Raw genomic sequence first — 115,343 nt, forward strand, 5'->3', positions numbered from 1 at the left:
GCGCCAGGCATGATAGGCGATCCAAGTCCGCCCCTGAAAATCGAAGACGCTTTGATGCCCCGGCCCGACCAGTCCGGGCGCGCTTTTCAGGATCGGATTTTCATCGGCGTCACGACACGGCCCGACAGGCCCACGGCACACCGCATAGCCGGTGGCATACTTGTCGCTGCCGTAATCATTGGCGGCATAGACCATGTAGTAGCGGCCATCGTGCTTGATCATCTGTTCGCCTTCGACTACGCCGCCTTCCCACGGCTTGTCGTTGGTTACGCCCTCGACCAGCGCGGGCGCGCCGGCCAACTGCTGCCCGTCGGCGGTAAGGCGCTGAGCGATAATGCCGATGGGCACCCCGCAGCAATTGCCGTCCGTTTTGACATAGAGCCACAGATCATCACCGTCGCGGAACGGACTGGCGTCGATAGCGCCCAATTCACCGCCACAGGTCAGCGGCTTCGTCTGGGGGACGAACGGCCCCTCGGGAACCTTGGATACCGCCGCGCCGACGCACAGGGTCAGGCCATCCGGACGCATGCGCGTCTTGTGACGGGCGCTAAAGTACATGACATAGGTGTCCCCGATTTTCATGACTTCGGGGGCCCACACGTCCGGCGCGCTGGAGCGCGCCCAACGCGGCAGCTCCGGCATGGCATCGACCGGCGCGCTCCAATGAATGCCGTCGCTTGACCGCGAAAACTGGATGTTCAGACGCTTGCCACCCTGCTTGCCATTGGTGGCGTAGGCGACCAGTCCGCCATCGACGGGCAGAACGAGCGGATCGGGAAAATCCACGTCGAGCACTGGCCCGGCGGCGTGCACGGAACCGGCCGCCAGGACAAATGATGTCAGGGCAAGCGATGTCAAGACCGTGAAAACAAAACGAAACATGTCAGACCTCCAAAACCTTTAGCGGGGCCCCGTGAACGGGACGCCTTCCTTGACCGGCTCACCAAATACCGGATGTCCGTCAATGCCCCAGCTAAAGGGCTGGATATGCGGCGCGCGATTGGGCGAGCAGCCCTTATTGGGACCGGCATTGGCGTGATAGATGATCCAGTTGGTCTTGCCATCGGGCGATGTGAAAAAGCCGTTATGGCCGGTGGCATAGACGTTGTTTTTCACAGATTTGGCCAGGACCGGTGCCGGTGATTTTGTCCAGACCTTGGGATCGGTCGGATCGCTGCCCTTCGGCGCGCTCAGCAGCCCCAGGGCATAATCGTCGGACCAGCAGGCGCTGGCCGAATAGGTGATGAATAGTTGGCCATAGGGCCCGGCCAGGAATTCTGGCCCTTCGACGATCTGGCGGCCACCCTGGCGCTCCCATGGCTGATCGGGGATGGCGATGATCGTCTCACCGCCCGTCAGGGTCCAGGGATTGGACATGCGCGACAGGCTAAGCACACTGTCGTGACCGGCATAGGCGGAGTAGATGAAATAGCGTTTTCCCTCGTAGTCGAAGGTCGTCCCGTCTATGCCCGGCAAAGCGGTGTTGACCCGGCCCTTGTCGACCCAAGCACCGTCCGTGGGATCGGCATTGGTGTTTTCCAGAACGAAGACGCCCCGGTGCGCGTCATCGTCAAAGCCCGCCGCCGCCGCGGTATAATAGAGGTACCATTTGCCATCCAGACGATGCAGCTCGGGCGCCCAGATCGACACCGAGTTGGGTCCGCTGCGCGGCGGCAGCCAAACCGTCTTGCGCTTCGCCTTGTCCAGTGCCGTGATGTCCTTGGTCTTCCAAATGGTCAGCTTGTTGCCCAGGGTGTGCATATAATAATAGGTATCGCCGTCGCGCGTGACCCAGGGGTCCGGTCCCGATGGCAGCAAGGGATTGGTATAGGTTCCCACCGGATGGGGCTCGGCGCAGGCACCCAAGGCGCCGAATGCGCTCACCACAATCAGCGTCGCGGCGCAAGCGGACAGGCACACGGAAAACGGGCGCATCAGGTTCCATCCCTTACTTATAATCGTTACGAGAGTCTATTTGAGGCAACCGCGCCAAACAACACCAGGTCTGGGCTTTATTGGCAAAAATGCGCGCCCCTAGAAGTAAAGATCGTAACGCCTGCGGAACGGGGATCCGCACATCCGCAGGCGTCACACGCTTCATTCAAATTATCCGCCTAGTAACGGAAGCGGATACCGACCGAATATACCGTTTCTTCGGTTCGGACCTGGGTGTTGTAAATCCCGTTAGTCCCGCCGGCGATCGTGTTTGTGTAGACGCGATAGACACGCAGCGGCTTAGGCGCCAGGTTGTTCAGGTCCAGAGCCACGGTCAGGTTGTCGGTCAAGCGATAGCTGCCCGAGAAATCAATCCGTGACGTGCCCTTGGTGTATTCGCAGCCCGGATTACCGCCCCAATCCTGAGGCGCGTCGCACACATTCAGCCATTTGCTGCGCCCGTTATAGGCCAGACGCGCAGACCAGGGGCCGTTTTCGTACATGCCGGTCAGGTTATAGGCAATGCGGGAAACGCCCGGCTGGTTCTGGTCTTGCTTATACGTGCCCGGCGAGTGGCTTTCCATATAGGTGACATTGGATTGTACGCCGAAATTGCTCGCCCAGCTCGGCAGGAAATCATAGTCGAAGAAGGTCGTGAACTGGACTTCGGCGCCTTTGAAGGTCACGCGATTGGCATTGTACGGCACGCTTATGCGCACATTCTGGGTGTCGGTGGGCGGGCTATTGGTGAAGCGCGTATCGGTAACCTGGATGACGTGGTAGTTGATGAAACCGTCGACATCGCGATTGAACACATCAACCGAGAAGATGCCGGTCGAGCCGAAGTAATGTTCAAACGTGGCGTCCAGATTATTGGCCGTATACGGCTTGAGATCGATATTGCCCGATCCGCCGCCATTGCGGAAATATTCGCCCGTCGCCGTATCCTGCTCGACGCGGGTGCCGCTGTTCACCACATAGTTGGGGTTGAGATCGGAGAAGTTCGGTCGCGTCCGCGTCTTGTTCGCCGCCAAGCGCACCTGTGTCTTGTCGGACAGGTGAAGGCGCATGCTTGCCGACGGCAGGGTATCGGTATAGTCGCTATCCGATGTCCGCTGGCTGCTGGTCACGCTTTCTTCAGTCTTGACCACCCGAACCCCGACGATACCGTCAACCGGAATGCTGCCGATATTGAAATTATAGTCGACCTCTCCGTAACCGGCGGTCGCCTTTTCGTCGGCTGTGAAGTGCTGGGAGGGGTTATAGGGCGGCGCACCAGCGGGGAAACCGACCAATTGCCGGATCGCCGCCGCATTGGAGCGGATAGATTCATAGGTCGGCGACGCCCAGCTGCGTATGCTCGGATAGTCGAAACCGACGAAGCCCGGTTGAGTCGTCCGGATATCCAGCCCCGTCTGAGGCAGGGTCAGGTTCATGCCCTCGACATTGACGTAGCGGTCCCCGTTGTCAAAGCCCGCCTTACGGTCGACATAGCGGACGCCGAAGCGAACGCGCGGCAGATAGGTCAGGTTGGTGCGATATTCGACATCGGTGCGGAACTGGACGTCGCGGCCGCGCGCCGACAACTGACGGTCATAGAAGCCGCGGAATTTGACGTTATTGGGATTGGTCGTATCGAAGTTGTCGAACGTGAAGTTCACACCCCCGTCAGAACCGGCATTATACATGACGTTGACCGTCGGGCTGCTGGTAAACGCGAAGTCCCAGCTATAGACCGACAGGAAATACTTTGATTGGGTCGTCGCCAGATCAGCCGACACCGTCCACGGACCGGACTTCCATTTGCCGCCGATGGCCGCCTGATAGGTGTCGGTATGATCCGTCGTGGCCGCCTGCCAGCCCTGCGGATGGAACGGATTGGTCACCGTCATGCTTTCGACGCGCGACCCGTCACTGGATAGCTGAATATTGCCGTAGTTGGAACCGGCCCACAATGGCACTTCCAGATTACGGTCCGAGGTCTTGGATTCATAGCCTTGGTAAAGGAAGTCCGCATAGAGCTCCAGTTCCTCGCTCGGGCGCCATTGCAGCGCTGCATTCGCCGAGGGCCGTTCACGGTCGTGCTCGGCATAGTTGACGCCGATATCGTCAGCAAAGCGCTTGCCGCCGTACTGGGCTGCGTTCGAGGTCAGATTGCCGTCGACCGTGGCGCTGACGAAAGATCCGATGAACCGCTTCGAGTCGAGATACTGAAAGCGGTGATAGGAGACGTTCAGCAAAGCGCCAAATTCGCCCGCGCCCGTCATCCACCGGTCGCTCAGCAGCAGGTTGCCGTTCGGCGAATATTTCTTGGACTGGTTGGCATAGACATAGTTCAACATGCCCGAAATTTCGCGCCCCTTGAAATCAAAGGGACGGCGGCCACGCACATTGATCAAGCCGGCGATACCGCCTTCGACCTGATCGGCGGTCGTCGATTTGTAGACCTCAAGTGCCGCGACATTGCCGGCGGCGAAGTCCTGCGATGCAACAAACCGGCCTTCGGCGGTGAAAATGTCTCGGCCATTATAGCTTGTGGCGATGTTGGGCAGGCCGCGGACCAGGACGCTATCGGCTTCACCGCCACTGCGGCCGACCGTGACGCCGGTCACCCGGGCCAGCGAGTCGGACACCGCCGTATCCGGCAATTTGCCGATTTCCGCCGAGACGACCGCATCGACGATCTGGTCGGAATTCTTCTTCAACGCCCGCGATGACGCCATGCTGCGTTTCATGCCGGTGACGACAACCGTGGTCGCCGCATTTTCCGAATCCGTTGTCAGCTGAGCCTGAGCCTGAGCCTGAGTCTGGGCCTGAGTTTGAGGCTGGGATTGGTCTGCCTGAGTCGTCTGGGCCAGTGCACCCCCGCCCCACGCCAGAATCGAAACGGTAGAGGCCGTAGCCAGGATGTAAGCTTTGAGTTTCATTCCCTGTTCCTGCTTTTTTAATTTGGATGTCGCGCAAGGTGGCAGCACGCAGTCGTGGCGACTATATATGATTTATCGTATTTATTACGCAATCGCTTTTTTCAATTTTCCATGCAAGACGGGCCTCATGATGCAATTATGCTACAATTTAAATAGCTCTGTAATTTCAATTGTATAGGGACAGCACCCGCATGCCAGACCGTAGTCTGCACGTCCATAAAGAGGAGGAATGACCATAAGTTGCTAATATTGTAATACTTTTTTCAAGACACAGGTCCGTGCCAAACGCAAAGCGGGGCCGACATATTAGACAAAAAAAGATGTCGGCGTTCCTCACGTCGCGTTCACTTAGGGACCTCGCGATTTATCACTATTATCCTACAAATTGATTGTCATCACCCACAACGAGTGTTACGCAGAAAATAGCCCGCTAAACCAAAGGCTTGCCGAAACATGGGCGCTTAATGGAGGAGAACCTATGGATCGGCACATTCGCAACATCGTTATTGTCGGTGGTGGCTCGGCCGGCTGGATGACCGCCGCCGCCCTGGGCAACGCCTTGCAGAAGAACTGCGCCATCACGCTGATCGAATCAGAAGATATCGGCACGGTCGGCGTCGGCGAAGCGACAATTCCCCCCATTCTCAGATTCAACCAGACCCTCGGCATAGACGAAGCCGCCTTCGTGCGCGCGACGCAAGCCTCGTTCAAGCTCGGCATCCAGTTCGTGAACTGGGGCAAGCAAGACCACAGCTATTTCCATCCGTTCGGGACATTTGGCCGCCCGTTCGACCTGGTGAACCTGCATCACTATTGGTGGCAGGCCTTCCAGGCCGGAGAGGCCACAGGCTTGGACGACTACTGCATGGCCTGGTCGGCGGCGAAACGTAACCGGTTCGCCCCGCCGTCCCCCGATCCGCGTCACGTCTTGTCCACCTATGACTATGCCTACCATTTCGACGCCGGCCTCTATGCCGCGATGCTGCGCACCTATGCCGAAGCGAAAGGCATCAAGCGGCGCGAAGGCAGGGTCGTCGACGTCACACTCGACTCTCAGTCGGGCTTTGTGCGATCCGTCACGCTTCAGGACGGCCAGGTCATCGACGGAGAGCTCTTCATCGACTGCTCCGGCTTCCGCGGCCTTCTGATCGAAGGCGCCCTGAAAACCGGCTATGAGAACTGGCAGCACTGGCTGCCGTGCGATCGCGCTTTGGCCGTGCCGTGCGCCTCAACCAGCAACTTCACCCCCTATACCCGGTCAACAGCGCATCAGGCGGGCTGGCAATGGCGCATACCGTTGCAACACCGGACCGGCAACGGCCACGTCTACGCCTCGCAATTCATCAGCGACGACGAAGCGGCGCGTGTCCTGCTTGAAAACCTGGACGCGGAACCATTGGGCGATCCCAAGCCCCTCGCCTTTACGACCGGCCGCCGCCGCCAGTTCTGGAACAAGAACGTCGTGGCCATCGGCCTGTCGAGCGGCTTCATGGAACCGCTGGAATCGACCAGCCTATACCTGATCCAATCCGGCATCGCCAAGCTGCTGACCCTGTTCCCGGACAGCACTTTCGATCCGGCTCTGAGCACGGAATTCAATCGTATCACCCTTACCGAGTTCGAACGCATTCGCGACTTCATCATCCTGCATTACAAGCTGACAACGCGCGACGATTCACCCCTTTGGCGGTACTGCGCCCACATGGATGTGCCGGATTCGCTCAAGGACTCCCTGGACCTGTTCAAACGGTACGGCAAAATCCCCAGCAAGGAGCTGGATCTCTTCGGCATGCATTCCTGGCTGGCCGTCCATATCGGCCAGTTGCATGTCCCCGAGCGCGTGGACCCATTGGCCGCGTACCGCGAAACCGACGGCGCCGGCTGGCTGGCCCGTTTCAAGGGGCTGATCGAAAAGGCCGCCGAAAGCCTGCCGACGCACCAGGCCTATATCGATCAAGCCGGAATGAACGCCGCCGCCCGCTCATGAAAAATGCCGGGAGATTGATCTCCCGGCACCCTAGCCTATTTCTTTTTGAAGGCCTTTGCCGCCTCGGTCGTCATGGCCTTGATCTGTTCAACCTCTGCCTGACGATAGGGCTTGCCATCCGGGTAGAAGATATCGTGGAACCACAGGGTCGGCTGGGATTTCGTGTAGGGCTTTTCCCAGGAATCCCACGGCATGTTGGTCTGGCTCTTGCCCAGGACGAAGCCCCAATTGATGGCGGCGACATTGTATTTGCGCGCCATGGGCAGGGCGGAATCGAAGGTCGAGCCATTGCCGCGCGCCATATATTCCGTCATCAACAAGGGTCGCCCGTAGGGCTGAAGCGACTTGATGCGTTGCTCCAGACGTTCCGGCCAGTCGTAGCTGTGGAAGCTGATGACATCCGACTGATCGATCTGCACGCGCTCCACCGCGTTGAGGTGGCCGTTTGGCGACCAATCGTCATTGTGCCAGACACCGGAGGTCAGGGGCTGGACCGGGTCCTGGGTACGCACCCAGGCGAAGACTTGCGGCAGCAGCTTCGCGACCTGGGCCGTCTTCGTCTGTTCGTCGAGCTGGTTGTAGTTGCCGCCGCCCTGGTTATCCGGCTCGTTCCAAACGTCCCAGGCCAGGATGCGCTCATCCTTGGCAAAGGCACCGACGATGCCCTTCACATAGGATTCGTATTTCGGCCAGCCGGCTTCATCGAGGAGGCCCGCCGTCCCCGGCGACTGCACCCAGCCCGAATTATGCACGCCCGGAATGGGCGGGTGCTGCGGTCCCAGCTTGGGGTTGGGGTCCCAGCAGGAATCGAAGAGGACCAGCATTGGTTTGATATGATGCTTGGCCGCCAAGTCGAGCACGATGTTAACGCGTTTTTTGAAGCCTTCCGGGTCCTGGGCCCATAACTGGTCGTGCAGGAAGATCCGCATGGTGTTCATGCCGATGCCTTCGGCATAACCGAATTCCTTATCGATTTCGGTCGGATTGAAGGTGTCGGCCTGCCACATCTCGAACTGGTTGATCGCATCGGTCGGCAGGAAGTTGGCACCGACCAGCCAGCGCTGTTCGCCATACCATTGGTTGGCCTTAGCCGCCGGCCAGCGCGAGGTTTCCGCGTGGACCGGCATCAACATCCCCTGTCCCGCCAGGCTAAGGGTGCCCGCCACAACAAACGCCTTCATTACGGATGTCATCTTCATTGAAAATCTCCCTGAACTTATTGTGTGCTGAAGCGGTAGATCAGCGTGTTGGAATAGGTCTCGCCCGGCCGCAGAATCGCGGAGCCGAAATCCGGCTGGTTCGGCGTATCGGGGAATATCTGCGGCTCAAGCACGAACGCATCGCCTTCGCGGTAAATGTGACCCGACTTGCCTGACGACGTGCCATCGAGGAAATTACCGGAATAGAACTGTATACCCGGCTGGTCCGATAGCAATTCAAGCTTGCGACCGGATACGGCGTCTTCGACCACGGCCATCAGGCGCGGTGCCGCGGTACGGGTCCGGCTGGCGACCCAATTGTGATCGTAGCCGCGGCCAAAGACAATCTGCGGATCGGCGGCGTCACGCACACGGGCGCCAATGGCGGTCGGCTTGCGGAAATCGAAGACTGTCCCATCCACCTTGCGAATCTCACCCGTGGGAATGGCGCCCGCATCCGTGGGCAAATAGGCGTCAGCCAGCAGGGTCAATGTGTGCTCATTGATCGAGCGGCTACCCCCCTCGCCCGCCAGGTTCCAATAGGCGTGGTTGGTGATATTGACGATGGTCGGCTTGGTGGTCGTCGCGGTGTAACGGATGGTCAGTTCATTGTTTTCATTCAGTGAATAAATGGCATGTACGGTCATCTGCCCCGGATAACCCATATCGCCGTCCGGGCTGACATAGGTCATTTCGACGCTAGCCGCGTCGCCGTCCTGAACCTTCACGACGGTCCAGTTGACCTTGTCGAAGCCCTTTGTGCCGCCATGCAGGGAGTTGACGCCGTTATTGACCGGTGCAGCATAGGTCTTGCCGTCGATACTGTACTTGCCTGCGGCGATACGGTTGGCGAAGCGGCCGACGGTCGCGCCGAAATATTGCGGAGTGGAGACGTAGGTTTTGAGATCGCTATAGCCCAGGGCAATATCGGCCGCCTTGCCATTGCGGTCGGGCGTCATCAGTGCCTGAAGGCTGGCGCCATAGGTGATCACAGTCGCGGATGTCCCTTTGTGGTTGCTGAGCGTCACGGCTTCGACCGTCTGGCCATCCGTTAACCTGCCGAAAGTTGCCCGCTTGGCGTCCGCCGCAAAGGCCTGGCCCGAGCCTGCGGCCATAATCAGGGTCGCCGCTGCGCCGGCCAATGCCCATTGTCTTGTCATGCATTCCTCGCCGTTTTGCCGTCTTCGTCGCGGCCAACCCCTTCATTATCGGATTTATATGATAATTAAAAGCCAAAACTTGTCACCTCAATGCAAAAAGGCGCTCCGGACGAGTCCGGAGCGCCACAGGTTCAAGGACCGGGGATAACGGTCCTTTGGGGACATCAGTAGCTGTAGGCGAGACGCAGGATGAAGTTACGACCCGGCTCCATATAGTCCTTCTGATAGGACGGGTGCTTGCCCTTGGTCGTGTAGTAACGGTGGCCGTCAAGGATGTTCTGGGCATCGAAATCGACGCTCAGACCCGGGCGGAAGGTGTAACGCGTGTGCAGGTCCAGACTCTTGTTCGGCTGCACCCACTTGTCGACGGCGTTATCGCGCAGGTCCTCGATATAAGCACCTTGGTACTGGTACGCCAGTTTCGCTTCGAACCCGTACTTCTGGTAGGTCAGGCCCGCATTATAGTTCAGGTCCGGAGACTGGATGAACGGGATCGGCCGCCCGACACGATAGCTAAGGCCGGTTTCGGCCGAAGAATTCTGCGATGTCACGTTGAACTCGACGCCGAAGCCGTCAAACGGTGCAGGCAGACCTTCGAACGACTTGATGACATTCAGTTCGACGCCGGAGATGGTCGCCTTCTGACCATTTTGCGGCTGGGTATACTCAATCGTGCCTTCCTTGGTGTCGGCATTGACCGACGAACCATTGGTAAAGATGAAATCGTGGATAACCTTCTGGAAGTAGGTCAACGACACCATGCTCGATGCGTCGGGATAGTATTCGGCCGACAGATCGAGATTGAGCGACTGGGCCGGCTTGAGGTCGGGATTACCACGCTCGACCTTGACGATCTCGTGCGTTGCCGGATCACGGCTTATCGACACCCCTTGGCTGATATTGCCATATTCGGGACGCGAGAAACTGGTCCACAAGGCGCCGCGATAGACAAATTTGCTGTCCGGGCGCCACACGGCGGTGACCGACGGCAGAACATTGTCGTACGTCTTCTTGTAGGTCACGAAGCCGGATGTGCCGCCGTTGTCATCGTCCGAAGCCCATGAGGTGTTTTCAACCGCCGTGTGTTCCACCCGCACACCGGCCAGAACCTGAACATCGTTGAAGCGCATGTCCGCCAGGGCGTAGGCGGCGGTAACGGTTTCAGATCCGTGCTTGTCCGACTGATTCAGATCGGCTGCGGAGAAGGTGGTCGGATTACGGGCCATGGCGGCGGTAATCGCTTTTTCCACCGCTGCCCGGCTCATGATCGAACCGTAATAGTAGGTGCCGTGATCGATGCCCTGGACCTGACGCTCGACAAGGCCCGAAGACGCCAAAGTTGAGTTCTCCAGAGCCGTGCCATCGACATTGCCGTCCCATAGCGGCGTGGAATCGTACTTGCGCTCGGACTTGGCGTATTTGAAGCCCGCCTTGATGTGGTCAAAAACGCCGCCGAAATCATAGGTGGCGTCAACGCGCAATGCGGTGCGGGCGTCGGATTGCTTGTCCTTGTCATAGAAGGCGCCGTCGAAGGGCAGGAGATCGTCGCGATGATCGACATTGGCGGCATAGGCCGGCAATTGGGCCAGCGGGAAGCGCGGATCGGCGGACGACCACAGGATACCCGTGGAGGTGAACATCGGATCGGTGCTGCACTTGTCGCAATTGTAGCCGATGCCGAAATGGCCGTTATTGCCCTTTTCGCCATATGAATAGCTGAGGTCGTACTCAAGGGTCAGGGCGTCCTTGTGGGTAATGCCGCCGGCATTGACCGTCATCAGGTTGGATTCCTGATCCTGGGTCTCGAACGTCCGGGCGAACTGGAAGGCCTTAGGATCCCAGACGCCAGAGCGGCCATTCAACGACCAATATGAGGAACTACTCTTCATATCGGCGTCGGTGATGATACCGTCACCGTCGTAATCCTTGATCTGCGCCGTGGTGTAACCATAGATGTTGCCGCGCGCGCCGTGACCAATGATCATCTGTTCCGGCTGCTTGAGCGTCGTGTCGTCGATATTGACCTGCTGCAGACGGGCGGTCTTGCGGCTGCGCTCGTCCGTATAGTCATTGGTGCCGACGCGCTTCAGCTTGGAGAACTGCCCGCGCAGATAAAGCTGGGTGTCATCACCGTGGTAATCGACCGAGAAATTGCCGCCGTAACGCTCCTGCGAACCGCGACGATAGTCGAGGTCGATGCCCGGCAGGTACATCGACTTCTCGTCGATGGCTTCCTGAGAATCCTTACGCCAGTGGTAAGGTTCCCACTCACCGTCATTCTCAGTTTCTTCGTTATGGTAGTTGCTCTTGCCATAGTTGATTGACCCGAAAACGCCCCACTTCCCACCGTCGAAACGATGGGAGGCGTCGATCTGGATCTGAGAGTTGCCGTCCTTTTCACCCTGGGCCTGGGCGCGATCGTTTATGCCATAGCTGGCGAAGACGCGAACGACGTCCTTTTTGAAGTCGAAGGCATTCGGGGTCACGAAATTGACCGCGCCACCAATGGCGTCGCCATCCATGTCCGGCGTCAGCGTCTTGCTGACCGAAATGGCCTTCAGGCCGTTGGGCGGCAGGACCGTCATCGACATCCGGCGGCTGTCGGTATCGGTGAGGGCCACCCGAACGCCATTGATGGCATAGGTGTTGAAGGTGCCGCCGAAGCCGCGGATGGCGACATATTCGCCTTCGCCGGTTTCCTGGTTGACCACAACATTGACGCCGGGAACGCGCGCCAGGGCGTCGGCCACGTTGGCGTCCGGCAACTTGCCCAGATCATCCGACGAGATGACATTGGTAACGACGGTGGCCTTCTTCTGTTGGCCGATCGAGTTGGCGTTCGACAGGCGCTGGCCAGTGACCACAACCGTGGTGGTGTCTTCAGCCGGCGCCTGATCCTGAGCGAAGGCAGCCAGCGGCAGGGCAATCACAAGGGCGCCGAAGCTGACGCCGAGAAGAGCACGCGAGCGCGCGCCGGCACGAAGCCGTGACGTAAGAGGATGGAATGACATGGGTGTTCTCCAGATGTGTCCATATGCTGTTTTTGCGATGCTTCTTTTTGACTGCGCACCCGATCCGTCCCTGCCCCCGATTGGTCCGAGGTAGACGCACGGTGGCGCACCTTCTGACACAAGACAGAATTCGATATGGACAGGTTACGCCCAGTTAATGATTATTAGTAAGAAGCAGTTGCTTAATGTCGCAAAATAAATCTGGTGTAAACCAGTTTAATTCAATTGATTAATTTTATATTCTTTTTAGCATAATGTAAAAAAAATGTCACATATGTATGGTTTTATGTCTGTCCCAAGGTATAACTGACGGCAACGCGTACGCGCGAAGACAGCAACCTTCGCGTCAAATACGCCTCATTTCAAATTGTGCTTGAAAGAGCGAAGGTTAGTTGCCGACGCGAATGTCTACGCTGATCTTAAGTGCGTCGTGGCGCCAATATTCCAGGTCGTATTCAACAACGCGCCCCTGCGCGTCATAACTGATGCGCTTGACCAACAAGCCCGGCAAGCCCGATTTGAGGCGCAACGCCACCGCCTCATCCTGAGTCAGCGCACACGGCGCCATGTCTATGCGATTGCGCACAACGGCTATACTGTAGTGACTGCGTAGCACCTGGGTGAGAGACTGGCTAAGGTCGTGCTCAAGCAATGACGGCGTCAAACGCGGGTCGACATGAATGGTTTCAACCAGAACAGCGCGGTCATCGATATAGCGACGGCGGCGGATTTCATACAGCGGCGCGCCGCTGTCGACGCCGAACACCGCCGCCAGCTCAGCCGTTGCAGCAATCGTCCGCGCGTCCAGCAATTCGGTCTTCGGGGTACGTCCCTGCGCTGCGACATAGGACATAAAGCCCTCCCATCGCGTGGGATCGTACACGATCGGCGGCGGTGACACATACCACCCGCTGCGTTCCTTGCGATAGATCAGCCCTTCGGCCTCCAGCTGGAACAAGGCCGCCCGAATCGTGCCGCGCGCCGCGCCCGTGCCTGTTTGAAGCTGGCGCTCGGACGGCAGACACGCCCCTTCGGCCAGGCTGCCATTGTGAATATGGGCGGCAATACTGTCGCGGACGCCCAGATAGTGCCGCGAATCCACGGCATCGGGCAGATCCATCCACCAGTCGGGCCGATCGAGCGGTTTTTTGGCAGTCATAACGGGCACGCGAATATAATGGACGACCTGCGACTGAAAGCCGATTCGGCCATCCCGCGTCCAGCACGGAATTGATTTTACCGGTCAGGCCACGCCGGCGCCCACTACCGCGTCCGTCCCAACCATCAGCCTGCGGATCATCGGTTCATAGGTCGCAAAGCCTGGCATTTCAACGCCAACCACCTTGCCCAACTCGTCATAGGCCCGCAATTTCATCGCCGCGTCATGATCCGGATCGGCCAGGAAAGCGGCTATTTCTGCCTCGCTCATCATTCCGCCCTGCAAAATGAAACTTTGCAGCGATGCGTCGCTCAGCCCTTCCAGATACTCCGGATTTGCGGTGGCGAGGTAGCGCTTGGCCGAGACATGCAAGGCGATCGGCCGCGTAACGGACGGCGGCAAGATACGGGCTAGATAACCAGAACCAATGCGCTCATGACGCGTATCTATGCCGCGGTCGGCGGCGTCCTCACCGAATTTGTGCAGCAAATGGCCAATGTCGTGCAACAGGGCGGCCACCACAAGTGCTTCCTCGGCGCCGTCGGCCTGAGCATGCCAGGCGCATTGTTCGGCGTGCTCACGCTGACTGACATGCTCACCGTAGTGATCGTCGCCGCGCGTGGCATAAAGTGTCAATATATCCGCAACGGCATCGGATGACTCCGGGGCTTGAGACAGGAAGGATGAAGACGTCGTATTCATAAGCGATTCCAGCGGTGACTTATTAGGGTAGGGAATTTATCTGGTCTATACCAGATCATCTATATCGCTACAAACTAATTTCGAGGCCATTACCGATTTTCTGTCCCTTGAAATTGTCATGAAAATTTAAAACTACGCCTGAAAATTCTGGTCTATACCAGAAGGGATTTTGTCTCGATAAGGCTCCGTCATGACCCGAATCCCCGTTGAAACCAATCGCCGCCGCTTGCTGCAAATGGCCGGCGCGGGATTGGGCGCCGCCGCCCTGGCCTCACTGGAAAAGGCGATGGCGACCCCCGCCAACAACACCAAGGGCACTATCGAAGATGTCGAACACATCGTCATCTTCATGCAGGAAAACCGAGCCTTCGACCACTATTTCGGCACCTTCGCCGGAGTGCGTGGCCAAGGGGATCCCCGTCCTTTGCGGTTGCGCAATGGTCACAGTGTCTGGCGCCAGCCAAGCGACCAGCATGCCGATGGCTACGTCATGCCCTACTGGGCAGATTCCAAGACAGCCAATGCCTATGTCGTCGATGGCGCGGACCAAGGCCACGACGCGGCGACCCTGATCGTCAACGGCGGCCATTACGATCAATGGGGTTTATCCAAGCAGTTGCAGAACCGCATGACCTATTACAAGGCATCCGACCTGCCCTACTACCACGCGCTGGCGGCCAACTTCACCATCTGCGACGCCTACCACTGCTCCACCCTGACCCAGACCTATCCCAACCGCCTGCATCTGTGGACCGGATGCAATGGCGCGGGCCGTGTCGGCGGCGAACCGGTGCTGAGCAATTACGGCGAGGACGAAACGCCCTCAGCCGACATGGCCGAAGACCGCCCCATCACAGCCTACACCTGGACCACCTATGCCGAGCGGCTGGAAAAGGCCGGGATCGATTGGAAGGTCTATCAGGAATACGACAATTTCGGCGACAACATCCTGTCGGTCTTCAAGCCTTTCCGCCCCTGCGACAAGGAATCGAGCCTGTATCGGCGCGGCCGATCATGGGTATCCGAGCACAAGACCGGCGCCGACCGCACGCGCTCCGACGGCCAGCAACTGGTTGAGGCTTTCCGCGCCGATATCGCCGCCGGCAAGTTGCCGCAGGTATCTTGGATCGTCACCGCCGCCGCCCTGTCCGAACACCCAACCTATACGCCGGCCGAAGGCGAAAATGTCTGCGCCAAGCTGATCGAGGCCCTGACCGATCACCCGGAGGTTTTCGCCAGGACCGTCTTCATCATCAACTATGACGAAGCCGGTGGCCTGTACGACCATATGCTGCCGCCCATGCCGCCCGCTGACGAGACGCAAGGCTTCAGCGGCGTCAGTGTCGCGGGCGAGTTCAAGGACTATGGCCACGATCCCCATAACCCCAATTCCGGCCTGCAACCGCTCGGTCTGGGCATCCGCATCCCGGCCATGGTGGTATCGCCGTGGAGCCGCGGCGGTTTCGTCTGCTCCGAGACCTTCGACCATGTTTCGACGATCAAGTTCATTGAAAAGCGTTTTGGCGTCATGGAACCGAATATCAGCGACTGGCGTCGCGCCGTCAGCGGCGATCTGACCTCGGCCTTCGATTTCAAAACGCCCAATCGCGACCTGTCGCAACTGCGCCTGCCCTCGACCGACGACTACAAGGCGCGTCTGGCCCATGCCGCCGCGCAACCGTCGCTAAAAATTCCGGCGGTCCAGGCACCGGGCGGCCAGCCGGCCGAACAACGTCCCGCCCGCCCCCTGCCCTATGCCCTGACGGCCAACGGCCGTCAGGTCGGCGGCGACTTTTTCATCGACCTGGCCAATACGGGCTCCAAGGCAGCCGTCTTCACCATCCATGATTACGGTCCCTATGCCGTCGCGGGGCCATGGCGCTACACGCTCGATGCCGGCCAAAGCCATACTGCCGGTCACTGGAACCATCCCGACCGCCACGTCTATGATCTGGCCGTTCATGGCCCGAACGGCTTCTACCGTCATTTCGCCGGCCGCATGGAACGCCATGACAAGATCGTTCCCGATCCCGTCAGCGTTCAGGTCAGCGAGGTGGCGAAGACCGGCGAACTGGTCCTGGTCCTGCAAAACACCGGCGAAGCGCCCCTGACCGTGACCCTTAATGTCGATCCGCGCTACGGCGCCGGGTCGCGCACCGTGGACCTGGCCGGCCGCGCCATCCAGACCCTCCGATTGGACCTCGGCGCCAGCGACCACTGGTACGACCTGACCCTGACCGTCGGCGGTGACACTGCCTGGTCGCGCCGCTACGCCGGTCATATCGAAACGGGCCGCGCCAGCCGAACCGATCCCGGCATCGGGCAGATGGTCGTATAGCCATGACCAGCACCTATGACGTGGCCGTGGTCGGCGGCGGTATCGTCGGCCTGGCCCATGCCTATGCCGCCGCGAAAGCCGGCCTCACGGTTGCCCTATTCGAACGCCAAGCGCGCGCGACGGGCGCCTCTATCCGCAATTTCGGCTTTGTCACGGTGACGGGACAGCAGCGCGGCGCCTTCCATCAACTGGCCCAGCGCAGCCGCGACATTTGGCAGGAGGTCGCCGGTCCGGCCGGGATCGCCATCGAACATCGCGGCCTCTATGTCGCCGCGCGCTATGCGGAATCGGAAGCCGTGCTGCGCGCCTTTCTCGAAACGGAGATGGGCGAAGGATGCGAATTGTTGCGCCCGCAGGACGCGCCCTTCCTGGCCGAAGGGCAACGCGTCGTCCTGCATTCCCCCCACGACCTGCGCGTCGAATCCCGCACCGCCATTCCACTGTTGAGCCAATACCTGTCTGCCTTGGGCGTTGCCCGGTTTTACGGCACAGCGGTGACGGGCGTCGAACAAGGACGCCTGACCACCTCACAGGGTGAGTTTCGCGCCGAACGCATCATCGTCTGCCCGGGTGACGACCTGTCCGGCCTGTTCGCTGACCGCATCCGCGCGCACAACGTCTCCCGCTGCCAGTTGCAGATGCTGCGGCTGGAGGATCCCGGCCTAAGGCTGCCCGGCGCGGTTATGTCCGACCTCAGTCTGGTCCGCTATCTCGGCTATTCGGACCTGCCCGAAGCCCGGGCGCTCACTGAGCGCCTGCGCGAAACCCATGCCGAACACATCGCCCATGGCGTGCACCTGATCGTGGTTCAAAGCGCCGACGGATCCATCGTCGTCGGCGACAGCCACCATTATGACGACGCGCCAGAACCCTTCGCCACCACGGCGGTGGACGATCTCATCCTGGATGAATACCGCGCCGTCCTGGGGGCGCCGCCGCCAACGCTCGAACGCTGGACCGGTACCTATGCCGTGGCCCCGGACCGCCTTTACCTCATCGACGCACCCCTGCCGGACGTCCGCCTGTGCGTTGTCACCTGCGGCGCCGGCGCCTCGACCGCCTTCGCCATAGCCGAACACACTTTCAACAGCTTCTGAGGACCCCATGCCCCCATCCCCTATCAAGGCCTTCGTATTCGACTGGGCCGGCACTATGGTCGACCACGGCAGCCTCGCGCCCGTACGGGCGCTTCAGGCCCTGTTTGCCCGTGAGGGGTTCACCCTTGGCGAAGCCGAAGCCCGCGCCGACATGGGCATGGCCAAGCGCGCCCACATCGCCGCCATCCTCAATCGTGACCCTATGCGTACCATCTGGCGCGACACACACGGCAGCGACGCCGGGGACGCGGACCTGGACCGGCTCCTGTCTGACCTCGCGCCAGACATGATCGACGCCGCGGCCGCCACCGCCGACCTTATTCCTGGCGCCGCCGACCTGGTTGCCCACCTGCGCGATCGCGGCGCGCGCATCGGCTCCGGCACGGGCTATAGCCGTGAGATGATGCAGGCCATACTGCCACGCGCCGCCGCGCAGGGCTATGCGCCCGATCTGGTTGTCTGTGCCGGTGAGACGCCGGAGGGTCGTCCCTCCCCGCTCATGACATGGAAGGCCCTCGTCGAACTCGGCGCCTGGCCGGCGCGCGCCTGCGTAAAGGTCGATGATGCGGTGGTCGGCATACAGGAAGGCCGCGAAGCCGGCGTCTGGACCATCGGCGTTGCGGCCAGCGGCAATGGCACCGGTCTCGACCTCCCGTCCTATACCGCGCTGTCACCAATGCTTCGCAATGCGCGTGTATCGCAGGCCCGCGACGGTCTGCTGGCGGCGGGGGCGGACTACGTTGTGGACAGCGTTGCAGACATTGCCGCCCTGCTGCCTGAGCTGGAGGCCCGCATAACCGCCGGCCAGCGCCCCGGCGCCACACGGACCTGAAGGAAAAACCGAATATGACCGCCGCATTGTCTCCGTTTCAACGCTGGCTGGCCAAGGCGCCCACGCCGGTTTTCGCCCTTTACGGCGGGCTCATGGCGTTCGGCGCCTATTTCGCCATGTACGCCTACCGCAAGCCGTTCGCCGTCGCCAGCTACGCCGATATCGCCGCCCTGGGGTTCGGCATCGTGGTCGACTACAAGATCGCCCTGGTCATCTTTCAGGTCTTCGGTTACGCCCTATCCAAGGTGATCGGCGTCAAGGTGGTGTCGGAATTGCCTCCGCGGTGGCGCGCCCTGGCCATAGTCCTTCTGATCGGGTTCGCTGAACTGACCCTGGTCGCTTTCGCCGCCGTCCCCGCGCCGTGGAATATCGCCTGCCTTTTTTTCAACGGCTTGTCGCTGGGCTTGATCTGGGGTCTGGTGTTCGGATTTCTCGAAGGCCGCCGTGCTTCCGAAATCCTGGGCTCGATCCTGTGCGCCAGTTTCATCGTCTCGTCCGGCGTGGTGAAGTCGGTCGGTAAATGGGTCATGCTGCAAGGCTGGGCGACCGAATTCTGGATGCCCGCCGTCACCGGTCTTATCTTCGCGCCCCTGCTGCTTATCTGCGTCCTGGGCCTTGCCCAAATGCCCCCGCCCAGCGCCGAAGACGAAGCCGCCCGTACCGCCCGTGTGCCCATGAACCGGGCCGCCCGCCATGCCGTCTTTTCCGCCTTCGCGCCCGGCCTGATCGCCTTGATCGTTCTCTATGTCGGCCTGACCGCCCTGCGCGACTTCCGCGACAATTTCGCGGCCGAAATCTGGACGGACCTCGGCTTCAAGGACAGCGCATCCATCTTCACCGTCTCGGAATTGCCAGTCGGTGCGGCGGTCCTGGTCGCCATGGCCCTCCTCACCATCTTCCGCGACAACCGGATCGCCTTCATGGCCAACCTGGCCATGGTCGGCCTGGGCCTTCTCTTGGCGGCGGGCGCCACCTTCGCCTTCCAGCAAGGCCTGACCGGGCCGGTCTGGTGGATGATCCTGCTCGGCGGCGGTCTCTATCTCGCCTATACGCCGTTCAACGCGCTTCTTTTCGACCGCTTTATCGCCGCCAGCCGCATGGCCGGAACTGCGGGCTTTCTCATCTACGTCGCCGACGCCAGCGGCTATCTCGGCTCCGTCGCCCTGTTGCTGTTCAAGAATTTCAGCGGCGTCGTCCTGCCGTGGACGCAGTTTCTCGCTGCCGCCGCCTATGGCACGGCCGGTCTTGGCCTGCTCCTGCTGGCCTACAGCGCCGTCTACTTCTCCCGCCGCCTGCGCAACTGATCGTCCCGCCCGCGGCAAAAGATACCGGAGTGTCCATGCCCTACCGTCTCTGCCTGGCCCTGCTTGCCCTTACAACGGCAGGCGCAACGAACGCGGCCATGACTGAAACCCGCACCTGGCAGGCCGGCGATCACCACGTCCACAGCCGCTATTCCGGACGGTTCAAGGACGGAAAATACGTCCTGGGCACGGATGGCATCTACCCCATGGTGCGCAATGCCGAGGAAGCGCGCCGCTACGGCCTGAGCTGGATGGTCGCCGTCGATCACGGCGGCCCAGGCCTGTCGGTTCAACGCGCCGAACAAGCCTATCCGGAACTGCTGGCGGCGCGACGGGACGTCCCCGAAGTCATTCAATTCTACGGCATGGAGCTGGACACGCCCGGCGGCGATCATTCCAGCCTGATCATGCCGCTGGACAGTGGCGAACGCGATGGCCTGCGCCACTTTGAAAGTGCCTACGCCAAGGACGAGGTCGAAGATCCCGCCCGCGACACCACGGCGAAAATGCTGCAAATGCTGCGCGAAATGACCGTGATGACGGACCGGCCTGTGATCATCGCCAACCATCCCTCGCGCTCCGCCCTGGGTGTGCGCGACTACCACGGCCACACCCCGGCCGAGTTACGCGCCTGGAACGATACGGCGCCCGATATCGCCGTCGGCATGGAAGGCGCGCCGGGCCATCAGGGCGCTTCCTTGAAGCCGGGTGTCATGCCCCAGACCCTGCGGGCCCGCGGCTACTATGAAAAATCCCCGACCTTCGGCGGCTTTGACGCCATGACGGCAACGGTTGGCGGCGTGTGGGACAGCTTGCTCGGCGAAGGGCGGCATTTCTGGATCACAGCGTCGTCGGATTCGCACCGCAACATCGCCGATGGCGGCGAAGATTTTTGGCCCGGCCAGTATGCCAAAACCTACGTCCTGGCGCGACATACGCCTGAAGATATCCTCGACGGCCTGCGCAAGGGCCGCGTCTTCGTCACCACCGGAGATCTGGTCAGCGAACTGGACATGGATGTGGCGGGCGCCTCTATCGGCGGCACAGCGCACGTCAAGTCAGGCCACACCGTGACGATCAAGATCCGCCTGCGCGATCCCGCTGGCGCCAATGCCCATGGCGATCATCCGGCGGTGAAGCGCATCGACCTGATCATGGGCAACGTAACGGGCAAAGCCGCGCCCGATGCCGACACGCAGCCCTCCGCCCGCGTCGTTAAGCGCTTCACCGCCGCCGACTGGACCCGCGACGGCGAAATCATCACCTTGAGCTACCGCTTTACAGCCGACAAACCCGCCTATATCCGCCTGCGCGGCACCTCGACAGATGAAGCGGAGCCCTTGCCGGACCCGGTCGGCGAAAACCCGTGGCCCGACCTGTGGGTCTATTCCAACCCGGTATTTATCGAACTGAAATAGACGGTCAGCCGGCGGATCGCCTCTTCGATTTCCGGCGTCGAAACGGCGAAGCTGAGCCGAATGAAGCGGTGCCCATCGACGGGATCGAAATCGACCCCCGGCGCGGTGGCCACACCGGTTTCCAGTAACAGGGTCTTGCAGAAGGCCAGGCTGTCCTCAGTCAGGTGCGCGATGCTAGCATAGATGTAGAAGGCGCCGTCAGGCGGCGCGATGGTCGTCAGCCCAAAGGCAGGTAAGGCGGCCAGCAAAAGCGCGCGGTTACGGCGGTAGACCGCGACATGGCCATCCAGTTCATCGCGGCTGTCCAGGGCTTTCAGACCCGCGTGCTGGCTCAGAGACGGCGCCGTCAAGAACAGGTTGCCGGCAAAGGCGCGGGCGCGATGGACATGACTTTCCGGCACCAGCAACCAGCCGAGCCGCCACCCCACCATACTGAAATATTTCGAGAAACTGTTGACGACCAGGGCGTCCGGCGCAAATTCGAGCATGGACCGGGCGGGTGCGACATAGCTTAGGCCATGATAGATTTCGTCGGAGACGATGCGGATATGACGCTCGCGGCAAACCTGCGCGATGGCAGCCAGTTCTTCGGGTTCGATGAGGGTGCCGGTCGGGTTGGCCGGACTGGCGATGATTACGCCATCCGGTGCGGGATCGAGCGCCGCCAGCGCTTCGGCGGTCAGTTGAAACCGCATGGCGCTGTCACAGGCGATTTCCACCGGCTCCAGGCTCAGGGCTTTCAGCGTATTTCGGTAAGCGACATAGCCCGGCCGCGCCAGGGCGATGCGCTGCCCCGGCGAAAAGCTGGAGATCAGCGCCAGCAGCAGCGCGGGCGACGCGCCACAGGTCAGGATAAACTGCTCGGGCGCGGCGACGACGCCATAGCTGTCGAGGTAATGCCTCGCCAAACGCTGTTTCAGCTCCGGGCTTTCCCAATAGCCCAGGCCGTCGCTGTCGAGCACGCGATGCGCCTCGGCGATGGCGGCCTGCGGCGCGCCGGTCGACGGCTGGCCGAACTCCATATGGATGATCGAACGCCCCTCGGCTTTCAGGCTGTGCGCCAGCCGGCTGATATCGATGGCGTGAAAGGGAGCGATGTCACTGTGCATCCCGCCTGATTAGGCCAGACGCGAGCCGGCCTCCAGCGAAAAATGAACCGGCGCAACCGCTCACCCTTCGCTGTCAGATATGAATAGCGTGCCCCAGCGCCTTCAACGACGCCTCATGGAAGGCCTCACCGAGTGTCGGGTGGGCATGGATAATGCCCGCAACGTCTTCGAGGACCAGTCCCGTTTCGATAGCCATGGTGAAGGTCGAGACCAGTTCCGAAATATGGCGTCCGACCGCCTGAACCCCCAGGATGCGGTGTGTGTCGGCCCGGGCGATGACGCGCACAAATCCGCCCTCCTCACCGGCATCCATCGACAGCGCACGGCCATTGGCGGCAAAGAGGAACACACCCGTCACGGTATCGGGCGTATCCGGCCCGGCACCGACACTTACGATTTCCGGTTCAGTAAAGCAGACAGCGGGAACGGCAACCGGATCAAAGCGGCGGCGTTTTCCCGCGATGATTTCGGCGACCATTTCGCCCTGGGCCGACGCCTTGTGCGCCAGCATGGGTTCGCCGACGAGATCGCCTATGGCCCAGACATTGTGGCTGGAAGTCGCGCAGCGGTCATCTACCCGAACGAACCGGCCGTCCATGGCCACGGCCATCTCTTCCAGTCCCCAACCCGTGATCGCCGGTCTGCGCCCGACCGTGACTAGAATCTGGTCGGCCGGGAGAATCAGGCGCTCACCCGCTTTGGTCTCAATCGCCAGTCCCTCGCCTTCCGCTCCCAGGGCCTTGGCTTCGAGATGCAGGGTCACGCCATGCGCATTCAACCACTTACGCACCGGCTCAACCAGCTTGGCGTCATAGAGCGGCAGGATGCGGTCCATCGCTTCGACCACCGTCACCTGCGCGCCCATCTTGGCATAGGCGATCCCCAATTCCAGGCCGATATAGCCCGCACCAACCACCACCAGCCGCGCCGGCACCTCGGTCAGGGCCAGCGCTTCGGTCGAGGAGATGACCTTGCCCCCGAACGGCAGGAACGGTAGTTCGACCGGCACGGAACCGGTGGCCAGAATGACATGATCCGCCTCGATGACGATCTCGCCATCCGCCGTCGTGACGTGACAGGTGCGCGCGTTGGAAAATCGTCCGTACCCGGAAATCACCCGCACCTTGGCCCGCTTCAGCAAGGCAGCGACGCCGCCGTTAAGGCGATCGACAATGCCATCCTTCCAGCGCACGGTCTCGGCCATGTTCAGTTCGGGGGCCGATTTAAGCCGGATGCCGTACGCCCCAACCGATGCGGCCTGCGTCATCGTCTCATAGGTGGCGGCGGCATGGATCATCGCCTTTGACGGTATGCACCCGCGGATCAGGCAGGTGCCGCCCAGGCGATCCGCTTCGACAAGGACCGTATCTAGACCCAGCTGACCGCAGCGGATGGCGGCAACATAGCCGCCGGGACCGCCGCCGAGGACAAGAACCCCGACCTTTTGCGTGTCACTCATGACCGCTCCCCGGACGCGAATGGCGTCACAAACAACAGGGCTGGCCGCTCGATCAGGCGTTTCAGGCGCTGGACATAGCTTGCCGCCATATGGCCATCGACAATGCGATGGTCAAAGGAGCTGGACAGGTTCATCAGGGTGCGGATGACGATCTGGCCATTGCGCACCACCGGCCGGTCAACCAGCTTGTTCGGCCCGATGATGGCGACTTCGGGGGCGTTGATGACAGGCGTCGCGGCAATGCCACCAAGCGTGCCCAGGCTGGTCAGGGTTATGGTCGAACCGGACAGCTCCTCACGTGTGGCGGTGCCATCGCGGGCCGCCGCCGTCACGCGCGCCACTTCGCGGGCGCAGTCCCATACGCTCAGCGCTTCAACGTGGCGGACGACGGGCACCATCAGGCCGCCGGGCGTTTGCGTGGCGATGCCGATATGAACGCCGTCATAGCTGTGCAACACGCCCGCCACATCGTCATAGCGCGCGTTGAGGGTCGGGAACTCCGGCTGCAATACGGCCATGGCGCGCATGAAGAAGGGCAGCAGGGTCAGCTTGGGCTGGGCGGGGTCCGTGCGGTCGTCATTGAGGTCGCGGCGCAGCGCTTCCAGTTCGGTCAGGTCGAATTCCTCGACATAGGAAAAATGCGGAATGCGGCGTTTCGCCTCCTGCATCTTTTCGGCGATCTTGCGCCTCAGGCCAATAATCTTCGTTTCCGTGACGCCGGTGCGCCGAGTCTGGGCCCGGTCGGACGGGCGCGCGCCGCCATGGGCAATGTAGGCCTCCAGGTCTTCAGACGTTATACGCCCGCCGGGACCGGTGCCCGGCACATATTGCAGCGGAATGCCCAGTTCGTGGGCGCGGTGGCGCGTTGCCGGCGCAGCCAAAGGCGCCTCGCCTTCGGGGCGCGTCGTAAAGGCCGGCGGGCTTGCCTGGGTTTGCGCCTGTGACGGGGGGGCCACAGGAGCCGCCGAAGGCGCAGGGGGTTGGGTGGGTTTCGGGTCTGGTTGAGCGGCGATGGGTGCGGCCGACTGAGCATTGCCAGCGCCTTCAACCTCGATTTCAACCAGGACCGAACCGACGGCCACGACTCCGCCCGGTTCACCGAAAGTCGCCTTCACAACGCCCGACACCGGCGAGGTCATATCGACCGTCGCCTTATCGGTCATGACGTCGCACAGGGCGGCATCTTCGGCGATAGCATCACCCGGCTTGACGTGCCAGGCGGCGATTTCCGCCTCGGCTATACCTTCGCCAATGTCGGGCATGTGGAATTGAAACAGTCCCATATCTAAGCACTTTCCGAAAAGTGTGTCGCACTTTTCGGTTAAAAAGTGCGACACAGAAAAAATCTAAAGCGGCGGTCTGATGACATCAGACTGTTGCTTTAGTCCTCCAGGCAGGCGCGAAGGGCCGGAACGATACGGGACGGCCCGGGGAAATAATCCCATTCAAAGGCATGCGGATAGGGGGTATCCCAACCCCCGACGCGACGCACCGCGCTTTTCAGATGATAGAAGCAGCGTTCCTGCACCAAAGCCGATAACTCGCCGCCGAACCCGGCATATTTCGACGCCTCATGGACGATCAGACACCGCCCCGTCTTTTTGACCGAGGCGACAATGGCGTCGATATCGAGCGGCACAATGGAGCGCAGGTCGATCAGTTCGGCATCGATCCCGGTTTCTTCGATGGCGGACAGGGCGACATGGACCATGGTGCCATAGGCCAGCACGGTGACATCACCGCCTTCGCGCACGGTCGCGGCCTTGCCCAGGGGCACGGTGTAGCGGCCTTCGGGCACTTCGGCCATCGGATGCCCCGCCCAGGTCTTGACCTGCCCGTCGGGGCGGCCTTCGAACGGACCGTTGTACAGGCGCTTGGGCTCCAGAAAGATAACCGGATCGTCGCATTCTATGGCCGCGATCAAAAGCCCCTTGGCGTCATACGGGTTGGAGGGAATGACGGTTTTCAGCCCGGTGATATGGGCGAAGATGGCTTCCGGGCTCTGGCTATGGGTCTGGCCGCCGAATATGCCGCCGCCATAGGGCGAACGCACCGTGATCGGCGCCCAGAACTGGCCGTTAGAACGGTAACGCAGACGCGCCGCTTCGGAAACAAGCTGGTCATAGGCCGGCAGAATATAATCGGCGAACTGAATTTCGACGACGGGACGCAAACCATATGCCCCCATGCCGATGGCGGTGGCGATGATCCCGCCTTCCGAAATCGGCGTATCGAAGCAACGGGTCAGGCCGTATTTTTCCTGTAGCTTGTCGGTGACGCGAAACACGCCACCGAAATAGCCGACATCCTCACCAAAGATCAGCGTGTCGGGATCATGGGCCAGGGTGACATCGAGCGCGCTGTTGAGCGCCTGGATCATGTTCATCGTCCTGACGGAGACGGTATTACCTGTGTCGAGCGCCATGATCAGATCCCCATCTCGTTGCGTTGCTCAATATGACGCCAGTCCGGTTCCTTAAAGATGCCTTCGAACATGTGGCGGACATCGGGCTTGGATTTGCCAAGCGTGCCGACGGCCTCCCCGGCCTTTACGGCCACGCGAATGGTTTCGGTCAGTTCGGCGACAAGGGCGTCGTGCCGCGCCTCATCCCATTCGCCTATGGCGATGAGGTGCTGTTTCAGGCGCGCGATCGGATCGCCGAGCGGCCAGTGGCTGGCCTCGTCGGCGGGACGGTACTTGGTCGGGTCGTCACTGGTCGAATGGCCTTCGGCGCGATAGGTGAACAGCTCGATAACCGTCGTGCCGTGATTGGTCCGCGCCCGATCGGCGGCCCATTGCGTCGCTGCCCACACCGCGAGAAAGTCATTGCCGTCTACGCGCAGGCCCGGCAGGCCGTAGGCGATGGCGCGTGCCGCAAAGGTAGTCGCTTCCGCCCCGGCAAAACCCGAATAGCTGGAAATGGCCCACTGGTTATTGGTGATGCACAGGATGGCGGGGGCGCGGTAGACCGAGGCAAAGGTCATGGCTTCGTGGACGCCGCCTTCGGCCGTGGTGCCGTCGCCGACATAGCCGATGGCGATCTTGTCATCGCCCTTATACGCCGAAGCCATGGCCCAGCCGACGGCATGGCCGAAGCGGCTGCCCAGATTTCCGGAGATGGAATAGAAGCCGTAGTCGCGCGCCGAGGTCAGGATAGGCAACTGCTTGCCGTGCAGCGGATCGTCGGCGTTGGAAAATATCTGGTTGACCATGTCGAGCAGCGGATAGTCGCGCGCCATCAACCAGGCCGACATGCGATAGGTTGGAAAGCTCATGTCGCCGGCGCCGAGCACCAGGGACTGGGCCGCGCCAATGGCTTCTTCGCCGGTCGATTTCATGTAGAAGCTGGTCTTGCCCTGACGATGGGCGCGGAACATGCGATCGTCGAACAGGCGCGTCATCAGCATGGCGCGCAACCCTTTCAGCAGGACGGCGGGGTCCAGCTTCGGGTCCCAGGGGCCGACCGCTCGCCCCGCGTCGTCAAGCACACGGATCAGGGTGTATGGCAGGTCGCGCATGCTGTCTTCGCGCGCGGCGGTATCAGGACGGCGCACCGCGCCCGCGGCGGGAATATCGACATGATCGAAGGAGACCGGATCACCGGGACGCGCCGGCGGTTCCGGCACATGCAGTTGCAGCTTGGGAATATTCAGCATCGTTTCCTACCTGTTTTATATGGCGCGCATTCTGTGACACGTCGCTCAGGCAGTAGTTTCTCATGAAACATGAAAACTGCGAAATGATTTTTGCCTTATCGGCTATAGAAAGCAAAAAATTGAGAGTATGATACAAAAAAAGGGTGCAACCTTACAGTCGCACTCTCATAACCAGCAATATTATGCCCTAAAACCTGTCTTTGCCGCGGCACTACAGCAAGGCCAGCAAATCCTGGTAAAGCGCCTTCGGGATCGTCACCTCGCCGCGTTCCGCCGTGCGCCGCCGCGCCGCATACCGCCGTTGCGACGGCAGGCGCGCGCCCTGCCCCACTATGGCATCGAACAGGGCTTCGGCGCGGGCCTGATGGTGCGCCACATTGCCGCCCATGAAGATGTTCGGGTCGATAGCGATGATCAGCTCACCGTGATAGGGCGTCGATTTGGCACCTGCGTCGAAAGCCATCGATTCGAGGCTGAGCAGGTCGCCGATCAGCGGCCCCGCCATCAGCTCGATCATGGCCGATAGAGCCGAACCCTTGTGCCCGCCAAAGGTCAGCATGGCACCATCCATGGCGCGTTGCGCATCGGTCGTGGACTCGCCGTCCGCATCGACCGCCCAGCCAAGGGGAATAGGCTTTCCGGCCCGGCGATGCAGTTCGATTTCGCCGCGCGCCGCCGCACTGGTGGCAAAGTCGAACACAAACGGGTCCTGGCCCGGCCGCGGCCAGGCGAAGGCCAGCGGATTGGTGCCGAACACCCCCTTGGTGCCACCATAGGGCGCAACCCAGCTGTGGCTCGGTGTCAGGGCCAGGGCCACCAGCCCCTCAGCGACGATGGATTCGAGCTCAGGCCACAGGGCCGAAAAATGGTAGCAGTGATTGATGGCCAGGGCCGCAATGCCTGTCTGGCGCGCCTTTTCGACCAGCAAGGGCCGTCCGGTTTCAAAGGCCAGCAAAGAATAGGCGCCCTGCGCATCGGCCCGGACGAGGCCCGGCGCGGCGTCCACGACCACCGGAGCTGCGTCGCACGACACCTTACCTGCCCGCGCCGTGTGAACGCAGACCAGAAGCCGATACAGGCCGTGCGAATGGCATTCGTCGCGCTGGCCGGCGCAGATGGTGCGCGCGATGGCCGCGGCGTGATCGGCCGAAAAGCCGTTTGCGGTCAGGATGCGGATGCTGAGATCGAACGCGTCGGGCAGGGAAAGCGATTGCGTATCTGCCTGAGTTTCAGCCTGTATATCGGACATGGAAAGCCTACCGTAATATAAAAACAGATGACCGGGGCGACAAACCCTGGCCGGAACATGGACGCATAGAAAGGCCCAGGGGGCTAAAACACCTGACCATATACATCGCCGCGCCGGGTGAATTTCACCTTGTATCCGTTGGTGACGATGGCATTACCCGCGGGCCCACCGATACGTGAGGTAGATTCGCCCGCCATACCGGCATCGCCCCCCTTCCCGCCGGGATTGCCACGTTGTCCGCCCCGTCCTCCGCCCCCCGGCGTACCGGGCGCGCCCGGACTGCCGAAGGCCTTATCATAGGCGACTTCGCCCGTCGCCGCCCCGCCTTGGCCGCGGTCACCATTGGGGAAGCCGCCGCCGCCGCCGCTACCACCGCCCGGAGCACCGGCACCGCCGCCACCGCCTGCCTTTACGGTTGCCCCCGTATCGATGATCAGCGTCAGGGGCGTTTGAATATAGATGGCGTCTCCGCCCTTGCCGCCGTCCGTCGCGCCGGGAACGTCACCGCCCTGACCGCCGTTACCACCGCCGCCATAAACATGGCCCTGTATGGTCAGGGTTATGCTGACGCCGCCCGGCCATTGGCCGGTATCGATCCCGCGACCGCCGCCCGGCTTACCGAGGATGACGGCCTTTCCGGGGACGACGAAATCGTAGGCCGCCGGCGTATGGCCGTCATAGCCGGCCTGCTGGGCCAGTTCGCGCAGATTTGCCGACTTGTCGACCGTCACACGCACGGTTGGCACCGTGGCCGTGTCCGATATATCGGCGGTTTGCACCGTGCAGACGGGCGATGCCGCAAGCCGGGTGTCGGCCGCTTCGACCAGTACCGGCTTCGGATAGAGGGCTTCCCATTCCTGCGCGGCGACGGCGGCGTAGGTCTTGCCATCACTGGAGGCGTCGAAGACCGCCCGCAGGCAACGTGTTTCGACCGTATCGAAGCTGACCGCATTGAACGCTTCGGTCGAGGTGCCGTAGGCCGTGGCGTGGCTGACCGGCACCCATTTGTGCTCATCCCAGTATTCGAGGTGCCACGCCTTCGGCGGCGCGACCCCGACACCGGAGCCAGCGGGTTGATCGTTCCAGAAGCGGATGCGTGAGCCATTTAGCTTGACCGGCGCTTCCCATTGATAAACGACCCACTGCTGCGCCGGATTGTTCGGCGTCCAGGTGCCCCAGGTGTCGGGCGGCAACGGATTGGCGTGCACCTTGCCGTCATTGAGGGCGCGTATCCAGTATTGCACCGGCACGGGTGAATTGGAGGCAACGATCCGTGCCGCCGGCGCGATGTTGCGCTGAGGCACGGGCGCCGGCGCGGGCGACCGGGTCGGCTCGACCTTTTCGATACGCGCCGGTGTGACACTGTCATCCCAGGTCACTTCATCGAGCGAAACACTACGGCGGAAATGGTCCCCGCCCTTGGCGTCGGCAGTGTGGTAGGCAATGTACCACTTGCCCTTGAACTGAACGATACCGCCATGGGACGTGGTCGAGGACACCGGATCAAGCAACACGCCCCGATATGTCCATGGCCCCAACGGCGACGGTGCCGTTCCGTAGGCCTGGCAGGCATAATAGACCGCTTCGGTGCATTCCGAGTCCGGACCGGCCTTATTGCCGGCATACATCATGTAATAGGTGCCGTTCCGTTTGAATAACCACGGGGCCTCGAAGAAGCCGGTCAGGCCCGTCACGTCCACCGGCGTCCCCTTGAAGGTCACCATGTCCTTTTCCAGCTCGACGCCCTTCAAGCGTCCGAACGTGCCCCAGTAGAGGTATATGCGGCCGTCATCATCAACCAGGACCGTCGGGTCGATGTTCTGGATGGTGTTAGCGACCGGATAGGATTGCGACACAACCGGCCCGGAGGGATGCGCGTCGGTCCACGGCCCTTCCGGCCTGTCGGACACCGCGACACCGATGGCGAAGGGGTCCTTGTTCGGGCTGTCCCTTTCGATGATCGGCGCATACATGTAATAGCGCTTATCTGGCCCCTGCACGATCTGGGCGCCATAGGCACGCGCCGGTGTCGCCCATTTAAAGACGTCTTCGGGCCGCATGAAATGCGGATTATGCCGCCATACGCCCGTGGCCGGATCGTCGCTTTCCAGCATCTGCCATTCAGGCATGATGAAATCATTGACACCGACATCGGCGGTGTCGCGGCCGGTCAGGATGTACAGCTTACCATTGGCAACCAGGGGGGCTGGATCAGTTGTGTAGTCCTTCCCGTCCGGCAGAATGGGATTGCCGTTGGCATGAACGGTTTCCCAGGTGCCCGGGGTCTGGGCCACAGTCTGGGCCACGGTCTGGGCCTGGGCGACGGACGCGCCCAGGAACAGCGCCCAACATAGCGTCAGAGCCGAGACAAGCGCGCCAAACGTCCTATGCGTTTTCATCAGGCCCCTCACTTTTGATCGAACTGGGCGTCGGCGGCCGGCGGCGTTTCCCCCAGCAGGTATTGGGTAAAGAAATCCATATGTTTGCGCCAGTAATACGGCCCGACTGTATTGTGCGTACGGTTCGCGAAAATGACCAGCTCATGCGGCTTGTTGGCGGCGACCAGGGCGGCGTCGAGACGCAAGGTGGCGGCGACCGGCACATTGTCGTCAATATCCCCGTGGGTCAGCATCAGGTGCCCCTTGAGGTTGGCAGCAACGGAGGTATTCGAATTGCGCTCCCAAGTGGCATCATCCGCCACGCCCATGGAGACTTCAGGCCACCACGCCTTGTCCAGGCGCTGATCCTGATTGCCGGAATTGGCGACCGCGACCTTGTACACCTCCGGACGGCGAAGAATGAAGCGCGCGGCGTCGTAGCCCCCCGCCGAATGGCCGAAGACGCCGACCCGATCGAGATCGAAATAGCTGTATTTCGCCTTCATCGCCTTCAGAACCCAGATATGGTCGTCCAGCCCAACTTCGCCGAGATTCTGATAGGCCGGCAAGCGGAAGGCCTGGCCGCGCTGAGAGGTGCCGCGCGCATCTATCTCAACGACAATGGCGCCGATCTGAGCCATACCAATCGCCGGATTGCGCAGATTACGACCATAGGATTCGGCGATGACGTGCGTCGTCGGCCCGGTATAGACATATTCGATCACCGGATAGCTTTTCGACGGATCGAAGTTCTTGGGGCGGAAGATCATGCCATACAGCACGGTCTTGCCGTCGTTGGCCAGGGTCTGGAACGGTTCAGCCGGCGTAAAGCCGCTGGCCAGCAAGGCGGACGGATCGGCATGGCCCAGTTCGGCGACAATGCGGCCATCGGCTGCACTGCGCAACAGGGTGCGGGTCGGCGTCGTCGGGCTGGACATGCGATCGATAAAGGTCTTGCCGTCATCGGCGACCGTCACGTCATGATCCAGCGGTTCGGGCGTCAGATTGCGGATCGCCCCGTCCAGGGTGACACTGTACAGGCTGGAGAAATACGGGTTCACGCCTGCTTCGCGCCCAATGCCGGTGATCAGCAAGGTCCGCGCCTTGTCATCGACGCGCAGGATGTCGGTGACTTCCCAATTTCCCTTGGTCACCGCCTTGCCGGGGGTCAGTTCGCCCGGTCGCGTCACCGTACCCTTAGGCACATAATAGAGCTGGGCCCAACCAGTCCGCTCAGAGATGACCAGATCACCGGACAGTTCCGGTGTCGGGCGGATGGACGACGACGTCACCGTGACCAAAGGCTTGATGACTTCGCGAGTGCGCACGCTTGCCACATTGGTCGCCGGGTCGATTTCGTACTGGCTGATCTCGCCATAGCCGCGCCGTGTCCATTGATAAAGGACATGATCCTTGTCCCAGCCCATGTTGGGATCACCCGGCCACAACATCGGGTTGGTCGGCACATTGAGCACCAGAGGCGCAATCTTGCCCGCCAGAGCCGCGGCTGGATCGAGCACGACCGGCACGAATTGCGGCACCTGGGCGGCGCCAGCCGTCGGATACACATAATCGAAGTGGCGCGGGAGCTGGCTGCCCGGCGGGTTGGGTTGCACGCCGTGCCAGATATAGCTGCCGTTACGGTCCAGGCGGTAAGTCAGGATGCGTTTGGAATCCGGCGACCATTGCACGCTCACCGGCATGGGCGGGGTTTCGGTGTTGGCCTCCACCATATCGGCAAACATCGGATAGTTCATGCCGTAGCGCTGGTCATAGCTGCCATCGGCGGTCAGGGGCACGGTCTTGCCGGTAGCGATTTCGACCAGGGCCAGATCGTAGCCCTTATGGATCACCTTATAGAGGCCATCGGGCGAAACCACCCCGGCATCAACAGCCAGCGGCGGTGAAAAAGGCGCTGCGGTGACGGTTGCCGCCGCCACGTCATAGACCAGCTTGCGCCCACCTACCGAAACGGTCAGGCGGCGGGTGTCAGCGTCATAGGCTTCCGGCCACGCGTCGTAAGGCCCCTTATCGCCAAGGATCGGTATCAAAAGCGGCTTCAGTGCGGCCTCTGTCACCAAATCGCTCACCTGGCCAGTGGCCGTGTCGGCCAGCGAAATCGCGCCTTGCCCTTTTGCACCGTGGCGATACAGGACCGCCTTACCGCCATCGACAAAGCGTGCCCGCAGGTCGAGGTCCGTGACCAGGTCGGTGGTCTTGCCCGCCAGATAGGATTGGGCAATGACATACCGGTCGGTGATGGATGGCTGAGCTGCCTGGGCGAAGGCAGCCGGCGACAGGACAAGCAAAGAAACGGTGCCCGTCAGGGCAAGGGGGAAAAGGCGCATGATCAACTCTTGAAAGCGGGGGTCTGTTAATTGGATGCGGCGTCGCGGGCAATCGTCACAGCGATCTCCCCGATATTATCCGCGCAATGTCGTTCGTAATGTCGAAATGCAGCGCTTTGGCACCGTCTGGCACGGCGATATCCATGGCGGCGCCGATCAGGCCCGCGACGTGAATTTGGGATATATTCATCACATCTCACCCCAGCGCTTATTGTCGGACATAACCGACATATTTCGTACGGACTGTCAAATATTTTATACGATATACGGTAGAATTGACACACCACATGCATCGTCATACTCTAAATGATCCTAGGCGTGAGGCGTTATGACAGCTGGCATTATTCGTAACATCGTGATCGTGGGCGGCGGAACCGCCGGATGGATGGCCGCAGCGGCCCTGTCCAAGGTTTTGGGCACGCAAAAATATAGCCTCACCCTGATCGAATCCGACGAAATCGGGACGGTCGGCGTCGGTGAAGCGACGATTCCCACCATTCAGGAATTCAACCGGATGCTGGAAATCGACGAAAACCTGTTCGTCAAAGAAACCAACGCCTCCTTCAAACTGGGCATCCGCTTCCTGAACTGGTCGGCCCCGGGCAGCGATTATTTCCATCCGTTCGGCGTCTTCGGCGTCGATATGAATGTCAATTTCACCCACTACTGGATGCGATATCACCTGGCGGGCGGATCGGCCGATTTCGGTCAGTTTAATCCGCAAACCCTGGCTGCGCGCCTGAATCGTTTCAGCCGCATGCACGAGATCAATCCCAGAGCGCCGGCCGTCAATTACGCCTTTCATTTCGACGCCTCCTTATATGCCAAATTCCTCCGCCGTTACAGCGAAGCGCGCGACGTCATTCGCCGGGAAGGCAAGATCACCCATGTCACTCAAGATCCGAATAGCGGCGACATCACGTCGCTCACCTTGGAAAACGGCCAGACGATCACCGGCGATCTGTTTATCGATTGCTCAGGTTTCCGTGGCCTGCTGATCGAACAGACCCTGAAAAGCGGCTACGAAGACTGGTCGCGCTGGCTGCCCTGTAACCGCGCTGTGGCCGTACCGTGTGACAAGGTCAGCGGCATTACGCCTTTTACCACGTCAACAGCGCGCGAGGCCGGCTGGCAATGGCGTATCCCGCTCCAGCATCGCACGGGCAATGGCTATGTCTTCTGCGACAGCTTTCTGTCGGAAGACACCGCTACCGACCATTTGATGCAACGGCTAGACGGTCAGCCCCAGGCGGATCCGCGCGTTATCCGTTTCGTGACCGGTCATCGCAAGAAGCAGTGGAATCACAATGTGATCGCCATGGGCCTGGCCAGCGGCTTCCTTGAGCCATTGGAATCGACATCGATCCATCTGGTTCAGGAAGCGATCATGAAACTGATCAAATACTTCCCGCGCGACAACATTACGGACAGCCAGCGCGGCAGCTTCAATCGCGATATGCTGTTCGCCTATGATGACGTGAAAGACTTCTTGATCGCGCATTACAAGACGACAACGCGCGAAGACACGCCCTTCTGGGCGCATTGCCGGCATATGGATATTCCTGACAGTCTGCAATTCCGGCTGGAAAGTTTTGCGCAGCATAATCAATCCTTGGTTCAACCGACCGAGTTGTTCAAGGAAGCGAGTTGGTTCGCCGTACTCGCCGGACAGGGGTTGATGCCTAAGTCCTATCACCCTGTCGTCGATCTGATGCCGGAAGACGAATTCCGCTGGCGCATGGATCGCGTCAGAGAGGGCAGCGCCGGTCTCGCCAACGCCATGCCGGACCACGAGGCCTATATCACCCGAACCTGCGCATCGCCGCAGATGGTTCAGGTCCAGTCAGCGTAACCCCAGACAGGATCGACATGTTGCCCCACGTCACACCACGCATTGTTGAAAATATTGATCGCGCCACATTCGATGCCGAGATCAGAACCGCTGGGCAGCCGGTGATTCTTAAAGGGATCGCCGCCAACTGGCCCGCTGTGCAGGCTGCAAGGGAATCGCCGCGAGTACTCGGGGACTATCTAAGGCGTTTTGACACTGGCGTGCAGATCAATGTGTCCGTCTGCCCGAAAGAAGAGCGCGGGCAATTTTTTTATAACGACACCCTGACTGGCCTGAACTACCAAACCCATAAGCGCACCCTGACCTTTGTCGTGGGCTGGTGTCTTGCCATGATGGGACAGACGGAAAGCGAATCCGTCTATCTTCAGGCGCAGCCGGTTGACGACATCGCACCCGCCATGGCGACCGACCTAAACATGCCGTTGCTGGACGCAAAAATCCGCCCTCGGTTATGGATCGGGAATACCCTGCGCACCCAGACCCATTTTGACTATACGGCTAATATCGCGGTCCATATCGCCGGTGAGAAGGTCTTTACCCTATTTGCCCCCCATCACACGGCAAATCTCTATCCGGGGCCGCTCGACCGGACGCCTGCCGGCGTCCCTATCAGCATGGCCTCGCTTGAAAACCCCGATTTTGACCGCTTTCCACGTTTCGCAGAAGCCCTTGCAGATCGGGTTGTTGCTAACTTGTCGCCTGGGGATGGGTTGTTCATTCCCCCGCTTTGGTGGCACCACGTCCAGACGACCGGCCCTCTCAATATGCTGGTCAATTACTGGTGGAACGACGCACGTCCAGATCTTGTCGATCCGATCGCGGCTCTGAACATTGCAGCCTTGGCCTACAAGAACATGCCGGACGCCCAGCGCAAAGCATGGCGGGAAATGATGGAATTCTTCGTTTTCGAGAACGAAGGCCCCCCCATGGCGCACTTGCCCATTGCGGTGCATGGTGCCTTTGAGCAAAATATATCCTCGTATAATCTGGCCCAGCTTAAACGCTTCTTTCTGGGTGGCGGAAACCGCTTCTGACAGTCGGCGTAAATCGTCGCGCCTCACTTTCTGCACAATAAAACAACCCGCTGCATGCACAGCGGGTTGTCATTTTTTGGCGACTGGCTTGGTGCCTATCCGAAAGGTGCATTACACCTTTCGGATACGTCCTTAATAGCGAAACCGCGCGCTCAGCTGGACCGTACGCGCCGCAACGCGAACGCCGGCCGGCAGAAGATTGTTCGCGCCATAGTGGGTATGCGAATTGTCTTCCAAGAGGTTCGTCCCTTCCAGAGATAAGGTCATGAACTTGACCGGTGTATAGTTGATGGCCATGTCGAGACGAGATGTCGGCTCAAAGTAGGTACTGTAGCCAAGCGCCGCATAACCGTCGAGGTTCGCACGCCACGTGTCGCGGTAGTTATACGCCACACGCGCACTGAACTTGGGCGTTTCATAGTAGAGGGTCAGATTGTAAGTGGTCTTGGAGTTGTTGGGCGCATCGAAAATACCAGGAATCGTGTCGATTTGTTCCTGAGTGATCTCTTCACCATTGTAGAAGCGATATATAATCTCCGCCTTGGTATTATAGGTCAGGTTTGCTTGCGCACCCAGATTGTTCCAAGGAGATGGCAGGAAGTCGAAGAAGCCCTGGGCATTCAATTCGAAGCCGCGGAACTCACCGCCAGCCGCATTGACGGGCCGGCTAATACGGTACGTCGTGCCGTTATAATCTTCATTCGTGTAACCGTAGATGATGAACCCATCCGGCTTTTTGACGTAGGTCGCAGCGGACAAGACGCCACCACGGCCGAAATAGTATTCAAGCGACGCATCATAGCTTGTTTCCTTGTTCGGGCGCAGGTTCGGGTTACCGCCCCAACCGCAATTGCAGCCCAGGGTGTCGTAGAAGACAAACGTGCTGGAGTCAGTGAAGTTCGGGCGCTGAATGTTAACGGTATAGGCCAGACGCAACTGCAACTTTGGAGTGAAGTGGACAGTCGCGGTGGCGTTCGGCATGAAATCGGTGCCGTCGCCATTCTGGGTAACAAGGTAGGGCGTTTCTACGTACACACCATTTACGAGTTGGTTCCGACGATTCATCGTCGTGCTGCTGCCCCAGGTTCGAACCGAACGTCCGCCGATGATGCCGTCAACCGGGAACTCCCATGCCTTAAAACCATAGGCGATCTGTGCGTAGAAAGCCGCCGTCTTTTCCTTTGACGAGAAGCTGCCGATCAGTTGTTCCGTATCGACGACCTGCGTGTTCCAGTCCCCGGAACCACCGTGGTAGGAGCGTTGGGTATATAAATACTGGCGGATGGCATCATAATTTTGCAACAGGCTTTCACGTGATATACGATACCAGCTTGGCTGGTCGGAACCGCCCGTGTCGCTTTTCACCAACTCGAAGCCAGTGCCGCCGGGGAAGCTCGCCAGATCAACAGGTGTGTTGAAGCCCGCATAGCGATAGCCGTAAGCGCGGTCCGCATCGCGATCGCTATGACGAACGCCCGCCTGGAAAGTCCGCAGGAACTTATCATCGCTTAAACGATAAGTCAGATCAGCTTGCCAGACGGTTTCCTTGCTGCTTTCAAAAGCCTTGCCGTCTTCAAATTCCTTTACCGTATAATCGTTTATGTTGGCCGGACTTGCGCCGATATATTCAACGAACGGTCCACCGCCGTCGACCTTGTCCGAATTCATATTTATATTGAAACCGGTCAGCCCTTTCAGGCGGAGCGTCTGGGTAATCCACTGGTTGTTGGCGTTATTCTCATCGCGATAGACGCTCGCGTTCACGGTGGCACGATCGTTGTGCCAATGGACCTCAAAGTTCACACGGGTGTTTTCCGCCGTGTTGAAGTCGTCACGCGAAGTGGGACCGACCGGCAGAATGTCACGATCGTTTGGATTCGGATCCGTTTCGGTAAGTGAATAGACGGTCTTGCCGTCCGGGCCGTACACGACATTGGACAGCACGCCCGGACTATCTTTGAGGCGCGTATTCAGAGCGCTGTAGGAGCGGTTTTCCTTGGAACTGAAAGAAGAGGCTTCCAGAACGACGTCGAGTTGTTCGTTGACGCGCCATTGATAGGACGCATTGAACGACGGACGGCGGACCTTGCCGCTTTCAACACCATATTGGGACCGATAGATGCCGTAGGTGTCGTTTTGTCGGCTGGCGGGCAAGCTGGCCTGTTGCGCGCCCCAGAACACTTGAGGCGTTTCGCTCTGGACATACTGCTCGTTATAATTGTTTTCCTGATAGGACATATTCAACAGGAAACCCATTTCGCCGATCGGCGTATCGAAACGCTTGGCAATGAGCGCGCTGGCATATGGGCTTTCGGTGTCTCCTATGCTGCCATAAACATTGCGAACGCTTCCCGCCAGGGTCCATCCCTTCTTCAGATCTAGCGGGCGACGCAAATCGACGTTGACCGTACCGGCAATGCCGCCCTCAACTTGATCGGCGGTGCGGGTCTTGTAAACCTGAACGGATTTCAGCAGTTCGGCGGGAATATCGTTGAGCGAAGCCGCGCGACCAACCCCTGCGTTGTTTGGGCTACCATTAAGTGTCGTTTGAACATCGGCCTGACCGCGGATCATCAGGCTTTCACCTTCGCCACGCGCTCGGGTGATTTGAACACCCGTCACGTGCGCCAAAGCCTCGACGACGTTATTGTCCGGCAGCTTGCCGGCGTCTTCGGCATCGATCGAATCGACGATCTGCTTGGAATTGCGCTTGCGGTCGACCGCCGACTTCAAGCTCTTGCGCAGCCCTTTGACGATGACGACAGCCTCGACGTCGCTGTCTGGCGTTGCCTTGGTCGTGGTTGTGACTGGTGTGGTTTCCTGAGCCAACGCAGGCGCGCACATCATGGCGACAACCAAGCCGGTCGCGGCGTAAAGCGAGGTTTTACTCTTCGTAGACTTAACCATTTTTAGTCCCTGGGTTCCATAAATCGATGAGCCAACAGCGCATGAATTCGCAAAATCGTCAAAATATTTTATACGATATACGGCCATCTACCGGCATTCGCAATAACATGACAATTAAGTGTTGCCATTCCGCAACAGATTTGCAGGCGCTAGATAGGCGCATTTGTGCGATGGAACGGGCACGCCCCTCTACAAATTCACAATAATAACAATAGCTTAAAAATTAATAGGTTTCGAGACAAGCGCTGTACTTATTTTTTCGTAGGTGTTTTGGCGATCAAATAAGGCAATGCACCCATGAAATGGCGGCATAAATCCCGACGGACTTTAGGATTCTCCGACTTATAGCTTGCCAGTTTTATGTATATTGTATACCAAATTGTCTGACAACATGGAGCCCCTTATGTCCTTGTCCGCGCATACCCGCCGCCAGTTTCTGTACGCCAGCGCCGCCTTCACTGGCCTTAGCGCGGTATCGGCCTCGGCCGCTTTCAGCCAGAAACCTGCGGCTTCGGTGAGCGCCTTGCCGCTTAGCGACGTCCGCCTCCTGCCCTCACCGTTCAAGACGGCGCTGGATGTCAATGAGACCTATCTGCTTACGCTCGATCCCGACCGGTTCCTGCACAATTTCCGCAAGGGCGCCGGCCTTAAGCCCAAGGCCGAGGCCTATGGCGGCTGGGAACAGGATACCATCGCCGGCCACAGCCTGGGGCACTACCTGTCGGCGATCTCGCTGATGTATGCACAAACCGGCAATCCGGTACTGAAGCAACGCGCCGGTTACGTCATCGATGAACTGGCCCTGATTCAGGGCGCCCAGGGCGACGGCTATGTCGCCGGCTTCCTGCGCAAACGCAAGGACGGCACGGTCGTCGACGGCAAGGAAATCTTCCCGGAGATAATGGCGGGCGATATTCGGTCCGCCGGCTTCGATCTCAATGGCTGCTGGGTGCCCTTCTACAACTGGCACAAGCTATATAGCGGCCTGTTCGATGCCCAGTCCCTGTGCGGCTATGACAAGGCCATTCCCGTGGCCGTCGGGCTTAGCATCTATATTGACAAGGTCTTTGCGGCGCTCAACGACCAACAGGTCCAGACCGTGCTCGATTGCGAACACGGCGGCATTAATGACAGCTTTGCAGAGCTGTACCAACGCACCCAGGACCCGCGCTGGCTGAAGCTGTCGCAGCGCCTGTACCACCACCGTGTCATGGACCCGATGGTGGCACGCGAAGACAAGCTGGCCAATATCCATTCCAACACCAATATCCCTAAGGTGTTGGGTGTCGCCCGGCTTTATGACATTACGGGCGAGGCGGATTATCGCACCGCTGCCGACTTCTTCTGGGAGCGTGTCACCGGACACCATAGCTATGTCATCGGCGGCAATGGCGACCGGGAATACTTCTTCGCGGCCGACACCATATCGAAGCACATCACCGAAGCGACGTGCGAACATTGCGCTACCTATAACATGATGAAGTTGACGCGCGATCTGTATCGTTGGTCGCCCGACGCGCGCTATTTCGACTATTTCGAACGCGCCCATTTCAATCATATCCTGGCCCAGCAAAACCCGAAGACCGGCATGTTCAGCTATATGACGCCGCTGTTCACGGGCGCGGCACGCGGCTTCTCCGATCCGGTCGATAATTGGACCTGCTGCCACGGCTCGGGCATGGAAAGCCACGCCAAGCACGCCGAGTCGATCTACTGGCAAAAGGCCGATACCCTGCTCGTCAATCTGTACATTCCCTCGACCGCCAAATGGGCGGCCAAGGGCGCCGCCGTGCGTCTCGATACCGGCTACCCCTTCGACGGCGAAGCGCGATTGAGCCTGACCAGCCTGCGCCGCCCTTCCCGCTTCAAGGTGGCGCTACGCGTCCCCGGTTGGGCAAAGACGGCGACCTTGACGCTGAACGGCAAGCGCATAGACGCCACGCGCGACGGAGGCTATCTCGTCATCGACCGTGTATGGCAAGCCGGCGATCGTATCGCCCTGTCGCTGCCGCTCGATCTGCGTGTCGAACCGACCGGCGACAATCCGGGCGTGGTCGCCATATTGCGCGGCCCACTGGTTCTCGCGGCTGACCTCGGCTCGGTCGAAGACGATTACAAGGCGACCGACCCGGCCCTTGTCGGCAATGACCTGCTGGCCGGCTTCACGCCTGTCGCTGCGGAAAAGGCTCATTACAAGACGGTCGGCATCGGCAGGCCCAGCCAATTGCAGTTCGTGCCCTTCTATAGCCAGTGGGAACGCCGCAGCGCCGTATATTTCAAGGCCTTCAACGAGGCCGACTGGAAGATCGAGGAAACCGCCTTCCTGGCTGAGCAGGAACGCCAGCGCGATCTGGCCGCCCGCTCGGTCGATGTCATGCACCTGGGCGAAATGCAGGCCGAACGCGATCACAACCTGGAATCTGAGATATCTTGGCCCGGCACCTATCGTGGCCGCAACGGCCGCGACGCGCGATCCGGCGGTTTCATGTCCTTCACCATGAAGGTCAAGCCCGGCCCGTTGGTCATGCAGGCCAGCTATTGGGGTGACGACAAATGCGATTTCGACATCCTGATCGACGGCCAGACGCTGACGACTGTCTCGCACAAGTCGCCCAAGCCCGGCGAATTCTTCGATGAGCAGTACCCGGTGCCGGAGGCGCTGACCCAAGGCAAAACGTCGGTCACCGTCAAGCTGGTGCCGCACGAAGGTCGCTCCACCGCCATGGTGTTCGGCGTTCTGCTGTTCACCGCCGCGCCCGCTGGAACGCCCGCCTGACGGCGCATCGACCATAAACAAAAACTCTCCCGGAGGATGCCAATGCCCAGACTATCCAAGTTTCACTGCACGCCCCATGACACGGGCGCGCCTTGCGATTGCGGGCTTGATCGCCGCTGGTTCCTGGGCGGTCTTGGTGCTGCCGCCTTCGCCACCACTGCCTGGCAAGGCGCAGCCATGGCTGCCGACGCATCGGTTAACCTGGCCAAGGTCGCGACGCCATCCACCTCCTATAATTCCGGCGACACCAAGGTCGGCGCGCTGAACGACGGTAATACCCCGGCCAATTCCGCCGACGCCGAAAAGGGCATGTACGGCAACTGGCCCAAGACCGACACCCAGTGGGTGCAGTACGACTGGAGCCAGCCGGTCACCACGAACAAGGTCGAGGTCTATTGGTGGATCGACGGCCAGGGCGTGGGCGCGCCCAAGGCGTGGCGCCTGCTGTACTGGGACGGAAAGGCCTTCGTGCCGGTGGCCGCCGCCCGCGGTTACGGTGTGGCAAAGGACGCCTTCAACGCCGTCACCTTCACGGCGGTGAAGACGGACAAGCTGCGCCTGGAAATCGTCTCCGACGGCACACTTTCAACCGGCATATTGGAATGGCGGGTATGGAGCGACGGCGTCATTCCGGCTTTCGCCCCGGCCGTAGCGGCAGGGATCGACCGGACCGTGATTCTGGGCGGCAAGACCTATCTGATGGGCAAGGCCGACTGGCTGACCTCGACGGCCGACGCGGGTGTATTGTGGCGCAAGCTGTCCGGCCCCGGCACCGTGACCTTCGCCGACGCCGCCCAGGCCGATACCACGGCGACCTTCTCCGCGCCCGGCATCTATGAAGTCGAACTGGCGGCGAAGTCCGGCGGCAAGGTTTCGACCTCGACACTGCGCGTCCATGCCCAGGCAGGACCGCCGGCCGAGCGGCTGGATGTCGTCTACACCAAGCGCTACAGCATCGACAGCCCGCTATGGAATGCTCGCGCCAGGGCGCTGATCGTCAACTGGATTCCGCACGTCATCGACTATTGCGAACGCACGGATCTGAAAATCGGCAATGGCGGCATCGACAATTTCATCGAGGCCGGAAAGGCAAACCGCGGCGAACCGCACGCGCCGCATAAGGGCTATGTCTTCTCCAACGCCTGGGTCGTCGAATCGGTCGAGGCCATGTGTATCGCCCTGATGGTCGATCCGCAGGGTGACACCGAGATGATTGCCGCCCAGGCCAAGATGCACGCCACGCTTGAGCGCTGGATTCCGATCATTCTCGCGGCACAGGAAAGCGACGGCTATCTACAAACCGCCAAGACCTTGTCGGCGCCCGGCGAATGGGATGAACGGTGGTCGCCGGATCATCGCGGCAACCACGAAGGCTATATCGCCGGCTATTTCATCGAATCGGCCATCAACCACTACACCCTGACCAATGGACAGGACCTGCGCCTGTACAACGCCGCCAAGAAATTGGCCGATTGCTGGGTGGCCAATATCGGCCCGGGCAAGAAGGAATGGTTCGATGGCCACCAGGAAATGGAACAGGCGCTCGTGCGCTTCGGCCGTTTCGTCAATGACGAAGAAGGCCAAGGCCGCGGCGATGACTATATCCGCCTGGCGCGGTTCCTGCTGGAATCGCGTCGCGGCGGCCAGGAATACGACCAGAGCCACCTGCCGCCGATCAAGCAGTATGAGGCCGTCGGCCACGCCGTCCGCGCCGTCTACTTCTATTCCGGCATGGCCGACATCGCCGCGGAAACGGGTGACGTCGATTACCAGAGCGCCGTCATGTCGTTGTGGGACAATATGGTCAACCGCAAATACTATGTCACCGGCGGTATCGGCAGCGGCGAAACCTCGGAAGGCTTCGGTCCAGACTACAGCCTGCGCAACAACGCCTATTGCGAGTCGTGCTCCAGCTGCGGCCTGATCTTCTTCCAGTACAAGCTCAACCTGGCCTATCACGACGCGAAATATGCCGACCTGTATGAGCAGACCCTATATAACGCCCTGCTGGGCAGCGTGGACCTGGACGGCAAGAGCTTCTGCTACACCAATCCGCTGATCAATACCGAGCGCACCCTGTGGCACGTCTGTCCCTGCTGTGTTGCCAACATCCCGCGCACCCTGTTGATGCTGCCGACCTGGACCTACGTGAAGGACAAGGCCGGGCTTTACGTCAACATGTTCGTCGGCAGCAAGATCATGGTCGAAAAGGTCGCCGGCACCGATGTCGAAATGGTGCAAAAGACCGATTATCCATGGAGTGGCGCGGTGTCGATCACCGTTAACCCCAAGGAAAGCAAGACCTTCACTGTCAACGTCCGCATTCCGGACCGTACCACCAGCGCGCTGTATACCGCCGCCCCCAAGATCAGCGGCGTCAAGGTGTTCAAGGTGAACGGCCAGGTCATCACGCCAAAGATCGAAAACGGCTACGCCGTGGTTACCCGTCAATGGAAAGCCGGCGACCGCATCGAACTGGAACTGCCGATGGCGCCGCAACGCATCCACGCGGATCCGAAGATCGAAGCCGATCGCGGCAAGGTGGCGCTGGGTTACGGCCCTCTGGTCTATAATGTCGAGCTGGCGGACCAAAAGAGCATCGAACAGCCGCTGAGCGCTACCCCGATCACAGCCGAATGGCGGCCGGATCTATTGGGGGGCGTGGTCGCCCTGACCGGCAAATGGGCCGATGGATCAACCCTGCTGGCCATCCCGAACTTCGCCCGCATGAACCGGATCGGCGCGGCGGCGGAAATCGGCGCGGGTGATGTCAATTACGCCCCCGGTACGGTTCAGGCCGCTCAGGCCGAAGTGGGACCGCGCCGGCATTTCACCGGATTGCAGTCCCAGGTCTGGATCAGGGACCAGAAGGCCTAAATCGCTATTTGTAGCGCGTTGAGCACAAATCCCCCTCTCCCCACATGTGGGGAGAGGACGGGACCCGAGCGCTGCGAGGGCGACCGGGTGAGGGGCCCGGTGGCCATTGCAAACAGCCCCTCCCCGATCCCCTTTTGCAGGAATTACGCCAAATCCGCCCGGAGGGTCATTTGCTGACCGCCGGGCGCGAACACCGCCGTGTCGCCCTCCAGCCGGACAGCCTTTCCACTGATGCGTACGCTCTTGAGGCGCTTGCCCTTCGGCAGACGGATGCGCAAACGCACCTCTTGCGGTCTGGCGGCGCCATGGAGCGCAATCGTCCCGGTGACGACGCGGGCCACCATGTCTCCCTTAAGGCTGAGATCGACACGGCCCCAACGCGTCGGCGCGCCGGTGATCGCGATCGGCTGGCCTAAGGCGAACCAGTCGCGCGGGATTGCCCGGCCGAGATATAGGGTCTCGCTGTCCGACGCTTCGAAGACCAGCATCCACCGCACCAACTTCGGAATCGTCAGTTGCGCCGGAACGCAGTACAGCGGCAGGCCGCCGTCAATATCCGACACTTCCCCCGCCACCCATGTGCCCGGCGTGTGCGAATGATAGCGGTGCGAATAGAGGAACAGGAGATATTCCTCGATGCGGTCGCTGCGCAGCAATTGCTGAGCATAACCGTAGGAAATGAACCCCAACTGGCTGCGTGAGGTTTCGTTCGCCGGGGCGATATTGGCGACGACGCCGATACAGGTCCCGCCATGGCCGCGTACGCCATCGATCACCGTTTGCGCCAAGTCGTCGGGCAAAACATCCGCATGGAGCAGTTCGGCATAGACGCGGTGCGCCCAGCCCTGTTCGGTGCGCTGCTTCTTTTCGTGGGCTTCGGCATAGGCTTCGCGGTGGGTCAGCCGCGTGCCGGGCAGGACCGCCAGATAGGGCGGCGTGAGGTCGGTGCGCACACTGGCCCGCATCGTCTTCACAAGCTGCGCCTGCAACCGGTCGGCGCGGACGGACACTTCCGGCAACGGGTCGCGCGATATCAAGGGCCAGACGCGTGCGATGTCCCGCCAACCCCGCACAGCAAACGCGGAGTTGTTCCAGTAGGGTTTCCACCACAGGCTGGGATCGGGATGAAGACAGGCATCCGACTCACTCCAACCGTCGATCAGGCCGAAGCCAGGATCGCCTGCCGGCTTTTTCAGACTAAGGTCGTGCAGTTCGGTCAGCAGGGTGACGGTATTGGCGATCTTGCCCGCGTGCCGGTTCAGCGTCGCAGCGTCGCCCGTATAGGTCAGGTATCGGGCCAGCAGGCTCAACGTCAGGCCGAATTGCGGTACTTCGGGTCCGCGCATGTTGATCATGCCGTCTGGCGCAACGAACTGATCGAAATAGTTGTCGATCACGGCCTTCGCCTGACCGAAGCGCCCCCACTCGAGATTGGCATAGAGGGACGAGGTGAAGATGTCCTGGAAGCCGTCATATTCCGGTCCGAAGTAGTCGCGGTCGACCACCCCGTATTTCGGATAGGTGCCGCTGGGGCGGGTGATCAGTTCCTTGACGAAGGCATGGCTGACCATGTCCGACAGCGCCCCATCCGGCAGACTCACGGAAGCCTGATCCCTCACCTCCGTGTGCCAATAGGCGGCGAAATCGAACAGGGCCTGATAGAATTGGGCCGCTTCCGGTTCCTCGCGCCGGGGTGGGAACGGCGCATAGGAATAGCCGAAGCGCGTCTTGACTGGCTTGCCATTGTCATATTGCACCGTGCGGTGCCAGGTCTGGACCAGCAGCGGGTCGCTTGCCTTGACATCGGCGAAGACAATCAGGTCGTAATAGCGGCTATCCGACACCTGAATGATCTTGTGGATCGCCGGCAGCCAGCCGCCGAGGAGCCCCTCCCAGCGGGTCTTCGCCACGGCGTCGCCCTGCAATTCCGGGAAATCATGTTCTGGCCGGTAGCCGCGCGTCCGCCCGTTGGGAAAGACCGGCATGGTGTCGCCCTGCTGGCGCGTGCCGACAAAGTTGGTCCAGGCCAGGCGGGTATAGAGACTTTCCGGCGTGAAATTCCAGCCAAGCGGCGGCGCTGCGCGGCGCACCTGCTGCGGATCGGGATCGCCGCCGCCCGCCAGCAGTGTGTCGGCCAGGAGATCGGCGTCAGCCAGACAGATGTCTTTCAGCGCCAGGCCCAGATAGCTTGGCGTAATGTCATCGAAACAGGCTTCGAGCCGTTTGCCCAGCACAAGCGCCTGTCCGCCGGATACGAAGGTAATGGGCCCATCGCGACGCGTCTGGTCCTCATAGACGGTCCAGTCACCGAACCGCGCCACCTCGGCGTGGCCCGCCATATCGCCGGCGGGGGTCAGTTTCGGCAAGGCGACGGCTGGCGCGGCTACGGCCGTGGCGGCAGCGATGGTTGACCCAGTGAGAAAGGCGCGGCGGTCAAAGGCAGGCATGGGGAGGCTCCGTAAATACAGAAACGGCGCCGCCGGAAACCCGGCAGCGCCGCTCGATCATCAGGCCAAGACGTCAAGGCCACTGTTTGAATAGACAGGATACTCAATCATAAAACCGGAGCGAAACGCGGTGTCCATCTCGGGTCGCTTCGCTCCGGGTTAGACGTTCTGCTGGTTTAGAACGCCGAGGAAATGCCAATGAACAACATGCGGCCGAGCGGGTCGTAGGTGCTCGGATAGGTGTTGCCATTGCCGTTAGTGACAAGCAGACCACCCATGATGGCGGGCGGGTTCTTGTCAAAGACGTTGTTGATACCGGCGCGCAGGACCAGGTCGTGCGGCAGGTTCTTGGTGATCGCCAGATCGATGTAGTTATAGGCCTCGATCTTGGCATTGATGACCGACTTGGTGCCCGTCAGGTATTGATCGTCGGTATTCGTCGCCAGATCGACCTTACCGAAGTAGCGCCAGTTGACCGAAACCGTGGTCGGTGCCCACGCATGTTCACCCGGTACGTTCCAGGTGGTGCGCAGATTGTGGCGCCACTTAGGCTTGGGCTGGCCGCAGGTGCCACCGTACAGGCCGGTGCAGTCGTAGGAACCCAGGCCAGGCAGAACTTCGGTTTCCAGCGAGTTCAGATAGGTGCCAACCAGGCTGAAGGTGACACCGCCATAGTCCTTGCCGAACAGATTTTCCGTGGCGAGGTTATAGGTGGCGCTCACGTCGAAACCGGTCGTTTCAAGGAAGCCGGTATTGACATTGGTCGAGATGACGTGGCCGCCAGCCTTGTTGTACCCGAACAACGCACCCGTTTCCGGATCGCGATGGACCAGGCTGCAGTAGAAGGTGTTGCCGGTCGTGAGACATTGCGACAGGGAAACCGACGGATCGACCGAGCCAATGTAGCCATCGATATGGATCTTGTAGTAATCGACGCTAACGGCCAGCGGGATATTGCGCGGCGTGAAGACAAAACCGTAGGTCGTGGTCTTGGCTTCTTCCGGATTGAGGTTTGGATTGCCGCCGCTCAAAGCCGTGCCGGTGTCGGCCGGCGTCGCTTCGATCGACTTGTTGACATACTGGTTATGAGTCACGCCCGTCAAAGCGCATTGTGCTTCGGTGGCGGTTTGGGTCGCACCCGCGCACGGATCGATCAGGCCGACATTGCCAACACCCTGAGCCGCGAAGAGCTCGGTGATATTAGCGGCGCGCATGGCCTTGTTATAGCTGGCGCGGAACTGAATATCGCTGGTCGGCGCGTAGCGACCTTCAATCTTGTAGGTTTCGGTTTTCTTTGACGAGCCTGAGGTTGAAGATGACGATGCCGAATAGTCGGACGTCCGGTAACCGAGCCCCAGGTTCAGCAACTTGATCCAAGGCTTGTCGTTGACGACGGGAACATCCAGTTCGGTGAAGTATTCGCTGACGGAAACCTTGCCGTCGGCGTTGACAGTGCCAGCGACCAGTTGGGTCTCATCGTATTTCGCATCATAGGATTCGCGGCGTTTTTCACCACCGAGCACGAGCGCCACGCCGCCATCTGCCCACGGCGATTGCACACCGTACTTGCCGAGGTCGCCGGTGACGAAAGCGTTGAACACGTTGATCGTCTGGGCGATATGCGTGAAGGTTGGCGCATAGATGTAGTTGTAACCCGCAGCGTCAGGTCCCTTCGCCGAAAAGACGTCGATCGGCTTACACAGCGGATCAGAGCCATCAACAACGGATTTACAGGTTGCCACGCCATTGACGTTTACAACCTGAAGGGCCTTGGCGGCCTTGTCCTGGTTGATGTCGTTCTGATAGTTCGATTGCGCCGTCGTGCTGGCGTACATGTAGTTGGCGTCATACGACCAGACATCGTTTATGGCGCCGCGGAAGCCGCCGGCAAAGCGATAGTTGGTGTGACGCATGTCGTTACGGCGCGGCGCACCGGTCGCCGCACGGTACACAACCTGGGTGCGGGCATCAGCCGTCGAGGTCGTGGATCCGCACAGAATAAGCTTTTGTGCATCGCTCATCAGGGGGTTGTCGCAGTTGACGGTGAAGGGGCGTCCGGACCAAATGGCCGACGGCGCAACCTGGCTGATGGAATGGTCATCCATGAACATGGCGCTGCCATAGGCTTCGACGTGTTCATTAAACTTGTAGTTCACGAACGTACCGGCCTGGTACCGCTCGGAATTGCGAAGCGTATAGTTGTCCGGCGCGTAGTTATAGTTGAAGCTGGAATCGTTGGTGACCCAGGTCTTGGTGCCGTCCTTGGAGTTGGCGAAATCCTTGTTGGCGTTCGGACCGGTCAAGGGGCGGAAGCGGCCATAGGCGTGGTTGCTCGACCCGCCGCAACCGAATTGCGAACCACTGTCGTCCGCGAAGACCAGGGCGCAGTTCGAATAGTCGCGGGAATCCTGGCGCACGGCTTCCATCTTGCGATAGCCGAAATAGCCGGTGATATTACCCTTGCCACCATCGATGTCACCGCCAGCGGCAACGTTGAAGTCGTATTTCTGACCGTCCCAGACATTCTTGTCGGCCAGCTTGATACCGGCGGCAGATTGAACGCCGCGCAGATAATCGTCGTCATTGGTATGCTGGTAGATGCTGTACTGAGCGTCGACGCGCAGACCGTTCAGCTTCTTGCGCATGATGAAGTTGACGACACCCGACATGGCGTCCGACCCATAGACGGAAGACGCGCCTCCCGTCAGCACGTCCGTACGTTCGACCAGAGTTGACGGTATAAAGTTCAGGTCAACACCGAGGGTCGGCAGGAAACGCTGGCCGTCGATCAGAACAAGCGAGCGGTTGCCGCCCAGGCTGCGCAGGTTCACGCCCGCGGTGCCGTCCGAATTGTTGGACTGGTTTTCATTGTTGCCGGCTTCGATCTGCGGCAAGCTTTTCAGAAAGGTATCCACCGCGATAGCGCCCTGGAGTTTGACCTCCTTGGAATCGACCGAGGTGATCGGCGATGCGCTCTTCAGATTGGGGCGGCGGATACGCGTACCCGTCACAACCACTTCAGTGGCAGCCGACGCTTCGGGCGCCGGGGCTGCTTCGCTCTGAGCGAAAGCAGGCATCGTCAGGCAGGCAGTTCCGAGCGCGGCCACAGCGACCCCGGTCATAATCAAGGCTCTTTGTCTCGATGTCATGGTGAATCCCTTTTCTGTTTAGGTCGTCTTGACGCACGGTACACGCCGCCCGCACGCAATAAATTTGACCGGGATGAAAAAAACACCGATGAAAGATGACGTCAATTATAAATTATACGATTTCATGACATAAAGTATACGAAAGTGACGATCCTGTGTCAGGTGATGCTTTTATGTCATGCTTCTCCGCGCTAAGCTGGTGGCAATTGCCGCGAAAGAGCCTTTATGACCGTTGTCACCGCCTATACCGCCGTTACGCCTGAGCGCTTCGCCACGGAGATTCGCCCATTAGGCCGCCCGGCCATCCTGAAAGGCGCGGTCGCCGAATGGCCCGCCGTCGTCCGCGGCCGACAGTCCGATGATGCCTTGATCGACTATATCGCGAGTCATGACACGGGTCAGGTCGCCGGCGTCTATGTCGGCGCACCAGAAATCGCGGGACACTTTTTTTACGGCGCCGACACCCGTTCCGACAATTTCCGTTACGGCCCCGCCCCCATCCCTCAGGCACTTGATCGCCTGAGACAGGAACGCAATAACGACCGACCGCACGCCGTGTATGTACAATCGGCTGAAATCGGCAAGCATATGCCGGGCTTCGGCGCGGAAAACCGCCTCGATCTTTTGCCCGACGTCGCGCCACGTATTTGGATCGGCAATCAGGCGGTGACGCGCGCCCACTACGACCTGAACTACAATATCGCCTGTGTCGTTGCCGGCCGACGACGGTTCCTTCTCTTTCCACCCGACCAGGTTACCAATCTCTACCCGGGCCCGTTCGACCGTACGATCGGCGGCGTACCGGTCAGCATGGTCGATGCGTCAAATCCCGACCTTGACCGGTATCCGCTATTCGCCGAAGCGCAGAAGACGATGGTAACCGCCGATCTCGAACCCGGTGACGCTATCTATATCCCCTACGGATGGTGGCACCAGGTGCACTCCCTGTCGGCCTTCAATGTGCTTGTGAACTACTGGTGGGACGACGCAGCAGGCGCCGCGTCGCCTTATGATGCGCTGTTTCACGCCATATTAGCTATCCGCGATCTGCCGCCGGATCACCACGACCTGTGGCGTGCCCTGTTCGACTACTATGTTTTCGATCCGGCCGCGCTGTCCCATCTGTCCGAGACGGATCGCGGGACGCTTGGTCCCATGACGCCGGCGCTGGCCAGGCGCATAAAGCAATCCCTGGCCAGATCTCTTGACGTGAACAAGGTTGACCCTTAGGCGGCAGTCCCTACCGCCGTGGCGGTAAACAGCTTCACGCCGAAGACCGGACCGGCAGTCTTGCCTTCCTTCGGGTCGAACTTGATGGTGATCTTCGCCTTGCCCTTGGTCAATTCCAGTGGGATCGGATAATTGACATCGATCCAAGCACCGGGCTGACGGCCGGTCAGGCGTTCATGCCCGATGGCCACGCCATCGACCAGAATGTCGAACACCCGGTTGTTTTCCGATCCCCAATAGGTCGCCTGCAAAATCAGCGGCCCCATCTCCTTGCCGTCGCGCTGAGTCTTCATCTCGAACGAGAAGAAGCCACGTGTCCGGGCGTCACGACCTTGACGACCGCGATACACCACGGGATAGGAAATTTCCGATTGCAGGTTATGGTCGCGTTCGGGCTGCATTTCCCCCAAGTGCATGACATCGACAGATCGCGCGGCTTCGTCTTTCAGGCGCACCTGCTCGGCACGGTAGGTCACCTGGGCATCGGCCCACTCGGCATCGGTATATTTGCTGAAATAGACGGCGTTGCGACGCTCATACTGGGCATAAAACGGTTTGAACGTCATATCGCCAGGTCGGCCAATGCCATTGCTGCGATAAACCGCCTGCTCCACCGAGACCGGCGTTATGGCGCCCAGCAGATCGGCCCCGACCAGGGCCGGCGCATCGCCTTCCCACTTATCATCGACCGCGCCGAGATCGGCCGCCATGACCAGCGGGCCACGCATCAAGGCGACGACCTTTTCATCGCCGGCGGTATGTTCGAAACGCAGATCGAGCGGCAGGTCGAGCGTGACTTCGTCGCCGGCGCGCCACTTGCGGCGGACAAGGGCGTAGCCATTGGCCGAGGTTGCCAGAGCGGGCTTGCCATTGACGCGAATGGTCGACGTCTTGGCCCAGGCGGGAATACGCAAGGCGACCGTGAAGATCTTGGTGCCCGACAATTGCCCCAGCTTCAACGCCACATGCCCTTCGTACGGATAGCGCGTCGTCAACTCGAACGAGGCCTTTTGGGCCGCCCAGGTCATCTTCGACGGAATATACAGGTTAACGAACAGCGTATCGCCCTGCTGCCAGTAAATGCTGTCGCCATGCTTGGAATGGCTTTCAATGCCCGAAAGGACGCAGCACCAGAAGTCGTTGTCAGGCGACGAATATTCGCGCGCAGTACCCGACATCAACGGCATCATGTAGGTGAACATGCCGGTCTTAGGATTCTGGTGCGCCAGGATATGGTTGAGGTGCGCACGCTCATAATAGTCGAAATAGGAGGCCTGAGGCGACCAGCTATACAGATGACGCGTCAGCTTGAGCATATTGTAGGTATTGCAGCTTTCGCAGGTCTGTTCGGTGATGTGCTGCGCAATGGTATCTGGCTCGAAGAAATATTCGCGGTCGGCATTGCCACCGATGGCGAAGCTGTGATGCTGGGTCACGCGCTGCCAGAAAAAGGAGGCAGCGTGGCCATACCGTTCCTCGCGATTGATTTCATAGATGCGGGCCAGACCGACCAGCTTCGGAACCTGGGTATTGGCATGATTGTTGGCCAGCGCGTCGCGGCCTTCGACCAGCGGATTCAGCATGCGCTCATCATAGATGCGTATCGACAGGGCCAGCCAGCGCGGATTGTGTGTGCGCGTATACAGTTCGGCAAACGATTCATTGATGCCGCCATATTCGCAATTGAGCAGCTTCTGCGTCTGTTCGGGGTCAAGCGCCGCGAAGACCTTTTCAATATAGGCGCCGAAGCCTTCAGCCACGGCGATGGCCTTCTTGTTACCGCAGTATTTGTCGGCGTCGAGCAGGCCCGCGAACAGCTTATGCAGGCTATAGAGCGGCGACCACGCGCCGTTGAGATCGAACCCCGCCGAACGGATATCGCCCGCCATGACTTCGGGGAAGATCTCCTTGCCGTCAACCAGGCTGCCGTCCTTGCGCTTGCGCATGATGGCGCCGGTATAGCCGTCGCCCTGCGCCGCCTGTACCTTGGCCAGCTCGTCGACAATATAGTCGACACGACGCTTGCATTCCGGATTGCCTGTCTGTGCGTACATCAAGGACAGAGCGCTCAGGTAGTGCCCCAGCCCTTCGCCCGCGATGGTGTCGGCTTCCCAGCCACCATAGATTTCGCCCTTGACCGGCAGCCCCGCGAACTTGTGATAATTGTGCAGGAAACGGTCCGGCGACAAGAACATAAGATATTTGGTGTTGGCCTCGATGGCGTCGAGGAAGGGCGACGGCTTCAGGCGCACGTCCTGCATCGGAACGGCCTCGGCGACGATAGGGCCTTTAGGGGGTGTGGCGGCGAAGGCAACACCGCCCACGGCGCTCAAAAGGGTGCCGGCGGCAGCGCCACGCAACAGGAAACGACGGTCGATATTGGCATTCAAGCGGGTCATAATGGCCTCGTTTTTCATTCGTCCGGGGATTGTCGCAAAATGATTATACTGTATACAATATATGTGCAACTCCCCAAATAAGGTCAAATCCGATGAAAAAGCTTCTGCGCGCCACCGCTTTCCTGCTCGTCACAACCTCGGTGCTGACCTCACCCGTCCTGGTCGCCCCGGCCTTTGCCGACCCGGCGACGGATGCGAAGTTTCAAGGCATATATAAGACGGAATGGGACTGGCGCCAGAAGACCGAGGCCGCCAATGAAGATTCGCCGTCAGGGGATGTTGCGGCCCACCTGCCCGATGTTTCCAAAAAGGCGCAGGATGCCAAACTGGCCCGTTGGCGCGACGTGCTGAAGCAACTGGATGGCGTTGACCTCAAGGCCCTGTCACCGCGCGAGGCCGAGAATTATCAGGTCTATCGCTTCCAGATCGAAACCCTGATCAAGAGCCAGGAGTACAAGATCTATGAGCGTCCGTTGAGCGGCGACACCTCGTTCTGGGGCGATCTGGCCGGGATGGCGCGCGGCACTTTCCGCACCGAAGCGGATTACCGCAACTATATCAGCCAGCTCAACGACATGCCGCGCTATTTCAAGGACAACAGCGACAACATGCGCGCCGGCCTGAAACGCGGCTTTACCCTGCCGCAGATTTCATTGCAGGGCCGTGACGCCACAATCACCAGCGTACTCGACGCCAAGACCGTAGAAGACAATATCTATTACCAGCCGTTCAAGGACATGCCGGCCACCATTCCGGCGGCGAAGCAGGCCGAACTGCGCAAGCTGGCCGCCGAGGCGATCACCAGCAAGGTTCTGCCGGCCCACCGCGACCTGCTGAAATTCATCCGCGACGACTATATTCCGGGCGCCGCCAAGTCCATCGCCGCCTACGACCTGCCTGACGGCAAGGCCTTCTACCAGGCCCAGGTGCACGAATACGCCACCGTCGATATGACGCCGGAACAGATTCACCAGATCGGCCTGGACGAAGTGGCCAAGATCAAGGCCGAAATGCTGGCCATCAAGGAAGAGGTCGGCTTCAAGGGCGACCTGCCCGCCTTCAATAACTTCCTGCGCACCGACCCGCAATTCTATGTCACCAAGCCGCAGGACCTGTTGGACCGCGCCGCCTGGACCGCCAAGGAGTTCGATGGCAAGGCCGCGCAATATTTCGGCCGTATGCCCCGGTCACGCTTCGCTATCATCCCTGTCGCGCCAGAACTGGCGCCCTTCTATACCGGTGGACGCGGCGGCCCGAGCGGATACTGGGTCAACACCTATAACCTGCCCGCCCGCCCGCTCTATTCGCTGACCGCCCTCACGCTGCATGAGTCCGCGCCGGGCCATGCCTGGCAGATGCCCCTGGCGTCGGAAAACAAGTCGCTGCCGCCGTTCCGCCAATACACCTACATCTCGGCCTATGGCGAAGGCTGGGCGCTGTATTCGGAACGCCTCGGCGTCGAAATGGGCATGTACCACACGCCCTATGAACGCTACGGCATGCTAAGCTACCAGATGTGGCGCGCCTGTCGACTGGTCGTCGATACCGGCATCCATGCCAAGGGCTGGACGCGTGAACAGGCGCAAAACTATCTGCTTGAAAACACCGCCTTGTCGAAGCACGAAGTCACCACCGAGGTTGACCGGTATATCGCCTGGCCCGGCCAGGCGCTCAGCTACTATCTCGGCGAAATGGCCATCTGGAAGGCCCGTCACAAGGCCGAAGCGGCGCTGGGCGAAAAATTCGACATCCGCCAATTCCACGATGCCGTGCTTGAACTGGGGTCCGTGCCCCTGCCCGTGCTCGAGGCGCGTATCGATCGCTTCATCGCCGATGGCGGCAAGGGGCCCTATGCCGACGAAGAGTAGTGGATATTACGGGGCAGCCATATCCCCTACTTGGGCCCTTGCTTTGGCCTTGGCCTGCGTTACGCCGGCAACCGCCAATGAGGCGGATCGGGCAGCCATGGCGGGGGCGGAAATCCAGGCATTCGATGCGCGGATGATCACCCCGCCACCCTCGTGGCTGGGGCTCAATCCGTTTTACCAAAAATACGCCGACGCCGGCGGCATCCCGATCATAGGCTCGCGCAATGTGCCCGACGCGGGCATATTGGTAGCACGCGATATCGTGCTCTATATGCTCTCTGAACGGCCCGATATCCGAAACCAGCTGATCCGCGAAGGCGCGCGCGTCGGCATAATGGCGATAGACGAAACCACGACTGACCTGCCCGAACAAAGCGATTGGAAAAAACCGGCCATAGACGACCCGCGCCTGTCGAAATGCGATGTACGCGACTACGCGAAAACCATCGGCTTACAAAGCGACCGTGACTATTGGGCTCAGCGGGCGCGCGGCATGGGCGGCATCTACACCACCGGTGCGGCGGAAAACATCCTGGGCGTGCCACAGACACGCTATTACGGCGAAAACATTCTGGTCCACGAATTTTCGCACAGCATATTTGGCGCCATCCGAACCGCGGACCCTGCCCTGGCGGCGCGTGTCGAAACCACATTCGCCCATTCGAAGGAAAAGGGCCTGTGGGCTGGTGCCTACATGGCGCTCAATGTCGAGGAATATTGGGCCGAGGGCACGCAGTTCTGGTTCAATTCCAACAAGGCCTACATCACCGACGCCATCACCATCGTGAACGCGGACGATTTCAAGGCACGCGACCCGGAGTTCTTCGCCATCCTGTCAGAGGTCTATCGCTGGGATCATCGCATTCCGGCCGACGTCTATTATATGCACCCTGCCCGCATGAACAGCATGCACATCGACCTCGATGCCGGCGGCAAGGTCAAGGACGACTGCTATTCCTGACGTCAGTCAGATAACACCATATCAACCAATCATTGCGCCGTCACGTCTGTGGGAGGTATAGAGATGCCTGGGGTGCGGCCATTGAGGCCGCATCGATTCAACAGGGGCTTGTCGATGACCATAAAGAAATACACAGCAGAGGCGATCGGGACATTCTGGCTAACGTTTGGGGGCTGCGGCAGTGCAGTCATCGCCGCAGGCTTACCGAACATCGGCATCGGTTATTTGGGTGTGTCTCTTGCCTTCGGTTTAACCGTAGTCACAATGGCCTATGCCATCGGGCATATTTCGGGGTGTCACCTCAACCCTGCGGTTACCATAGGATTGGCGGCCGGCGGCCGCTTCCCCGCCAACCAGATCCTTCCCTATGTGGTCGCCCAGGTTGTCGGCGGCCTGATTGGCGGCGCCGTCCTCTACGTCATCGCCAGCGGTAAAGCCGGTTTTGACGTTGCCGGTGGTTTTGCATCTAACGGATATGGCGACCACTCGCCCGGACACTATTCGCTGCTGGCCTGCCTTGTGGCCGAGTTCGTGCTGACCGCTCTATTCTTGTTCATCATCATGGGCGCCACGCATGGCAAGGCCCCGGCGGGTTTTGCGCCTCTAGCAATCGGGCTTGGACTGACCCTCATTCACCTTATCAGCATCGATGTGACGAACACGTCGGTTAACCCCGCACGCAGCACCGGCGTGGCCATATTTGCGGGCGGTTGGGCCTTACACCAACTTTGGCTTTTCTGGCTCGCCCCGATTGCTGGCGGCGTCTTCGGTGGCGTGACCTATCGCTGGCTCAGTTCGGAACCGAGCGGCCAGGTCGTCGGGTCGGGACCGGCTGAGTAACAGCAGTTAGCGACCGCTTCATCACCGATGGCGGCAAAGGCCCTATGACGGGCAAAACTGAAGCGCCTTTTGTAGCGGGTTACATCATAAACTTAGAGCTCGGGCTTGATCCAAATAGATCGGGACGAGCTCTATACAAAAATCTTACCTCAGCCTGATCTGGGCCTTAAGCTATTGAGAAACCCTGCACTAGATAAAATATTTACCTAAATCTGGCACGCTGCATCAATTGGGGCTCATTTACCCACATTGTTAAGCTTACCTGAGACAGCCTTGAAAAAAATTGACACCAAACACTTACTGAACGTAGGTATTATTGTAGCAATTTTTGTAGGCACCGCCACCAATATTGCGGTACTCAGCAACAGTATGCGCCAGTTGCATCATGCCGCCAATGGATTGAGGCAATCAACCCTAGTGCGCGAGAAGATTTTCGCGGCAATTTCCCACACTGTCCTGGTTGAAAACATCCAGCAGCGCTACATTATGACCGGCGATGTTGGGGATGCGGCTGAATATCAAAACGTACGCCACGACGCATACGACAATATATCAGATATCCGGACGGTTATTCAGGCCAAGACGGCCACGAGCAGACAAATTGATCAGGTCACCAGCGTGCTTGAAAGCCGACTGGCAGAGATTGACAAGGCTATGACGCTTGCCACGGCGGGCAAAAAAGCAGCCGCTATCGACCTTATCCAAAAGTCCACAAGCCGACAGTTTATGGAAAAGCGTAAAGCGCTTGTAGCTGGGGTAATTTCCGCGGAACAAGGTCTGACCACCTATCTCGAAAATGAATACGCCAGCGCCTTAAAACAGGCGACTGTATCATTTATAATTTTCATTCTTGAGGCCATTGGCGTCGGGCTTCTTTTGTTTGTGCTTCCACGGCGCGAACTACGCAAACAACAAAGAACCTCTGAACAACTGGCCACCTATGCCAGAGACCTCGATCAGAGCATGGCCGACCTGACCCGCGAACGTAATGAGGTCTCAAGACTGAATAATGCCAGCAATTATCTGCAAAGCTGCAACTCCTTTGCGGAACTGACGGAGGTTGCGGCCCCGCTGCTTGGGCGCCTGTTTGAGGGGAGCGCTGGCGCGCTTCATACTTTTGCACCGTCACGCAACCAGCTGGATACGCTGGTGACCTGGGGCGAGGTCGAATTCGTCCCCTATCTTACGCCACAACAGTGCTGGGGTTTAAGATTGGGCCAAGCTCATGTGCATCACGAAAATGCGCCGACACCCATCTGCAGACATCTGGACGCCTGTAACGGCGCCAATGAAACCCTGTGCCTGCCGTTGATTGCCCATGGCGAGACCTTAGGCTTACTCAGTCTGGTCTACAAAAATACGCAAGCGGTTCAGGCGAGCAGTCCTGACCTGATGCGCTTTGCCGAAATGGTCAGTCATCAAATTGGCCTTACGATCGCCAATATCCGCCTGCGCGACAGCTTGAACGAACAGTCGATACGTGACCCTCTGACAGGCCTGTTTAATCGTCGCTATCTGGATATTGTGGCCGAAAAAGAGATCAGCAAAGCTCTGAGGCATAGTCGCCCGCTGGGCCTAGTCATGTTCGATATCGATCATTTTAAGAAATTCAATGACCTGCATGGCCATTTAGCCGGTGACACCGCCCTGATTGCCGTTGCAAAATTTGCCCAAGCCTACCTGAGAGAGACCGATTGGGTTTTCCGCTTTGGCGGAGAAGAATTCATGGTTCTGATGACTGAAACCCAGGCTAAAGATGCTCTGACGCGGATAGACCAATTACGGGAAGCGATCTCGCAACTGACGCTCAGTCATGAAGGCGTCGGCCTGCCCAATGTCACCATATCCGCCGGATTGGCTATGCTGGAAGATAGCCCCCGCACTACGCAGGCATTGATTGAGGCGGCAGATGCCGCGCTCTACAAGGCCAAACAAACCGGCAGAAACTGCGTAAAGCTGGCAGCCTAATACAAACCTCATGACGTTTGGCCATGACGTGGGTAAGGGCCGCTGCCCGCCGCCTATGCAGCGAGCCATGCGGCGTTTGAAACGAAAAAGCGAATACCAATAAAGTGGTTCTACACCGCGCACCTTGGTATAAGCCTCAGTTTCCACGAAGTGGACTCTAAACCCGGTCTATGGCTTCCTGTGGTTCGGTGAACCATTTCGCGCCGGCTTCCGTGACATACATATGGTCTTCCAGACGCACGCCGAACTGTTCGGGTACGACGATCATCGGTTCATTGGAGAAGCACATGCCGGGCGCCAGCGGTGTCGTGTCCCCCCGCACCAGATAGGCCGGTTCGTGAATGCTGAGACCGATGCCATGGCCGGTGCGATGGGGCGTGCCGGGCAGGTTATAATCCGGCCCCAGGCCATGCTTTTGCAAGATGTCGCGCGCGGCATAATCGACCGCCTCGCACGGCAAACCCATCTCGACCCGCGCAAAGGCAGCGGCCTGCGCTTCCTTTTCGATGTCCCAGATACGTCTTTGATCGGCCGTCGGCTGGCCAAAGCTGTAGGTGCGGGTAATGTCGGAGGTATAGCCCTGAACGTAGCAGCCAGTATCGACCAGCACCAAGTCGCCGTCCGCCAGCGCCTGTTCGCCAGGCAGGCCGTGCGGATAGGCGGTCGCATGGCCGAACTGGACGATAACAAACGAATTGCCAGCGGCGCCCAGCCGGCGATGCGCCGCCTCGATGAAATTCTTCACCTCCGTGGTGGTGATCCCTTCGTGCAGCATCCGCGCCGTCGCCTGATGGACAAGCAAGGTCATATCCTTGGCCTGCTGCATCAGCGCGATTTCCGCCGCCGACTTGTACATGCGGCAGCCATTGATCACTGACGACGCCTCCCGGATATCCAGGCCGGTTTCGCGGCCTAGACGGCTGACCATTTCGAACGACATGGCCGGATCGACGGCGATGACCGACGCGCCCCAGTCGTCCATGGCCTGCCGGATCAGGGCGTGCGGACTTTCATGTTCCTGCCACAGGCGCAGGTCGGCGCTGATCTTCAGGTCGGCTTCAAACGATCCCTGCTCGAAGAACGGGCAGATCATCACCGGATCGCCCGATACCGGCAGCAGCATGGCGACCAGACGCTCCGATGCGCCCCACGGCACGCCGGCGAAATAGTTGAGGCTGGCGCCCGCCCCGACCAACAAGGCGTCCGCGCCCATATCGCGCGTCAGCTTGCGCGCCTTTTCGATCCGCGCGAGACGCTCGGCAACCGTGATCGCCGGTGCCAGTGCGGCGTAGGGTGACAATTTGGCCAGTTCGGCGGCGGGGGTGGAAGAACCGATCATGGGGTGTCCTTACTGAAAACGCTTGAGGTCGAAGTCTTGCGGGCCCTGGCCCGATAGTATCATGGCGGCGACGATTTCACCTGTTACCGCCCCCAGGGTCAGGCCCAGATGCTGGTGGCCAAAGGCATAATAAAGTCCGTCCGAAACCTTGCCTATGGCCGGCAGATAATCCGGCAGGGTTGGACGAATACCGATCCATTCATCGCCTGCCCCCGTGAACGGTAATCCCAGTTCGCCGACATGATGACGCAGGCGCGCCCACTTGCGCGGGTCCGGGGCAGCATCCGGCCGGTTGAACTCGACAAAGCTGGCGGCGCGCAGCCCGCGTTCGAAACCAGTTACGATCATCGAGCGGTCCTCGAACACCACCGGCGGAAAGCCGGACGGCCAGCCATGGTCGCCGCTTTGGATATGGTAGCCGCGTTCGGCGATCATTGGCACCTTGAGCCCCGTCTGCTCCAGCAGTGGCTTCGACCCGATACCTGCGGCGACAATGATGTTATCCGCCATCTCCACGGTCCCGTCCGACAGGCGCACGCTACCCGGCACAAGCGCCACCGCCCGGGCCGTGACGACCACACCGCCGCGCGCACCGAATCGGTCTTCCAGCGTTTCCAGCATACGGCGGGTGTCACTGATCTGGGCGGTACCCGCGAATCGAATCGCACCGTGGATTTTGCGCCGGGTCAGGGCCGATAACTGTGACATTTCGTCCTCGGTCACCGGCCTCAGGCTGGCCGTACCGGTGTCGGCGGACGACCACGACCGCAATCCGCGCGCGGCGCTTTCCGCGCTTTCCCAGACCACGAAATGACCGTCTTCGCGCAGCAGATCCGGCGCACTGATATCCGCTACACGCCGTTGCCATGCCGGCATGGCCTGGGTCAAAAGGCCCTTTAGCGCCGCTTTTCCACGCGCGAACCGCGCCGGTTGCGCCGCCACCAGCAGCCGTAATGAAAACGGCATCCAGGCACCAAAGCCTTGCGGTGGAAGGGAAAGCGCCCCGCCGCGGACAAACCAGCGCTTCCATGCCGACCGCACCACGGCCATGGACGCCAGGGGATCCACCTGCTCTGTAGCAATATGGCCCGCATTGCCATAGGATGCAGAGGTAACGCGGTTACCGTCATCACACAAACGGACCTCATGCCCCGCCGCCTGAAGCGCCAGGGCAATGTTCAAACCGATGACACCACCGCCGATAATAAGAGTCTTAGGGGAGGCACTCATGGTCGCTCATCATCCTTATTGCAATACACCATCGCATATAGTATACGGTATATGTTCTTACGCAAGCTCCAGGAGTATATAGATGAAAATCGATTGGCAGGGCGTGTTTCCGGCCGTAACGACGCAATTTAATGAAGATTTTTCGATCAATGTCGCGGACACGCAACGTGTCGTGGACGACCTGATCAATGATGGCGTCACCGGAATTATCGCGATGGGGACCTGCGGCGAGAACAACTCCCTGACCGCGGACGAAAAACGTGTATTGCTGAAAGCCATTGTGGAAGTCGTCGCCAAGCGCGTTCCGGTCGTCACCGGCGTATCCGAACTGACGACACCTCTGGCGATCGCCTGGGTTAAGGACGCCGAAGCGCTCGGCGCCGATGGCCTGATGCTGCTGCCGGCCATGGTATATGTGCCGAAGACGGCTGAGCTGGTCGAACACTTCACGCAGGTCGCCAACGCCACGTCGCTGCCGATCATGCTCTACAACAATCCGACCGCCTACCGCGTCGCCATCACCAACGAAGCGCTGGAAGCCCTGCGCCCGGTGAAGAACATCGTCGCCGTGAAGGAATCGACCGCCGACACTCGCCGGTTCACCGACATGTACAATGCGTTCGGCGACCGTTACACGGTCTTCGCCGGTCTCGACGACGTTGCCTTCGAAGGTCTGTTGTTGGGCGCCCAGGGTTGGGTTTCCGGCCTGACCTCGGCCTTCCCGCATGAATCCGTCATGCTGGTCAAGGCGCTGAAGGCGGGCGACATCGACACGGCCCGCGAAATCTATCGCTGGTTCCTGCCGTTGCTCCACCTCGATGCCGAACATGATCTCGTCCAGTCGATCAAGCTGGCCGAACAGATCATGGGCCGCGGTTCGGAACGCGTGCGCATGCCGCGCATGCCGCTGACTGGCGCCCGCCGCGCCGAGGTGACCGCGATGGTCGAAAAGGCGGCGGCGACACGCCCCAGCCTCAAGATCACCAAAGCCGCCTAAGCCAAGCCTGTATTAACTGGCATGCAGTCGTGCCTGCCTAGCTATTATTGCCTGAGACAGGCGGTTCGTGTAACGCGGACCGCCTGTCTTCGTCCCGGAGTCTTCCTATGCGCCACACCTTTTTCTGCATCGACGGCCACACAGCCGGTAATCCGGTCCGCCTTGTTGCGGGCGGTGCGCCGCTTCTGAAAGGCACCAACATGTCGGAACGGCGTCAGGACTTCCTGGAACGCTTCGACTGGATACGCACGGGCCTGTGCTTTGAACCGCGCGGCCACGACATGATGTCCGGCGGCTTCCTCTATCCGCCGACGCGCGAAGACACCGATGCCGGCATATTGTTCATCGAAACCTCCGGCTGCCTGCCCATGTGCGGACACGGCACCATCGGCATGGTGACCTTCGCCCTTGAAAACGGCCTGGTAACGCCGCGCACACCCGGCCGGCTCAAGCTGGAAGTCCCCGCCGGTATCATCGACATCGCCTATGCTTCAGAAGGCAACAAGGTCACGTCGGTCCGCATTACCAATGTCCCCGCCTATCTGGCCAAGACCGGCATCGAGATCGACGTGCCCGGCTTCGGGCCCCTCACCCTCGACGTATCCTATGGCGGCAACTACTACGCCATCATTGAACCGCAAGGCGCCTATACCGGCCTCGACGATCTGGGCGCCGCCCGCATCATCGAACTGAGCCGCACAATCCGCCAACTGGTCCGCGACGTCTATGAGCCAATCCATCCGGTCGATTCCACCATCCGCGGCGTCAGCCACGTCCTGTGGGCCGACAAACCGAAATCAGCCGATGCCGATGGGCGCAACGCTGTCTTCTACGGCGAACGCGCCATCGACCGGTCGCCATGCGGCACGGGCACATCCGCGCGCCTGGCCCATCTGCATGCCAAGGGAAAGTTGAAAAAAGGCGACCGTTTCGTCCACGAAAGCTATATCTGTAGCCAGTTCATCGGCCGCGTCGAAGACGAGGTCATGCTCGGCGACCAAAAGGCGATCATCCCGTCGATCGAGGGCTCAGCCATCGCAACGGGTTTCAACAATATCTGGATTGACCGCGACGACCGCTTTTGGCAAGGATTTCAAGTGCTTTAACCAAGCACATCACACGGAAACGATGAAAATACGACGCTTGTCACAAAATGTGTGATTTTTACAGTTGCAACCAGTACTGGTCCCTTGTCACAGAATGAAATGAGTGTCTAGATACTGGTATACTATATAAAAATTACAGCAGGGATTCGACAGACTCCCCAGAGCGGACGACCTTCATGACCCTAGTGGTTCAGACCCTATCCGAACAAATTTTCTCGCTCGTACGCGACCGCATCATCTCGGGCAAGATCCCCGCCGATGTCGCCATTCGACAGGACGCGCTGGCCGCGGAGCTGGGCGTCAGCAAGATACCCTTGCGCGAAGCGCTGGCCCGCCTGGAACAGGACGGTCTGTTGTTGTCCCAGGCCAACCGGGGGTTCTTCGTGCGCCCGCTCAATGCCACAGAGGTCGAAGAGGTCTACGCCCTGCGCCTGAAGATTGAGCCTGACGCGGTCGCCGAAGCCGCGAAGGTCGCGACAGATGCCGACAAGCGCGCCGCCAAGGCCGCGCTCGATGCGCTCGATACCGCCGCCAATACCGACAAAACCCAGGTCGGCCGCCTCAACCGTGCCTTCCACATGTCGCTGGTCCGACCGCTCAACCGCCAGGTCACCATCCAGATCGTCGAGCGGCTGAACATCATTTCCGAACGCTACGTCGGAAAACATCTCGAACCGGCTGGCCGTGACGACCGCGCCCATAACGAGCACATGGCCCTGCTGGAACTTTGGTCGGCAGGCAAGGCAACGGAAGTGGCCGCCCTGATGCATCAGCACATCGCCATGACCCTGGAAGACCTGCGCAAGCAGTTCGAAACTGAAAAGGCGCTTGCGTAAAACGGCCTGGGGTAAGACCGCAGTTTTTTCTTTCCTGTCCGGCGCGTCGCAAAAAAGATGCATTCCGGGGGTATAATTGACTCAACAGCCGGGCAAATCGGCGGAACGAAAACAAGGATGTGACGCACCGGGATCATAAGATAACCAGGTGTCCCATGGGAATTCACGTTCAGTCGCTTTCCGAGCAAATTTACAATATCATTCGCGACCGGCTGGTGTCCGGCACGCTGAGCGCTCATGACGCCATTCGCCAGGACGCGCTGGCCGCCGAGCTGGGTGTCAGCAAGATCCCTATTCGCGAGGCGCTCATTCGGCTCGAAAACGAGGGCCTGATTGTGCTCGAAGCCAATCGCGGCTTTTTCGTGCCGCCACTGACCCTCGAAGAAGCCGAAGACGTCTACACTCTGCGCCTGAGCATGGAACCACAAGCGGTCGGTCTGGCCGCAACGCGAACCACCGAAGCCGACCGGCGTCAGGCGCGGGCGGCGCTCGACGACCTTCAGCACGCGGCGGAGACGAATAAGGCTGAAATCGGCCGGTATAACCGCCTCTTCCACCTGTCGCTCGTCCACCCGGTGCGTAAACCCGTAACCGTCCGCTTCATCGAGCGGCTGCACCTGATTTCCGAGCGCAATGTCGGCGAATATCTTATTCCCGCCGGCAGCGAGGACCAGGCCCATCAGGAGCATGAGATCATTTACGACCATTGGGCCAGCGGACGGGCGGACGACGTCACCGAACTGGTCCATCGGCACATCAATGCCACCTTCCAGGACCTTATTACCGAATACAGCCAGCCCTAAAGCAACCATGAAAAAGCCCCGGATCATCTCCGGGGCTTTCATTTTATTCAGCGGCGCTTCCCTCTTCCCGGCGCAGGCGGCTATGCCAGAACCCGTACGAGAAGTAGACACCGAGACCAATACACATCCAGATCAGGGTAAACAGCTGGCTCTGGATCGGCAGGCTGTAGAAGATGAAGCCGCAGCCGCCAATAGCCACCAGCCCGACGAGCCAGTAGAGCGGCGTCTTGAAGGTCCGCACGGCGTGCGGCATCTTATGGCGCAGGATGATCATCGACAGCGCGACGGCGATGAAGGCGATCAGAGTGCCGGCATTGGACAGGGCCGCGATTTCCTTCAGCGGTACGAAACCGGCGAAGATGGCGACAAAGATACCGGTCAGCAGCGTGATCAGGGCCGGCGAGCCCTTGGAATTGACCTTGGCGACAAAGGCAGGCAGCAGGCCGTCGCGCGCCATGACGAAGAAGATACGGCTCTGACCATACATCATGACGAGAATAACCGATGGCAGGGCGACAATGGCGGCCATGCCGACGAGGCTGGCGACAAGCGGGTAGCCGATGCTGCGCAGGATGTGCGGCAGAGGCTCAGCGCTGTTGGCGATTTCGCGGAAGGGGGCCACGCCCACAGCGACACCCGCCACCAGCATGTAGATAATCGTCGAAACAACCATCGAGCCGATGATACCGACCGTCAGGTCACGCGCCGGGTTCTTGGCTTCTTCCGCCGACGTCGACACGGCGTCAAAGCCGAAGAAGGCGAAGAAAACGATCGCCGCCGCCGCCATGATCCCGACCTTTTCACCGCCCATCTGTTGACCGATAAAGCCATAGGGCGCGAACGGATCGTAATTGCCAGCTTGAATGGCCGGCAAACCGAGGAAGATGAAGGCGCCGAGCGCAACGATCTTGATGATGACCAGTATGATGTTGATCGTGGCGCTTTCGCGCGCGCCGATCAGCAAAAGCCCCATGACGGCGAGCGACACCAGAACCGCTGGCAGATTGACCAGCCCGCCCGCGTGCGGCCCGTTGAGCAGGAAGGCGGGCAAATGCAGGCCAACCCCCTCTTCCAGCCAGCCCACCAGGTGGGCGGACCAGCCAACGGCCACGCTGGAACAGGCCAGGGAGTATTCCAGGATCAGCGCCCAGCCAACGACCCAGCCGGCAATCTCACCGATGGCGGAATAGGTGTAGGTATAGGCCGAACCCGCCGTAGGGATGAGCGTCGCCATTTCCGTGTAGGCCAGGGCGGCACAGGCGCAGACGAGTCCGCAGATAGCGAAGGACAATATGACGCCAGGGCCGGCCAGACCCGCGCCGACACCGGTCAGGGTATAGATACCTGTGCCGATAATCCCGCCTATGCCCAAGGCCATCAAGTGCGGCCAACTCAAGGTCTTGGCCAGCGCCTTGCCGTCTTCTTCCGCCCGGTGAAGCGGCTTTAGTGGTCCAAACAGTCCCATACTCAGTCCCTAAAAATTATATTGGCCACGATCCGATATGGACCGTGGCCTGACAAGTGTTAATTTGCTTTCGGCAGCAACTCAAGGGTGGTTTCATTTGCACCCAATTTGACGACGTAGGCGCCACGCTGAACCGGGGCCGACGCCGCATAGGGCTTACCGTCCGCCGTTGTGGTCGTGACATTGACCCAGGCTTCCGGCGTATAGGTGTCCGCGGGCTCGAAGGTCAGCACCACCTTGCCCGTCTTCTGGTCGTAGCTCACGGCGGCGATCTTGCCTGCGTCGAGCGTCAGCCACAGACCCGCCGGCGCAATAAAGACGCGGGTGCGGGCACTGTCGCGGGGCGTCAGTGTGATAACGCCGCGCGACTGGCTGACATTGCCGCCGAATCCGGTCCAGCCGAAGGTCGAATGATCGACGAGATACGAGGCCGACGACACGGCGTGGCCGAAGAAGCTCATGCCGTAGTCGCCATTCATCCCGTCCCAGTGCATGGCGTCGGGGAAGGAATGGAAGGCGGCGGAACCGAAGCCTTCGCTATCGATATTGGTCAGCGATCCCATCAGGCCGCCATAGGCCGCGCGCAGGAGCTGGTAGTCCTTCGGATTGGCGCGGTAGGCATCGAACAGCGGCACCGCGTTCAGCGACGAGCCGTAGTGATGCAACTGACGTTCGATGCGCGATTGCTTGCCGGCATAGAGGAAGTCCCAGAAACGGCGGGCCGAGCCATTGTAGCCCCAATGCGGGATCGTCGGATCGTAGGCCAGGATGACTTCGCGGGTCGTGTCGGCGGCTTTTTCATCGCCGAAATAGCGCGACCACATATACACTTCGGCCTGACCGGTCGAATCCCACGGCATTTCCGAACCGAACGGATATTTCAGGGTCTTCCAGTGATCGGCGCGCCCTTTCATCATCGCTTCGATTTCGGTCGCCTCGGCCGTGAAGCCCTCGCGCTTCAGATCCTGAAGGATGTAGACGAAGACATCGCCTTCCATCTGGCCGAACTGGGTATAGTAAGGCGCCTTGGTCATCATCGCCTTGGTCGTCTCGGCGGCGCGTGTCAGGTAGGTCTGCCAGGTTTCCTTCTGGGTCAGGCCGCTGTGGTAGCGCCCGAGCCGGTAGAGCGTCCACCAGGCGGCCGCGACGTGCGGATAGTTATAGGAGCGGCCAAGATCGGCGGCGCCTTCGCGGTCCCAGGCCGACCATACCTTCCAGTTCAGCTTCGGATCATAAGTCCCTTCCGGCATGGAGGGATCGTAGAACATGACGCTCTTGCGCACGCCGTACTTGCCATCGCCGTCCGGGGTCTGTATCTGGCCCCACAGGGTGGTGTCGGCAAAGGTTTCGAACTTCGCCACTTCCGCCGGCACGGGGTTGTCGAGTTGCTTCATGATGGTGGCAAGCCACGATCCGGCCCCGCCCTCGTCGCTCAGGCCCGCCACCCAGACCCGGTTATCCTGAGTGATGATTTCGTTCTTATCGCGGTCGTAGCCCATGATGGATGGGCTGCGGTGGAATGGGTCGTTCAGGACGTCATACCATTGGCGGGTGGTCAGGAAATGGCCCATGTCGGCCACCACCTGCTGCTCCGGCTTGGTGACAAGATAATGGACGGTCTGCACCGTGCCGTCGGCATAGGTCAAGGTCAGGCGGGCGCGACCGGCGGTCTTTCCCTTTACCGCGTATCGCACCCAGCCTGCCTTGGCTTTTTCGGCCGCGCTGAGTTCCAGCGCGCCTTCGGGGTAAACCGTGGTCGATTTGACCGCCGAAGTGGAATGGATGAACAGAGACGCATCCATGTCGGTCGGCACCACATAGCCCGGCAGGCCAACCGCGACAGGGCGGCCATGCTGGATCAGGGTCGGCTCGATATCGCGGATCGACGGCGACAGCACGAAGCGCACGCCGATGGTGCGGCTCTCGCCGGCCTTCAACACCAGGGAGGTGGTCTCGTTCCATTGCTCGACACCCTTCCACTCGGTGTCGGCAAAGCCCTTCGATGCCACCATCCAGTCGTAGAAGCCTTCGAATGTCATATTGCGCTGCTCGGGGTCACTGTAGATCTTCAGCGACTTGTCGGCATTGCGTTCATTGAGGATCGGCTTGTACAGCTCGAACGGCGTGTTCTTTTCCGGCAGGACCAGCAGAGCCGGACCAGCGCCATTGAGGCGCGTGACCTGAAGGTAACCCGCATCGCGACCGACATAGGGGTCGTAGAAAGACGCGGTTTCGTGCGCGTCGTCGAGATGCCGTCCGGTGATGATATTGTCAAATACCATAGGCAGGCCCAGACCGCCGATTTCAATGGCCGTCTTGCCCGGATTTGAAATTGTGTAGCGCAGGACCAGCTTGCCATCCGCCACAGCCCAGGTGCGTGTCACCTTCAGCGGAAAGCCCGCACCAAGCGATGGCGTAAGGTCGGCGGACGCCAACGCGCCCTTGACCTTTAGCGCTGTAACGGGCGCGCGCTTGAACGCGGTCGAATAGTCCTGCCAGTCGGTCGCGCCGACAACGCGCAGGCGCAGGTCGATGTCGCCGATGCGATAGGCGCCGTCGCCGAGGCGCTGGGTGAAACGGTTCGACGGCGCGAAATCAAACCCGTCCTTCGCCGCCTTGGGCATCAACGACACCAGGGTCTGCGAGGTCTGTTGCAGGGAGATCAGGAAATCTGGGGTTTCGTAAACGGTAATCTGCGCGTCGGGTGAGTTCCAGGCGTGGACGCCCTGAGTCGATACCGGGGTTGGTGCCAAGGTTTCTGACTGCGCCGATCCGCTCCATGTGCCGCCAAGGCTCAGCGCCGCGGCCAGAACCAACACGGAGACAGAAGCGAGGCGAAACATCATCGGCAAGACCTTCAAAATGACAAAAGAGCGTCCGCCACGGGGAAGACTTCGCAGCGGACGCTTTCAAGTTGGGCACCGACATAGGCGGACGCCACGGGAGTGAGGCGTCGCATCGGTGAGGGTGATCCGGAACAACGGATCGGGAGGAAGACACCGTAAGCGGAACCGGTTGGGCGCAAGCCCGGAGAGACACTGACAACACAACCGGAACCGATACGCGGACGCGTCAAGGGCGCAACAAAGTTCGCGCAATTGACTGAGTAATGTAAAACACCTCCACGCCCATCCGTCAAATATAAATTATACGATTTGCCACCTAATCGTGACGACCAGCCTTTTTTCAAAGGCTTTACCTGTACTCTTTAGCGAGCGGTGACGGCGCTTGCCTCCCCCTCATTGAGCATTCCATTCAGGCGTCGCTTCCTTGCGCAGGTGACGGACGAAGAAGTCATATTGGCGACGCAGGCCATAGGTCACGTCGCCGGTGTTACGCAACGCCCCGTGGCCATCATTGGGCACCACGATCAGGTCAAACTCCTTGCGTGACTTGATCAGCGCATTGACGACCTGAAGCGTCGAGGCCGGATCGACATTCATATCCTGTTCGCCGACGACCAGCAGCACGTGGCCTTTCAGCCGCCACGCATTATCGACACCGGACGCCTTGGCGTAGCTGTCGTCAACCGGCCAGCCCATCCATTCTTCGTTCCAGCCGATCTTGTCCATGCGGTTGTCGAAACAGCCGGCATAGGCGACGGCAGCCTTGTAGAATTCAGGATGAAACTCAACGGCGCTCAAGGCATTCTGACCGCCGGCGGAGCCGCCATAGATGCCGACCTGACTTATGTCGTACCACGGATATTTCGCGGCCGCAGCCTGATGCCAGAGAATTCGGTCAGGGAAGCCAGCATCGCCGAGATTTTTCCAGGCCACGTCATGGAAAGCCTTCGACCGGTTCATCGTGCCCATGCCGTCGATCTGCACGACGATGAAGCCCATATTGGCCATGGCCTGCATGCCGATCACCTTGTCACCGCTGGAATGGGGGCCGAACGGCCAGAAGGTCTTGGGCACGAAGGAGCTGTGCGGTCCGGCATAGATGTTTTCGATGACCGGGTATTTTTTCGCCGGGTCGAAATTCTGCGGGCGGACAATGACGCCCCAGATGTCGGTCTTGCCGTCACGGCCCTTGGCGACGAAAACCTCCGGCGGCCGGAAACCGGCGGCCAGCAGCTTGGTAATGTCGCCGTGCTCGACCTCTGTCACCCGGGCGCCGCTGGCGGCGTGCAGTTCGGACACGTTGGGCAGATCGACCCGCGAATAGGTATCGACATAATAGGCCATGTCCGATGAGAAACTGACATCGTGATAGGCATCCACCGTGGTGAGGGGCGTCAAGTGGCTGCCATCAAAATCAACACGGTAAACATGCTGGAAATACGGGTCCTTGCCCGGATACATGCCGCCGGCGGCGAACCAGATCTGGCGCTTGTCGTCATCGACCTTCAGCACCTTGCGTACCACCCATTGCCCCTTGGTGATCTGGTTTTTCACCCGGCCCGTTTTCACGTCGTACAGATAGAGATGGTTCCAACCGTCGCGCTCCGACATCCAGATCAGTTCGCGCCCCTTGACGTCGTGGCTGTAGCGCCGCTCGACATTGACGAAGGTTTTGGCGCTGTCTTCGGCGACGACACGCGCCGATCCGGTTTTGGCATCGGCCTCGATCAGGCGGTAGAGCTGATGGCCGCGCTGGTCATACTCAAACGTCACCGCGCTGGAATCCGCCCGCCAGGTCAGGGACGACATGACATAGGGATTGGGAAACAGGTCGTATGGCACGGCAATCTGCGCCCGCGCCGCAATGTTGAACAGAACCGGCCGGTCGATATCAACCGCGTCACCTGGCTTTGGATAGAGCTGGACATCGACCTTCGGCTGAACCTGATCTTTCGGCGAGGAAATCACCCGCGTGACCTCGCGGCGGAATCCGGGGCGGACACGATAGGCGGCCAGCTTTTGCGAATCCGGCGACCAGGTGATCGAATCGGCGTCGTAAAACTCCCCTTCGGAACCATCGCTACTGAGCAGAACCACCTCACCGCCCGCTGCCGGACGCACCGCGATATTGAAATTCTGCACGAAGGCGACCCATTTGCCATCGGGCGAGGCAACCGGTTTGTTGGCCGCTGGAATTTTAAGGTCACGCACCACGTCGAAACCGCGCGGCTGGCGGCCGTCACCGTCCGGCTGGCGCGTACACACATAGTCGGTCAGGGTACAGGTCCACGACACCTCATCGATATAGGCGGTGAGCGCCTTGCCGCCGTCGATAACCTCCATGCGGCTGAAATTACGCAGGAACGGCAGGTGCAGACCATCCGAACCGTCAAGGCCCGCCGCAGTGAAGGCCTTGGCGAGGCGGTCGTGATCGAAGGCCGGGGTTTTCGCCTTGGTATCTGTGTCCATAATCACGAACTGGAAGCCGCCGGCCACGGTCTTGCGATAAACGAACCTGTGTGTGCCCTCGATCCATTGGGCTGGCTCGGCAATATTTTCGGTAAGGCCGGACCAAGCGTCGCGCAATCCAAGCGCCTGTTGATAGTCCGCGACCGTCGGCGCCGCCTGCGCCGGAAGGGTAGTGGCCAGAGAGGGGGCCAAGGTGAGGGCCAATATATAACCGGTGGCTGCAATTTTCGTTCGCATAAGGCCGCTCCTGCATTGTCAGGGCGGCATTTATGTATACTATATACTTTATGTCAACAAAGGAGCCTGCCATGCGCCGTCTGATGATCACCACTGTCCTCGCCGGTCTTATGGCTGCGGCCTCTGCGTTTGCCGATGCGCCAAAGGGCGCATGGGTGTTCGACAACTCGCCTGAATTTCCCGGCTTCACCCGGCTGATCATCGATGGCGACCATAGCCGGGTCACATCGAAATGGTACGGCGACCTGCCGCTCACCGATCTGAAACAGGATGGCGACACCCTGGTCTTCAAGCTCTATAATGGTAATCCGCGCGTTGCCATGACCGACATCATCGTCAAGCCGGATGGCGACAAGGTGCGCATGACCGGCAAGGTCTGGTATCAGGATTTCGATATGACGGCGCACAAGGGCGACACAGCCGAGGTCAAGGCGCTCGACTTTCCGGCCTATCCCCTGCCCGACCGTCGGGTCGTGACGCAGAAACCCCTGGCCGCCACCCCGCCCATGGGCTGGAGTTCATGGAACAAGTTCGCCACCAATATCAATGACAAGACCATCCGCGAGATCGCAGACGCCTTGGTGTCGTCTGGCCTGCGTGACGCCGGCTACATCTATGTCAATATCGACGATGGCTGGCAGGGGCAGCGCGACGCCAATGGCGCATTGCAGCCGAACGCCCATTTTCCCGATATGAAGGCCCTGGCGGATTACGTCCATGCGCGCGGCCTGAAGCTCGGCCTCTATTCGTCGCCGGGGCCAAAGACCTGCGCCGGTTATGAAGGCTCTTATGGCCATATCAAACAGGATGCCCAGACCTTCGCCGACTGGGGCGTCGACTATCTGAAATACGACCTATGCTCCGGAGAAGCCTTCTATCATACGCCCGAAACCGTCTACGCCACCTATCAGGAGATGGGCGAAGCCCTCAATGCCACCGGCCGCGACATCGTCTACAGCCTGTGTCAGTACGGCCGTTTCGACGTGGGCGCATGGGGACGCCAGGTCGGCGGTCATCTGTGGCGCACCACCGGCGATATCGAAGACAATTACGACACCATGGCGAAGATCGGCTTCGACAAGAACGGGGTGGCCAATCACACCGGTCCTAACGGCTGGAACGATCCGGACATGCTGGAAGTCGGCAATGGCGGCATGACCACGGATGAATACCGTACGCACATGTCGCTCTGGGCCTTGATGGCCGCACCCCTGGTGCTCGGCAACGATGTCCGCACCATGACCCCAGAAACCCTGGCCCTGCTGACCAACCGCGAGGTCATCGCTATCGATCAGGACCGCCTGGGCGCGCAGGGGCTCCCGGTCCAGAAGGACGGCACCACAGAAATCTGGACCAAAAAACTGTCCGACGGCACAATCGCGGTCGGTCTCTTTAATCGCGGCCTCAGCCAGGCAAGCGTGACAATACCGTGGGACAAAATAGGTCTCAAGCCGAAAGCGGTCCGCGATGTCTGGAATGCCAAGGAGATCACACCCGCCAATGCGCGAACCGTCACTCTGCCCGCGCACGGCGCCGTCCTGCTGAAGGTAAAACCCGCGCTATAAGGACCTATGCGTCAAAAGCTTCAGCTATGTCGCGTTGTGTCGGGTACCCGCTTCGTGGCCTTGTCTTTAGGCCATTGAGCAAGATCAACGCTACCGCCGTCCAACTCATTGGCCGGGCGCGGTATAGCGTCTACGTTTTCCGGCAAGGGATTAACCGGTGCGCCTTCATTAGTCTTTTTCACGGGACACCTGTAATCAGCGCGTCAGTTCAGCGACGCGTTTCGCGCCTGCATGAACGGTCTGCTTGGCGACGCGCGTCGCTTCGCGGCGGCGGCGATCGAGATCCTCCATATCGATACGCTTGAGCGCTTCGGAGAGACGATCGAGACGCAGTTGTGCCTTGAACCGCTCAAAACGGGTTTTCGGCTTGTTTTGCTGCGCACGCCAGTAGGCATAGCCGCCCGCTGCCGCAACAACGGCCAGACCACCGGCAGCTATGCCCGCGATCTTCCACCAATTCCGCTTAGGTGCGACTGAAGCAGTGTCCTGTTCAGCGTCCTGTTCGTAATCGGCGTGGCCATCCATATCCGTAACCTCTCCCGACTCGGGGAGTGCGGCGGCCAGACCGATATCCCGGGTCTCTGCCTCATTCGCTTCCGGCGTCTTGCCGGCCGTGACCGTGTCTAGGGTATCCATGTTCCGGCTCCTGAATAGTGCTATGTCCTGCACCGCAGCATAAGGGCGGAAAGGTAAGAAATATCGAGGGTCCGTTAAGCGGACGCATCAAAAAGCCATAAGATACCCGCCGGATCAGCCCGATCAGCCATGTATCCAGAAGGCATGTTCGGCAAACTGCGCGCCCAACCACCAATCCTTGCGTCCGGTGCCATAGGAAAAGTTCACTGCCCCAGCCTGACTTTGCAACGGATTGGTTACGTCACCCATCGCATTGCGCGTGGCCCGGTGGGGCTCGGTTTCCGGGACCACGGCAACGATATGGCCGGATTTGCCCTCTTCGGTCCGGCGGGCGACGATCAATCCGATCGCGCCCTGGTTCACTTCCGCTTGCAACTTCGTCACGGTGCCGGTCTGGCGCCAGCCGAAATCAGGGCCGAAGTCCCTTAGCCAGCGGAACAGGCCATTGGCGCGGATCTCGTCGATCGACGTGCCGTAAACAGGCGCCACCGCCTCCCCTTTGAAAAGCCGGACAATGGCCGCCTGGCTCCACCACACACGCGGCAGATAAACCCCGTTCAAGGTGCAAAAGTCATGCGCGTAGATATTGCAGAAGGTGCTGCTGGCAGTGGGCTGATAGCGTTTGTGGGCCGGAAGATCAGGCGCCAGCCAGGCTATGATACGGGCAATCGACGTCTTCAAAGCGTCCGGTGTATCGCCGCTCCGTTCCGGTTGTCCCGGTTCATTCAGCGAATAGGGCCCGGCGGCGTCAGTCCGTTTCGTGACCGTCCCGACCTTCCGCGGCATATAGACCGCCGGCAAGGGCGGCATGACCGACGACGGCGCCGCCTCGACGACCGGTATTGGCGTGGTTTCCGCGACGGGTTTCAGTAGCTCGGCATAGGCCCACCCGGTCAGCAGGGCGCCGTTCAGACTGGTTTGCACCTGCAAATAGCCGTTCTGCCGGGCCTCCCCGATCGCCCTGACAATTGTGCCGTCAGGCAGTAGACCGATGCGGTTCGTCTTTTTGCCCGGGGGCGACTTGACCGGTGCCGACCGCAGGATCAGCGGGTCCGATTGGGTATCGACCCTGTACCGCTTACCCGCCGCCGCAACAGGCGTCGGCGGCGTCACTATGGCCGGTTCCGTTGCAGGGCGCGGCGGTGTTGCGACATCGACGGAGACAGTGCCGGCCAGGCGCATGAAGGCAACCAGCGCCTCACCGTAATAGACCCCCGCCGCGTTCCGATAGCCTTGTTTCAAGCCCTTCTTTGGATCGTATCGGCCGGTATTGTAGACGATCGCCACCGACACCAGGTCCGCTTCCGACAGCTTACCGGTTCGCGGCAGATTGCGTTTTGCGACCGCATGATCGAGTTCCTCCAGGCACTTGCCCAGGCTGGCGCTAAACGTCTCATACTTGCGGTCAAGGAAGTAGACCGGATCGGATTTGAAAAACTGCAAATCGTACTGAAACACGCCAAAGCCGTGACAGAACTTATTCGGATTGCTGGCCGCGCCCTTATAGCTATCGATATAGGCCGACATATCCAGCAAGGCCTGACGGGCGATGCCGAACATCCGCGAACCGTCCTTTGCCGCCTCCAGCTCCGCCCGGTTGCGCGGAAAGGTGCTGCGCCCTTTGGTGTCATCCAGTGTATCGCCAACGCAGAGACGGAGGATTTCATCCGCGGCCAACCCTTTTTTGCGTAGAATCGGCCAGACCTCACCCGTTTCCTGGCAAGCAAGGGCGCAGAGGAAATTCACCGTGTAAGGCGTCGCCGCGAGGGCGGCAGCCAAGGTGGGTTCGAACTGGGTCTTGAACCAGGCAATATCGGTAGCATTCGGCATGGTGTCCCCCAAGGCCTGTAAGAAGTCATCGCACACGCATGGAAAGCTTTTACTGGCTGGACCGAGCTCTTTTCCGGTCGGCAACCCACGATAATATAACATTGATATTCTGCCAACGGGGGAATTTTACCGCGACGCAATCCCTGCCTGAACCCGGCAGACACGGTTAGGCATGAGGGCTCACAATTCAGCGGTTGATTTGATCGCCCGCTATAATAGGTATGACGTATTATATTTTTAGAACCCGCGGTTTCATCGGGTCGTACAGGATACAGGACAACGCCCATGCCCCCTATCGGACCCCGGCTGAACCGGCGGCACTTCCTCGCCGCCACAAGCGTGGCCGCAGCCGTTCCCGCCAATACCGCATTGGCCAGGAAGCCGACCACCCGATTCGCCGTGACGGACCTCAGGGCCGAGCAGACAGTGGAATTACTGGGCACTCAGGAACGGGCCCCGCGGCTGTCCTGGCGCCTGACCGGAGCGGATCGCGGCCTGATGCAAACCCACTACCGCCTGCGCGCCGCCTCCACTCCGGATACGGCTAGGGCCGACCTTTGGGATTCAGGCCTGATCGCCAGCGACGCCTGTTTCGATATTTCCTATGCCGGCAAGGCGCTTGCCGCCATGCAGCGCGTCTGGTGGTCGGTCGAGGTGACGGACAATCGCGGCCGGATCGCCTGGTCGGCCGCGACCTGGTTCGAGACCGGCCTGCTCACCCTTGACGACTGGAAGGCTCGGTGGATCGTCGCCGAAGACGGACTGGCCGAAGGCGACCGCGCCGCCGCCCTGAAATGGATCTGGTCGCAAACCGCGCTCGATGACCGGGTGCACGCCTTTCGTCTCGATTTCGACGCGCCGACATCCCTGGTATCGGCTGACGTTCTGATCGCCGGCAAGGATTGGATACGGGGGGTATGGGCCAATGGTGAAACCCTGCCCGTTCCTGACCAGCCCGTGCCCAACTGGGGTACGCTGGTCCCCGTCCCTGCGCATCTCAAACCCGGCCGCAACAGCGTCTGCGTTCTGGTGCAGGCTGAAACCACCGGCTTCTTTCCGGTTGATGGCGGGGCGTTCGCGGCTCTGATCCGGCTGCGCCTGTCCGATGGCACGATCAAGCGCCTGGTCAGCGACAGCCGCTGGAAGGTCAGGCCTGTACCGCCCGAAGACTGGACAGCCGCGACTTTCGATGCCGCCGGCTGGGCCAATGCGCAAAAATCGGGTTCGGACGCGCAAAACGATCCGCGCCCGGCCGAACCGGCCATGCAGCTACGCACCGCCTTCACGCCCAAGGGACAGGTGGTCAATGCCCGCCTCTATGCCACGGCGCTCGGCGCCTATGAGGCGCGCCTGAACGGCCAGCCGGTGTCGCCTGCCCGCCTCGCCCCGGAAATCAGCGTGGCGCGTGATCATATCTTCTATCAGACCTATGACGTCACGCGGCTGATCCGCAGTGGCGAAAACGCATTCGGCGTCTTGGTCGGTGACGGCTGGTACGCCAGCGCCTTTGGCTGGCGGCTGGAGCGCTACGGCTTCGGCCCCGCGCCGCGCCGCCTGCTGGCGCAGCTACGCCTGGACTATGCTGACGGCACTTCGGAATGGATCGTGACGGACGACACCTGGCGCATCGGCCAGTCCGCCATCGTCAGTTCGGAAATCTATAATGGTGAAGTGTTCAACGCCCGCCAGCAAACACCGGGATGGGACCTGTCCAGCTTCGGCGCGACACGCTGGCCCCGCGTCCGCCTGGGCGATGCGCCCAAGACCCGTATCCTGGCCCAGACCAGCCCCCACCTCGTCCCCATCGGCACGCGCCGCGCCGCGCGGATCACCCAACCGAAGCCGAGCGTATACGTCTTCGACTTCGGGCAAAATTTCGCCGGCTGGGCGCGCCTGAGAGCCCGCGGACAGGCCGGACAGACCATCACCCTGAAATTCGCCGAATATCTCAAGGCCGATGGCGAGGTCGATCAGGCCAATCTGCGTATGGCCAAATGCCAGGACCACTATACCCTGCGCGGTGACGCCGGGGGCGAAACCTACGAGCCGCACTTCACCTATCACGGCTTCCGCTATGTTCAGGTCGAAAACTATCCCGGAACACCGAAGGCGGCCGATATCGAAGGCATCGTCGTGTCGTCGGCATGCCGTGACACCGGCCGCATGACCTTCGACTCCGCGCTGGTCCAGCAGTTCTGGAACAACGCCGTTTGGAGCCAGCGCTCGAACTTCTTCGCCGTGCCGACCGACTGCCCTCAGCGCGATGAACGCATGGGCTGGATGGGCGATATCCAGGTCTTTCTGGACGCCGCCGCCTTCAACATGGAGGTCGATCCCTTCATCCGCCGCTTCCTGATCGAAGCCCGCGCCGCCCAGACGCTGGAAGGCGCCTATCCCATCGTCGTGCCCCAGCCGGAATCCTTCCCCAAAGTCACCACGGCGGGCTGGTCCGAAGCCGGCGTCATCCTGCCATGGACCCTTTGGAAACGCTATGGCGACACGGCGGTCATCGCCGAAAACTGGGACGCCATGACGGCGTGGATGACCTATCTTTTGACCCGCAATCCGGACCATGTCTGGCGCAAGGATCGCGGCCTCGATCTCGGCGACTGGCTGTCCGTCGATGCGGTGAAGCCGGACGACGAGACCACGCCGCGCATTCTGTGTGCCACCGCCTACTGGGCCTATTGCGCCGACCTGATGACCGACATGGCCCACGCCATCGGCCGCGACGACCTGGCCGGCCAATACCGCGACCTGCGCGGCCAGATCGGCCAGGCTTTCGCCCGGGAATTCATCGACGCACAGGGCAAATGCGGCAATGGCAGCCAGACCAGCCAGGTCCTCAGCCTCTATTTTAAACTGGTGCCTACCGACCGCATCGCCGGCGCGGCGCAGGTCCTGGCCGACGATATCCGCCGCCGCGGCATGAAGCTATCGACCGGCTTCCTAGGTACACCCTACCTGCTCGACGTGCTGGCCGATACCGGCCATTTCGATGCCGTATCGGGACTGCTGCTACAAACCGAAAAGCCGTCCTGGGGCTATATGCCACTCAAGGGCGCCACCACAATGTGGGAACGGTGGGACGGCGATACGGGCGACCTGGCGATGAACAGCTACAACCACTACGCCTACGGCGCGGTATGCGGTTTCATGTATCGCCGTCTGGCCGGACTGTCGCCCGCCGCGCCGGGCTTCCGCCGGTTGCATGCCGAGCCTGTCTACCTGCCGAAAGCCGGATCGGTCGGTGCCACCTACGACTCCTGCCTCGGTCGGTTCGCCGGCAAATGCGAAGGCGACGCCGGTGGCCTGACCCGCTATGACCTCACCGTTCCCCCCAATGCGGTAGCCGAGGTTATATTGCCCGATGGGCCATGGCGCGAAGGGAACACGCCCGTTGACCGCCATACCGATATTCGCGGCGTGACCCGCGCCGCCGGACAGGTACGTTTCGAGGTCGGGTCCGGCCAATATGTGTTCCGCCGATAAAGAGGAAAGATAAAAATGCCCATCAATCCCCGCCTCTATCTGGCCCACCTCTATCTGGCATCGCTCGGCGCCGGACTGGCCCTGCCGGTCCATGCCCAGACCAAATGGGAGCATCCTTCCCGTGAAATCCATGTCTCGCCCAAGGGGGACGACGCCAATGACGGCACCGCCGCCAAACCGTTCCGGTCCCTGACGCGAGCCCAGGCGGCCGTACGGCTGGCCAATACGGCGGGAGACGTGACGGTCGTTCTGGCCGACGGCACCTATCCCTTGACCGCGCCCCTGGTCTTCACGCGCGCCGACGGCGGGCAGAAGGGGTTCAAGGTCACCTGGAAAAACGCGCCAAACGCCCGCCCTGTCTTGTCGGGCGGGGTCGAGGTCAAGGGCTGGAAACTGTTCGACGCGGCGCGGCAAATCTATGTCGCCGACGTGCCCAGGGGCACGGACACGCGTCAGCTTTGGGTCAATGACCGCCTGGCGCAACGCGCCCAGATGGAGATTTCGCGCGATGCCGTGACCTTCACCGAAACCGGCATGACGCTCAAGGACACCTCCCTGGCCTGGCTGGCCAAGCTGCCGGACCAGCGCCGCATCGAAGTCGAAAGCCAGGGCTTTTTCACCGCCCGCTTTTCGCCGGTCGAAACGATCACCGGCAATACCCTCACCATGCAGCAGCCGGCCTGGTCGAACAATATCTGGGGCTATGACAGCATCCCCTACCCCTTCCACCCGGAGTGGTCGCACCTGCTTCTGCAAAACAGCCTGGCCTTCCTCACCCAGCCCAACCAGTGGTACATCGATCCCGCCGCCGGAAAGCTCTATTACCGTCCGGCCCAGGACGTGGAGATGAAAACCGCGCGCGTGGTCCTGCCGCGGCTCGAGGTCCTGATCAGCGCCGCCGGCACGCCCGATGCGCCCCTGTCCGACCTGACCCTGTCAGGCCTGCAATTTTCCTATACGTCATGGATGGGCCCGTCTTCGCCTGAAGGGTTCGCCAGCCAGCAAAGCGGCTCCTTCCTGACCGGCAAGGCAGCCGCCTTTCCGAAGGACGTCCTGACCGTCTGCAAGACCGGCTGCCCGGAATTCGAAACCGTGCGCAACACCTGGCACCAGACACCGGCCGCCGTGCAATTCGCCGCCGCCGAACACATCGTGCTGGACGGCAATGTCTTCGCTCACCTGGGTCAGTATGCGCTCGGCATTGGCAATGACGCCAATGCCAATCTGTCGGGCCAGGGCCTGGCCACCGCCGACATCGTGGTGTCACGCAATGTTTTCACCGACCTGGCCGGCGGCGCCATTTCCTCCGGCGGCGTGCTGCCTGACGCGCACCACCCGTCCGATCCGAAACTGACCAACCGCCAGCTCATTGTTGAAAACAACCTGATCCAGAACATCAGTCAGGATTACAAGGACAATTCGGCTATCCTCAGCACCTATGTCTGGAACGTGGTCGTCCTGCATAACGACATCAGCGACGCGCCCTATGACGCCATAGATGTCGGCTATGGCTGGGGCTATGTCGATGCCGGTGGCAACCCCAACTACCGCACGCGCCAGCGCGGGTACGGCACCGTGGCTGCCGGTGGTGGCGGCAATCCCGTCTACGATACGCCGACGACGCACAAGGATGTCTTCGTCGGCTTCAACCGCGTCTACAAGGTCAAGCAATTGTTCAAGGACGGCGGCGCGATATACAATCTTGGCGCCTGCCCGGACTGCGTATTCGCCGAAAACCATGTCTTCGATATCGGCGACCGCATTGCCCTGTATTTCGATGAAGGCTCGCGCGGCATACTGGCGCGCAACAATGTCATCGAAGACGCCAGCCAGTGGCTCAACATCAATACGGCGCGCTCCGCCCTGCCTCTGCGCACCTCGACCAACAACACCGCGCGCGGCAACTGGCATAACACCACCACGACCGGCGGCATCTGGTCGGCCTATCAGGAAGACCTGATCGTCGACGATCATCTGCTCACCGATGGCAAATGGCCCGACGGCGCGCGTCAGGTCATGGCCAATGCCGGCATCATGCCAGAAGCCGGGCCGGTCGAGTTCGGCGAGGTGAAGCCCCGACCCAAGCCCGCCGACCTGCCCAAGCCGGACGGATCGCCGGTCGCCGAAAAGATAAGGAAACCGTCGTGATCCGCCGCTCCCTGCTTGCCGGTGCCGCGTCCCTGATAGCCCTCCCCGCCCGGGCTGCAAACGGCCTGTTCGATGTGCGCGACTTCGGTGCGCGCGGTGACGGTGTCACCGTCGACAGCCCCGCCATCAACCGCGCCGTCGCGGCCGCCGTCAAGGCCGGTGGCGGCACGGTCCTGCTTCCCGCCGGACGCTATCTCAGTTTTTCGATCCGCCTGTTCGACAACATCACCCTGCTGCTGGCCGAAGGCTGCGTGCTGGAAGCCGCCGATCCGGTCATCCACACGGGCGGCTATGACCTCGCCGAAGCCGATCTGCCCGAACAGTTTCAGGATTTCGGTATCACGCAGTTCCATTGCAGCCTGATCTATGCCGATGGCGCCGATCATGTCTCCGTCATCGGGCGCGGCCTGATCCACGGCAAAGGACTGGTGCGCGATGACCCCGGCGCGCGCTGGCACGGCGTCACTGGTTGGACCGCGCCCCGCTCGGCCGATCCGAAGGAAATCGCCATGCAGGGCAAGGGCATTCGCGCCCTAGGCCTGAAAAACTGCCGCAATGTGCTCGTCCGCGACATCACCATTTTGCAGGGCGGTCATTTTGCCTGTCATCTCCTGGGATGCAGCAATGCGACCATCGACACCATCCTTGTCGATACGGACCGCGACGGCATAGATATCGATTGCTGTCGCGACGTTCAGGTCCTCAATTGCCGCGTCAATGCGCCGAAGGACGACGCCATCGTCGTCAAATCGAGCTACGCCCTGGGCCGCAAGATCGTTTCCGAAAACATCAGCATCACTCAGTGCCGGACCTCCGGTTTCGTCATGGGCTCGGTCCTCGACGGCACCTACCGCCTGTCCGACTACCGCTCGGTTGACGATATCGGCGTGCTGGGGCGCATCAAGCTCGGCACCGAAAGCAATGGCGGTTTCCGCAACATCCGCATCAGCGACTGCGATTGCGAAAACACGCGCGGCATTCTGGTCGGTGTCGTAGATGGCGGCGTGCTCGAAGACGTGCTGATTTCAAACATAGCCCTGCGTAACCCGGTCAATCATCCTCTCTTCGTGCGTCAGGCCGCCCGCCTGCGCGCGCCCGAAGGCACAAGCGTCGGCGCCTGCCGCCGCGTGCGGTTTGACTCCATTCAGGTGTCCGGCGCCGATGGCCGCTATCCCTGCGGCGTTCAGGGCATACCCGACGCACCGGTCATGGATGTCAGCTTTCGCGACGTCCACGTCGTCAGTTCTGGCGGCGGCACGGCGGAAGACGCGGCGCGGACACCGAAGGAAAAACGGGAATCAAGCCTGGAGGTCAGCTTTATGGGCACCTTGCCCGCCTATGGGCTCTATGCTCGCAATGTGCGCGGCCTCGCTCTTACGGGCTGCACCTTTGAAGTTGAAAAGCCGGATGCCAGACCGGCCATCGTGCTCGATGACGTAAAAGGCGGCGTCATCAATGGCTTTGCACCCAACACCGTCATTCAAAAGAACGGTTCCAACGTCACCACTCCCTCCTGAAACGCTTGTGACAACAGCGGGAGAAACGGTCATCCTTGAGTCGAGTGCTAGCCGGCTAGCGACGCGGGTACATTTGGTACCCGCTAGCGACGACTGCGACGCAATCGTCCTAGGATGACCGTTTCACGCCTTGAGGCTGGTGGGGCGGCGCTTCTTCCACGACCCTTCAATATGGTCGCGCATGGCCTTGGCGGCGGCATCCGCATCGTGTTTCAGAATCGCCTGATAGACCTGAACGTGGGCGGCGTGGGTTTCCTTGATATGAGCAATATTAAGCTTGCCGGCATAGTTGAGGTTTTTCAACGCCTTGCCCTGAATCGAGTTGATGATGGCCTCGCTCAGCCGGTCACCGGATACGCGCATGATGATGTCGTGGAATTTCACGTCTTCGTACACATAGGCCGCCGGCGTCGGAATCAGGCTTTCCAGCTTTTCCATCTGCGCCGTCAACTCGGCCAGATCCTCCGCCGTCGCCTTCTTCGCAGCTTTGGCAGCCATCGAGGCTTCCAACGTCACGCGAATCTCGACGAGATTGTCCAGATAGCTCAGCCCGTCGTCGCGCTGGAACAGGGCGCCCAGCACCATCGGGTCAAGCAGGCTCCAATGCGACGAATCCTGAACGATCGTGCCCCGCCCCTGTTGCGACACGACCAGCCCCTTTTCGGTCATGGCGGTCGTGGCTTCCCGGATAACGGTGCGGCTGACTTCGAACATGTCGCACAGCACGTTTTCCGGCGGTAAGGCCGACCCGGCTGGATACACTTCAGTCACTATGGCGGTGACCAGATCTTCAACGACGGCCACGGCCAGGCGAGGACGGCGGCGGGCGTTACGGGCGGAAAAAGCGATGGCGGTCAATCGATTGTACCTTACGGGGGCGAATCTAATGAGTTTACCACGGAAGACTCGAAAACATTACGGCTTTCGATCCGGACACGAGGGGCTCAGAAAGAGCATATGTCATATATTTTGCGAAACCCTGCAAGCCCTGTTTCAACACCTTTTCAATGACTTAGAATCTGTAGCAACTGACTGACCGAATCCGGCGGCGGGATTGACCCGAAAAATTCACCCGCACCGTTCCATTTATGCCGCTTGTCACCCCACAGGACGCATGCTAATGTCGTCATACATATTATAATTCCATATGACGGGACCCGTCCCGCCCTTCTAAAGTCGTTCAGATGAAAATTACCGGTTATCGCAGCCTCACCACCGTCCACAACTGGGGCCGTCCGATCGGCGACGTCAATGGTCTGGTCATGTCGGGCATTACCGACGTGCCGATCCTGTTGCTGGAAACGGACGAAGGCGTAACCGGCGTTGGCCTGGGCGCGCATGCCGATATCGCCCGCGTCTTTCCGGCGGTCGAAGGCGAAGACCCACGCGCCGTCTCAGCCCTTTATGACCGGATGCTGGCGCACGTATTCAAAAGCGGCCATGCCGGTGCGACCTACGGGGCCATCGGCGCGGTCGACATGGCGCTGTGGGATTTGAAGGCCAAGCTGGCGGACGAGCCCCTGTGGCGGACCCTGGGTGCGCGCGACCGCTTCGTGCCGGGTTACGCGTCCGGCCTGTGCATGGGGCTGGACGACGAAGCCCTATATGCCCTGTACAGTGAGTGGGCCGATCGCGGCTACAGCTCAGCCAAGCTGAAGGGCGGCCGTGACATCGACCGCGACATTCGCCGCATGGTGGGCGTGCGTGAGGTGCTCAAACGCAACAGCCCGCGGCCGGCCATCATGTTCGATGTCAACGAATCGTGGTCGCGCAAGCAGGCGGTCCGCCATATTGCCGAAATCGAACAGCACCTCGACCTGACCTGGATCGAGGAGCCTGTGCGCCGTTGGGACGCCGAAGGCCACGCCCTCATTTCAAAGGCCAGCAAGTGCGCCGTGGCGACGGGCGAGAACCTGACCGGTCTCGATCAGTACCTCGCCCTGTTCACCGCCGGCGCGGTCGATGTGGTGCAGGCCGGCATGGTCTGGGGCATCACCCATTTCAACCGTGTGGCCATGGCGGCCCATGCCCATAACCTGCCGGTATCGCCGGTCGGCTATAACGCCAATCCCATTGCCCACGCCGCCGCCGCCGTACCCAACTTGCTGACCGTCGAAGTGCAGGACTGGAAGATACCCTTCGGACTGACCGTGGACCAGCAGATCGTCGATGGCGGTATCGTGCTGGGCGACGCGCCCGGCCTCGGCATCACGGTCGATGAAGATCTGATCGTCAATAAGCGCCAGTCCGGCCAATGGAACGTGGCCGGCGGACCGCACGTGCGCCCGGCCCGTGCGGGACTGCGCCTTGTTCCCGAATCCTGATCCCTACGTCGTCCGCTCCCCTTCACCGGGCATCGGGCGCCTTTCTACGGCCCGGTCAGTAGATCGCCCAGGACCTCTTATATGCACACAACCCGCCTGTCTCCGAATGGCCCCGCCATATCCGCCCTCGCCCTGGGCGCGGCGTCGCTTGGCAGCGTCTATTCCGATGTGTCCCAGGACAATGCCGACGCCACCGTGCATACGGCCCTGGACCTCGGCGTCAATTTCATCGATGTCGCCCCCTATTACGGCCTGACCAAGGCCGAAACCGCGCTCGGCCATGCTCTGTCTGGCGTCGCGCGCGACCGCTATGTCCTGGCCACCAAGATCGGTCGCTACGGCGACAAGGACTGGGATTTTTCGCGCGACGCCACCTTACGCAGCCTTGATGCCAGCCTCGCCCGCCTTGGCTGTGGCCACATCGACGTGCTGCAATGCCACGATATCGAAATGGGCGACTATCGCCAGTTGGTCGAAGAGGCGATCCCCACCCTTCACGACTTGAAGCGACAGGGCATCATCGGCTTCGTCGGTATAACCGGCTATGACCTGTCGCTGCTTGAACGCGTCGCGGTCGAACACAATGTCGATACGGTCATGGCCTACTGCACCTACACGCTCCAGGACCAGCGCCTGGCCCCCGTGGCCCAGCGCCTTCGGGCCCAAGGCATCAGCGTCTTTAACGCGTCGCCGCTCGGCATGGGCCTGCTGACCCGGCGCGGCCCACCCGACTGGCATCCTAGCCATGCCTCGGTCCATGCCGCCGCAGCCGAAGCGGCGCGCCTGTGCGAAGCCGCCGGCACCGACATATCGCGGCTGGCCCTGCAGTTCGCGCTTCAAGGCGCGCTTCGTAACGGCATGGCCGCCACCGTCATCGGGTCTTCCAGCCCGGCCAACATGCGTGACAATGCCGCCGCCCTGTCGCAACCCATCGACCAGGACCTTTTGGCCCAGGTCGAAGCAATCCTGGCGCCCGTCCGCGACAAGGGTTGGGATGTTCTGCCCGGAAACGGTGGCAAGGCCGGAAAATGACGACATGATCGACGCGCACCTGCATGTCTGGGACCCGGCCCTGCTGAGCTACGACTGGCTGAAATATGTGCCCGCCATCAGCGGCCGTATGGGCCCGGCGGAGTTCGCCGCCACGGGTACGCAGATAGAGGGCGCAATCTTCGTGCAGGCCGACTGCGATCCGGCCCAGGCGCTGGCCGAGGCCGTTTGGGTCGCCGGCCTTGATTTTCCTTTTCTGGGCATTGTCGCCTTCGCCCCGCTCGAACAAGGCAATACCGCGCACATAGCCGCTTTGAAAAACAGGCCTAAGGTGGTGGGCATCCGGCGCAGCGCCCAGAACGAGCCGGATGGCTTCATGACCTCCCAGGGCTATATTGAGGGGCTCATCGCCGCCGCGCGCGCGGGCTTTAGCCTGGATATGTGCATCCGCGCTCGTCAGCTGCCGGAACTGCGTCAGGCGCTCGAACAGCTGTTCGCTGCGGTTCCCGACGCGCGCGTCGTGATCGACCACCTCGGCAAACCGGATATCAAGACGCATGGCGCAGACATAGATGCCAATGGCTGGGCAGGCCATATAACGGCGCTGTCGGATATGCCGGGTGTCGCGTGCAAACTGTCCGGCCTGCCGACCGAAGCCGATTGGGAAACCTGGACACCCGATCAGCTACGCCCCTATCTAGACCACGCCTTGACGGCGTTCGGCGCGGATCGCTGCCTTTTCGGCGGTGACTGGCCCGTCGTCGAACTCGCCGGCGGCTATTCGCGCTGGCGGTCGGTCGTGGCCGATGCCCTCGCCCATTTACCGCCGGACGCCCAAGACCAGGTCTGGTCACGGACCGCCCGGCGCCTATATCGCGTATAAGAAAAAAACAAAACAAGAGGAAACCATGGATCAGCAGCCGACCTTAACCGAAGCCCCCGCCGTCAGTCTGGGCATTCCCCATGTCGAAGGCGCCGCGCGCTGGAAGCTGCTGATCTCGCTGTTCATCTGCTTTTTCATGCTCCTGGCCCTCTATTGCGGCGTGCTGGCGGTTTTGCTGCCGAACCAGATCGCCGCGCTCGACCCGGCGCACAAGGTGGAAAACCTCGGGCTGATGTTCTTCGTGACCTCGATCTTTTCAACCCTGACCACACCGATCGCCGGCGCCTTTTCCGACCGGACACGGTCCACCTGGGGACGACGCACGCCCTGGATCGTCGCCGGATCGATCATTGGCGCCATCGCCCTGGCCGGTGTCGCCTATATGCCGACCTTCTGGACGATCACGGCCGTCTGGGTCGTTGCCGCCGTCGCGCTGAATTCCATGCAGCCGGCCCTGACGACCGTAGTCGCCGACCGGTTTCCCGAACATGCGCGCGGTACGGCGTCCGGCTTCGTCGGCGCCGGCATGACAGCCGGGGGCACGGTCGGGATGATTGTCGCCGGACGGCTCGCCGACAATATGCCTCTGGCCTACGGGGTGTTCGCCGCCGCCATCGCCATCTGCTGTATCGCCTTCGTCATGCTTAACCCCGATACGTCGTCAAAGGGGCAGCCTCTGGTGAAATTCAGCCTCGGCGACTTTGCAAAAGGCTTCTGGATCGATCCCAAGGCCTATCCCGACTTCTGGTGGGCCTTCGCCGGGCGCTTCACCATCTATATGGGCTATCAGGCCATTGTCACCTATCTGCTCTACATCCTTCAAGACTATATCGGCCTGGGCACCGACCGCGCCAATATCGTGATCGGCACAGTGTCGGCCATTACCTTTGTCTGCGTCATGACCTCGTCCTTCCTGTCTGGCGTGCTGTCCGACTGGGTCAAGCGCCGTAAACCTTTTGTCTTCGCGGCCAGCCTGATCATGGGCGCGGCGCTGGTGGTGCCGCTGATCATGCCGAACCTCAATGGCATGTACGGCTACGCTGCCCTGATCGGCATCGGCTATGGCGCCTTCATGTCGATCGACATGGCCCTGATGACGCAGGTCTTGCCGAAGGACACAGGCGAAGCGGGCAAGGATCTAGGCCTGCTGACCACGGCGGTGAACATCCCCCAGATTATTTCGCCGGTCATGGCCGCACAACTGCTCAAATATTTCGATACCGATTATCGCGTCCTGTTTATCGCGGCCATCGTCTTCGTCTTCGCCGGATCCTTTTTCGTCCTGCCGATCCGCTCGGTCAAATAGGCGTCGATTCCCCTGTCGATACTCCCCTTCCGCCTTCGGCCCACACCGGAGGCGGCTTTTTTATGGCAAAAGCTCAGCATTAACTCAGACAAATATTTATCAAAAACATCAAATTAAATCAGAAATTGATGCATTTTTAAAAATTCAAATCATAAATGTGATCATTTGGTCACAACCCCAAAACCGTTTCGCTTCAAGGCAAAAAGACAATCACAAGCCTAGGTAATCCTTGGCAGATAGAGGCTATCGCTGAGCGGGAAACCCGTCGACAACCACGTCAAACCGCCTCTTTTTCCGTCTGCGCGATGATGTATTGCGAAAATTTCATGTTACAATACCGACGGGCGATCTGCCTCTATCGCCATGCCTTCGCTTTCGCCGCTTTCTGGCGGGATCGGCGGCGTGGCGGAGACTGAAAACCCAAATTCAGAAGGCGATCGGGGCGCAGACCTCGACGCTCAGGAAACGTCAGGGCCTGTCATGACCCATGGATCCATTTCGTCATCAAAGGACGCCAGGCCTGCGTCGGGTGTGGTGACATATGCAAAATCTATATTGTCGGACATATGATGATAATTTGACACACATATTACATTGCAATAGTGTCACATCATCAGCTCCCACCATAAGGGGCGATCAAGGAAGGAAACCATGTCCAGGAAATTGCTCTTATTGGCCGCCACAGCCATGTCCGCCGCCGTATTGTCCTCACCCGGCTTCGCAGCCGCCCAGGAGACCGCAGCGACGGCGCCCGCCGACGAAACCGTCGTCACGGTGCGCGGCATCCGACGCTCCATCAAGGCGGCGCTCGACATCAAGAAAAGCGCCATCAATTCGGTCGATTCGATTGCCGCCGAAGACCTCGGCAAGCTGCCCGACCAGAACGTCGCCGAATCCCTGCAACGCATCCCCGGCGTAACCATTGAACGCAACCGCGGCGAAGGCCGCTACATTTCGGTGCGTGGCTTCGGACCGAAGTTCAACGCGGTCACCGTCAACGGCCGCACACTGGCCACCGACAATAACGGCCGCGAATTCTCCTTCGACGTCCTGCCGTCGGAACTGATCGCCGGCGCCGATGTCTACAAATCGCCCCAGGCCAACATCAATGGCGCGTCGATCGGCGCGACGGTCGATGTCCGGACCCTGCGCCCACTCGATCAGACCAAGTCCTTCATGCTGGCCGGTTCCGCCGGCTCCTCCCATGCCGAACTGGCTGACACCAACAACCCGGAAGCCTCGGCCGTCATGAGCTGGCGCAACCGCGACCGCACCCTGGGCGTCGCCCTGTCGGCTTCCTACATGGACCAGACCGTCCGTGACGATGAATTCACCATTGGCGCCGGTCACGTCTACCGCTCATCGACCGACAGCTACTATACGTCGGGCGGGGTCGTCGGTGCCCGCATCGGCCCGAACGTGGCGCCGTTCAGCAAGATTTCCATGCCGTCCAACCTGTCGCCCTTCTTCTTCGTGCGCAAGAAGAGCATGACCGGCCTTAACGCCTCGGTCCAATGGAAGCCTGTCGAAAACCTGACCCTGACCCTCGACAGCCTGTATTCCAAGGCGGAAATCACCGAAGACCAAACGGGCCTCGCCTACGACTTTTCCGGCGGAACGCTGGTGGAGCAGGTCGTCCAGGGCAAGGAAGCCGTGTACCAGCGCTATACCGGCGGCACGGTTGACCAGATCCTGCAACACGACACACGTAATGTCACCACCTCGATGGTCGGCCTGAACGCCGCCTGGAAGGTGACCGACACCCTGACCCTGAGCTTCGACGCCTCGACCTCGAAGGCCGAGCGACGCGGCAAGGAAAACGACTACTTTACGACCATCCGCCGCAAGAACATGGACCTGTGGTTCGACCGTCGCTCGGGCAGCCCGATCTATGATTACGGTTTCACCTCGCCGAACTATTCCAACGCCTCGACCAACCCGCAGGGCATCACCGCCCACTACTATATCTGGGGCGGCGGTTCGGACATCGACGACGAAACCAATGAGTTCAAGATCGACGGCAAGTGGTCGCCAGAAGGCAATGTCACCCTGTATGGCGGTGTCGCCAGCGAAAATCGCACAAAGACCATCATTACCAACTCGACGCCCGGTGGCGAACAATGCGCCTATTGCGGTTCCAACCGCGTCCTGCCTCAGTCCCTGTTCTCCAACACGAATATGGATTTCTTCGCCAGCCACAGCGGCAATATCATCCGCGACTGGGTGGCCTACGATCCGCTGGCCGTCATCCAGCAGGTGGCCCAATTCGCCGCCCAGGACGGTAAGGCCTTCGCCCCGGGCCGCTTCGATCCGGCCGGATCTTCGGTCGTCGATGAAAAGGTCCTGATCGGCTACCTGATGAGCGACATCCGCGCCGATCTCGGCAACATGCCCCTGGCGATCAATGTCGGCGTCCGCGTCGAAGACACCAAATATACCTCGTCTGGCGCGTCGCAAACCGTGCTCAGCGCCGTACCCAACGGGGCGGGACAAAACATCATCACCGTGTCCGGCGTCGTCCCTGTCAGCTTCGAAGGCAAGTACACCGACATCCTGCCGTCGCTGAATGCCCGCCTCAACCTGACCGACGAACTGATCGCCCGCTTCTCGGCATCGCGCGTCATCACCCGTCCGACCCTGTCGGACCTGTCGCCGAAGCAGTCCATCCAGACCAATCCCGGCAACGAAACGATCAAGCGCGGCAATCCGGACCTTCAGCCGTTCCGCGCCTCGCAGATCGAAGGCGGGCTGGAATGGTATTTCGACAAGCTGTCGGCCCTGACTTTCTCAGCCTTCTACAAGAATATCGACTCGTTCGTCACCCTGACGACGACGCCGCAAAAAGTCGATCAGGTCACCTTCCAGGTCACCGTACCGACCAACGGCAAGGGCGCGGTCGTCAAGGGCATGGAGCTGGGCTACCGCCAGGTCTTCGGCAATCTGCCGGCACCGTTCGACGGCTTGGGCGTGCAGACCAGCTTTACCTACGCAGAGTCGAACGCCAACTACACCAACACCGTGGCCAATGTGTCCTACGGGCTGGAAGGCCTGTCGAAGTACAGCTACAGCCTGATCGGCTTCTATGAAAAGGGTCCGATCCAGGCACGTCTCGCCTACACCTGGCGCGACAAGTTCCTGCAGGTCGCTTCGGGCCGGAACGGCGAGCCGGAATATTTCGATGCCTACGGCCAGCTGGACGCCAGCCTGTCCTACGACGTCAACGACCACTTCAGCGTTTACCTGGACGGCCTCAACCTGACCGACGAGAACGAGTTCATCTACTCGGTTACGCCGGACCGCACCAAGGAATACCGCACCACCGGTAAGCGCGTCGCCTTCGGGGTTCGCTTCCGCTACTAAGTTTCTCCCTGCCTCAACTCCCCTCCCGATCTTGAGGTTTCGCCTCCTGTTGCGTCCCCGAAGCAGCTTCACCCGTTGGCCGCTTTGGGAAACAGAGGTTTCTTGGCCCGCAGCGTCCTTATGGACTCTGCGGGCTTTTTTTGACCGCCACCACCGTTTCTAGCCGTAAATCCAATTGACACGGCACCCACCTGCCGCTAGACCAAAACATCATACATATTATATATTTGGAGTGAGCCATGGGACGCCTGTCGGGCAAAACCGCCTTTATCACCGCCGCCGGGCAAGGCATGGGCCGCGCTGCCGCCGAAGCGTTTGTCACTGAGGGCGCCACCGTGATTGCAACCGATGTAAAGCTGGACACTCTGGCGGGTCTTGAGGGGGCAATCTGCCGCCAGCTTGACGCCACAGATCCGGCGGCCATTGCTACGCTCGCCGCGGAATTCCCCGATGTAGACGTCCTGTACAACTGCGCTGGCTATGTCCACGCCGGTACGGTATTGACCACCGACGCCGCGGCCTGGCAGTTTAGCTTTGATATTAACGTCACGGCCATGTTCCACACCATTCAGGCCTTTCTGCCCGGCATGCTGGCACGCCAGAACGGATCGATTATCAATATGGCCAGCGTTGCCGCGTTCAAGGGCGTCGCCAACCGCCTCGCCTATGGCGCCTCAAAGGCTGCCGTGGTCGGCCTGACCAAGTCGGTCGCCGCCGACTACGTCGCCCAGGGCATCCGCTGCAACGCCATCTGTCCCGGCACGATCGAAACCCCGTCCCTGCAACAACGGATGCGCGATACCGGCGATTACGAAAAAGGCCGCGCTGCCTTCCTGGCCCGTCAACCGCAGGGCCGCTTCGGCACGCCAGAGGAACTGGCGGCCTTTGCCGTCTATCTTGCGTCGGACGAATCGCGTTTCACCACCGGTCAGGCGCACATCATCGATGGCGGCTGGCTGAACTGACCTCAAAAAACGCCCTGTTAGCCTGTAAATTGCCAGCTGGTTTTCAAAAAGGGGCGTCCACTTTTTTGACGTGATGCTGTAATAGGCCCATCTCTGTCAAAATCGCCTTTACTGGGAAAGATATTCAAGATGAAATTGCTTCGCTTCGGCCCGTCGGGCTCGGAAAAACCCGGCCTGCTCGATGCCGACGGCCAGATCCGCGACCTGTCCGGCGTGGTTGACGACATCGCCGGCGACACCCTGTCCGACGCCGGCCTGGCCAAAATCGCCGCCATCGACCCGACCAGCCTGCCGCTGGCGCCGGCCGGCTCGCGCTATGGTCCGTGCGTCGCGCGGGTGGGCAAGTTTATCTGCATTGGCCTGAACTATGCTGACCACGCCGCCGAATCCAACCTGCCCGTCCCCGATGAACCCGTCCTGTTCATGAAGGCGACGTCCGCCATCATCGGCCCGAACGACGAAGTGCTGAAGCCGCGCGGTTCGACCAAGCTCGACTGGGAAGTCGAACTCGGCCTCGTTATCGGCAAAAAGGCGTCCTACGTGTCGGAAGCCGAAGCGCTAGACTACGTCGCTGGCTACTGCACCATCAATGACGTGTCCGAACGCAATTTCCAGACGGAACGCGGCGGCACCTGGGACAAGGGCAAGGGCTGCGATACCTTCGGTCCAATCGGCCCGTGGCTGGTCACAAAGGACGAAGCCGGCGACGTCACCAATCTCAAGATGTGGTTGGACGTGAACGGCAAGCGGTTCCAGAACGGATCGACGGCCACCATGGTCTTCAAGCCCGCCTTCCTGGTCCATTATGTCTCTCAGTTCATGAGCCTGCATCCGGGCGACGTGATTTCGACCGGCACGCCACCGGGCGTCGGCCTCGGTCAGAAGCCGGACCCGATCTATCTCAATGTCGGCGATGTCATGGAACTGGGCATTGAGGGCCTGGGGTCGCAGAAGCAGACCGTCGGTGCTGCCTAGAGTGCTTTCCGAAAACTGTGATGCACTTTTCGGATATGAAAGCGCGTAAAAAGCGAGAAAATCAGGGCCTCCGGAGCGATCCGAAGGTCCTTTTCAATTGACTTAAGAACATGCGTCTCATAGGCTTAAACATAATACATCATATAATTACAGGGATGCCAGATGTCATATGCCAGCCGCGCCGTACCCTTCCTTGTCATGGCCACTTGCCTGGCCTTCCACCCGGCCGCCTCCTTGGCCCGCACCAAGGCAAAGACGGCGACCGCCGTTCAAATTCACGTCTCCCCCGTCGGCAATGACACCGGCGACGGCAGCGCAAAAGCGCCCTTCAAGACCCTGCCGCGCGCTCAGGCGGCGGTGCGCGCGGTCAACGCATCCCGTGACGTGACCGTCATTCTCGCCGACGGCGTCTATAGCCTGACCGCGCCCCTCGTCTTCACCGCCGCCGATGGCGGCCAGGGCACACATACGGTGGTATGGCAGGCCGCGCCAAAGGCCAAGCCCATGCTGTCGGGCGGTATGAACGTGACCGGCTTCACGCTGATGGATGCCAAGACCTTCGTCTATGCCGCCGATGTCCCGAAGGGCCTGGAATCGCGTCAGCTCTGGATTGACGGTGTACTGGCCGAACGTCCGAAAATTGAGATAAAGGCGCGCGATATCGACTTTACCGCCACCGGATTCGTCATCAAAAATCCCGACCTGGCCTATATTGCCGATATCAAGCATCCGTCGCGTCTGGAAATGGAAATGACCGGTTTCTTCACTGACCGCTACGCGCCGGTGAAAAGCATCGACGGCAAGACCGTCACCATGCAGCAACCGTCATGGGACAATAACACCTGGGGCTACGACACCCTCTCCTCGCCGATCTTCCCCGACGATTCCCGCCTGTTCCTGGTCAATGCGCCGGAGCTATTTGGCGTGACCAACCAGTGGCATTCCAATCCGTATCAGTGGTTCATAGACCCGGAAACGGGCAAGCTTTATGTCCGTATCGCTGAGGATGCGGACATAAACGCCCTGACGGTCACCCTGCCGCGCCTGGAAACCCTGGTCAGCATCTCCGGTACGCTGGACGCGCCGGTGCGCAACCTGACCTTCAAGGGCCTGCGCTTCTCCTATTCGTCATGGACCGGCCCATCCGCGCCCACCGGCTACGCCAGCCAGCAAAGCGGCGCCTTTTTGAAAGAAGTGGCCGCAAAGCGACCGGCCGACGCGTACAAGACCTGTGGCTGGGGCTGCCCGGAATTCGAAGCCATGCGCCAGAGGTGGCACCAGATGCCCGCTGCCGTCCAGGTCGCTGCCGCCCGGCACATTCGCTTTGAAAATAATCAGTTTTCCCAACTGGGCCAGATCGGTCTCGGCATCGGCAATGACGATACCGCCAATCTCAGCGGTGCGGGACTGGCCGCGCAGGACATTACCGTTACCGGCAATCGCTTCACCGGCCTGTCAGGCGGCGCGGTCATGGCCGGCGGTGTCCGCGCCGACGCGCACCACCCTGCCGATCCGCGCCTGATCAATGCCCGGATTATTATCGACAACAATGTCATCAGCAACGTCAGCCAGGATTACAAGGAGAACGCCGCTATCCTGACCACCTATATCGACGGCGCACACATAACGCATAATGACATTTCCGAAGCGCCTTACGACGCGATCGATATCGGCTGGGGCTGGGGCTATAACGACGCCGGCGGCAATCCCAACTATCGCGACAATCAAAAAGGCTATGAGACCAACATCGCCTACGATACGCCAACCACTCTGCGCAACACGCTGGTGGCGGGCAACCGGGTGCATGGCGTCAAAAGCTGGTACAAGGATGGAGGCGCCATCTACAATCTGTCGGCCAACCCCGGCGCGGTGATCCGCGACAACCATGTCTTCGGCATCGGCGAAGCCATAGGTATCTACCTCGATGAAGGCTCGAAATTCATCACCGTCACCAACAACGTGATTGAAACGCGCGGACGCTGGCTCAATGCTAATACGGTTGGCCGTCAATATACGCGCGGCATCACGACGAAGAATACCGCCACCGGCAATTTCCATGACAGCAACCGTATCGGCGGACGCTGGATCGCCAACTCCGGCAATCTGATCACCGACGACCACCTCGTCCCGGACAAGGCCTGGCCCGAGGCGGCGAAAACCGTCATCGATCAGGCGGGCGTCCGAAAATAGACCCTCTCGAAGCTATGCCAGCAATGACCGGTCGATTTCGGCGATTGACTTGACGCCGGTCAAGGCCATGGCGGTGCGCATTTCCTTTTCGATCAGGCCCAGCAGGTGGGTCACCCCGGCCTCGCCATGGGTGGCCAGGGCATAGATATAGGCCCGGCCCAGAAGCACGCCCTTCGCCCCTAGGGCCAGCATACGCACCACGTCCAGACCCGTCCGGATGCCGGAATCGGCCAGCAGGGTCAGTTGATCCCCGACCGCGTCCGCAATGGCTGGCAAGGCTTTGCAGGTTGACAAGGCCCCGTCCAGTTGCCGCCCGCCGTGGTTCGATACGACAATACCGTCCGCCCCGAACCGCACCGCATCGCGGGCATCGTCCGGATCGAGTATGCCCTTGATAATCATCGGGCCCTTCCACACATCGCGGATCCATTCCAGATCCGCCCACGAAATGCTCGGATCGAAATTGGCCCCCAGCCAGCCGATATAGTCTTCCAGACCCGTCGCCTTGCCGAGATATTTCGAGACATTGCCCAGATCGTGCGGCGTGCCCCTGACGCCAACATCCCATGCCCAGCCCGGTTTCAGCATCGCCTGTATCATCCGGCGCACCGGACCATAATCGCCGCTCATGCCCGAATGCCTGTCGCGATAGCGCGCGCCCGGCACCGGCATATCGACCGTGAACACCAGCTTCGTAACCCCAAGCGCCTGCGCCCGTTCCAGGGCGTGGCGCATGAAGCCGCGATCCTTCAACACATAGAGCTGAAACCAGATGTCGCAGCCCGATTGTTCAACGATCTCCTCCAGCGGGCACAAGGAGACGGTCGAGATGATATAGGGCACCTTTGCCCGCTTCGCCGCCTTGGCCACCTGCACCTCGCCACGCCGGGCATACATGCCGCCCAGCCCGACCGGCGCCAGGGCTACCGGCATGGCCATCTTTTCCCCGAATAGCTCGGTTTCCAGCGACAGGTCGGCGACATTGCGCAGAACCCGCTGACGCAGGGCCAGAGACGACAGGTCGGAGACATTGTTGCGCAGAGTCATTTCCGCATAGGACCCGCCGTCGAGATAATCGAACAGAAAGCGCGGCAGCTTGCGGCGGGCGGCTTCGCGATAATCGGTGGCGGCGGAAATAATCATGACAAAGGGTCCTTGAAGATATCAGACGAGGTGTCGCGCGCGGTCGAGCCGCAGGGTCAAATCGGCATAGGCGGGCATGGTGTCAAGGATATGTTGCGTCAGCCGCTGATAATACTGGATAAAGCGGCCGACCTCACCATCGCTCATGACGTGGCTCCCTGACCGGCCTTCGGCGGCCAGGCGTTGGCGCAAGCCCTGCTCCTGTTCGATCCGCCAGTCGCGGACAACACTGAAATCGGGCGCGGCCAGCAAGACCAGCCGGTCGATATGCGCAAACACCGTGGCATAGGGCCCGTGCAACGCCGCATTTACCGCTTGCCGCCACGCGCCATCATCCTCGCGCTCCAGACCGTTGACCGGATCGCGCAGGGCCGCCTCCGGCTGCGGGCGCGCACCGACGCACCAGCCTTCGAAAATCACGACATCGGGCGCCGTCACCTCGGGCCACTGTGTTTCAGGCACCGGCGCATCGGTCGCCTTGTCGAACCGTGGCAAACGTGTCGGGAGGCCGGAAATCAGACGCCTGAGTGTCCGTTCGCCCAGGGCGACATCGTGGGTGCCCGGCACGCCTCGGGTGGCAAACAGTGTTGACACCTGCACCGGTCGCGCCTCACGCGGCAGGTACAGATCGTCCAGCGACAGCAGGGCGACGTTTACACCGTCCGCCGTCAGACGATCGCGCAGGCCTTCGGCCAGGGTGGACTTGCCCGACCCCTGCGCGCCGCAGATACCGAGGATGAAGGGGCCATCCGCCTCATGCCGCCACCGGGCGAGATGCGCCGCGACCGCTTCAAGCGACGCGGTCACGGACGGGCTCCCCCGCGAAGAAAAGATCGACATTGGTGGCGGCCCGCATCCCCATGGCTTCGCGCGTCTCAACCGTGGCGCTGCCGAGGTGCGGAAGCAGGACGGCATTGGTCAGGGGCAGAAGGGCAGGATGCACATCGGGCTCATGTTCGTAGACATCGAGACCGGCCGCCCATATCGTTCCGGCCTTGAGCGCCTCGGCCAGGTCGTCTTCCTTCACCACCGAGCCGCGCGCCGTATTGATCAGGATGGCCGTCGGCTTCATCAGGCCAAGCAGGCGCGCATCGACCATGTGCCGCGTCTCCGCGCCGCCGGGCGTATGCAGAGACAGGACATCGGCCACGGCCGCCAAACCGTCGAGCGATGGCACATAGTGGGCATCGAGCGCGGCTTCCACATCCGCCGACGCCTGACGACGGCTGTAATAGGCGATCTTCATGCCAAGCGCGCGCGCCGCCTTTTCTGCTGTCGCCTGGGCGATGCGGCCGAACCCAACCAGGCCCAAGGTCTTGCCTTCAAGCGACTGGCCCATCAGGGCGGTCGTCCCCCAGCCCTTCCATTGGCCAGCGCGCAACTGACGCTCGCCTTCCGATGCGCGGCGCGAGGTCATCAGCATCAACATAAGGGCAATGTCGGCCGTGGCGTCGGTCAGCACATCGGGTGTGTTGGACACCGTGATGCCCGCGGCCTTGGCGGCGGCGACATCGATATTTTCGTAACCCGCACCGTAGTGTCCGATCATACGGGCGCGCGCATTGGGCACGGCGAAGACCGCCGCGTCCATCTGATCGCCGAGGGACGAACAGACGCAATCATAGTCGGACATGGCCTGGATGAGCTGGTCATGAGTGAGCGGCACGCCGCTGTCATTGACGGTCACATCGTATTTCGCCTGCATGTAAGCCTGAGCGCCCTTGGGCCACGGACGGGTGATCAGGATTTTGGGCAGGGTCATAGGCGGATGTCCTTTATGGTATTAGCGTCGGTTGAATACGGGCGGGCGCTTTTCCTTGAAGGCCGCGCGGCCTTCCTTCGCATCTTCGGTAGCGAAGCAGATGGTTTGCAGATCGCGTTCGTATTCGACCGCCTTCTCATACGGCATGGTATGGGCTGCACGCAAATTGAGTTTGCCGGTTTCTGCGGCGATCGGCGCCCGCGACGCGATGGTATCGGCGATGGCGCGGGCACGGGTCATCAGGTCCGCCGGCTCGCAGACCTCGCTGACCAGCCCCCATTGCTCCGCTTTCTGCACCGTGATGGCGTCGCCGGTCAGGATCATCAGCGAAGCGTTTGAGGCCCCGATCGAATGGACAAGTCCCGCCGCCATGCCGCCGCCGCCGATCCACCCGAGCTTGATTTCTGGCGCGGCGAATTGCGCATTGGACGATGCGATGCGGATATCGCAGCTCATCGCCGTCTCCAACCCGCCACCAAAGGCATAGCCGTTGACCGCCGCTATGGTCGGTTTCAGGCATAGGCGGATGGCATCGCAATAGTCGCCGCGATTGCGGAAATCCCACGGCGTGGCGTAATCGTCCAGCGTGCGGATGTCCGATCCGGCGCAAAAGGCGCGATCGCCGGCGCCGGTCACGATAACGCAGCGGATGGTGTCCGATGCATTGCAATGCGCCACCGCGGCTTCCAGCGCATGGGCCATGTCCGGCGTCATCGAATTCAGCTTGGCCGGGCGGTTGATGGTGATGATGGCGACTGCGCCATGGATGTCGAAGATCAGGTCAGACGTCATGTTATCTCTCGGTACCAGGGACACGGGTGCGGGCATAGGCGGTTTGCAGGTCGTTTAGCAGGGCGGCCGGATCGCCGTGCTCGAAGAGGGCGGCGCGCAACCGCGCCGAGGCCTCGGTCTGGAAAGCGATGGCGCGGTTGTGGCGAGGGCGCACATAGGCGGCCTCCAGCGTATCGAAGGTGTTGGCGTAGAACCCACCCCATCGGGCATTTACACCGGCATCGCGCCAGGCGGCACGCAAGGAGGGCTGGCCATCGTGGGCGGGGATGAAATCCACCTGCGCCTGTGGCAACATCAACCAGCGCAGATGATCCAGCAGTTGCGGCGTCATCCGGCAGCGTTTCGAAATGCCGATTCCCGTTCCGCCAAGCGTCGAGCCGATGCCGCCCGTCTCGACATTTCCGCGTGGTGCATTGGCGAAAGTCAGGCGGTTGGCGTAATTGACATAGCCGTAGATCAGCGGACACAGGGCCACATCGTCATGATCGACCATGTGCTGAAGAATGCGGATCGGATTGAGGTCGCGCACACTGAGCGGCGACGCGTCCGTCAGGCGCTGCATCAGGTCGAAGGCGGCCAGCCCGGTTTGCAGACTGATGAAGATATCGGGGTCCGCCATCGCCGGGCGTTCACCCAAGGCGGCGCAGATCGACTGAAAGCTCAAGGCGGCGTGCGGCCCGGCCAGCGACAAAGCCACGGGACCATCGAAGGCAAGCACGTCGTCCCAGGTCCGGGGAATGTCCCCGACGGACGGGTGGCAGGCCATGACCTGGGTTGCCGCATCAAGCGGCAGCGCCCAATGCCGGCCGGCGAAATTGTAACTGGCCAGGGACGGCCCGATGCAGTCGCGCTGCCATCCGGCGATCTCATCCGCCGAGAACAGGTCTTCCAGCGGCACCAGGCATTGGCCGTCTACCGCTTCGCCGACATGCGGATGATCCAGCACGACCAGGTCGTACCGGTCGCACAGGTCGGCGATGGGATGGGTTTCGAACCCTTCCAGAGAATGCACGGCCCACGACAGGCCAAGCTCAGGGTGAGCCCGGGCCGCCGCGTCCAAGGCGTTAAAGCCGCGCGGATGATCCCAGGTCAGCCCGCGATATGCGACGGTGTCAGACATCGGCCTGCTTCACCGCGCCACTCGCCAGGATGGCGTCGATCTCCGCTTCCGACTTGCCAAGCGAGGCCAGGATTTCCCGGCTGTGTTCGCCGACACGCGGCGCGCCCCGACCGATGGTGGACGGCGTCTTGGAAAACTTGATCGGGAAGCCCGGTGTCTTGACGTGGCCCTCGGTGGGGTGGTCATATTCGACGAAGGTGCCATTGTGCTTGATCTGCGGGTCTTCGACCAGATCGGCATAGCCGTAGACCGGACCGCACCAGATATCGACCGGACGGAACAGGTCCAGCCATTCCTGGGTCGTCTTCCCTTCGAGCTTGATCCGCGTCATGGCGTAGATTTCATCGCGGTATGTCCACGAATCCGTCTGGTCTTCCAGATTGGCGAAGAAGGGCTCTTCGATCAGTTGGCCGAGCGTTTTCAGATTGGCCATGGCGATGGTGATGTAGCTGTCCTTGGTCTTGAAGACACCGTAGGGCGCGCGGATATAGCTGTGCGCATGCGGCTCGACCGACCGAGTCTGCGGCTTTTTTCCGACGGTGAAAACCGACAGTTCCTGCATCTGGATAGTCGTGATGGCGTCAAGCATGTTGACCTCGACCTTCTGCCCCTCACCCGTCCGTTCGCGGTGGAATAGCGCCGCCAAGGCCCCTTCGAACGCGGTATAGGCAGTGATGGCATCAACCAGATATTGGCCCGCCGGCGATGGCGGTGCGTCCTTTGAACCGGCCGACATCATGGCGCCGGACATGGACTGCAGCAGCAAATCCTGGCCGGGATAGTTCTTGTACGGTCCGTCCTCGCCATAGCCCGACATGGACACGTAGATCAGCTTCGGATTGATGGCCGACAAGGTTTCGTAATCGACCCCCAGTCGGGCGGCGACGCCGGGCCGGTAATTTTGCAGGAAGACATCGGCGGTCTTGACCATTTCCAGCAGCAAGGCCTTACCGTCCGCCGACTTCAGATCGACGGCCAGGGACCGCTTGTTTCGGTTGAGCGACAGGAAGGAGACGTTTATCTCATTGCCCCACGCCCCGCCCGCCGGCGCGTGACGCTGCCATTCGCCGGTCGTCGGCTCGACCTTGATAACGTCCGCGCCCATGTCGCCCAGGCGCTGCGCCGCGAACGGCCCGGCCATGGCGATGGAACAGTCCAGGACGCGAATGCCGCTTAAGATACCCATGGTGATTTCATTCCTTGCTTGAAAGTCAGTGCATCACCCAGCCGCCGTTGACGTTCAGCGTCTGGCCGGTGATGAAGCCCGTGTCCTCGGCGGCGAGGAAGGCGATGGCGTTGGCGATGTCGCCGACATGGCCGCGGCGTTTGATCGACTGCTGCGCCAGCACATGCCGGTTATAGCCTTCGGGATCGGGATTGATGGCCTCGGCGTCGGTCGGAAACGCGCCGGGGGAGATAGCGTTGACCGTGATGCCCCAGGCACCGAATTCCCGCGCCCAGGCATGGGTCAGCCCGATTAGGGCGCCCTTTGATGCGACATAGGGATAGATGTTGGGCCATGCGCCGGACAGGGTGATGGAGGCGATATTGATGATCCGTCCGAAACCCTTGGCCTTCATACCAGGCAGCGCCTCCTGAACGGCCACGATACCCGCGTCGACATTGACGCATTGCACGCGCTGATGGTCTTCGACCGTGAACTCTTCGAACGGCTTGGATGGATAGATGGCGGCGTTGTTGATGACGATGTCGAAGCCGCCTGTTTCCTTCAGGCAGGTCCTCAGGTCGGCGCGAAATCCGCTCAGGTCGGACATGTCTGAATGCGTTACCAGTAGCCGGCCGCTGCCGACCTTGTCCGCCTCGGCGCTCAAGGTCGCAATCTTTGTCTCGTCGTGATCGACCGCCACGACGGTGGCGCCGCGTTCGAGAAACCGCAATGTGGTCCCCAGGCCCAGTCCGCCCGCCGCGCCCGTATAGAGCACGACCTTGCCCGCCATTGTAGGGTTTGCCGACATATCAACGCCCTCCGATTGGCGGGAAATGTCCCGATTGCGCCGGATAGTCTTCGGCCGGCTGAACCGCCACCGCTTCGATGCGCGCGACAGCGTCGGCGACGGCCCGGTCATCAGGCAAAATGCGGAAGACACTGCCGTAGCGCCGCTCATCGCCGTGCTCGAGCCAGATCAACTCATCGCGCGCCTTGGCAAACGGCTTGCCAAAGACATGGTTCGACGACGGCTCGATACCCAGGGCATAGTGACCGGCCTGAAGGTTCTGCCATTCGTACATCGCCGGAAACTGCGATTTCAGCACCTCGACTTCGAAACCGAAACCGATGGCTTCGTTGACCAGGGCGACATTGACCCGGCCGTCGGCGTCGGTCTGCATGTCGTGCTGCCAGACCTGTTCGTGAAAATTCATCTTCGGCGCGGGAAGCCTGCGATAGCCCACGGCCTGCTTGCGGTAATCGTCACCGGCATGGGACGCCCAGATAACATCGCGAACCGGCGCGACATAGCGCGACCCTTCGGCCAGGACCGGATGGCCGACATTGATGTGATAGCAGTACATGTGCGGCGTGCGGTAAAAGCCGTGATTGACGACGCGGTCATGCAGACGGATTTCGTCGCTGCCGACGGTCGCTTCGATGCGGCGGATCAGGTGCAGGTCTTCGCCGAACACCGTCGATTGCTGCACGACCCCCTCGGCCCACAAGGTGCAAACGTCACCCTCCCAGCGCTCGCCATAGCCGGTCAGCCGGGCCGGAATGGTACCGACGCGGCCGTGCAGAGACGACTTCACGCTCTTGCGCGGTCCGTAGACATAATGGTCCGCATCATCCTCATCCATGAACAGAATATGGTCCAGCCCGCAGGTAACCATCAGCCCCGAAAAGGAACGGAACCAGCCCAGGCCGCCCTCGCCTTCATATTCGTGCAGGCCCGGATGACGGAAGCCCGATGGCGAATGCCAGCCGACCGCACGGCCATTATGTTCGCAATCGGCGATGTCCATGGCGCGATCGATCAAAACCGTGAAACGCAATCCCGACCCGGTGCGGAATTCCAGCAGGCGCACGCCGCGTTCGACACCGTCACCCAGCGTCATCAGGCGCACGCCCGCGAACTGCGACAACTGTCCGGTATGCGCCGCCAGATCGCGGCGCGTGTAGGTTCGCTTGAAAAGTTCAGCCATTCGCTGGTTCCAATCCCTGTACGCGACTTTTTTTGATGGCGACAAGTCATATACCGATCGGACTTGATGTCAATACATCATCATACATCATATGTGTAATTTCTTTTCTCTATCCACACGATGGTATATTTATATGAGTAAATTCAATTATATATGTCCGCACCTACATCAGCCCTAAAAATAACCTTCGTCACCAACTCGTAAAACCGCTTGACTTCAGCACGACCATCCGATGTATTTTGATGTCAAAAGCCGCAAGACTCATCGCCATAGTCTTAGGCCGTACAGGGAGAACGCCGAATGGCCGTAACACGTGCCACCTTGATCGACATCGCCAGGCAGGCGGGCGTTTCCACCGCAACCGTGGACCGGGTCTTGAACAAGCGCCCCGGCGTGCGCGACCGCACCCGCGACATCGTGATCCAAACCGCGGCCCGGCTTGGCTATATCAGCCAGCCCGGCGAGACCTCTATTAGCCGCGCCCCGGTGACGCTGGATTTCATCCTGCCTAACGGCACCAATACCTTCATGCAGAATCTGGCGCGATCGCTGGAAGAGATCAGCGCCGATCGCGGCGACATCGACCTGCGCCTCCACTTCATCGAAGGATTCGATCCCTACGCCCTGGCCGATGCGCTTTTGAAGCTGGCCGGACAGTCGACCGGCGTGGGCGTCATCGCCCTGGACCATCCGGTCGTCCGCGAAGCCCTGCGTCAGTTGCGCAACGCCGGGACCGTCGTCTTCACCCTGATTTCGGACATCTCCAATGTGCCGCGCGAAGGCTATATCGGGATAGATAACCGCGCCGCCGGCCGCCTGAGCGGCTACCTGCTGGGACGGCTCCTGCCCCGCGCGCCCGCTAAGCTGGCCTTGTTCGCAGGCTCCCTGTCCTACCGCGGCCATGAAGAGCGCGAGATGGGCTTCCGGCATATCCTGCGCGAATCCTACGCCAACCTGTCCGTCGTCGAACTGCGCGAAGTGCATGACGACGACGAGGCCGCCTATACCGAAGCCAGCGCCCTGCTGCGCGAATATCCCGACCTGGCTGGCATTTACAACATCGGTGCCGGCAACCGCGGCATTGCCAGGGCGCTGGAAGAAAGCGGCCGCGCCCAACAGATCGTTTTTATCGGTCATGAACTGACCGACCACACGCGGCGCTTCCTGTTGTCGGGCACGATGGATGCGGTAATCGACCAGAACCCACACGTCGAAGCGCGTGACGCCATCGACCAGTTGGCGCGAACCGTGCGCGGCGAAACGCTGAAGGCCTATCTGCCGATACGGGTCCAGGCGATTTTCAAGGAAAACATCCCGGAATGAAAACCCATGGTTCGTAAAGTCTTCGCCGTTGACATCCATGCCGAAGGCATCGCGCGCTACAGGGCCTGGCACGCCGCCGGAGCGCCCCCACCGGCCGTCACCGCCGCCATTCGCGCCGACGACATCCGGGACCTGGAAATCTACCTGGTCGGGGACCGGATGGTCTTGATCATGGACCAGGGGGACGGATTCGACCCCGTCGCCAAAGCGGCGCGCGATGCCGACAACCCGGATGTGCAGGCCTGGGACGCCCTGATGCGCACCTTTCAGAAACCCCTGCCCTTCGGGCCTGAGGGATCGACCTGGCTGGAAATGGAACGCATCTATAGCCTGACCGAGCAGCCCTGACATCATCGTGTGCCGGAAACACTTGCGCGGCGTGGCGCTTTGTGAAAACATAATACGTATTATAAAAACGAGGAAATGCCACATGACACTCTCTCGCCGTAGCTTGCTGTCCGCCGCCGCCCTGGCGGGCCTGTCCGCTGGCGCCTTCACCGCCGCGGATGCCCGGCCGGTAAAGCCCACCGCCAAAACACCGGTTACCGAGCGCTGGGGCTGTCATGAACTAACCTTCACCGGCCCCGATACCGGCAACCCGTTCATCGACGTCGATATCGCGGCGGATTTCACCAATGGCCGATCCGTGGTGCGGGTCGGCGGGTTTTACGACGGTGGCGGCGTCTATCGGATTCGCTTCAGCCCGCCGGACGCCGGCACCTGGCGCTGGAAGACCGTCAGCAATGCGCCAGCCCTGAATGACCAGACCGGCGCGTTCGACGCCGCCCCACCGTCGCGCGACAATCACGGCCCCGTCCGCGTGGCGCATGGGTATCACTTCGCCTATGCCGACGGCACGCCCTACGCCCCTATCGGCACCACCTGTTATTCGTGGGCACAACAATCCGATGCCCGCTGCGATCAGACCCTGGCCACCCTGGCCGCCTCGCCCTTTAATAAGATCAGAATGTGCGTCTTCCCCAATGTCGCCGCCGAAGCCATCTACCCCTTCGAACGATTGGGCCCGGGCGACAGGGATTGGGACTGGACCCGCTTCAATCCAGCCTATTTCCGCCGGTTCGAAGACCGCGTTGCTCGCCTGCTGGCCATCGGCGTGGAAGCCGATATCATCATCTACCAGCCCTATGACGCCAAGCGCGGCTTTTCCGACATGACCCGCGCCCAGGATGAACGCTATCTGCGCTACCTGATCGCCCGCCTGTCCGCCTATCGCAATGTCTGGTGGTCGTTCGCCAACGAATTCGACCTGATCAAGACCAAGACGACCGATGATATCGACCACCTGTTCCGGCTGATCCAGTCCGAAGACGCCCACGACCGCTTGCGCTCGATCCACAACCTCAAGGTCCTCTACGATAACCGCAAGCCCTGGATAACCCATTCCAGCGTCCAGAACGGCTCAGCCGTGCTCGATGACCGCACGGCCGAAACCTATCGCAGCGTCTGGGAGAAGCCAGTCGTCTTCGACGAAGTCTGCTACGAAGGCGATATAGCGGCGCGCTGGGGCAATCTGAGCGGCGAACAACTGCTCATGCGGTTCTGGCACGGGCTGATCGGCGGCACCTATGTCGGCCATTCCGAAACCTTCACCGCCGACAAGAGCGGACCGGATCGTTCGTGGCTCGGTCAGGGCGGCACGCTGCTCGGCCAAAGCTGGCGGCGCATCGCCTTCCTGAAACAGATCATGGCCGAAGGTCCCGATAGCGGAATCGACCCGATCGACAAGTGGTGGGAACGTCATCTCGGCGGCAAGGAAGGCCAGTATTATCTGCGCTATTTCGGCGAAGAGACGCCGACGCAATGGCCGCTAAGCCTGCCCAAGAACGGTCTTACCGGCGGGGAAAAATTCCGCGCCGACATTATCGACACCTGGAACATGACCGTGACCCCGGTCGATGGCGCGTTCACCTTAGCCAAAAAAGACGCTTACGACTTCAATGACCCCGCCCGCCCCGTCATCACCCTGCCCGGCAAGCCGTGGATGGCCGTGCGCCTCGTCCGCATCGCCGCCTGAGACCATAATCGGAAACGCCCATGAAACCTTTCGCCCTCATCCTCGGCCTGGCCCTGCTCGCCCTGCCCGCCGCCGCCAGCGAACAGAGATCGCTCAACGCAAACTGGCTGTTCATCAAGGCAGACGTGCCGGCCGCCCGCCAGGTGGACTTTCACGCCAATAGCTGGCAGCCGGTCGACCTGCCCCACACCTTCAATGCCGGCGATGCCAATCAGGGCGGCGACAAGTCGCGCGGCGAGCCGGAAGGCGTCTATTATCGCGGTCCGGCCTGGTATCGCCATCAGCTCACCCTGACACCCGAAGCGGGCAAGCATTACATCCTGCAATTCGATGGCGCCGCGCTCACCACCGACGTCTATGTCAATGGCGAAAGCATCGGCCGCCACGAAGGCGGTTATGCCCGGTTCCGCTTCGATATCACCCAGGCGCTCAAGGCCGGCGACAACCTGATCGCGGTCCGCGTCGACAATAGCCGCGCACCGCAGATCGCACCGCTCACCGGCGATTTCAACATATTCGGCGGCCTCTATCGCAATGTGTCCCTGATCACGACCGGTGGCGTCCATATCGACCTGATGGATCACGGCGGCCCGGGTGTCTACGTCACGACCAGGACGATCTCCACGGCGAAGGCGGATATTGCCGCCCGCGTTTTGCTGCGCAATGAAACCGCGAAAACGGCCAAGGTGCAGGTCCGGACCCGCATAGTCGATGCCGACGGCAAGACCGTCGCCACGGCCACTACCTCCCGGACATTGGCCCCGGCCAGCCGCGAGACGGTTGAGCAGGCGCTCAAGGTCAGTCGCCCCAGGCTGTGGGCGGGCCGCAAGGACCCATACCTATACACCGTCGTGGTTGATGCCGGTGACGACAGCGTCACCGTGCCGCTGGGCATCCGCACCGTGACCGTGACCCGCGACAAGGGCTTCCTGCTCAATGGCCAGCCCTACGCCGCCTATGGCGCCAATATGCAGCAGCCGGTGCGCAAGGGACGCGGCACCGCCGTCAGCGATGCCGATATCGACGAAGATATGACCCTGATGAACGAGATGGGTGTCACGGCGTTGCGGCTGGCGCATATGCAGCACCCGCAGCGCGTCTATGACGACGCTGACCGCATGGGCATACTTATCACGACGGAGGCACCTCTGGTCGACGAAATCAGCGCCGGCCAGGCCTTCCAGGATAATGCCGTGCAGCAGATGCGCGAACTAATCGCGCAAAACTATAACCATCCGTCGGTCGCCCTGTGGGGCCTGGGCAATGAAATCCGCCATCTCGAGCCCGATCCGAATCCGGTGCTGGCGGCCCTGCAATCGACCGCAAAGGAGATGGACCCGTCGCGCCTCACCGTCTATGCCCACTGCTGCCTGGCCGATGACGACGCCGTGGCCAATCACAGCGATGTCACCTCATATAACCGGTATTTCGGCTGGTATGGCAACAGCTTCGCCGATATGGGCAAATGGGCAGACGAATTGCATGCCAAATATCCCGACCGCATTTTCGGGGTCAGCGAATACGGCGCCGGCGCCAGTATCCTGCATCAGGAAGACCCGCCCAAAGCCGTCATCCCCCAGGCCTACTGGCACCCAGAGCAGTATCAGGCCCTGTATCACGAAGCCAACTGGAACATCTTGAAAAGCCGCCCCTATCTGTGGTCGAACTTCATCTGGGTAGCCATCGATTTCCCGTCCTTCCGTCGCAACGAAGGCGACCGCCCGGCCATCAACGACAAAGGGCTGATCACCGAGGACCGCAAGACGAAGAAGGACGCCTATTACTGGTACCAGGCCAACTGGGCGGAAAAGCGGATGATCCATATCACCAGCCCGCGCGACACCAATAAGCGCGTGCGGCATGTCACGGTGAAAGTCTATTCCAACATGGACGAGGTACGCCTGTCACTGAATGGCCACCCCCTCGGGGCCAAACCCGTGACCGACCATATCGCGACCTGGGATATCGACCTGCGTGACGGGGAAAATGTCATCGAAGCCTTTGCCGGCAAGGACCTGCATGACCGCGTCACCTGGGTCTACGCAGGCGCGCAATAGCGCGACCGACTGAACACGGGATATTGGCGACGACATAAAGCCGATATCCCGTCGCCGCCTGTTGCGTCTGGACGGCGCGCTGTGTCCATATAGGCTGGCTGCTGTCAGAATTGGGCAGGACGGGCCTATATATGCCATTGCGGTCATCTCAGGCGGCAATTCCTTTATAGTCCGGCTGGAATTTTTATTTCCCGATGACCGATAATGCATCCACCAGATGCCATCGGAGACGCGACGTGAGCGACAAGCCTGTAAAAATTCCCGGCGCTGATCATCCCATCACGATTACGCCGAACGGCCACCATGTGACGGTCACCGTCGCTGGCCGAGTCATCGCCGAAACACATCGCGCGCTGAACCTGAAAGAGGCCAGCTACCCGCCAGTGATCTACATCCCGCGCGCAGACACCGACATGTCGCAACTGGCCGCAAGCGATCATACCACCTACTGCCCTTACAAGGGCGATTGCAGCTATTTCAGTATTCCCGCCGGCGGTGACAAGGCGGTCAATGCCGTCTGGTCCTACGAAGACCCTTACCCCAGCGTCAGTGACATCGCTGGATACCTTGCCTTCTACCCAGATCGCATCGACGCCCTTGTCGAGCGCTGATCTGCCCTGCTCACATACCCCAAAACGTCCGGACCACGAAAGTCAGTCGTCATGAACACCGCTCCATGCCAGATTCCCGGCCAGATGCGCGCCGCGCCACAGGACAGTCTGCTTGATCTCTACGTCGCGTTGCGCGCCCGTACTCTTGATCTGGTGGCGCCTCTATCACCGGAAGACATGGTGGTGCAGTCCATGCCCGACGCCAGTCCGGCCAAATGGCACCTGGCTCACACCACCTGGTTTTTTGAAACCTTCCTGTTGAACGGACAGCCGCATTACAGGCCCTTCGATCCCGACTATGCTTTCCTGTTCAACTCCTATTACGAAGCGCTCGGCCCACGCCAGCCGCGCGCGCAACGCGGTCTGCTGACCCGGCCACCGCTGGACGCCATCATCGCCTATCGTCGCCATGTCGATACCCATATGCAGGCGCTTCTGGCGACGGATATCGACGAATCAACGATTGATCTTTTGCGACTTGGCCTCGCGCACGAAGAGCAGCATCAGGAATTGCTGCTGATGGATATTTTGCACCTGTTTGGCCAATCGCCCCTACGCCCGGCCGCAGCACCCGATTGGCCCGGCGACGACGGCGGACGCGCCGGACGTTTCCAGTTGCGTCCGGGCGGTTTGGTCGACATAGGCCATAGCGGCTGCGGTTTCGCCTTCGACAATGAGACGCCCCGCCACAAGGTCTGGCTGCAACCGTTCGAAATCAGCGACCGTCTGGTGACCAACGGCGACTGGCTGGCCTTCATGGCTGACGGCGGATATGCACGGGCCGACCTGTGGCTGTCCGACGGCTGGGCCCATGTACAGGCGAACGGATGGCAAGCACCTGCCTATTGGCACGCCACGTCGGAGGGCTGGCGCGAGATGACCTTGCGCGGCTCCGTTCCCGTCGCACCGGATACACCCGTCACCCATGTCAGTTTTTATGAAGCCGACGCCTTCGCCCGTTGGTCCGGTGCGCGTCTGCCGACCGAAGCCGAGTGGGAAGCCGCCGCCAGCGACGGCGCATTGGAACAGGTCGATACGGTCGCCTGGCAATGGACGGCCAGCGCCTACCTGCCCTATCCCGGCTTTGTGCCCGGTAGCGGTGCGGTCGGCGAATATAATGGCAAGTTCATGAGCGGCCAAATGGTGTTGCGCGGCGGTTGCGCCTTTACCCCGGCCGGGCACGTCCGGACCAGCTACCGCAACTTCTTCCGGCCGGAACAGCGCTGGATGCGGTCAGGCGTCCGCCTGGTGCGCGACCTTCACGCCGGTGTGGCCGCCACGGATAGGGACGATGCCACCTTTGCGGCCGACGTAGTGGCGGGCTTATCAGCACGGCAAAAATCCTTGTCGCCGAAATATTTCTACGATGCCACCGGTTCGGAACTGTTCGAAGCCATTTGCCGCACCCCGGAATATTACCCGACCCGCACCGAATCCGCCTTGCTGGCCGACATTGCCGTTGAGCTGACTGCCACCATACCTGCGGATGCCGTTCTGGTCGAATTTGGCAGCGGCGCCAGCGACAAGACCCGTCGGCTGCTCGACGCCGCACCGCAGATCACCGCCTATGTCCCGATCGACATCAGCGACGATGCCCTGCGCCAGGCCACCTTGCGCCTCAACCGTGACTATCCCGACTTGGCCGTGACTCCGGTGGTCGGCGACTTCACCACCGTCGTTGACCTGCCCCATGCCTTGCGCGATCGGCCACTGGTCGGCTTCTTTCCCGGCTCGACCATCGGCAATTTCTCAGTGCCGGAAGCACGGCAATTGCTGCGCAACATGCGCGCCATGCTGGGGACCGATGCGCGTCTGATCATCGGTGCCGACATGGTCAAGGACGAGGCTACTCTTGTGGCGGCCTATAATGACGCGGCAGGCGTCACAGCCGAATTCAACAAGAATGTGCTGCGTCGGATCAATACTGAACTTGGGGGCACTTTCGACCTCAACGCCTTCGATCACCTAGCGATCTGGAATGCCGAATATGCGCGCATGGAAATGCATCTGGTCAGCCGCGTCGACCAAATCGTCCATGCCGCCGGTCACACATTCGCCTTCAAGGCGGGCGAGCGCCTGCACACAGAAAATTCGCACAAATTCACGCCCCAAAGCTTCGGCGCCCTGGCGGCCGAGGCCGGTTTCACGATCGAACGGGTGTGGGTCAGCGCCGCTCCGGAATTCGCCGTCTTCAGCCTGAAAGCCTGCCTAAAAGCCTGAATGGCGATAGCTCAGCGCGGTGCGCGCATTTGCGCCGTCACGAAGCGCGCAACATAGTCGTCGGCCGGCGCGTTGAGGATATCCGCCGGCGCGCCGACCTGCACCACTTCGCCATCCTTCATGATGGCAATGGTGTCGCCCAGGCGTGTCGCCTCAGCCAGATCGTGCGTAACGAAGACGATGGTCCTGGCCAGCCGCGCCTGCAAACCCTGCAACAGATCCTGCATCTCGGCGCGGATCAGAGGGTCGAGCGCGCTGAAAGCTTCGTCCATCAGAATCACGTCGGTATCCGTCGCCAGCGCGCGCGCCAGGCCCACACGCTGCTTCATGCCGCCGGACAAGGCCGCCGGCAGGGCGTTCTCATAGCCGACGAGCGCGACCGTAGCGATCCAGTGCGCAGCCTTGGCGAAAGCGTCGGCCTTCGACTCCCCGCGCGCAATCAGCCCGAAGGCGACATTGTCGCGCACCGACAGGTGCGGCAGCAGGCCAAAGCCCTGAAACACCATGCTGACTGTGTGTCGGCGAAATGCCCGCAGGGCCGGCGGATCGAGCGCCAATATATCGCGGCCATCGAACAGAACCTGACCCGCCGACGGCTCGATCAGACGATTGAGATGTCGCACAAGTGTCGACTTGCCCGATCCCGACAACCCCATAAGGACAAAGATGCCGCCGGACGGAATATCCAGGGTAACGTCGCGCAAGGCCAGGGTGCAGCCCGTCCGCGCCAGGATATCCGCCTTGGTCGCGCCATCGCGCGCCATGGATAAGGCCGCCTGATCGCGCTGGCCAAACACCTTGCTGATGTCGCGCACAGCAATTTTCATTTGCCCGCCTTCCCAAAACCCTGGGTCACGCGGTCAAGCACGAAGGCCAGGATGACGATGCCTATGCCGGCTTCCAGCCCCTGACCGACGTCGAGCGTCTGTATGCCGTTCAGAACCTGTTCCCCCAATCCTCGTGCGCCAATCATGGAGGCCACAACCACCATGGACAGGGCCAGCATGATCATCTGATTGAGGCCGGCCATGATCGCCGGACGGGCCAGTGGCAAATCTATGCTGCGCAACATTTGCCACGGCGTCAGGCCGAAAGCCTCACCAGCTTCTCGGATCTCACGGTCGACCTGTTCGATGCCGAGCGCGGTCAGGCGGACCATCGGCGGCAGACAGAAAACGACCGTCGCCAGAATGGCGGGCACCTTGCCCAGCCCAAACAGCATAAGCGCAGGGATAAGATAGACGAAGCCCGGCATGGTCTGCATAACGTCCAAGACAGGCATGGCGATGGCGCGAAACGTGCGCGATTTGGCAACGGCGATACCGGCGGGGACACCGATGATCAGGCCAATGATACAGGCGATGATCATCAGGCTAAGGGTCTGTGTCATCAGATCCCACAAGCCCAGCACGCCGATGCCGAACAAGAGGACAGAGACAACCGCCGTCAGCCACAGGCGTCGCGACCCCAGCCACGCCAACGCCGCAACGACGGCGATCAGCAGCCACCACGGCAGCCACCCCAGTACTGCATCCACGCCGAGCACCATGCTCAGCATCAGGTCGGATACCACCCGGAAGGCGCCGCCATGATCCTTTACCAGCCGATCGACAGCCGTATTTACCGGTTGGCGGATGGAGACGGTCAGCCCCTGAGGAAAGTTCGATTTCGCTTTCACGGCGGTGAGTTCTAGTCCGGTATCAATGCGCTGCGCGGTCGGCGCATCGACCCAGCTGTGCCAAACCTCAGGATGGGACTTGAGGAAAATCACCGCCTGCTGACGCGGATCGGCGGTCTTATCAGAGATCGCGACCAGATTGGCGTTGAGGATGTCGAGCGGCACCGTCGCGCGCTTCAGCAGGGCTACCACATCCGGTGACTTTTCAGCGAAGGCGGTAGAAACGCCATAGGCAATATCGGCTTGCGGCGCGGCACATCCGCCGGCCAGCTTGCCGCTCTTGCTGGTCAGAGCCGACCAGCAGCGTTCGGAATAGGGCGGCTCATGCAACCGGACCAGGTTGAACTTCCCGGCAAT

At 60.6% G+C, this 115,343-nt stretch carries 76 protein-coding genes (2 of these 76 running past the window's edge); 37 read left to right on the forward strand and 39 right to left on the reverse strand.

The window, feature by feature from the left end:
- The 3 genes from RCJ00_RS05685 to RCJ00_RS05695 form a co-directional block, all read right to left on the reverse strand.
- Positions 1 to 885, reverse strand: the 5' portion of a protein-coding gene (locus tag RCJ00_RS05685) for a glycoside hydrolase family 43 protein (RefSeq protein ID WP_316220788.1). Its footprint begins 87 nt before the window's first position; 885 of the gene's 972 nt are visible here — the first part of the coding sequence; it begins with the start codon at positions 883 to 885; its stop codon lies off the left edge, out of view.
- Positions 886 to 903: 18 nt separating this feature from the next.
- Positions 904 to 1,938 (reverse strand): glycoside hydrolase family 43 protein, encoded by a 1,035-nt coding sequence (locus RCJ00_RS05690; protein WP_316220790.1) that lies wholly within the window; start codon positions 1,936 to 1,938, stop codon positions 904 to 906.
- A 179-nt stretch (positions 1,939 to 2,117) separates the two neighbouring features.
- Positions 2,118 to 4,865 carry a TonB-dependent receptor gene (locus tag RCJ00_RS05695; protein ID WP_316220792.1) on the reverse strand — a complete coding sequence of 916 codons (2,748 nt, stop codon included), beginning with the start codon at positions 4,863 to 4,865 and terminating at the stop codon, positions 2,118 to 2,120.
- 478 nt (positions 4,866 to 5,343) lie between these two features.
- On the opposite strand from RCJ00_RS05695, the gene RCJ00_RS05700 reads away from it, so the two are divergent.
- Complete coding sequence (locus RCJ00_RS05700) at positions 5,344 to 6,852, forward strand: tryptophan halogenase family protein (RefSeq protein WP_316220793.1); 1,509 nt, start codon at positions 5,344 to 5,346, stop codon at positions 6,850 to 6,852.
- A gap of 35 nt (positions 6,853 to 6,887) precedes the next feature.
- Here RCJ00_RS05700 and RCJ00_RS05705 read toward each other — a convergent pair whose 3' ends face one another.
- The 5 genes from RCJ00_RS05705 to RCJ00_RS05725 all read right to left on the reverse strand — a co-directional run bounded on the left by RCJ00_RS05705 (position 6,888) and on the right by RCJ00_RS05725 (position 14,083).
- A complete protein-coding gene (locus RCJ00_RS05705; RefSeq protein WP_316220794.1) occupies positions 6,888 to 8,051 on the reverse strand; it encodes a glycoside hydrolase 5 family protein in 1,164 nt (387 codons plus the stop codon).
- A 17-nt stretch (positions 8,052 to 8,068) separates the two neighbouring features.
- A complete protein-coding gene (locus RCJ00_RS05710) occupies positions 8,069 to 9,211 on the reverse strand; it encodes an aldose epimerase family protein (RefSeq protein ID WP_316220795.1) in 1,143 nt (380 codons plus the stop codon).
- 164 nt (positions 9,212 to 9,375) lie between these two features.
- Complete coding sequence (locus tag RCJ00_RS05715; protein ID WP_316220797.1) at positions 9,376 to 12,222, reverse strand: TonB-dependent receptor; 2,847 nt, start codon at positions 12,220 to 12,222, stop codon at positions 9,376 to 9,378.
- A gap of 388 nt (positions 12,223 to 12,610) precedes the next feature.
- Positions 12,611 to 13,381 carry a UTRA domain-containing protein gene (locus tag RCJ00_RS05720; RefSeq protein WP_316220798.1) on the reverse strand — a complete coding sequence of 257 codons (771 nt, stop codon included), beginning with the start codon at positions 13,379 to 13,381 and terminating at the stop codon, positions 12,611 to 12,613.
- A gap of 84 nt (positions 13,382 to 13,465) precedes the next feature.
- Positions 13,466 to 14,083: an HD domain-containing protein gene (locus RCJ00_RS05725; RefSeq protein ID WP_316220800.1), complete on the reverse strand. Its 618-nt coding sequence runs from the start codon at positions 14,081 to 14,083 to the stop codon at positions 13,466 to 13,468.
- Positions 14,084 to 14,273: 190 nt separating this feature from the next.
- Here RCJ00_RS05725 and RCJ00_RS05730 point away from each other — a divergent pair, with 190 nt between their 5' ends.
- Genes RCJ00_RS05730 through RCJ00_RS05750 form a run of 5 tightly spaced genes read left to right on the forward strand, consistent with a single transcriptional unit; the run spans position 14,274 to position 21,072 of the window.
- Positions 14,274 to 16,421 carry a phosphocholine-specific phospholipase C gene (locus RCJ00_RS05730; RefSeq protein ID WP_316220801.1) on the forward strand — a complete coding sequence of 716 codons (2,148 nt, stop codon included), beginning with the start codon at positions 14,274 to 14,276 and terminating at the stop codon, positions 16,419 to 16,421.
- 2 nt (positions 16,422 to 16,423) lie between these two features.
- Positions 16,424 to 17,518: a TIGR03364 family FAD-dependent oxidoreductase gene (locus RCJ00_RS05735; RefSeq protein WP_316220803.1), complete on the forward strand. Its 1,095-nt coding sequence runs from the start codon at positions 16,424 to 16,426 to the stop codon at positions 17,516 to 17,518.
- Between the two features lie 7 nt (positions 17,519 to 17,525).
- Positions 17,526 to 18,350, forward strand: coding sequence for a phosphonoacetaldehyde hydrolase (gene phnX, locus RCJ00_RS05740; protein WP_316220804.1), 825 nt, complete (start codon positions 17,526 to 17,528; stop codon positions 18,348 to 18,350).
- Positions 18,351 to 18,364: 14 nt separating this feature from the next.
- The gene (locus tag RCJ00_RS05745; protein WP_316220805.1) at positions 18,365 to 19,654 is read left to right on the forward strand and encodes a DUF5690 family protein; all 1,290 of its coding nucleotides are present in this window, start codon (positions 18,365 to 18,367) and stop codon (positions 19,652 to 19,654) included.
- A gap of 35 nt (positions 19,655 to 19,689) precedes the next feature.
- Positions 19,690 to 21,072, forward strand: a complete 1,383-nt coding sequence (locus RCJ00_RS05750; protein WP_316220806.1) for a phosphoesterase — start codon at positions 19,690 to 19,692, stop codon at positions 21,070 to 21,072.
- Here RCJ00_RS05750 and RCJ00_RS05755 read toward each other — a convergent pair.
- The 9 genes from RCJ00_RS05755 to RCJ00_RS05795 all read right to left on the reverse strand — a co-directional run bounded on the left by RCJ00_RS05755 (position 21,039) and on the right by RCJ00_RS05795 (position 33,462).
- Positions 21,039 to 22,181 carry an aminotransferase class I/II-fold pyridoxal phosphate-dependent enzyme gene (locus RCJ00_RS05755; protein WP_316220807.1) on the reverse strand — a complete coding sequence of 381 codons (1,143 nt, stop codon included), beginning with the start codon at positions 22,179 to 22,181 and terminating at the stop codon, positions 21,039 to 21,041. The genes RCJ00_RS05750 and RCJ00_RS05755 overlap by 34 nt on opposite strands.
- A 73-nt stretch (positions 22,182 to 22,254) precedes the next feature.
- Positions 22,255 to 23,640: a dihydrolipoyl dehydrogenase gene (lpdA, locus tag RCJ00_RS05760; RefSeq protein WP_316220808.1), complete on the reverse strand. Its 1,386-nt coding sequence runs from the start codon at positions 23,638 to 23,640 to the stop codon at positions 22,255 to 22,257.
- Positions 23,637 to 24,923 carry a dihydrolipoamide acetyltransferase family protein gene (locus RCJ00_RS05765; protein WP_316220810.1) on the reverse strand — a complete coding sequence of 429 codons (1,287 nt, stop codon included), beginning with the start codon at positions 24,921 to 24,923 and terminating at the stop codon, positions 23,637 to 23,639. The genes lpdA and RCJ00_RS05765 overlap by 4 nt, the downstream gene beginning before the upstream one ends.
- A gap of 98 nt (positions 24,924 to 25,021) precedes the next feature.
- Positions 25,022 to 26,065 (reverse strand): alpha-ketoacid dehydrogenase subunit beta, encoded by a 1,044-nt coding sequence (locus tag RCJ00_RS05770; RefSeq protein ID WP_316220811.1) that lies wholly within the window; start codon positions 26,063 to 26,065, stop codon positions 25,022 to 25,024.
- 2 nt (positions 26,066 to 26,067) lie between these two features.
- Positions 26,068 to 27,297: a 3-methyl-2-oxobutanoate dehydrogenase (2-methylpropanoyl-transferring) subunit alpha gene (locus RCJ00_RS05775; RefSeq protein ID WP_316220813.1), complete on the reverse strand. Its 1,230-nt coding sequence runs from the start codon at positions 27,295 to 27,297 to the stop codon at positions 26,068 to 26,070.
- A 211-nt stretch (positions 27,298 to 27,508) separates the two neighbouring features.
- The gene (locus RCJ00_RS05780) at positions 27,509 to 28,546 is read right to left on the reverse strand and encodes an Ldh family oxidoreductase (protein ID WP_316220814.1); all 1,038 of its coding nucleotides are present in this window, start codon (positions 28,544 to 28,546) and stop codon (positions 27,509 to 27,511) included.
- Positions 28,547 to 28,629: 83 nt separating this feature from the next.
- The gene (locus RCJ00_RS05785) at positions 28,630 to 30,945 is read right to left on the reverse strand and encodes a family 43 glycosylhydrolase (RefSeq protein WP_316220815.1); all 2,316 of its coding nucleotides are present in this window, start codon (positions 30,943 to 30,945) and stop codon (positions 28,630 to 28,632) included.
- Positions 30,946 to 30,953: 8 nt separating this feature from the next.
- Positions 30,954 to 33,272: a S9 family peptidase gene (locus tag RCJ00_RS05790; protein WP_316220816.1), complete on the reverse strand. Its 2,319-nt coding sequence runs from the start codon at positions 33,270 to 33,272 to the stop codon at positions 30,954 to 30,956.
- A 55-nt stretch (positions 33,273 to 33,327) separates the two neighbouring features.
- Complete coding sequence (locus tag RCJ00_RS05795; protein WP_316220817.1) at positions 33,328 to 33,462, reverse strand: hypothetical protein; 135 nt, start codon at positions 33,460 to 33,462, stop codon at positions 33,328 to 33,330.
- 138 nt (positions 33,463 to 33,600) lie between these two features.
- On the opposite strand from RCJ00_RS05795, the gene RCJ00_RS05800 reads away from it, so the two are divergent.
- On the forward strand, positions 33,601 to 35,124 hold the full coding sequence (locus RCJ00_RS05800; RefSeq protein ID WP_316220818.1) for a tryptophan halogenase family protein: 1,524 nt from the start codon (positions 33,601 to 33,603) through the stop codon (positions 35,122 to 35,124).
- A 17-nt stretch (positions 35,125 to 35,141) separates the two neighbouring features.
- Positions 35,142 to 36,158, forward strand: coding sequence for a cupin-like domain-containing protein (locus RCJ00_RS05805; protein WP_316220819.1), 1,017 nt, complete (start codon positions 35,142 to 35,144; stop codon positions 36,156 to 36,158).
- A 132-nt stretch (positions 36,159 to 36,290) separates the two neighbouring features.
- Here the strand turns inward: RCJ00_RS05805 and RCJ00_RS05810 are convergent, their stop codons facing one another.
- The gene (locus RCJ00_RS05810; RefSeq protein ID WP_316220820.1) at positions 36,291 to 39,065 is read right to left on the reverse strand and encodes a TonB-dependent receptor; all 2,775 of its coding nucleotides are present in this window, start codon (positions 39,063 to 39,065) and stop codon (positions 36,291 to 36,293) included.
- A gap of 403 nt (positions 39,066 to 39,468) precedes the next feature.
- On the opposite strand from RCJ00_RS05810, the gene RCJ00_RS05815 reads away from it, so the two are divergent.
- Both RCJ00_RS05815 and RCJ00_RS05820 read left to right on the forward strand, forming a co-directional pair.
- Entirely contained in the window at positions 39,469 to 41,841 is a 2,373-nt protein-coding gene (locus RCJ00_RS05815) for a beta-L-arabinofuranosidase domain-containing protein (protein WP_316220821.1), read from the forward strand.
- A gap of 42 nt (positions 41,842 to 41,883) precedes the next feature.
- Complete coding sequence (locus tag RCJ00_RS05820; RefSeq protein WP_316220822.1) at positions 41,884 to 44,718, forward strand: beta-L-arabinofuranosidase domain-containing protein; 2,835 nt, start codon at positions 41,884 to 41,886, stop codon at positions 44,716 to 44,718.
- Positions 44,719 to 44,861: 143 nt separating this feature from the next.
- On the opposite strand, the gene RCJ00_RS05825 is transcribed toward RCJ00_RS05820, so the two are convergent.
- Both RCJ00_RS05825 and RCJ00_RS05830 read right to left on the reverse strand, forming a co-directional pair.
- Positions 44,862 to 47,165 carry a Tat pathway signal protein gene (locus RCJ00_RS05825; protein ID WP_316220823.1) on the reverse strand — a complete coding sequence of 768 codons (2,304 nt, stop codon included), beginning with the start codon at positions 47,163 to 47,165 and terminating at the stop codon, positions 44,862 to 44,864.
- Positions 47,166 to 47,341: 176 nt separating this feature from the next.
- Positions 47,342 to 50,287 carry a TonB-dependent receptor domain-containing protein gene (locus tag RCJ00_RS05830; RefSeq protein WP_316220824.1) on the reverse strand — a complete coding sequence of 982 codons (2,946 nt, stop codon included), beginning with the start codon at positions 50,285 to 50,287 and terminating at the stop codon, positions 47,342 to 47,344.
- A gap of 252 nt (positions 50,288 to 50,539) precedes the next feature.
- Between RCJ00_RS05830 and RCJ00_RS05835 the strand changes: the two genes are divergently transcribed.
- On the forward strand, positions 50,540 to 51,544 hold the full coding sequence (locus tag RCJ00_RS05835) for a cupin-like domain-containing protein (protein ID WP_316220826.1): 1,005 nt from the start codon (positions 50,540 to 50,542) through the stop codon (positions 51,542 to 51,544).
- Here the strand turns inward: RCJ00_RS05835 and RCJ00_RS05840 are convergent.
- Positions 51,541 to 53,943, reverse strand: a complete 2,403-nt coding sequence (locus RCJ00_RS05840; RefSeq protein ID WP_316220827.1) for a beta-L-arabinofuranosidase domain-containing protein — start codon at positions 53,941 to 53,943, stop codon at positions 51,541 to 51,543. The genes RCJ00_RS05835 and RCJ00_RS05840 overlap by 4 nt on opposite strands.
- A gap of 92 nt (positions 53,944 to 54,035) precedes the next feature.
- Between RCJ00_RS05840 and RCJ00_RS05845 the strand changes: the two genes are divergently transcribed.
- The 4 genes from RCJ00_RS05845 to RCJ00_RS05860 all read left to right on the forward strand — a co-directional run bounded on the left by RCJ00_RS05845 (position 54,036) and on the right by RCJ00_RS05860 (position 59,580).
- The gene (locus RCJ00_RS05845; protein ID WP_316220828.1) at positions 54,036 to 55,811 is read left to right on the forward strand and encodes a DUF885 domain-containing protein; all 1,776 of its coding nucleotides are present in this window, start codon (positions 54,036 to 54,038) and stop codon (positions 55,809 to 55,811) included.
- Positions 55,795 to 56,772, forward strand: coding sequence for a glycoside hydrolase (locus tag RCJ00_RS05850; protein WP_316220829.1), 978 nt, complete (start codon positions 55,795 to 55,797; stop codon positions 56,770 to 56,772). Before RCJ00_RS05845 ends, RCJ00_RS05850 begins: the two co-directional genes overlap by 17 nt.
- A gap of 114 nt (positions 56,773 to 56,886) precedes the next feature.
- Positions 56,887 to 57,612, forward strand: a complete 726-nt coding sequence (gene aqpZ / locus RCJ00_RS05855) for an aquaporin Z (protein ID WP_316220830.1) — start codon at positions 56,887 to 56,889, stop codon at positions 57,610 to 57,612.
- 273 nt (positions 57,613 to 57,885) lie between these two features.
- Positions 57,886 to 59,580, forward strand: coding sequence for a sensor domain-containing diguanylate cyclase (locus RCJ00_RS05860; protein ID WP_316220831.1), 1,695 nt, complete (start codon positions 57,886 to 57,888; stop codon positions 59,578 to 59,580).
- A 157-nt stretch (positions 59,581 to 59,737) separates the two neighbouring features.
- Here the strand turns inward: RCJ00_RS05860 and RCJ00_RS05865 are convergent, their stop codons facing one another.
- Both RCJ00_RS05865 and RCJ00_RS05870 read right to left on the reverse strand, forming a co-directional pair.
- Positions 59,738 to 60,919, reverse strand: a complete 1,182-nt coding sequence (locus RCJ00_RS05865; protein ID WP_316220832.1) for a M24 family metallopeptidase — start codon at positions 60,917 to 60,919, stop codon at positions 59,738 to 59,740.
- Positions 60,920 to 60,928: 9 nt separating this feature from the next.
- Positions 60,929 to 62,149, reverse strand: a complete 1,221-nt coding sequence (locus RCJ00_RS05870) for an FAD-binding oxidoreductase (protein ID WP_316220834.1) — start codon at positions 62,147 to 62,149, stop codon at positions 60,929 to 60,931.
- An 82-nt stretch (positions 62,150 to 62,231) separates the two neighbouring features.
- Between RCJ00_RS05870 and RCJ00_RS05875 the strand changes: the two genes are divergently transcribed.
- From RCJ00_RS05875 to RCJ00_RS05890, 4 genes are all read left to right on the forward strand, one after another.
- Positions 62,232 to 63,146 (forward strand): dihydrodipicolinate synthase family protein, encoded by a 915-nt coding sequence (locus tag RCJ00_RS05875; protein ID WP_316220835.1) that lies wholly within the window; start codon positions 62,232 to 62,234, stop codon positions 63,144 to 63,146.
- A 107-nt stretch (positions 63,147 to 63,253) separates the two neighbouring features.
- Positions 63,254 to 64,252, forward strand: a complete 999-nt coding sequence (locus RCJ00_RS05880; RefSeq protein WP_316220836.1) for a 4-hydroxyproline epimerase — start codon at positions 63,254 to 63,256, stop codon at positions 64,250 to 64,252.
- Positions 64,253 to 64,428: 176 nt separating this feature from the next.
- Positions 64,429 to 65,088: a GntR family transcriptional regulator gene (locus tag RCJ00_RS05885; RefSeq protein ID WP_316220838.1), complete on the forward strand. Its 660-nt coding sequence runs from the start codon at positions 64,429 to 64,431 to the stop codon at positions 65,086 to 65,088.
- A 155-nt stretch (positions 65,089 to 65,243) separates the two neighbouring features.
- Positions 65,244 to 65,891 carry a GntR family transcriptional regulator gene (locus tag RCJ00_RS05890; RefSeq protein WP_316220839.1) on the forward strand — a complete coding sequence of 216 codons (648 nt, stop codon included), beginning with the start codon at positions 65,244 to 65,246 and terminating at the stop codon, positions 65,889 to 65,891.
- A gap of 43 nt (positions 65,892 to 65,934) precedes the next feature.
- On the opposite strand, the gene RCJ00_RS05895 is transcribed toward RCJ00_RS05890, so the two are convergent.
- From RCJ00_RS05895 to RCJ00_RS05905, 3 genes are all read right to left on the reverse strand, one after another.
- Positions 65,935 to 67,356, reverse strand: a complete 1,422-nt coding sequence (locus RCJ00_RS05895; RefSeq protein ID WP_316220840.1) for an amino acid permease — start codon at positions 67,354 to 67,356, stop codon at positions 65,935 to 65,937.
- A 59-nt stretch (positions 67,357 to 67,415) separates the two neighbouring features.
- A complete protein-coding gene (locus RCJ00_RS05900; RefSeq protein ID WP_316220842.1) occupies positions 67,416 to 70,202 on the reverse strand; it encodes a DUF5695 domain-containing protein in 2,787 nt (928 codons plus the stop codon).
- A 393-nt stretch (positions 70,203 to 70,595) separates the two neighbouring features.
- Entirely contained in the window at positions 70,596 to 72,908 is a 2,313-nt protein-coding gene (locus RCJ00_RS05905) for a S9 family peptidase (protein ID WP_316220843.1), read from the reverse strand.
- A 71-nt stretch (positions 72,909 to 72,979) separates the two neighbouring features.
- On the opposite strand from RCJ00_RS05905, the gene RCJ00_RS05910 reads away from it, so the two are divergent.
- The gene (locus RCJ00_RS05910; RefSeq protein ID WP_316220845.1) at positions 72,980 to 74,473 is read left to right on the forward strand and encodes a glycoside hydrolase family 27 protein; all 1,494 of its coding nucleotides are present in this window, start codon (positions 72,980 to 72,982) and stop codon (positions 74,471 to 74,473) included.
- Between the two features lie 195 nt (positions 74,474 to 74,668).
- Here RCJ00_RS05910 and RCJ00_RS05915 read toward each other — a convergent pair whose 3' ends face one another.
- Together RCJ00_RS05915 and RCJ00_RS05920 are read right to left on the reverse strand one after the other, a co-directional pair.
- Positions 74,669 to 75,109, reverse strand: coding sequence for a hypothetical protein (locus RCJ00_RS05915; protein ID WP_316220846.1), 441 nt, complete (start codon positions 75,107 to 75,109; stop codon positions 74,669 to 74,671).
- 123 nt (positions 75,110 to 75,232) lie between these two features.
- Complete coding sequence (locus RCJ00_RS05920; RefSeq protein WP_316220847.1) at positions 75,233 to 76,939, reverse strand: SH3 domain-containing protein; 1,707 nt, start codon at positions 76,937 to 76,939, stop codon at positions 75,233 to 75,235.
- A 285-nt stretch (positions 76,940 to 77,224) separates the two neighbouring features.
- Between RCJ00_RS05920 and RCJ00_RS05925 the strand changes: the two genes are divergently transcribed.
- The 3 genes from RCJ00_RS05925 to RCJ00_RS05935 are packed head-to-tail and all read left to right on the forward strand — an operon-like array spanning position 77,225 to position 84,096.
- Positions 77,225 to 80,431 (forward strand): family 78 glycoside hydrolase catalytic domain, encoded by a 3,207-nt coding sequence (locus tag RCJ00_RS05925; RefSeq protein ID WP_316220848.1) that lies wholly within the window; start codon positions 77,225 to 77,227, stop codon positions 80,429 to 80,431.
- A gap of 15 nt (positions 80,432 to 80,446) precedes the next feature.
- The gene (locus tag RCJ00_RS05930; RefSeq protein WP_316220849.1) at positions 80,447 to 82,579 is read left to right on the forward strand and encodes a right-handed parallel beta-helix repeat-containing protein; all 2,133 of its coding nucleotides are present in this window, start codon (positions 80,447 to 80,449) and stop codon (positions 82,577 to 82,579) included.
- Entirely contained in the window at positions 82,576 to 84,096 is a 1,521-nt protein-coding gene (locus tag RCJ00_RS05935; RefSeq protein WP_316220850.1) for a rhamnogalacturonidase, read from the forward strand. The genes RCJ00_RS05930 and RCJ00_RS05935 overlap by 4 nt, the downstream gene beginning before the upstream one ends.
- A 123-nt stretch (positions 84,097 to 84,219) precedes the next feature.
- Here RCJ00_RS05935 and RCJ00_RS05940 read toward each other — a convergent pair whose 3' ends face one another.
- Positions 84,220 to 84,954 carry a FadR/GntR family transcriptional regulator gene (locus RCJ00_RS05940; protein WP_316220851.1) on the reverse strand — a complete coding sequence of 245 codons (735 nt, stop codon included), beginning with the start codon at positions 84,952 to 84,954 and terminating at the stop codon, positions 84,220 to 84,222.
- 326 nt (positions 84,955 to 85,280) lie between these two features.
- Between RCJ00_RS05940 and RCJ00_RS05945 the strand changes: the two genes are divergently transcribed.
- From RCJ00_RS05945 to RCJ00_RS05980, 8 genes are all read left to right on the forward strand, one after another.
- Complete coding sequence (locus RCJ00_RS05945) at positions 85,281 to 86,420, forward strand: mandelate racemase/muconate lactonizing enzyme family protein (protein WP_316220853.1); 1,140 nt, start codon at positions 85,281 to 85,283, stop codon at positions 86,418 to 86,420.
- An 81-nt stretch (positions 86,421 to 86,501) separates the two neighbouring features.
- On the forward strand, positions 86,502 to 87,452 hold the full coding sequence (locus RCJ00_RS05950) for an aldo/keto reductase (RefSeq protein ID WP_316220854.1): 951 nt from the start codon (positions 86,502 to 86,504) through the stop codon (positions 87,450 to 87,452).
- A gap of 4 nt (positions 87,453 to 87,456) precedes the next feature.
- Positions 87,457 to 88,293: an amidohydrolase family protein gene (locus RCJ00_RS05955; protein WP_316220856.1), complete on the forward strand. Its 837-nt coding sequence runs from the start codon at positions 87,457 to 87,459 to the stop codon at positions 88,291 to 88,293.
- A gap of 25 nt (positions 88,294 to 88,318) precedes the next feature.
- Positions 88,319 to 89,599, forward strand: coding sequence for an MFS transporter (locus RCJ00_RS05960; RefSeq protein ID WP_316220857.1), 1,281 nt, complete (start codon positions 88,319 to 88,321; stop codon positions 89,597 to 89,599).
- 651 nt (positions 89,600 to 90,250) lie between these two features.
- Entirely contained in the window at positions 90,251 to 92,959 is a 2,709-nt protein-coding gene (locus RCJ00_RS05965; RefSeq protein WP_316220858.1) for a TonB-dependent receptor, read from the forward strand.
- Between the two features lie 239 nt (positions 92,960 to 93,198).
- Positions 93,199 to 93,924, forward strand: coding sequence for an SDR family oxidoreductase (locus RCJ00_RS05970; protein WP_316220859.1), 726 nt, complete (start codon positions 93,199 to 93,201; stop codon positions 93,922 to 93,924).
- A gap of 129 nt (positions 93,925 to 94,053) precedes the next feature.
- Positions 94,054 to 94,899, forward strand: coding sequence for a fumarylacetoacetate hydrolase family protein (locus RCJ00_RS05975; RefSeq protein WP_316220860.1), 846 nt, complete (start codon positions 94,054 to 94,056; stop codon positions 94,897 to 94,899).
- A 162-nt stretch (positions 94,900 to 95,061) separates the two neighbouring features.
- Positions 95,062 to 97,089, forward strand: a complete 2,028-nt coding sequence (locus RCJ00_RS05980) for a right-handed parallel beta-helix repeat-containing protein (protein ID WP_316220861.1) — start codon at positions 95,062 to 95,064, stop codon at positions 97,087 to 97,089.
- 12 nt (positions 97,090 to 97,101) lie between these two features.
- Here the strand turns inward: RCJ00_RS05980 and lldD are convergent, their stop codons facing one another.
- From lldD to RCJ00_RS06020, 8 genes are read right to left on the reverse strand one after another with little or no spacing between them, the layout of a single operon-like run.
- Positions 97,102 to 98,232: an FMN-dependent L-lactate dehydrogenase LldD gene (lldD, locus tag RCJ00_RS05985; protein WP_316220862.1), complete on the reverse strand. Its 1,131-nt coding sequence runs from the start codon at positions 98,230 to 98,232 to the stop codon at positions 97,102 to 97,104.
- Between the two features lie 21 nt (positions 98,233 to 98,253).
- Positions 98,254 to 99,039 carry a kinase gene (locus RCJ00_RS05990; RefSeq protein WP_316220863.1) on the reverse strand — a complete coding sequence of 262 codons (786 nt, stop codon included), beginning with the start codon at positions 99,037 to 99,039 and terminating at the stop codon, positions 98,254 to 98,256.
- On the reverse strand, positions 99,023 to 99,994 hold the full coding sequence (locus RCJ00_RS05995) for a 2-hydroxyacid dehydrogenase (RefSeq protein ID WP_316220864.1): 972 nt from the start codon (positions 99,992 to 99,994) through the stop codon (positions 99,023 to 99,025). The genes RCJ00_RS05990 and RCJ00_RS05995 overlap by 17 nt, the downstream gene beginning before the upstream one ends.
- Before the next feature lie 21 nt (positions 99,995 to 100,015).
- Positions 100,016 to 100,786 (reverse strand): enoyl-CoA hydratase/isomerase family protein, encoded by a 771-nt coding sequence (locus RCJ00_RS06000; protein ID WP_316220865.1) that lies wholly within the window; start codon positions 100,784 to 100,786, stop codon positions 100,016 to 100,018.
- A 1-nt stretch (position 100,787) separates the two neighbouring features.
- Entirely contained in the window at positions 100,788 to 101,906 is a 1,119-nt protein-coding gene (locus RCJ00_RS06005; protein WP_316220866.1) for a carbohydrate ABC transporter substrate-binding protein, read from the reverse strand.
- Positions 101,899 to 103,092: a CaiB/BaiF CoA transferase family protein gene (locus RCJ00_RS06010; RefSeq protein WP_316220867.1), complete on the reverse strand. Its 1,194-nt coding sequence runs from the start codon at positions 103,090 to 103,092 to the stop codon at positions 101,899 to 101,901. The genes RCJ00_RS06005 and RCJ00_RS06010 overlap by 8 nt, the downstream gene beginning before the upstream one ends.
- Positions 103,093 to 103,117: 25 nt before the next feature.
- Entirely contained in the window at positions 103,118 to 103,882 is a 765-nt protein-coding gene (locus RCJ00_RS06015) for an SDR family NAD(P)-dependent oxidoreductase (RefSeq protein WP_316220868.1), read from the reverse strand.
- A 1-nt stretch (position 103,883) separates the two neighbouring features.
- A complete protein-coding gene (locus RCJ00_RS06020; RefSeq protein WP_316220869.1) occupies positions 103,884 to 105,062 on the reverse strand; it encodes an aldose 1-epimerase family protein in 1,179 nt (392 codons plus the stop codon).
- A gap of 300 nt (positions 105,063 to 105,362) precedes the next feature.
- Between RCJ00_RS06020 and RCJ00_RS06025 the strand changes: the two genes are divergently transcribed.
- The 6 genes from RCJ00_RS06025 (at position 105,363) to egtB (ending at position 113,308) form a co-directional block, all read left to right on the forward strand.
- Positions 105,363 to 106,385 carry a LacI family DNA-binding transcriptional regulator gene (locus RCJ00_RS06025; protein WP_316220870.1) on the forward strand — a complete coding sequence of 341 codons (1,023 nt, stop codon included), beginning with the start codon at positions 105,363 to 105,365 and terminating at the stop codon, positions 106,383 to 106,385.
- A 6-nt stretch (positions 106,386 to 106,391) separates the two neighbouring features.
- On the forward strand, positions 106,392 to 106,733 hold the full coding sequence (locus RCJ00_RS06030) for an L-rhamnose mutarotase (RefSeq protein ID WP_316220871.1): 342 nt from the start codon (positions 106,392 to 106,394) through the stop codon (positions 106,731 to 106,733).
- An 82-nt stretch (positions 106,734 to 106,815) separates the two neighbouring features.
- Complete coding sequence (locus RCJ00_RS06035) at positions 106,816 to 108,420, forward strand: DUF5605 domain-containing protein (RefSeq protein ID WP_316220873.1); 1,605 nt, start codon at positions 106,816 to 106,818, stop codon at positions 108,418 to 108,420.
- A gap of 20 nt (positions 108,421 to 108,440) precedes the next feature.
- The gene (locus tag RCJ00_RS06040) at positions 108,441 to 110,477 is read left to right on the forward strand and encodes a glycoside hydrolase family 2 protein (protein ID WP_316220874.1); all 2,037 of its coding nucleotides are present in this window, start codon (positions 108,441 to 108,443) and stop codon (positions 110,475 to 110,477) included.
- Positions 110,478 to 110,713: 236 nt separating this feature from the next.
- Positions 110,714 to 111,088: a DUF427 domain-containing protein gene (locus tag RCJ00_RS06045; RefSeq protein ID WP_316220876.1), complete on the forward strand. Its 375-nt coding sequence runs from the start codon at positions 110,714 to 110,716 to the stop codon at positions 111,086 to 111,088.
- A 51-nt stretch (positions 111,089 to 111,139) separates the two neighbouring features.
- Positions 111,140 to 113,308, forward strand: coding sequence for an ergothioneine biosynthesis protein EgtB (egtB, locus tag RCJ00_RS06050; protein WP_316220878.1), 2,169 nt, complete (start codon positions 111,140 to 111,142; stop codon positions 113,306 to 113,308).
- 11 nt (positions 113,309 to 113,319) lie between these two features.
- Here the strand turns inward: egtB and RCJ00_RS06055 are convergent, their stop codons facing one another.
- Both RCJ00_RS06055 and RCJ00_RS06060 read right to left on the reverse strand, forming a co-directional pair.
- Positions 113,320 to 114,135, reverse strand: a complete 816-nt coding sequence (locus RCJ00_RS06055) for an ATP-binding cassette domain-containing protein (protein WP_316220880.1) — start codon at positions 114,133 to 114,135, stop codon at positions 113,320 to 113,322.
- Positions 114,132 to 115,343: the 3' portion of a glycine betaine ABC transporter substrate-binding protein gene (locus tag RCJ00_RS06060; protein WP_316220881.1), read on the reverse strand. The gene runs 672 nt beyond the window's last position; the window shows 1,212 of its 1,884 coding nt (coding positions 673–1,884); the start codon falls outside the window, past its right edge — the gene reads right to left on this strand; the stop codon is at positions 114,132 to 114,134. Before RCJ00_RS06060 ends, RCJ00_RS06055 begins: the two co-directional genes overlap by 4 nt.

This window comes from Asticcacaulis aquihabitans, from assembly GCF_032490435.1.
Classification (GTDB): Bacteria; Pseudomonadota; Alphaproteobacteria; order Caulobacterales; family Caulobacteraceae; genus Asticcacaulis.

Coding starts and splice junctions, on each gene's coding strand:
- RCJ00_RS05690 (WP_316220790.1), bottom strand. CDS start 1,938: ATGCGCCCGTTTTCCGTGTGCCTGTCCGCTTGCGCCGCGACGCTGATT.
- RCJ00_RS05695 (WP_316220792.1), bottom strand. CDS start 4,865: ATGAAACTCAAAGCTTACATCCTGGCTACGGCCTCTACCGTTTCGATT.
- RCJ00_RS05700 (WP_316220793.1), top strand. CDS start 5,344: ATGGATCGGCACATTCGCAACATCGTTATTGTCGGTGGTGGCTCGGCC.
- RCJ00_RS05705 (WP_316220794.1), bottom strand. CDS start 8,051: ATGAAGATGACATCCGTAATGAAGGCGTTTGTTGTGGCGGGCACCCTT.
- RCJ00_RS05710 (WP_316220795.1), bottom strand. CDS start 9,211: ATGACAAGACAATGGGCATTGGCCGGCGCAGCGGCGACCCTGATTATG.
- RCJ00_RS05715 (WP_316220797.1), bottom strand. CDS start 12,222: ATGTCATTCCATCCTCTTACGTCACGGCTTCGTGCCGGCGCGCGCTCG.
- RCJ00_RS05720 (WP_316220798.1), bottom strand. CDS start 13,381: ATGACTGCCAAAAAACCGCTCGATCGGCCCGACTGGTGGATGGATCTG.
- RCJ00_RS05725 (WP_316220800.1), bottom strand. CDS start 14,083: ATGAATACGACGTCTTCATCCTTCCTGTCTCAAGCCCCGGAGTCATCC.
- RCJ00_RS05730 (WP_316220801.1), top strand. CDS start 14,274: ATGACCCGAATCCCCGTTGAAACCAATCGCCGCCGCTTGCTGCAAATG.
- RCJ00_RS05735 (WP_316220803.1), top strand. CDS start 16,424: ATGACCAGCACCTATGACGTGGCCGTGGTCGGCGGCGGTATCGTCGGC.
- phnX (WP_316220804.1), top strand. CDS start 17,526: ATGCCCCCATCCCCTATCAAGGCCTTCGTATTCGACTGGGCCGGCACT.
- RCJ00_RS05745 (WP_316220805.1), top strand. CDS start 18,365: ATGACCGCCGCATTGTCTCCGTTTCAACGCTGGCTGGCCAAGGCGCCC.
- RCJ00_RS05750 (WP_316220806.1), top strand. CDS start 19,690: ATGCCCTACCGTCTCTGCCTGGCCCTGCTTGCCCTTACAACGGCAGGC.
- RCJ00_RS05755 (WP_316220807.1), bottom strand. CDS start 22,181: ATGCACAGTGACATCGCTCCCTTTCACGCCATCGATATCAGCCGGCTG.
- lpdA (WP_316220808.1), bottom strand. CDS start 23,640: ATGAGTGACACGCAAAAGGTCGGGGTTCTTGTCCTCGGCGGCGGTCCC.
- RCJ00_RS05765 (WP_316220810.1), bottom strand. CDS start 24,923: ATGGGACTGTTTCAATTCCACATGCCCGACATTGGCGAAGGTATAGCC.
- RCJ00_RS05770 (WP_316220811.1), bottom strand. CDS start 26,065: ATGGCGCTCGACACAGGTAATACCGTCTCCGTCAGGACGATGAACATG.
- RCJ00_RS05775 (WP_316220813.1), bottom strand. CDS start 27,297: ATGCTGAATATTCCCAAGCTGCAACTGCATGTGCCGGAACCGCCGGCG.
- RCJ00_RS05780 (WP_316220814.1), bottom strand. CDS start 28,546: ATGTCCGATATACAGGCTGAAACTCAGGCAGATACGCAATCGCTTTCC.
- RCJ00_RS05785 (WP_316220815.1), bottom strand. CDS start 30,945: ATGAAAACGCATAGGACGTTTGGCGCGCTTGTCTCGGCTCTGACGCTA.
- RCJ00_RS05790 (WP_316220816.1), bottom strand. CDS start 33,272: ATGCGCCTTTTCCCCCTTGCCCTGACGGGCACCGTTTCTTTGCTTGTC.
- RCJ00_RS05795 (WP_316220817.1), bottom strand. CDS start 33,462: ATGAATATATCCCAAATTCACGTCGCGGGCCTGATCGGCGCCGCCATG.
- RCJ00_RS05800 (WP_316220818.1), top strand. CDS start 33,601: ATGACAGCTGGCATTATTCGTAACATCGTGATCGTGGGCGGCGGAACC.
- RCJ00_RS05805 (WP_316220819.1), top strand. CDS start 35,142: ATGTTGCCCCACGTCACACCACGCATTGTTGAAAATATTGATCGCGCC.
- RCJ00_RS05810 (WP_316220820.1), bottom strand. CDS start 39,065: ATGGTTAAGTCTACGAAGAGTAAAACCTCGCTTTACGCCGCGACCGGC.
- RCJ00_RS05815 (WP_316220821.1), top strand. CDS start 39,469: ATGTCCTTGTCCGCGCATACCCGCCGCCAGTTTCTGTACGCCAGCGCC.
- RCJ00_RS05820 (WP_316220822.1), top strand. CDS start 41,884: ATGCCCAGACTATCCAAGTTTCACTGCACGCCCCATGACACGGGCGCG.
- RCJ00_RS05825 (WP_316220823.1), bottom strand. CDS start 47,165: ATGCCTGCCTTTGACCGCCGCGCCTTTCTCACTGGGTCAACCATCGCT.
- RCJ00_RS05830 (WP_316220824.1), bottom strand. CDS start 50,287: ATGACCGGGGTCGCTGTGGCCGCGCTCGGAACTGCCTGCCTGACGATG.
- RCJ00_RS05835 (WP_316220826.1), top strand. CDS start 50,540: ATGACCGTTGTCACCGCCTATACCGCCGTTACGCCTGAGCGCTTCGCC.
- RCJ00_RS05840 (WP_316220827.1), bottom strand. CDS start 53,943: ATGACCCGCTTGAATGCCAATATCGACCGTCGTTTCCTGTTGCGTGGC.
- RCJ00_RS05845 (WP_316220828.1), top strand. CDS start 54,036: ATGAAAAAGCTTCTGCGCGCCACCGCTTTCCTGCTCGTCACAACCTCG.
- RCJ00_RS05850 (WP_316220829.1), top strand. CDS start 55,795: ATGCCGACGAAGAGTAGTGGATATTACGGGGCAGCCATATCCCCTACT.
- aqpZ (WP_316220830.1), top strand. CDS start 56,887: ATGACCATAAAGAAATACACAGCAGAGGCGATCGGGACATTCTGGCTA.
- RCJ00_RS05865 (WP_316220832.1), bottom strand. CDS start 60,919: ATGATCGGTTCTTCCACCCCCGCCGCCGAACTGGCCAAATTGTCACCC.
- RCJ00_RS05870 (WP_316220834.1), bottom strand. CDS start 62,149: ATGAGTGCCTCCCCTAAGACTCTTATTATCGGCGGTGGTGTCATCGGT.
- RCJ00_RS05875 (WP_316220835.1), top strand. CDS start 62,232: ATGAAAATCGATTGGCAGGGCGTGTTTCCGGCCGTAACGACGCAATTT.
- RCJ00_RS05880 (WP_316220836.1), top strand. CDS start 63,254: ATGCGCCACACCTTTTTCTGCATCGACGGCCACACAGCCGGTAATCCG.
- RCJ00_RS05885 (WP_316220838.1), top strand. CDS start 64,429: ATGACCCTAGTGGTTCAGACCCTATCCGAACAAATTTTCTCGCTCGTA.
- RCJ00_RS05890 (WP_316220839.1), top strand. CDS start 65,244: ATGGGAATTCACGTTCAGTCGCTTTCCGAGCAAATTTACAATATCATT.
- RCJ00_RS05895 (WP_316220840.1), bottom strand. CDS start 67,356: ATGGGACTGTTTGGACCACTAAAGCCGCTTCACCGGGCGGAAGAAGAC.
- RCJ00_RS05900 (WP_316220842.1), bottom strand. CDS start 70,202: ATGATGTTTCGCCTCGCTTCTGTCTCCGTGTTGGTTCTGGCCGCGGCG.
- RCJ00_RS05905 (WP_316220843.1), bottom strand. CDS start 72,908: ATGCGAACGAAAATTGCAGCCACCGGTTATATATTGGCCCTCACCTTG.
- RCJ00_RS05910 (WP_316220845.1), top strand. CDS start 72,980: ATGCGCCGTCTGATGATCACCACTGTCCTCGCCGGTCTTATGGCTGCG.
- RCJ00_RS05915 (WP_316220846.1), bottom strand. CDS start 75,109: ATGGATACCCTAGACACGGTCACGGCCGGCAAGACGCCGGAAGCGAAT.
- RCJ00_RS05920 (WP_316220847.1), bottom strand. CDS start 76,939: ATGCCGAATGCTACCGATATTGCCTGGTTCAAGACCCAGTTCGAACCC.
- RCJ00_RS05925 (WP_316220848.1), top strand. CDS start 77,225: ATGCCCCCTATCGGACCCCGGCTGAACCGGCGGCACTTCCTCGCCGCC.
- RCJ00_RS05930 (WP_316220849.1), top strand. CDS start 80,447: ATGCCCATCAATCCCCGCCTCTATCTGGCCCACCTCTATCTGGCATCG.
- RCJ00_RS05945 (WP_316220853.1), top strand. CDS start 85,281: ATGAAAATTACCGGTTATCGCAGCCTCACCACCGTCCACAACTGGGGC.
- RCJ00_RS05950 (WP_316220854.1), top strand. CDS start 86,502: ATGCACACAACCCGCCTGTCTCCGAATGGCCCCGCCATATCCGCCCTC.
- RCJ00_RS05955 (WP_316220856.1), top strand. CDS start 87,457: ATGATCGACGCGCACCTGCATGTCTGGGACCCGGCCCTGCTGAGCTAC.
- RCJ00_RS05960 (WP_316220857.1), top strand. CDS start 88,319: ATGGATCAGCAGCCGACCTTAACCGAAGCCCCCGCCGTCAGTCTGGGC.
- RCJ00_RS05965 (WP_316220858.1), top strand. CDS start 90,251: ATGTCCAGGAAATTGCTCTTATTGGCCGCCACAGCCATGTCCGCCGCC.
- RCJ00_RS05970 (WP_316220859.1), top strand. CDS start 93,199: ATGGGACGCCTGTCGGGCAAAACCGCCTTTATCACCGCCGCCGGGCAA.
- RCJ00_RS05975 (WP_316220860.1), top strand. CDS start 94,054: ATGAAATTGCTTCGCTTCGGCCCGTCGGGCTCGGAAAAACCCGGCCTG.
- RCJ00_RS05980 (WP_316220861.1), top strand. CDS start 95,062: ATGTCATATGCCAGCCGCGCCGTACCCTTCCTTGTCATGGCCACTTGC.
- lldD (WP_316220862.1), bottom strand. CDS start 98,232: ATGATTATTTCCGCCGCCACCGATTATCGCGAAGCCGCCCGCCGCAAG.
- RCJ00_RS05995 (WP_316220864.1), bottom strand. CDS start 99,994: ATGACCCTGCCCAAAATCCTGATCACCCGTCCGTGGCCCAAGGGCGCT.
- RCJ00_RS06000 (WP_316220865.1), bottom strand. CDS start 100,786: ATGACGTCTGACCTGATCTTCGACATCCATGGCGCAGTCGCCATCATC.
- RCJ00_RS06005 (WP_316220866.1), bottom strand. CDS start 101,906: ATGTCTGACACCGTCGCATATCGCGGGCTGACCTGGGATCATCCGCGC.
- RCJ00_RS06010 (WP_316220867.1), bottom strand. CDS start 103,092: ATGGGTATCTTAAGCGGCATTCGCGTCCTGGACTGTTCCATCGCCATG.
- RCJ00_RS06015 (WP_316220868.1), bottom strand. CDS start 103,882: ATGTCGGCAAACCCTACAATGGCGGGCAAGGTCGTGCTCTATACGGGC.
- RCJ00_RS06020 (WP_316220869.1), bottom strand. CDS start 105,062: ATGGCTGAACTTTTCAAGCGAACCTACACGCGCCGCGATCTGGCGGCG.
- RCJ00_RS06025 (WP_316220870.1), top strand. CDS start 105,363: ATGGCCGTAACACGTGCCACCTTGATCGACATCGCCAGGCAGGCGGGC.
- RCJ00_RS06030 (WP_316220871.1), top strand. CDS start 106,392: ATGGTTCGTAAAGTCTTCGCCGTTGACATCCATGCCGAAGGCATCGCG.
- RCJ00_RS06035 (WP_316220873.1), top strand. CDS start 106,816: ATGACACTCTCTCGCCGTAGCTTGCTGTCCGCCGCCGCCCTGGCGGGC.
- RCJ00_RS06040 (WP_316220874.1), top strand. CDS start 108,441: ATGAAACCTTTCGCCCTCATCCTCGGCCTGGCCCTGCTCGCCCTGCCC.
- egtB (WP_316220878.1), top strand. CDS start 111,140: ATGAACACCGCTCCATGCCAGATTCCCGGCCAGATGCGCGCCGCGCCA.
- RCJ00_RS06055 (WP_316220880.1), bottom strand. CDS start 114,135: ATGAAAATTGCTGTGCGCGACATCAGCAAGGTGTTTGGCCAGCGCGAT.